This window comes from Collimonas silvisoli (assembly GCF_018305005.1).
Lineage (GTDB): Bacteria > Pseudomonadota > Gammaproteobacteria > Burkholderiales > Burkholderiaceae_D > Collimonas > Collimonas silvisoli.
The window spans coordinates 1-99,138 of sequence record NZ_JAGQEG010000001.1; the positions used below are offsets into that span (position 1 = coordinate 1).

Annotated in this window: 96 protein-coding genes and 1 pseudogene; 67 read left to right on the forward strand and 30 right to left on the reverse strand. The window is 56.4% G+C overall.

Translation table 11 applies throughout. The annotated features are described in order from the left end of the window. The 23 genes from tssC to KHU33_RS00115 form a co-directional block, all read left to right on the forward strand. The coding region (gene tssC / locus KHU33_RS00005; protein WP_211460480.1) for a type VI secretion system contractile sheath large subunit at positions 1-596 on the forward strand (596 nt) is incomplete at its 5' end. A 108-nt stretch (positions 597-704) separates the two neighbouring features. Then, a complete protein-coding gene (locus KHU33_RS00010) occupies positions 705-1,190 on the forward strand; it encodes an Hcp family type VI secretion system effector (RefSeq protein WP_211460481.1) in 486 nt (161 codons plus the stop codon). Positions 1,191-1,306: 116 nt separating this feature from the next. Continuing rightward, a complete protein-coding gene (tssJ, locus tag KHU33_RS00015; protein WP_211460482.1) occupies positions 1,307-1,864 on the forward strand; it encodes a type VI secretion system lipoprotein TssJ in 558 nt (185 codons plus the stop codon). Positions 1,865-1,937: 73 nt separating this feature from the next. Further along, positions 1,938-3,284, forward strand: a complete 1,347-nt coding sequence (tssK, locus tag KHU33_RS00020; protein WP_211460483.1) for a type VI secretion system baseplate subunit TssK — start codon at positions 1,938-1,940, stop codon at positions 3,282-3,284. Beyond that, positions 3,281-3,541: a PAAR domain-containing protein gene (locus tag KHU33_RS00025; RefSeq protein WP_211460484.1), complete on the forward strand. Its 261-nt coding sequence runs from the start codon at positions 3,281-3,283 to the stop codon at positions 3,539-3,541. The genes tssK and KHU33_RS00025 overlap by 4 nt, the downstream gene beginning before the upstream one ends. Before the next feature lie 44 nt (positions 3,542-3,585). Continuing rightward, positions 3,586-6,396 (forward strand): type VI secretion system Vgr family protein, encoded by a 2,811-nt coding sequence (locus KHU33_RS00030; RefSeq protein WP_211460485.1) that lies wholly within the window; start codon positions 3,586-3,588, stop codon positions 6,394-6,396. After that, on the forward strand, positions 6,390-8,318 hold the full coding sequence (locus KHU33_RS00035) for a M23 family metallopeptidase (RefSeq protein WP_211460486.1): 1,929 nt from the start codon (positions 6,390-6,392) through the stop codon (positions 8,316-8,318). The genes KHU33_RS00030 and KHU33_RS00035 overlap by 7 nt, the downstream gene beginning before the upstream one ends. Before the next feature lie 19 nt (positions 8,319-8,337). Further along, on the forward strand, positions 8,338-9,171 hold the full coding sequence (locus KHU33_RS00040) for a hypothetical protein (RefSeq protein ID WP_211460487.1): 834 nt from the start codon (positions 8,338-8,340) through the stop codon (positions 9,169-9,171). A 341-nt stretch (positions 9,172-9,512) separates the two neighbouring features. Then, positions 9,513-10,013 (forward strand): hypothetical protein, encoded by a 501-nt coding sequence (locus KHU33_RS00045; RefSeq protein ID WP_211460488.1) that lies wholly within the window; start codon positions 9,513-9,515, stop codon positions 10,011-10,013. A gap of 19 nt (positions 10,014-10,032) precedes the next feature. Next, a complete protein-coding gene (locus KHU33_RS00050) occupies positions 10,033-10,647 on the forward strand; it encodes a hypothetical protein (protein ID WP_230413960.1) in 615 nt (204 codons plus the stop codon). A 597-nt stretch (positions 10,648-11,244) separates the two neighbouring features. Then, complete coding sequence (tssL, locus tag KHU33_RS00055) at positions 11,245-12,699, forward strand: type VI secretion system protein TssL, long form (RefSeq protein ID WP_230413961.1); 1,455 nt, start codon at positions 11,245-11,247, stop codon at positions 12,697-12,699. Between the two features lie 15 nt (positions 12,700-12,714). Beyond that, the gene (gene tssM / locus KHU33_RS00060; protein WP_211460489.1) at positions 12,715-16,842 is read left to right on the forward strand and encodes a type VI secretion system membrane subunit TssM; all 4,128 of its coding nucleotides are present in this window, start codon (positions 12,715-12,717) and stop codon (positions 16,840-16,842) included. Beyond that, the gene (locus KHU33_RS00065) at positions 16,839-17,720 is read left to right on the forward strand and encodes a TagF domain-containing protein (RefSeq protein WP_211460490.1); all 882 of its coding nucleotides are present in this window, start codon (positions 16,839-16,841) and stop codon (positions 17,718-17,720) included. The genes tssM and KHU33_RS00065 overlap by 4 nt, the downstream gene beginning before the upstream one ends. 16 nt (positions 17,721-17,736) lie before the next feature. Continuing rightward, positions 17,737-18,849: a TagK domain-containing protein gene (locus KHU33_RS00070; protein ID WP_211460491.1), complete on the forward strand. Its 1,113-nt coding sequence runs from the start codon at positions 17,737-17,739 to the stop codon at positions 18,847-18,849. After that, on the forward strand, positions 18,846-19,703 hold the full coding sequence (locus KHU33_RS00075) for a type VI secretion system accessory protein TagJ (RefSeq protein WP_211460492.1): 858 nt from the start codon (positions 18,846-18,848) through the stop codon (positions 19,701-19,703). Before KHU33_RS00070 ends, KHU33_RS00075 begins: the two co-directional genes overlap by 4 nt. Continuing rightward, positions 19,691-20,257, forward strand: a complete 567-nt coding sequence (gene tssE, locus KHU33_RS00080; protein ID WP_211460493.1) for a type VI secretion system baseplate subunit TssE — start codon at positions 19,691-19,693, stop codon at positions 20,255-20,257. The genes KHU33_RS00075 and tssE overlap by 13 nt, the downstream gene beginning before the upstream one ends. 28 nt (positions 20,258-20,285) lie before the next feature. Continuing rightward, positions 20,286-22,163, forward strand: a complete 1,878-nt coding sequence (gene tssF / locus KHU33_RS00085; protein ID WP_211460494.1) for a type VI secretion system baseplate subunit TssF — start codon at positions 20,286-20,288, stop codon at positions 22,161-22,163. Further along, the gene (tssG, locus tag KHU33_RS00090; protein WP_211460495.1) at positions 22,163-23,233 is read left to right on the forward strand and encodes a type VI secretion system baseplate subunit TssG; all 1,071 of its coding nucleotides are present in this window, start codon (positions 22,163-22,165) and stop codon (positions 23,231-23,233) included. Before tssF ends, tssG begins: the two co-directional genes overlap by 1 nt. Before the next feature lie 4 nt (positions 23,234-23,237). Next, entirely contained in the window at positions 23,238-24,347 is a 1,110-nt protein-coding gene (locus KHU33_RS00095; RefSeq protein WP_230413962.1) for a type VI secretion system protein TssA, read from the forward strand. A 205-nt stretch (positions 24,348-24,552) separates the two neighbouring features. Then, positions 24,553-25,797 carry a type VI secretion system tip protein VgrG gene (gene vgrG / locus KHU33_RS00100; RefSeq protein WP_211460496.1) on the forward strand — a complete coding sequence of 415 codons (1,245 nt, stop codon included), beginning with the start codon at positions 24,553-24,555 and terminating at the stop codon, positions 25,795-25,797. A 59-nt stretch (positions 25,798-25,856) separates the two neighbouring features. Further along, entirely contained in the window at positions 25,857-26,066 is a 210-nt protein-coding gene (locus KHU33_RS00105; RefSeq protein ID WP_211460497.1) for a hypothetical protein, read from the forward strand. A gap of 77 nt (positions 26,067-26,143) precedes the next feature. After that, positions 26,144-26,389, forward strand: coding sequence for a hypothetical protein (locus KHU33_RS00110; RefSeq protein ID WP_211460498.1), 246 nt, complete (start codon positions 26,144-26,146; stop codon positions 26,387-26,389). 140 nt (positions 26,390-26,529) lie between these two features. Further along, positions 26,530-26,775, forward strand: coding sequence for a GlsB/YeaQ/YmgE family stress response membrane protein (locus KHU33_RS00115; RefSeq protein ID WP_211460499.1), 246 nt, complete (start codon positions 26,530-26,532; stop codon positions 26,773-26,775). A gap of 5 nt (positions 26,776-26,780) precedes the next feature. Here KHU33_RS00115 and KHU33_RS00120 read toward each other — a convergent pair whose 3' ends face one another. Then, entirely contained in the window at positions 26,781-26,996 is a 216-nt protein-coding gene (locus KHU33_RS00120; RefSeq protein ID WP_211460500.1) for a hypothetical protein, read from the reverse strand. 435 nt (positions 26,997-27,431) lie between these two features. On the opposite strand from KHU33_RS00120, the gene KHU33_RS00125 reads away from it, so the two are divergent. After that, positions 27,432-28,067 carry a DUF2968 domain-containing protein gene (locus KHU33_RS00125; protein ID WP_230413963.1) on the forward strand — a complete coding sequence of 212 codons (636 nt, stop codon included), beginning with the start codon at positions 27,432-27,434 and terminating at the stop codon, positions 28,065-28,067. Positions 28,068-28,276: 209 nt separating this feature from the next. On the opposite strand, the gene KHU33_RS00130 is transcribed toward KHU33_RS00125, so the two are convergent. Then, a complete protein-coding gene (locus KHU33_RS00130) occupies positions 28,277-28,492 on the reverse strand; it encodes a phage virion morphogenesis protein (RefSeq protein ID WP_211460502.1) in 216 nt (71 codons plus the stop codon). A 910-nt stretch (positions 28,493-29,402) separates the two neighbouring features. On the opposite strand from KHU33_RS00130, the gene KHU33_RS00135 reads away from it, so the two are divergent. From KHU33_RS00135 to pbpC, 9 genes are all read left to right on the forward strand, one after another. After that, positions 29,403-29,642 carry a hypothetical protein gene (locus KHU33_RS00135; RefSeq protein WP_211460566.1) on the forward strand — a complete coding sequence of 80 codons (240 nt, stop codon included), beginning with the start codon at positions 29,403-29,405 and terminating at the stop codon, positions 29,640-29,642. A 557-nt stretch (positions 29,643-30,199) separates the two neighbouring features. Beyond that, entirely contained in the window at positions 30,200-30,475 is a 276-nt protein-coding gene (locus KHU33_RS00140) for a hypothetical protein (RefSeq protein ID WP_211460503.1), read from the forward strand. A gap of 53 nt (positions 30,476-30,528) precedes the next feature. Then, positions 30,529-30,846, forward strand: coding sequence for a hypothetical protein (locus KHU33_RS00145; RefSeq protein WP_211460504.1), 318 nt, complete (start codon positions 30,529-30,531; stop codon positions 30,844-30,846). Positions 30,847-30,866: 20 nt separating this feature from the next. Beyond that, entirely contained in the window at positions 30,867-31,160 is a 294-nt protein-coding gene (locus KHU33_RS00150; protein WP_211460505.1) for a hypothetical protein, read from the forward strand. 86 nt (positions 31,161-31,246) lie between these two features. Next, positions 31,247-31,552: a hypothetical protein gene (locus tag KHU33_RS00155; RefSeq protein ID WP_211460506.1), complete on the forward strand. Its 306-nt coding sequence runs from the start codon at positions 31,247-31,249 to the stop codon at positions 31,550-31,552. 273 nt (positions 31,553-31,825) lie between these two features. Next, positions 31,826-32,401: a metal-dependent hydrolase gene (locus KHU33_RS00160; protein ID WP_211460507.1), complete on the forward strand. Its 576-nt coding sequence runs from the start codon at positions 31,826-31,828 to the stop codon at positions 32,399-32,401. Positions 32,402-32,472: 71 nt separating this feature from the next. Then, the gene (locus KHU33_RS00165) at positions 32,473-33,198 is read left to right on the forward strand and encodes a hypothetical protein (protein ID WP_211460508.1); all 726 of its coding nucleotides are present in this window, start codon (positions 32,473-32,475) and stop codon (positions 33,196-33,198) included. A 382-nt stretch (positions 33,199-33,580) separates the two neighbouring features. Beyond that, the gene (locus tag KHU33_RS00170) at positions 33,581-39,676 is read left to right on the forward strand and encodes an alpha-2-macroglobulin (RefSeq protein ID WP_211460509.1); all 6,096 of its coding nucleotides are present in this window, start codon (positions 33,581-33,583) and stop codon (positions 39,674-39,676) included. 41 nt (positions 39,677-39,717) lie between these two features. Then, the gene (gene pbpC / locus KHU33_RS00175) at positions 39,718-42,099 is read left to right on the forward strand and encodes a penicillin-binding protein 1C (protein ID WP_211460510.1); all 2,382 of its coding nucleotides are present in this window, start codon (positions 39,718-39,720) and stop codon (positions 42,097-42,099) included. 228 nt (positions 42,100-42,327) lie between these two features. Here the strand turns inward: pbpC and KHU33_RS00180 are convergent, their stop codons facing one another. Both KHU33_RS00180 and KHU33_RS00185 read right to left on the reverse strand, forming a co-directional pair. After that, the gene (locus KHU33_RS00180; RefSeq protein WP_230413965.1) at positions 42,328-43,110 is read right to left on the reverse strand and encodes a septal ring lytic transglycosylase RlpA family protein; all 783 of its coding nucleotides are present in this window, start codon (positions 43,108-43,110) and stop codon (positions 42,328-42,330) included. Then, a complete protein-coding gene (locus tag KHU33_RS00185; protein ID WP_211460568.1) occupies positions 43,107-43,391 on the reverse strand; it encodes an HU family DNA-binding protein in 285 nt (94 codons plus the stop codon). Before KHU33_RS00185 ends, KHU33_RS00180 begins: the two co-directional genes overlap by 4 nt. Before the next feature lie 226 nt (positions 43,392-43,617). On the opposite strand from KHU33_RS00185, the gene KHU33_RS00190 reads away from it, so the two are divergent. The 8 genes from KHU33_RS00190 to KHU33_RS00220 all read left to right on the forward strand — a co-directional run bounded on the left by KHU33_RS00190 (position 43,618) and on the right by KHU33_RS00220 (position 48,914). Next, positions 43,618-43,980, forward strand: a complete 363-nt coding sequence (locus tag KHU33_RS00190; RefSeq protein WP_211460511.1) for a hypothetical protein — start codon at positions 43,618-43,620, stop codon at positions 43,978-43,980. Positions 43,981-44,604: 624 nt separating this feature from the next. Further along, entirely contained in the window at positions 44,605-44,922 is a 318-nt protein-coding gene (locus KHU33_RS00195; protein ID WP_211460512.1) for a hypothetical protein, read from the forward strand. A gap of 102 nt (positions 44,923-45,024) precedes the next feature. Beyond that, a complete protein-coding gene (locus tag KHU33_RS00200) occupies positions 45,025-46,026 on the forward strand; it encodes a hypothetical protein (protein ID WP_230413966.1) in 1,002 nt (333 codons plus the stop codon). Positions 46,027-46,498: 472 nt separating this feature from the next. After that, positions 46,499-47,185: a hypothetical protein gene (locus KHU33_RS00205; protein WP_211460513.1), complete on the forward strand. Its 687-nt coding sequence runs from the start codon at positions 46,499-46,501 to the stop codon at positions 47,183-47,185. Then, positions 47,182-47,316 (forward strand): hypothetical protein, encoded by a 135-nt coding sequence (locus KHU33_RS26645; RefSeq protein WP_268907098.1) that lies wholly within the window; start codon positions 47,182-47,184, stop codon positions 47,314-47,316. The genes KHU33_RS00205 and KHU33_RS26645 overlap by 4 nt, the downstream gene beginning before the upstream one ends. Further along, a complete protein-coding gene (locus KHU33_RS00210; RefSeq protein WP_211460514.1) occupies positions 47,306-48,157 on the forward strand; it encodes a TPM domain-containing protein in 852 nt (283 codons plus the stop codon). The genes KHU33_RS26645 and KHU33_RS00210 overlap by 11 nt, the downstream gene beginning before the upstream one ends. A gap of 11 nt (positions 48,158-48,168) precedes the next feature. Next, on the forward strand, positions 48,169-48,660 hold the full coding sequence (locus KHU33_RS00215) for a TPM domain-containing protein (protein ID WP_329955999.1): 492 nt from the start codon (positions 48,169-48,171) through the stop codon (positions 48,658-48,660). Continuing rightward, a complete protein-coding gene (locus KHU33_RS00220) occupies positions 48,657-48,914 on the forward strand; it encodes a hypothetical protein (protein WP_211460516.1) in 258 nt (85 codons plus the stop codon). The genes KHU33_RS00215 and KHU33_RS00220 overlap by 4 nt, the downstream gene beginning before the upstream one ends. A gap of 194 nt (positions 48,915-49,108) precedes the next feature. Here the strand turns inward: KHU33_RS00220 and KHU33_RS00225 are convergent, their stop codons facing one another. After that, complete coding sequence (locus KHU33_RS00225; RefSeq protein ID WP_211460517.1) at positions 49,109-49,993, reverse strand: DNA-binding protein; 885 nt, start codon at positions 49,991-49,993, stop codon at positions 49,109-49,111. A gap of 214 nt (positions 49,994-50,207) precedes the next feature. Between KHU33_RS00225 and KHU33_RS00230 the strand changes: the two genes are divergently transcribed. Together KHU33_RS00230 and KHU33_RS26805 are read left to right on the forward strand one after the other, a co-directional pair. After that, complete coding sequence (locus KHU33_RS00230; protein ID WP_211460518.1) at positions 50,208-51,095, forward strand: tyrosine-type recombinase/integrase; 888 nt, start codon at positions 50,208-50,210, stop codon at positions 51,093-51,095. Between the two features lie 26 nt (positions 51,096-51,121). Next, on the forward strand, positions 51,122-51,346 hold the full coding sequence (locus KHU33_RS26805; RefSeq protein WP_407928230.1) for a tyrosine-type recombinase/integrase: 225 nt from the start codon (positions 51,122-51,124) through the stop codon (positions 51,344-51,346). A gap of 147 nt (positions 51,347-51,493) precedes the next feature. Here the strand turns inward: KHU33_RS26805 and KHU33_RS00240 are convergent, their stop codons facing one another. Then, the gene (locus tag KHU33_RS00240; RefSeq protein ID WP_329956000.1) at positions 51,494-51,895 is read right to left on the reverse strand and encodes a DUF2384 domain-containing protein; all 402 of its coding nucleotides are present in this window, start codon (positions 51,893-51,895) and stop codon (positions 51,494-51,496) included. 600 nt (positions 51,896-52,495) lie between these two features. Next, positions 52,496-53,413 carry a LysR family transcriptional regulator gene (locus tag KHU33_RS00245; RefSeq protein ID WP_211460570.1) on the reverse strand — a complete coding sequence of 306 codons (918 nt, stop codon included), beginning with the start codon at positions 53,411-53,413 and terminating at the stop codon, positions 52,496-52,498. A 104-nt stretch (positions 53,414-53,517) separates the two neighbouring features. On the opposite strand from KHU33_RS00245, the gene KHU33_RS00250 reads away from it, so the two are divergent. The 8 genes from KHU33_RS00250 (at position 53,518) to KHU33_RS00285 (ending at position 59,550) form a co-directional block, all read left to right on the forward strand. Further along, a complete protein-coding gene (locus KHU33_RS00250) occupies positions 53,518-54,273 on the forward strand; it encodes an SDR family oxidoreductase (RefSeq protein ID WP_211460521.1) in 756 nt (251 codons plus the stop codon). Positions 54,274-54,394: 121 nt separating this feature from the next. Continuing rightward, positions 54,395-54,832, forward strand: a complete 438-nt coding sequence (locus tag KHU33_RS00255) for a DoxX family protein (protein WP_211460522.1) — start codon at positions 54,395-54,397, stop codon at positions 54,830-54,832. A gap of 56 nt (positions 54,833-54,888) precedes the next feature. Further along, positions 54,889-55,521 (forward strand): glutathione S-transferase family protein, encoded by a 633-nt coding sequence (locus tag KHU33_RS00260; protein ID WP_211460523.1) that lies wholly within the window; start codon positions 54,889-54,891, stop codon positions 55,519-55,521. A gap of 117 nt (positions 55,522-55,638) precedes the next feature. Then, positions 55,639-56,004: a nuclear transport factor 2 family protein gene (locus KHU33_RS00265; protein ID WP_211460524.1), complete on the forward strand. Its 366-nt coding sequence runs from the start codon at positions 55,639-55,641 to the stop codon at positions 56,002-56,004. Positions 56,005-56,470: 466 nt separating this feature from the next. Beyond that, positions 56,471-57,886 carry an aldehyde dehydrogenase family protein gene (locus KHU33_RS00270; protein ID WP_211460525.1) on the forward strand — a complete coding sequence of 472 codons (1,416 nt, stop codon included), beginning with the start codon at positions 56,471-56,473 and terminating at the stop codon, positions 57,884-57,886. A 45-nt stretch (positions 57,887-57,931) separates the two neighbouring features. Then, positions 57,932-58,396, forward strand: a complete 465-nt coding sequence (locus KHU33_RS00275; protein WP_211460526.1) for a nuclear transport factor 2 family protein — start codon at positions 57,932-57,934, stop codon at positions 58,394-58,396. Positions 58,397-58,503: 107 nt separating this feature from the next. Beyond that, on the forward strand, positions 58,504-59,142 hold the full coding sequence (locus tag KHU33_RS00280; protein ID WP_211460527.1) for a response regulator transcription factor: 639 nt from the start codon (positions 58,504-58,506) through the stop codon (positions 59,140-59,142). A 33-nt stretch (positions 59,143-59,175) separates the two neighbouring features. Beyond that, positions 59,176-59,550, forward strand: a complete 375-nt coding sequence (locus KHU33_RS00285; protein ID WP_211460528.1) for a response regulator transcription factor — start codon at positions 59,176-59,178, stop codon at positions 59,548-59,550. A 5-nt stretch (positions 59,551-59,555) separates the two neighbouring features. Here KHU33_RS00285 and KHU33_RS00290 read toward each other — a convergent pair whose 3' ends face one another. Further along, positions 59,556-62,123 (reverse strand): PAS domain-containing protein, encoded by a 2,568-nt coding sequence (locus KHU33_RS00290; protein WP_211460529.1) that lies wholly within the window; start codon positions 62,121-62,123, stop codon positions 59,556-59,558. 364 nt (positions 62,124-62,487) lie between these two features. On the opposite strand from KHU33_RS00290, the gene KHU33_RS00295 reads away from it, so the two are divergent. The 9 genes and pseudogenes from KHU33_RS00295 (at position 62,488) to KHU33_RS00345 (ending at position 68,363) form a co-directional block, all read left to right on the forward strand. Continuing rightward, on the forward strand, positions 62,488-62,625 hold the full coding sequence (locus KHU33_RS00295; protein WP_211460530.1) for a hypothetical protein: 138 nt from the start codon (positions 62,488-62,490) through the stop codon (positions 62,623-62,625). Between the two features lie 94 nt (positions 62,626-62,719). Beyond that, complete coding sequence (locus tag KHU33_RS00300) at positions 62,720-63,232, forward strand: dethiobiotin synthetase (protein WP_211460531.1); 513 nt, start codon at positions 62,720-62,722, stop codon at positions 63,230-63,232. Between the two features lie 356 nt (positions 63,233-63,588). Next, positions 63,589-64,236 (forward strand): annotated as a pseudogene (locus tag KHU33_RS00305) (RNA polymerase sigma factor); the annotation flags it as partial. Continuing rightward, on the forward strand, positions 64,236-64,940 hold the full coding sequence (locus KHU33_RS00310) for an anti-sigma factor family protein (protein ID WP_211460532.1): 705 nt from the start codon (positions 64,236-64,238) through the stop codon (positions 64,938-64,940). The pseudogene KHU33_RS00305 and the gene KHU33_RS00310, both read left to right, overlap by 1 nt. 131 nt (positions 64,941-65,071) lie before the next feature. Beyond that, positions 65,072-65,461: a c-type cytochrome gene (locus KHU33_RS00315; protein WP_211460533.1), complete on the forward strand. Its 390-nt coding sequence runs from the start codon at positions 65,072-65,074 to the stop codon at positions 65,459-65,461. Positions 65,462-65,549: 88 nt separating this feature from the next. Continuing rightward, positions 65,550-66,455, forward strand: a complete 906-nt coding sequence (locus tag KHU33_RS00320) for a metallophosphoesterase family protein (protein WP_211460534.1) — start codon at positions 65,550-65,552, stop codon at positions 66,453-66,455. 30 nt (positions 66,456-66,485) lie between these two features. Further along, positions 66,486-66,842: a cupredoxin domain-containing protein gene (locus KHU33_RS00325; protein WP_230413967.1), complete on the forward strand. Its 357-nt coding sequence runs from the start codon at positions 66,486-66,488 to the stop codon at positions 66,840-66,842. A 107-nt stretch (positions 66,843-66,949) separates the two neighbouring features. Next, complete coding sequence (locus KHU33_RS26810; RefSeq protein ID WP_230413968.1) at positions 66,950-67,648, forward strand: CDGSH iron-sulfur domain-containing protein; 699 nt, start codon at positions 66,950-66,952, stop codon at positions 67,646-67,648. Between the two features lie 142 nt (positions 67,649-67,790). After that, complete coding sequence (locus KHU33_RS00345; RefSeq protein WP_211460536.1) at positions 67,791-68,363, forward strand: DUF6529 family protein; 573 nt, start codon at positions 67,791-67,793, stop codon at positions 68,361-68,363. Between the two features lie 134 nt (positions 68,364-68,497). Here KHU33_RS00345 and KHU33_RS00350 read toward each other — a convergent pair whose 3' ends face one another. Then, positions 68,498-69,406, reverse strand: coding sequence for a LysR substrate-binding domain-containing protein (locus tag KHU33_RS00350; RefSeq protein WP_211460537.1), 909 nt, complete (start codon positions 69,404-69,406; stop codon positions 68,498-68,500). Between the two features lie 211 nt (positions 69,407-69,617). On the opposite strand from KHU33_RS00350, the gene KHU33_RS00355 reads away from it, so the two are divergent. From KHU33_RS00355 to KHU33_RS00370, 3 genes are all read left to right on the forward strand, one after another. Further along, positions 69,618-70,316, forward strand: a complete 699-nt coding sequence (locus tag KHU33_RS00355) for a pirin family protein (protein ID WP_211460538.1) — start codon at positions 69,618-69,620, stop codon at positions 70,314-70,316. Between the two features lie 44 nt (positions 70,317-70,360). Beyond that, positions 70,361-70,780, forward strand: a complete 420-nt coding sequence (locus KHU33_RS00360; RefSeq protein ID WP_211460539.1) for a DoxX family protein — start codon at positions 70,361-70,363, stop codon at positions 70,778-70,780. A 304-nt stretch (positions 70,781-71,084) separates the two neighbouring features. Continuing rightward, positions 71,085-71,348: a hypothetical protein gene (locus KHU33_RS00370; protein ID WP_211460540.1), complete on the forward strand. Its 264-nt coding sequence runs from the start codon at positions 71,085-71,087 to the stop codon at positions 71,346-71,348. Positions 71,349-71,441: 93 nt separating this feature from the next. Here KHU33_RS00370 and KHU33_RS00375 read toward each other — a convergent pair whose 3' ends face one another. From KHU33_RS00375 to KHU33_RS00430, 12 genes are all read right to left on the reverse strand, one after another. Beyond that, a complete protein-coding gene (locus KHU33_RS00375) occupies positions 71,442-72,449 on the reverse strand; it encodes an NADP-dependent oxidoreductase (protein ID WP_211460541.1) in 1,008 nt (335 codons plus the stop codon). A 92-nt stretch (positions 72,450-72,541) separates the two neighbouring features. Beyond that, positions 72,542-72,955: a hypothetical protein gene (locus tag KHU33_RS00380; RefSeq protein WP_211460542.1), complete on the reverse strand. Its 414-nt coding sequence runs from the start codon at positions 72,953-72,955 to the stop codon at positions 72,542-72,544. A gap of 4 nt (positions 72,956-72,959) precedes the next feature. Next, positions 72,960-73,208 carry an oxidoreductase gene (locus tag KHU33_RS00385; protein WP_211460543.1) on the reverse strand — a complete coding sequence of 83 codons (249 nt, stop codon included), beginning with the start codon at positions 73,206-73,208 and terminating at the stop codon, positions 72,960-72,962. A gap of 90 nt (positions 73,209-73,298) precedes the next feature. Continuing rightward, positions 73,299-74,105, reverse strand: a complete 807-nt coding sequence (locus KHU33_RS00390; protein WP_211460544.1) for an oxidoreductase — start codon at positions 74,103-74,105, stop codon at positions 73,299-73,301. A 103-nt stretch (positions 74,106-74,208) separates the two neighbouring features. After that, a complete protein-coding gene (locus tag KHU33_RS00395) occupies positions 74,209-74,817 on the reverse strand; it encodes a TetR/AcrR family transcriptional regulator (RefSeq protein WP_211460545.1) in 609 nt (202 codons plus the stop codon). Between the two features lie 70 nt (positions 74,818-74,887). Continuing rightward, positions 74,888-76,072, reverse strand: a complete 1,185-nt coding sequence (locus KHU33_RS00400; RefSeq protein WP_211460546.1) for a M20 aminoacylase family protein — start codon at positions 76,070-76,072, stop codon at positions 74,888-74,890. Positions 76,073-76,131: 59 nt separating this feature from the next. Beyond that, complete coding sequence (locus KHU33_RS00405; RefSeq protein ID WP_211460547.1) at positions 76,132-77,535, reverse strand: M20 family metallopeptidase; 1,404 nt, start codon at positions 77,533-77,535, stop codon at positions 76,132-76,134. Between the two features lie 77 nt (positions 77,536-77,612). After that, complete coding sequence (locus KHU33_RS00410) at positions 77,613-78,470, reverse strand: ATP-binding cassette domain-containing protein (protein ID WP_211460573.1); 858 nt, start codon at positions 78,468-78,470, stop codon at positions 77,613-77,615. A 5-nt stretch (positions 78,471-78,475) separates the two neighbouring features. Further along, positions 78,476-79,465, reverse strand: a complete 990-nt coding sequence (locus tag KHU33_RS00415; protein WP_211460548.1) for an ABC transporter ATP-binding protein — start codon at positions 79,463-79,465, stop codon at positions 78,476-78,478. A 42-nt stretch (positions 79,466-79,507) separates the two neighbouring features. Then, on the reverse strand, positions 79,508-80,437 hold the full coding sequence (locus KHU33_RS00420; protein WP_211460549.1) for an ABC transporter permease: 930 nt from the start codon (positions 80,435-80,437) through the stop codon (positions 79,508-79,510). Between the two features lie 8 nt (positions 80,438-80,445). Beyond that, positions 80,446-81,363, reverse strand: coding sequence for an ABC transporter permease (locus KHU33_RS00425; RefSeq protein ID WP_211460550.1), 918 nt, complete (start codon positions 81,361-81,363; stop codon positions 80,446-80,448). A gap of 62 nt (positions 81,364-81,425) precedes the next feature. Then, positions 81,426-82,961, reverse strand: coding sequence for an ABC transporter substrate-binding protein (locus KHU33_RS00430; RefSeq protein ID WP_211460551.1), 1,536 nt, complete (start codon positions 82,959-82,961; stop codon positions 81,426-81,428). 140 nt (positions 82,962-83,101) lie between these two features. On the opposite strand from KHU33_RS00430, the gene KHU33_RS00435 reads away from it, so the two are divergent. Then, positions 83,102-84,010, forward strand: a complete 909-nt coding sequence (locus tag KHU33_RS00435; RefSeq protein ID WP_211460552.1) for a LysR family transcriptional regulator — start codon at positions 83,102-83,104, stop codon at positions 84,008-84,010. A gap of 8 nt (positions 84,011-84,018) precedes the next feature. Here KHU33_RS00435 and KHU33_RS00440 read toward each other — a convergent pair whose 3' ends face one another. Continuing rightward, entirely contained in the window at positions 84,019-84,528 is a 510-nt protein-coding gene (locus KHU33_RS00440) for an Lrp/AsnC family transcriptional regulator (protein ID WP_211460553.1), read from the reverse strand. A 207-nt stretch (positions 84,529-84,735) separates the two neighbouring features. Here KHU33_RS00440 and KHU33_RS00445 point away from each other — a divergent pair, with 207 nt between their 5' ends. After that, positions 84,736-85,752, forward strand: coding sequence for a 1-aminocyclopropane-1-carboxylate deaminase (locus KHU33_RS00445; protein WP_211460554.1), 1,017 nt, complete (start codon positions 84,736-84,738; stop codon positions 85,750-85,752). An 18-nt stretch (positions 85,753-85,770) separates the two neighbouring features. On the opposite strand, the gene KHU33_RS00450 is transcribed toward KHU33_RS00445, so the two are convergent. The 4 genes from KHU33_RS00450 to KHU33_RS00465 all read right to left on the reverse strand — a co-directional run bounded on the left by KHU33_RS00450 (position 85,771) and on the right by KHU33_RS00465 (position 90,465). Next, positions 85,771-86,919, reverse strand: coding sequence for an NAD(P)/FAD-dependent oxidoreductase (locus KHU33_RS00450; RefSeq protein WP_230413969.1), 1,149 nt, complete (start codon positions 86,917-86,919; stop codon positions 85,771-85,773). A gap of 35 nt (positions 86,920-86,954) precedes the next feature. Beyond that, positions 86,955-88,490 carry an amidase gene (locus KHU33_RS00455; protein ID WP_211460555.1) on the reverse strand — a complete coding sequence of 512 codons (1,536 nt, stop codon included), beginning with the start codon at positions 88,488-88,490 and terminating at the stop codon, positions 86,955-86,957. After that, entirely contained in the window at positions 88,483-89,778 is a 1,296-nt protein-coding gene (locus KHU33_RS00460; RefSeq protein ID WP_211460556.1) for an MFS transporter, read from the reverse strand. Before KHU33_RS00460 ends, KHU33_RS00455 begins: the two co-directional genes overlap by 8 nt. A 222-nt stretch (positions 89,779-90,000) precedes the next feature. Continuing rightward, positions 90,001-90,465, reverse strand: coding sequence for an Lrp/AsnC family transcriptional regulator (locus KHU33_RS00465; RefSeq protein ID WP_211460557.1), 465 nt, complete (start codon positions 90,463-90,465; stop codon positions 90,001-90,003). Positions 90,466-90,616: 151 nt separating this feature from the next. Between KHU33_RS00465 and mdeB the strand changes: the two genes are divergently transcribed. Then, positions 90,617-93,301 (forward strand): alpha-ketoglutarate dehydrogenase, encoded by a 2,685-nt coding sequence (gene mdeB / locus KHU33_RS00470; protein WP_211460558.1) that lies wholly within the window; start codon positions 90,617-90,619, stop codon positions 93,299-93,301. A gap of 2 nt (positions 93,302-93,303) precedes the next feature. Here the strand turns inward: mdeB and KHU33_RS00475 are convergent, their stop codons facing one another. Continuing rightward, positions 93,304-94,578 carry an amidohydrolase family protein gene (locus tag KHU33_RS00475; RefSeq protein ID WP_211460559.1) on the reverse strand — a complete coding sequence of 425 codons (1,275 nt, stop codon included), beginning with the start codon at positions 94,576-94,578 and terminating at the stop codon, positions 93,304-93,306. Positions 94,579-94,678: 100 nt separating this feature from the next. Here KHU33_RS00475 and KHU33_RS00480 point away from each other — a divergent pair, with 100 nt between their 5' ends. Then, a complete protein-coding gene (locus KHU33_RS00480; RefSeq protein ID WP_211460560.1) occupies positions 94,679-95,743 on the forward strand; it encodes an isopenicillin N synthase family dioxygenase in 1,065 nt (354 codons plus the stop codon). Here the strand turns inward: KHU33_RS00480 and KHU33_RS00485 are convergent. From KHU33_RS00485 to KHU33_RS00495, 3 genes are all read right to left on the reverse strand, one after another. Then, entirely contained in the window at positions 95,728-96,657 is a 930-nt protein-coding gene (locus KHU33_RS00485) for an ABC transporter permease (RefSeq protein WP_211460561.1), read from the reverse strand. The genes KHU33_RS00480 and KHU33_RS00485 overlap by 16 nt on opposite strands. Further along, the gene (locus KHU33_RS00490) at positions 96,654-97,715 is read right to left on the reverse strand and encodes an ABC transporter permease (protein WP_211460575.1); all 1,062 of its coding nucleotides are present in this window, start codon (positions 97,713-97,715) and stop codon (positions 96,654-96,656) included. Before KHU33_RS00490 ends, KHU33_RS00485 begins: the two co-directional genes overlap by 4 nt. 25 nt (positions 97,716-97,740) lie before the next feature. After that, on the reverse strand, positions 97,741-99,138 hold a 1,398-nt coding region (locus tag KHU33_RS00495), incomplete at its 5' end, for an ABC transporter ATP-binding protein (RefSeq protein WP_211460562.1).

Consider the following 99,138-nt stretch of genomic DNA (forward strand, 5'->3'; position numbering starts at 1 on the left):
TGATCCGTGGTGTGGAAAGCGGCGGTACGGTTGCCAACCTGCCTTGCCACACCTTCCCAACGGATGACGGCGGCATCGACATCAAATGCCCGACCGAGATTGCCATCTCGGATCGACGCGAAGCAGAGTTGGCCAAAGCCGGGTTCATCCCGCTGGTGCATCGCAAGAACACCGATCACGCCACCTTTATCGGTGCGCAATCGCTGCAAAAGCCGGCTGAATATTACGACGCCGATGCAACCGCCAACGCCAACCTGTCGGCGCGCCTGCCTTACTTGTTTGCCAGCTCGCGTTTTGCACATTATCTGAAATGCATCGTGCGCGACAAAATCGGCGCGTTCAAGGAGCGCGACGACATGCAACGCTGGCTGAACGAATGGATCATGCACTATGTCGATGCCGACCCGATCAATTCTTCGGAAGAAACCAAGGCAAAGCGTCCGCTCGCTGCGGCTGAAGTCGTGGTGGAGGAGATTGAAGGCAATCCTGGTTTCTACGCTGCCAAATTCTTCCTGCGTCCGCACTTCCAGCTCGAAGGCCTGACCGTATCGCTGCGTCTGGTGGCCAAACTGCCGTCGATTAAACAAGCTGCGTAATGTTTAACGCATAGCGCAGGCCGGTGGCGGCAGCGATGCCGCATGATCCCGCGCTATGCGCTCTAGTGTTGTACCGCAATCCAAACTTAACCAACAAGGAGTCTCTATATGGCACAAGATATTTTTCTAAAAATTAACGGCATTGAAGGCGAGAGCCTGGACGACAAGCACAAGAATGAAATCGAAGTCAGCAACTGGACCTGGAAAATCCTGCAAGAAGCCGACATGCATGCCGGCAGCGGCGGCGGCTCGGGAAAGGCAACCGTTGAAGATCTCGAATTCGAACACTATGTCGATCGCGCCAGCCCGAATCTGATGAAATATTGCCTGACCGGCAAGCACATCGCAGAAGCCAAGCTGACCGTGCGCAAAGCCGGCGGCAACCCGCTCGAATACCTGAAGCTGACCATGAACGACGTCATCGTCACCATGGTGCAGCCTTCCGGCAACCAGGCAGATACCGCAGGCATCAAGGAAAAGGTTCGCTTGTCCTTCAATAAAGTGACGCAGGAATACGCCGTGCAGAATGCGCAAGGCGGCTCCGGCGGCGCTATTACCGCCAGTTACGACATCAAGGGCAACAAAGAGTCCTGATCGCGTTATCTGACGTCGCAACGACACGCTACTTCCGCCGCCATCCCTTCATGTCTTTACGGCGTGAGGGGAAGAGCGGCGGCTCCAACACTATGTATTTTTTGCAGAAGCACCTGATGATTTCGTTCTCTTTTTTCGATGCCGTTGCGACCCTCGCGCGAATTCTCCAGCATTGCTTGCGGGGCATTCCGGTATTGGCATTGCTCCTGCTAAGCGCCTGTGCAAGCAGCGGTGAACCCGCGCTCAAGGAGCAAAGCAAACTCGACTTGGTCATCGAGGCCGGTAGCGATGTCAATCCTGACGAAAAGAGCAGGGCGGCGCCGTTGATGGTGCGCATCTATGAACTCAAATCCGATGCGGCATTTCAGGAAGCCGATTTTTTTTCTTTGCAGTCTAGCGACAAGGTGACGCTGGGCAGCGATCTGCTGGCTAAAGACGAATATATTCTGCGTCCTGGAGACAACCAGGCGATACGTCGAAAATCGTCGCCCAGTACCGAGGCCATCGGTGTCTTGGCAGCATATCGGGATCTGCCGAACTCGAACTGGCGCGTGGTCTACAAACTGCCGCCTGCGCCGGAGGCAGTCTGGTATCGAAGCGCCATTCCGGCCAACAAGATCAAATTGCACATCAAACTTGAGAGCAACGCGATCAAGCTGACAGAAATGAAGTAGCACATAAATCACCATCATCTCCGGGTTGTTCACCGAGACGATCGCTAGACCGAAATTTAGACGGAAAACACGCATGAGCTGGCACAATAAAGTTATCTGGACCGAAGGACTGTTTTTACGCCCGCAGCTGTTCCAGCAGCAAGAGCGCTATCTGGAAGCCTATGCACACAAGCGTGCTGTGCCGCTGTCGCCTTTTTACTGGGGATTCAGCCACTACAATATCGACGCCGAATCGCTGTCGCTTGGAAAGCTGGTCCTCGCCAGCGGCGCCGGCGTTTTCGCCGACGGCACGCCATTCGATACGCCGGGGCAAACGCCGCCACCGCCGCCGCTGACGATTTTGCCCGAACATCTGGAACAGCTTATCTATCTGGCCTTGCCGATTCGCACCCCCAACGCGGAAGAATCCACCTTCGACGATGAGCCAGGATCGTTGGCGCGTTACGCCGTCACCGACGAAGAACTGCGCGACGCCAATTCCCTTGGCCAGGGTCCCAAGCTGGTGCAGTTGGCACAGCTGCGCTTGCGCTTGTTGCCGCAAAAAGAACTGACAGACGCCTGGATCGGCCTGCCGATTGCCAAGGTCACGGCCTTGCGCTCGGACGGCAGCGCGGCACTCGATACCAACCTGATTCCGCCTGTGACAAGTTACGGCGCCAGCGATCTGCTGACCAATTGGGTAACCAAGATTCAAGGGCTGACCCACCTTCGCGCTGAAACACTGGCTGCGCGCCTGACGGGGGCTGACGGCAAATCTTCGGATGCGGCAGAAGTGTCGGATTATCTGCTGCTGCAAATCTTGAATCGCTATGAACCACTATTGAATCATATGCTTGCAGTCCGGGAGAGCAGCCCGGAAGCGCTATACACCTTATTGATAGCCTTTGCCGGCGATCTCTCTACCTTCGTGCGCACCAGTACCCGTCGGCCCAAGCCCGTTTCGGAATATAGGCATGTGAACCCTGACCATACGTTCAAAGGACTGGTCGACGATGTGCATGCGATGCTTAATGAAGTGCTGGTCCGCAGCGCGCAACGCATTGAATTCGAAATCCGCCAGCACGGCGTGCGTCTGGCGGTGATTGATCCGTCCACCTTGCAAAGTTTCGGCTCCATGGTGCTGGCCGTCGCAGCCAACATGCCGCCCGATGTACTGGTGCAGCAGTTTGCCGCGCAAAGCAAGCTAGGGCCATCCGACCGCCTGCCTGAATTAATCCGCTCCCATCTGCCAGGACTCGGCCTGTCCGCCTTGCCGGTGCCGCCGCGCCAGATTCCGTTCAATGCCGGCTTTGTGTACTACGAGCTGGGGCGCAATGGCCCGATGTGGGAGCACATTCTCAAATATGGCGGCCTCGCCATGCATGTGGCAGGGGATTTTCCGGGATTGCGCGTTGAATTATGGGGAGTGCGGGACAAATGAGTTTGTACATTATTGTCGTCGGCGACAGCACCGATCATGGCGGCGTGGTTCTCTCCGGCTCAGAAAGCCATCTGATTGATGGTAAGCCGGTTGCACGCGTCGGCGATCAGGTTAGTTGTCCCAAGCACGGCATTAACAAGATTGTCGAAGGGCATCCTACTTTTACGATTGATGGTAAAGCAGCCACCTTGACCGGTTGCAAAACTGAATGCGGCAGCGTGCTGATGGGCATAAATAGCTTCACTGTATGCCATTGAGTCCTATCTGACGCAAGCGATATTCGATACTTTAGGAAATAGCAATGTTGAATTCCCCCCGCACGCTAAGTGCCAAGAGCAGCGCGATCCCTGAACTGCTGGGTCAACCTGCATTAATCCCGGTGAGTCTGTCAGGAACGGAAGGCATCAACACGCTATTCGACTACAAGCTGATACTGAAAACACCGGATGCACTCAATCACTTGAGCGATAAAGCCGCCAATTTCAATCTGGATGATTTCATCGGTCGGGAGTTGACCGTCGCAATCGCGTTGGAAGGCGACGGCACGTTTGTCTCCGGCGCGGTCGGTGGCGGTTTGGGCAACGTCGGCGCCGGCACGCGTGAGATCTCCGGCTTGATCACGGCTGCCAGACTGCTGCGTGAAGAAGGGCGGTATGTTTTTTACGAAGTCACGTTGCGGCCATGGTTGCACCTGGCGACGCTGCGCAGCAATTGCAAGATATTCCAGGATCAGACGGTGGTCGAACTGCTCGATAGCCTGTTGGCCGGCTATTCCTTCCCGGTCGACAAGCGCCTAATCGAGAGCTACCCAACACGGGATTATCAGACCCAATATAACGAAACCGACTATGCCTTCTTTTGCCGTTTGTGCGAAGAATGGGGCATCAATTATTTTTTTGAGCATAGCGACGGTAAGCATAGGCTAGTGCTAATCGACAGCACAGGTGCGCACAAAAAATTTACCAGCAGCGCTTATCACGTCCTTGATTTCTATACTGAAGGCAAGCGCATCGACGAAGAAACCATTCACGCCTTCGTCCCTGCTCACAATTTGACTTCAGGTCAATACACCACGCGCGACTACGACTACACGCGGCCCAAGGCAGAATTGACGGCAACCCGCAGCGACCCGCGCTCGACCGCGCAAAATAAACAAGAGGTGTATCAATGGCATGCCGACGCCCACTACAGCCAGCCTCGGGCAGGGGCAGGCGGAGCCGCAACCCAAAACGCCAACGATCCGCAGGCTGAAGGCGATTTCATTGCCCGCCTGCGCATGCAGGCACTGCGCAGCCCCGGCCACCGTGCCCAGGGTTCAGGCCATATACGCGGCATGGTGCCCGGCTGCACGTTTATCCTCAAACGCCACCCGATGGAGGCCGCCAATACCGAATACCTGATCCTGTCGACCACCTTTACCATCGAAGAGATTGCGCAGGAAACCCAGCGAGTGGGTAGTCTGCGTAGCCAACAATATCGGATACAAGTCGATTTTGCAGCGCAGCCGACGCGTGAAGGCTTTCGCCCAGAGCGCAACACACCGAAGCCGTTCACCCACGGCCCAACTACTGCCAAAGTGGTGGGACCGGAAGGGCAAAATATCTGGACCGACGAGTTGGGGCGGATCAAGGTGCAGTTTCCCTGGGACCGTCTTGGCCAGAACGACCAGAACAGCAGTTGTTGGGTGCGTGTAGCGGCGCCGTGGGCAGGCAATCAGCTTGGCGGCATGCATCTGCCGCGCATCGGACAGGAAGTCATTATCGACTTTATCGGCGGCGACCCCGACCTGCCGCTATGTACCGGCCGGGTCTATAACCAGATGAACCTGCCGCCCTGGGCCTTGCCCAGCCAGAGCGCCTTGTCCGGTTTCAGATCGAGAGAGTTGAACAAGGAAGGCGGCAACGCCGCCGGCGGCCGCAGCAATCATCTGGTGATGGACGACACCGAAGGCAAGATCCAGAGCCAGCTCAAGAGCGATCATCAGCACAGCCAGCTGAGTTTGGGGCATATCACCCGGATAGAAGACAACGCCGGCCGCAAAGATCCGCGGGGGGAAGGCTTTGAGCTGCGCACCGATGGTCATGGAGCGATTCGCGCCAAAGACGGCTTGCTGATTACGACAGAAGCACGGGTCAAGGCCCAACGGCATATCACTGACATGGGAGGGAGCGTGCAACAGCTGACGCATGCACGCGATCAGCATGAGAGCCTGGCCGATCTGTCTCAGCAGCATCAGGCGCAGGAGCATGTCGGAGGCCAGAGCGACGTCGTCAAAGTTCTTAAGGCGCAGAACGACGCAATTAAAGGATCCGGTGGCAACCGAGAGGATGGCAGCTTCCCGGAACTGACAGAACCGCATCTGATTCTGGCCAGCCCGGCAGGAATTGAGACTACAACATCAAAAACAACGCATATTGCCAGCGGCGATCATATAGCACTGACCAGTGGGCAGCATTTGAGTCTCTCAGTTGGGCGACGGTTATTGGCAAGTGTTAAGAACGGGATACGGCTGTTCAGCCATAAAGCCGGAATGAAGTTGATTGCGGCCTGCGGCGACATCGATATACAGGCGCTGAAAGACAGCGTCAATCTTCTCGCCAAACTCAGCATTACACATACCGCCAATCGGATCAGCATCACAGCGAAGGAAGAAGTCGTAATCAATGGCGGCGGCAGCTATACCAAATTCACTGCAGGAGGAATCGAGCACGGTACTAACGGCAGCTATGTGGCTCACGCCGCTATGCATAACTTTTCGGGTCCCCGGAGTGTGCCAGTAAAGTTACCGAGCTTGCCATTCAAGTTGGAATCGGGATCATTTAGCAATCGCTTAGATGTCTATGATTTATTTCTCTATCACGACTTTGGACAAGTGGGCTACAAAGCATTATCCAGCGGTACTGTGATCACTGGTAATCTGGATGAACATGGGCGAACGGAACAAATTTATTCTAAACAAACAGAAAAAACCAAAGTCATGGTCGGCGCTAAACAAGATGAATGGGATTCAGAGACGGAAATCCTTGATGCCAGTTCAGATCAAAGCAGAACCCATTACCAAAATAAGACATATGCGGTAAATGAGAACGGAAAGGGAGGGCAGACATGGTGAGTGACAATAAACAAAGTCAAGCGACGATTACCCTGATTGATTTATTAAGGTCCCCAATCAAATCCTTAAAATATCAAGTAAGAAGAGGAGAGACCATCATCGCGTCAGGTGTGACGAACGCAAATGGGGAAATTGAAAAGATCACAGGCCGTTTAGATGATGAACTACATATCTATGTGGAAAAATTCGAAAACACAGAGCTGAAACTCATCAAAACCATCCAGATGACTTCCGCAAATTTGGCGTTCAAGCTAAAGAGTTCGAAAGTGATGTTCGACATGGATTTAGTCGAACACGAAGGCGAAAAAGGGGTATATAAGCGCAAAACCTATACCGTGAAATCCGACGAAACCTTGGATGGCATTGCTCGCAAGCACGGCACCACAGTAAAAGAACTTGCTGCGTTAAATAATATTAAAGATGCAAATAGCATTGGCGTTGGGCAAATAATCAAATTACCTTTGCAATTGCCTGCAGCATCTGGGGCAAAAAGTGGCGGGTATCCGGATCATAAACAAAACGAAAAATCTGTGCCGATCTCAAACAGCAAGGATACTAAAAATAACACCGATGATTTAAAAAAATTGGCTTCGGACCGGAGTGCAGACTCTGGCAGCCCAAAGGCTAATTTTCAAATATGCAAAGATCAAAGTAATTGCATCAAAAAAGGCGATAAGGGATCTTTGATTGAGGAGATCAACATTCGCCTGGCGGGCTTTGGCGGCGCTCTACCTACCGATGAATTCACCGATCTAACCGAGACCTGCATAAAACAGTTTCAGCGTGACTATATGGGAGTTGCCGAGACAGGTCGCGCATGTGGAGGAGTTTTGAAAGCGTTGGATGACTTCATGACTAGCTATCCAATTGCTCCCCATTTTAGCCAGATGAAGTGCAAGTGCCATGTTTGCGGCGGCTTTGGTAGCGGTCGTATCGAAGGAAACGCACACGAATATCCAGGTATTCATCGCAGTCTGCTCTGGGCGCTCAGAGCTGCCGAGTTCTATTTGAAAGAAACCAAACTTGGCTATTCCGTCTTCACGATAAGCTCGGGCTATCGTTGTATTGACGATAATCGCCAGCATAGTCGCACCTCCGTTAATCATATGGGACGTGCTCTCGATGTCCAGTTTGTAAAGGATGGGGAAAAGATCAGAACGGAAAATGCCGGCATCGAGAAAATCCGTAAAGATATTTTCGTGAAACACCTTGGGGCACAGAACAGATGGGTCAACCGGAACAAGATATCACTTGAAGCCACTTCTGACGGTGCTACAACCTGGGTTCACTTCGACGTACGGGAATTTCAAGCCAGCTATCAATTGGATAAATTCTTTGTTCAATCGGCTGCCGCCGCAAATGGCGAAAGCATCGTGGAGCTAGCAAAAAAGCAAGGGAAGACGCAATTGGCCATTTGTGGCGGCGTTGCAAAAAATGCTGTGAAAGTGGAAGGAACGGAACACGAGTTCGACGAGAATGACGCCAAAGAAGCACTGCGTTACATCTATGACAAATATGGAAAAGACACAGCTGAAGTTGTCGAGAGGATGTATCGGGTCGAGACCGCGCATTTCAAATCAAAACAGTATAAACAGTGTGGAACGCCGGGCATGGAATCGCATGGCAGTCCCCCATACTACGGATGGAATGGACCGTACTTTAGCGAAGCGCCAACTGGTTTGTGGGGTGCATTTGAAGGAGCGGGGCTAAGTGGGGCAGGAGGAAATGCTCAAGTCACTGACAAAAAGAAACAATTTGTTAAAGTATCGTCAGTCAAAGTAGGCATGGAATATGTCGCCAAATACAAGGATGGGCATGACGGAAACTATGCGCGATGGTTTTCAACTGATGCAACCAAGCAGGAGCTATACAAAAAAACCTTGGCTGCTGTGGTTCCCAAAATCGTGAATTCGTTCAAATAAATTTGCAGAGGTTGTAGATATGCGCTCAATACTGTTTGCTTTAGTTGCTTTTATTTCTGTAGCGTGTCAAGCCGCAGACAAGCCTGGCATTTTAGACTGTCAGGCCGAGCTGACGGGCTTAATAGTTTCAAATATAAAAACGGAGATGAACAAAAAAGATATCTCTGTCGAACTTACTGAAAATGACAACGGAGTTTACAAGGTAAGAATGTTCGTTGCAGCTGATAATCCAAACAAACAGGTATCGATTGGATGGGTTGTCTTGGATACGAATAAAAGCAGTGCTTACGACATAACCAAGGATGATGAACATCCTGAAAAATTAAATATTGATGCGAACAAATATAAGAATTTTTCTGAGAAATGTCTTAAGCATGTAAATAAGGGCGGAGCCCAAGTCATTGTCGATACGAAATTACCGTTCGTATTTGATAAATATTATCAATGTGTTGGCGGTACAGGCAAGGCAGATGAATGTGGTGACCGCTTCCATGCATATCCTGACAATACGGTGAGAAGTGAGTTGAGAAATCAAATCGATTCGAGTATGGATACGGTTTTATTTATGCCATCGATAAATGATTTAAAAATTATTCTTGCCGGTAGAGCGGAAACAGATGTAAATATTTACTATCTTTATGTTTTCAGGAATAACAAATTAATTTCAAAAGAGATGGTCGGAAAAATGGATGGCACATCTATTGTAACTTTCGATATCAGTAAAAATTATTTGATAACGACATATGAAAGAAGAGGTGCCATGTCAAGTAAAGTGAAAAATGTCAACCATTTCAAGTTAAATGAAAATGGGGGTTTTATCGTGTGTGCAAAATTAAATCCGGAATGTAAATAATCGGTTTAGACCAACTTCGTTATACAAAAGTAACGGCATCGCTGGCCGACCACCGGCCGCGCAACGTTTTGGCAGCGACATGAACCTCTTTCAGACCAAGCCAGATCGTCTTCACGCCTGTTCGCCGTCGTTCTTGCGGCGAAGGAATCCGACGAGGCGAGCGATCAAGCGCAGAATTTCGCTGAGCTCGGGCTTGGCCGGTTTCTCCGTCAACCTCGCGTGACTCGGGACTTGGTATTTTGTCAAATTGCGTTAAGAGCAATGCATTCAACTTGCGGGGGCTGATAACGAATTCAACATCAGTTACTAGCGTGGATATTTATTAAAAATTACCGTAAAATATGAATAATTTTCTAAACAAAATCTCGCTCTCATTGATTTTTATTTTTTCAATGAGCCAAGGTCATGCAAATACTAAAATTTCAAATTGTGAGAGGGGCGAAGAAGTTTTCTATTCTTGTGGAACAGGCAAAAAGATTATTTCTTTTTGCGCTTCACCCAAAGAATCTAGCTCCGCTTATTTGGAATATCGTTTTGGAGTGCCAAAAAAAATTGAATTAAGCTATAAGGCTACTGAGAAGGATTTATCTAAAAAATTTAATCGCGCAGAGATGTGGGGAGCGAGCAACGCTTCAACCGTAATTTGGTTTGAAAACAATGGTGTTGACTATATTTTGAGCGATCCGGTTAAAGGCGACACGACAATGGAAATTATCAAGAACCAAAAAATAATTTCAAAGCTAACTTGCAAAGAAGATTTTTATGGCGCTACTGCTGCAGCGTCTAATTTCATTGAAGAAAAAGAGCAAAAAGAATTTTTTAATTTGCATGGGCATGAATGATATTCAATCATAATTAATTATGAAGAAAAATATCCCATCAGTGGTAATTCCCGTCAGATACATGAAATACATTCTTGCTCTCGCACTGTTCGCCTCTGCCGCACTTCGTGCAGCCGAATTGCCAGCAAACATCACTAGGCTTATTCCGAAAGGATATGAGGTATTGAGCTACGCAGTGGGTCAGCTTAATGACAATAATCTTCAGGATTATCTGGTGGTCATTCATCATCCTGTCGATACGAGGCAGCAACCTTCACCGCGCCCCCTGTTTATCTTCATCCAGAATCCCGACGGAACGCTCAGCCTTGCGGCAAGGAATGACACGCTTGTAATGCGCGCCGACGACGGAGGGCAGTGCGACCCGTTCACAGATAGCGGGGACAATGGACTGGCAATCAAGGATCGTTATTTCACTGTTCAGCATAGCGTTGCCTGCGGTCAGCACTGGACTGATTACATTACGTTTCATTACGACGCGAAGCGGCACGACTGGTTGTTCCACAAGGAAATCGTACAAAGCTGGCATCTGAACTTCGATCCTAAAGGGGATGCCTTGGAGCTTGATCCCGTTCATGTCACGAAGGCCAACAGCAAGCATCCGATTACATTTGAGGCATGGCGCCGTGATCAGTGATGCGGCAGCAGGAGAGACACCGCATCTCAGTGAATTTTCAGATGCGGTGAATCGGCATTCCGATGATCTCAAGTCAGCATCATTGCCCGCTGTTCCTACCGGCGTATGTATCAGACCCGAAGTAGTATCGACGCCGATTTACGCTTTTTTGCCGGCTTGACATTCTCTGACATTGTCGCGATCACACCTTCCAACTCCTCCCGGATAAACTCGGCTCAACGCCGGCACCCCGCGCGCATAGGGCGCTGCCAGCGTATCGGGGCATGTCCGCGGCCTCTCCGTGACCGCCGTTTACTGTGCCTAACACGACGGCGAAACGCCCAAGCCATGACAATCTCTGACAAATTGCAAGATGCAAATCGGATAGAGTAACTCTTGTCCCGTGCCGATGTTTTTCAATCGTTTGCAGTCACACCCATTGGCCGTAATTGAGGTCGACCGGATCGGGATTGCGCCTTTTAAGCTGCGGGATCCAAATCAGCTTGCATGAAGCAGATCGAATGCCTGGTGAGATTCAGCTAATCCATTTCGCATGATTGCTGCCGGTCATGCCGCCGGCGCAGCGTGACATAGCTTTTTCATTTTCTCTGATTTTCCATGCATCAAAAATTTCCTATCAACTATCAAGAGCAGACTGACTATATGACCGGCAGCATGAATTCTCCAGCTTATGCATCGCAAGCGATTGGCGCATCTGACGATGTTGCATTTGACGATTTTCAAATAAAAAACATCGTCAGTGCCGCCGCCGAATCGACCGAAGAACAGGTCAATCGGCTGGCACGTATCAAAATTGCCCGCAATCCGCTGCTCGAAGCCGCCAAGCCGTTGCTGCTGACGCTGGCCCAGATGCCGAAGACATTGGATCAGGCAACCGAAGTGCCGGTCTTTCGCCAGCTGCTGGAGCGTGAAGTGATCGGCTTTCAGAGTTTGTGCGGCAAGGCCGATATCAAACGTGCGCATGTAACCACGGCCAGCTACTGCTTGTGTACCGCACTCGACGAAGCTGCCAACAGCACGCATTGGGGCGGCAGTCAGCATGCCGGCGAGGTTGGGGCCTGGTCGTCGCAAATGCTAGCCAGCACATTCCACGGCGATGTCGACGGCGGCAAGAAATTTTTTCTGTTGATAGGGCGTCTGGCAACGCAGCCGGAAGAGCATATCGACTTGCTGGAGCTGATGTATCACATACTTTGCCTGGGGTTCGAGGGACAGTACAGCACCGATCCGAATGGCCGGCGGCAGCTGGAAACTATCCGACACCGTTTGCTGACCATGCTGACGGCCAGCCGTGAGGCCGTACCGCGGGAGTTGTCCGCGCATTGGCAGGGGCAGGGAGTGGGCAAGTTCAAACTCTTGCGCAGCATTCCGGTTTGGACCACGGCTTCGCTGCTGGCATTGCTCTTATTCGGCCTGTTTGCCTGGTACAAGTATCAACTGATGGTGCAGGGTAATGCGGTCGAGGCGGATATCGTCGCGATCGGAAAAATGACTCCGCCCGCGGTTCCTCTGGCGGCGTCATTAAAGCTAGCCCAGTTATTGAAAGACGAAATCGCGCGCGGCCAGGTCACGGTGGATGAGGATGCCAGCCACAGCGGAGTGACTTTCAAAGGCGACGATATGTTCATTCCCGGGCAAGCGACGGTGAACGCCAAGATCCTGCCGCTGCTGAACAAGGTGGCGGGTGAGATTGCCAAGGTAACGGGGACAGTACAGGTAATCGGGCATTCCGACAACCGCCCCATCAAGACGCGCCAGTTTCCCGATAACCAGACGCTCTCGCAAGAACGCGCCGCCAGGGTCGCAGATGTACTGCAAGCCGGCGGTGTAACGGCAAACCGCGTCGAAATCATCGGCCGCGGCGATAGCCAGCCGCTGACCGGCAACGCCACGGCGGCTGACAGGGCCAAGAACCGCCGGGTTGAGATTATTGTCTCGCAAGGCCGCAATGGCGCCACGGCGGCCGTTTCACCAGCAGCCGCTCCGCCAGCTAGCACCTCATCCACCCATTCTTCTGCCGCCTCGGCAGTTGCAGCAATACCTGCGCGCTGATCGAGGATTGTTCTCATGCAAAAATTCTTTTCTTTCGTATTTTCCCGGCAGATGCTCGCTATCGTGACCGTCCTTGTGGTCGGCGCGGCACTGTGGTTTGTCGGCCCGTTGCTGGCTTTTGGCGGCTTGCGTCCGCTGGAGTCGGCCGGGATGCGGGTGACGGTCATCGTTCTGCTGCTGGTGCTCTTGCTGTTTGTGTTGCTGTCCTGGCGCATCAGCGCCGTCGGCGTTACCGCGCTCTGCCTGCTGATCTGGCATGCCGGTCCGCTCTTGACGATAGGCGCTGCGCAGCCGCTGGCGCCGGTCTGGGTGCGGGTGACTGCGATCAGCGTGATCCTGTTGGCGTATGCCTTGTACGGTTTGTACCTGCTGTGGCAAGCGCTGCGCGAGAACAAGGATTTTCTGGATCCTATCCTGCGTCCGGGCAAAGACAAGCTCGATCCTGTCGCTAAGGAAGAGCTGAAAGCAGTGCAGGGGATAGTCCAGCGTTCGCTGGCCCAACTCAAAGCCATGCGTACCGGCGCTGCCGGTGTGCGCAAACTGTTTGAAGGCAAACGCTATCTGTATGAGCTGCCCTGGTACATGGTGGTCGGCATGCCAGGCGCTGGCAAGACCACGGCATTGGTGAATTCCGGCCTAAAGTTTCCGCTGGCCTCGCAAATGGGCGCGGCGTCCGACACGCTGGCCCTGGCCGGCAAGGGCGGAACCTTGCATTGCGATTGGTGGTTTACCAACGAGGCGGTACTGATCGATACCGCCGGGCGTTATGCCACCCATGAGATGGATGGCGTTAAGGACAAGGCTGAGTGGCACGGCTTTCTGGGATTGCTGCGCAAGCACAGGACCAGGGCGCCGATCAATGGCGCAATTGTGACCTTGAACGTCGCGGAATTACTGATGCAGACCGAGGCCGTGCGATTGGCCCATGCCGCCCAGCTGCGCGAGCGCCTGGTCGAACTGCGCAGCGAACTGGGGATTCGCTTCCCGGTATATGTCATGGTCACCAAGATGGACCTGCTGGAAGGGTTTACCGAATACTTCCAGTCCTTGACTACCGAAGGTCGTGCTCAAGTGTGGGGTTTTACTTTGCCCTATGGAGAGGACGGGCAAACTTCCAAGAACCGCAAAGATGAAGAAAATCCTGGTGCAACACTGGAATCCCGGTTACAGGCCGAATTGCAGGGGCTGACCCAGCGCCTGGAGGATGGATTGGCGGTGCGCCTGCAGGAAGAGTTCGATAACGGCCTGCGCCGTTCTTTGTATGCGCTGCCGCAGGAATTTGCGGGTCTGGCGGCGTCGCTGCTGCAGGTGGTTGACGCCGTATTTCAGGATTCGCGCTACGACAATACCGAGTTGGGCAATACGCTGCGCGGTGTGTATTTCACCAGCGCCGCGCAAGCCGATGTCAATCTGCCGGCGAATCCGCTGACGCTGTTGCAACGCCTGCGTCTGGCCGTCACCGGCAAAGCAGGAAAGACCGCGAAAACAATCTCGGCAGTTGCTGTCCCCGCCGGCATGGTTGAGTCTGATAAAGACAACGCGCCGGTGCCCAAGGCGGTCGCAGGCTCGCACCGCGCGGCGCTGCTGGAAACCATGCCTAGCGGTAATCGCAGCTACTTCCTGTCCGACCTGTTTACCAAGGTGATTATTCCCGAAGCGCATTTGGTACGTCCCAATCTGCGCTGGGAATTCCGCTTTCAGCTGTTGCGCCTGGTCGGTCATGTGCTGGTGATGGTGATCTTCCTGTGGCTGGCCAGTGCGTTAATCGTATCGTTCAGCAATAATCACGATTACCTGCGCACCGTCGCCGGCAAGACCGCCAAACTCAAGCAACGCGTCAGCAATCTGTTTGCCGCATCAGGATCGGAGAAAATGCTGGCGGTGCCAGACGTGCTGACGGCGGCGCAAGAGCTGCCGCTGTTTCGCGGACTGGACCTGGCTGATCCGTCAGGCGCCTTCGGTTACGGCTTGTATAGCGCAGCGCCGATAGCCGATGCGGCGCACAGCACTTATGCATCTCTGCAAGATAGTCTGCTGCTGCCGCAGATCATTCAACGCATGGAAGAAGTGTTGGCGGCTGCGGTGCGCAATCAGGATACAAAGACGGCTTACGAGACCTTGCGGGTCTATCTGCAGCTGCATGACAAAGCGCATTACAATGCAGACGATCTGAAGGCATGGGTGCAGAAGGATTGGGCCTCATCCGACAGCGCAACCATCTTTGGCGGCCGGGCATCCATGATCAATCATGTTAACCAGCTGTTTTCCGGTAAACGGGTGGTGCAGTCTCCTTTCCTTCAAAACGAAGCCCTGATTCAGGCTGCGCGCAATTTCCTCGATGCGAACCCGTCGACGCAGCGCTTGTACGAACGCTCCAAGGCGGCCATGCAGATCGAAGCGCCTCAGGAATTCACGCTTACCCGCGCCGTCGGGCCGCAGGCAGGGACTGTTTTTGCCCGCGCCTCGGGCCAACCGCTAGATAGAGGTATTCCCGGTTTGTTCACCTACGATGGTTATCACGACCTGTTCAGTAAACGCCTGCCGGAATTTGTGCTTAAGGCACAGATCGAGGATGCCTGGGTGATGGGACAAGGGCAGGGACAGGGGCAATACAGTCTTTTGGCCTCTGCTCAAAAAAAAACAGCATACGTCGCCAGTTCAGCGCTTGAGGACGATGTGCTGACACAAGATATCCGGCGTCAGTACCTGGAAGAATATACGCAGCAGTGGACAGCTTTTCTGGAGGATATCCGGACTGTCACAGGCACCAGCCTGACTTTCGATCTGACAGTGCTGCGCGCCTTTGCCGCGCCCGATTCGCCGTTGTCGCGCCTGGCGCGAGCGGCAGCGCGCGAAACCACCTTGTCCCGGCCCTTGGTAGCGAACAGCGAAGACGATAAGAGCATTCTCGACAAAGCGGCAGAAAAGCTCAACAAGAAGAGCCGCGACGTACTCGGCGTCAGCCAGCAGGAAAGACAGGAAAAAGAACTTGTCGACAATCGCTTTGCGGCGTTGCGCGAGGTGGTGACCGGCCAGGCCGACGCCGGACTGGCGCAAGCTGCGACAGGCGCCAAGCCCGGCCTGGACAATGTCAGCGGGCTGCTCAATGAGTATTACACCCTGCTGGTAGTGGCGGACACGGCACTGAACATGAACAGTTTGCCGCCGGGCAGCATCGAAGCCGGCATGAAGCTGAAACTGGAGGGCGACAGGCTGCCAGCCCCTTTCAAGGCAATCCTGACCGCTCTGGCCGACAGCGGCACCCAAAAAATATCCGAAGGCGCCGCCACCATCTTGCGGGTCCAGGCGCAACAGCAGTTGGACCGGATCAACAGCATGCTGGCATATCAGGTCAGCGATGTCTGCAAGCGCGGCATAGAGGGGCGTTATCCGTTTGCCGCCAGCGGGCAGGATGTCTCGATCGATGACTTTACGCGCGTGTTTGCTGCCGGCGGCGCTGCCGACGATTTTTTCCAGAAGCAATTGGCGCCGTTCGTCGACACCAGTGCCCGGCCTTGGAAATACAAAAACCCGAGTGCGGCAGCCATGGCGCCGGCCGATGCGCTCGCGACAGGCGTGGGAATATCGGCAGGAGCGCCAGGGACAAGCTTGGCTGTAACCGCCAACGGCCCTACCTTACTGGGCGAACTGCTCAAGCTGCTGGCCCAGCAAGGACCGAATCCGGACGCGTTCGCTCGCATGCAGTCGATCAGGGAAGCCTTTTTCAGAGACCCCGGCAGCAAAAAGATGGCCTGGAAGGTCGACATGAAAGTTGCCGAAGTCGATCCCAGCGTCACGGAACTGATCATGGATATCGACGGCCAGGTGCAGCGCTATGCGCATGGCCCGGTCCAGGCGCTGGCCGTCAATTGGCCCGGGCCTCGTGGCGGCACCACTGCGGAACTGACGGCAACCCCGCGCATCAGGCCGGATACTTCATCGATCGTCGCCAGCGGGCCATGGGCGCTATTCCGCTTATTGGAACGCGGCAAGCTGATTGGCTCTGCCTCCAACGGCCGGCAGGCGGCAGAGTTCAACTTTGACGGCCGTAAAGTTGTGCTCGACCTCAACACCGGGAGCCAGCCCAATCCATTGACCTCGGATCTGTTCAAGGGATTCTCTTGCCCGGGAAGCCGGTCATGAGTTTATGGCTGCCCAAATTCCTGCAGGATTCGCTGATCAGCCCGCCGGCACTGTGGGGCAAGCTGCCAAGCCGTGGAGATTTCATCCGGCATAACATTAAACACAATCAGGGCGAGGCGCTGCAAGCGTGGATCGCGGAGCAATTACTGCCGTCGACTGTTCCTGCTGCATCGTCCGAACCATCCAAACTGCCCAAGGCCGCCGTCTCGCGCAGGCTGAAGGCGGATGCATCGCTATGGCACGATCTGAATCAACCGGCCAGCTTTTCAGAAGAGATTGTCCAGCCGACTGTAGGACATGCCGGTTTGCCCTGGTGTTTTGTACTGCCTCCAGGCAGTTTGCTGTTTGCGGCAAAAGAACATGTCATTGGTGTATGGATGGCGTCATCCGATAAGGTCGGCCGCCAGTATCCGTTGCTGATGATACAAACTGCCGCGCCGCGCTGGATCAGGCAGCATTTTGCCAGCCACACCCAACAGCCGTGCGACTGGCTGTTTGCGGTTGCACGGGCGATGGCCAGAACGGTGTATGCCGATGAGACGCAAGTCGATAAGCCTACAGGCGGGGCGCAAGCGCCTGATCACCTGACGGCGTTGACCACGCAGCTCGACGCTCTGTGGCAGACCATGCGTCCCGGCTGGCGCCAGATGCTGGGCGGCTCCGCCGCGGCTTTCGATCTTGCCGGAGCCCAGGCGCTGATCGGCGCACCGCACCCCGAAGACCCGGTACGCCATCTGGACGGCGTGCGCTATCTGCCCTGGGCGAACTGGCCACAGCAATTGACGTCATCCGGCGCCGCCCCGTCACTCCGGCCGGCGTTCTGGCAGCAGGATATGAAGGGGCGGTTCGTGGCAGCAGCGGTCAATCTCAACCCGTGATTTTCCCGGAGAAATTTTGTATGACGATACTACTTGGCGCGGGCGGCTCGACATGAAACCCGGCATGAAAGCCGATCTGCGCTTGCGCGTCATTCAGCAATATGGCGTCAATGCGGGGCAGGACGCCATCGTGACGTTTTCCGAAGACGATCAGCTTGGCGCCGCCAGCCTGGGGCATCTGCTGCCGCAGGCGGAATTCGCCTGGCTGGCAGACGCCCATTGCACTGTGCATTGGCAGGCGCTATGGACCACATCTGCATGGTGGCTGCGGCACGGGAGCCAAATCTGGGCTTGCACTGTTAACGATGCACCGCTGGCATATGGCGAGTCGGTCATGCTGCATACCGGCGATCGGATTGAACTCGGCATGCTGTGTCTTGAAGTGCTTGATTCGCCAGTATCGTCGTCAACTGCAGCTAGCGTTGCAGCGCCCGTTCCAGAGCAAACCGGGCAAAACGTAGCCGATACGGCGGCAGACGGGATTGCCTATCGAGACGCGAATCCGAGATCTTCCCTGTCCGACCTGGCGGACGGCGAGCGCTGGGAACATCCGGCGGGCAGCCTGGCGCCGTGGGCCGATCCTTTTGACATCGTCCGTTCAACCGAACTGCCGGCAAGTCGCTTTTTGCCAGAAGCCGGCACCGCCGCTGATGTCTCGGATCACGCTGCCGACGATAAGCGGCGCGTGTTGCAACGCGAGCACGATGTACTTGCCGGCCTGGCTAACGAGTATGTACAGGCGATTGTCGACCCGGCCTCGTTGCATGCGCAGCAAATGAGCGCCGGCAGCGTTGCAGTCGCCGCATCCAGGTTAAAAACTCCGGAGCAGCTTGCCGCCCAACTGGACCAGCATGCCTCGCTCGAAGACCTGCTGTCGGGTCCCATGACGATGGACCAGGTATTGGCGCAACTGGGAACGGAAGATGCCGCCACCTGCAGGATCGATAGCGGCCACGACGATATCTTGCGGCTGTTTGCCAACGGCATTCTCGCGAACGATATCCGAGCGCGGCCGCCGGCACTGACGCGGCGCGAACATCATGCGATCAGCCCGGACAGTCACTATACACCAGGGCAGGCCGCAGGAAAAAACATATCTTCAACGCCACAACAGACGGAAACGGAATGAATTCTTTACCTGCGAAGCATCTCGCCGGCAGCACACAGACGCTTGCGGCCCTGTTGCAACAAAACTCCTTAGCCGATGTTCTGCTGCAAATAGAGACAAAAGTCCGCGCGGCCCCGGCAGACATCAAGCTGCGCTGGACGCTGTTTCAGATCCTGTGCCTGCTTGGTTATTGGCCACGCGCTTTGAAACAATTGCAGGTGTGCGGCCGGATGCAAGCCGGCCTGGCAACGGTGGCGCATGGCATGCGCGACTTGATCCGCGCGGAGTCGATGCGCAACGCCGTGTTCGCGGGCAAGGCGCGGCCGGGCGCCATGGCAGCGGACTTGCCGGCCTGGGCCAACGGCCTGCTGGACGCCTTGCGCCATGCCGCCGACGGCAATCCGGCTGCTGCCGACGATGCGCGGGAAAACGCGTTGTCATCGGCGCCAGAGGTTTCCGGTGTCAGCGCCTTGGGACGGTTTGACTGGATTGCCGACAGCGATTCCCGTTTAGGTCCGACAGCCGAATTCATCGTCGGCGGCATGCTGCGCTGGTGTCCGTTCAGCGAATTGGCCGCTTTGCGGATACATGCGCCAGACAGCATGCTGGAGCTGATCTGGGCACGTGTCGATTGCAACTTGCGCGACGGCACCCGGTTAAAAGGATATATGCCGGCGCGTTACCCAGGCTCCGAAAACGCCGATGACGCATTGCGCTTGTCGCGCCAAACCATGTGGAGCGAAGTAGGGCGCAGCGGTGTCTTCGGTCTCGGACAAAAGACCTGGATGACGGATGGCGGAGATATCGCCTTGCTGGATATGCGCGAGCTGAGATTTGACGTCGATAACAGCGGAGACGGCCCATGCAACGCGTAGCCGGAAACAGGCTTGAACACAGCGATGGCAAAGAGAGCCAGAAAGCGCCTGCAGTGCGCCCCTACGCCCACCTGTTGCCGACCTTGTTCGATCGCCTCAGAGACGATGCGCCCTTGAGAAAAAACGAGGGGCCGGGAGAATATACCGTGTCGCGTCAGCAGATGCGTGAAATTGTGCAGCGTGACTTGGCCTACCTGTTAAACACCGCCAACATCGAAGACTTGATCGATAGGGAGTCTCATCCGGAAGCGGCAGCGTCAACCGTCAATTTCGGGATTCCGGCGCTGGCAGGCAGTTATCTGTCGGAGGGAAAATGGGCGCATATCGAAAAGCTGATCCGCCGCGCTATCGCCGATTTCGAGCCGCGTCTGGTGCCGGACGCACTGCAGGTGATGCCGCTAATGAAAGACAGCGCCTCCCATCAATACAACGTGCTGCTGTTCGAGATCCGCGGCTTGATCCGCATGGACCCGTATCCGATGGAGTTCATGGTGCAAAGCTCGGTCGATCTGGAAACCAATCGGATGTCGATTGTTTCGACCCGGGCGCGCTGACACAACTTAAGTTGAAAAAAGAATATCTATGGATCCACTTCTTCTTGAATACTACAACCGCGAACTCGTCTACATGCGCGAGATGGCCGGTGAATTTGCAGAGCAGCACCCGAAGATTGCCAAGCGTCTCGGCATGCACGGCATCGAGGTGGCCGACCCCTATGTCGAGCGCTTGATAGAAGCCTTCTCATTCATGTCGGCACGCACCCAGATCAAGCTGGATGCCGAATTTCCCCGTTTCACGCAGCGCTTGCTGGAGGTGATCTACCCCAATTACGTTTGTCCGACGCCATCCATGGCGGTGGCGCAGTTGCGGCCCAGTCCGAACGAAGGGGATTTCAGCAAGGGTTTCCGGGTTCCCCGGCAAACCGCGTTTCGCGCCAAAATTCCGCATGGCGAGCAGACATCCTGCGAATTCCGCAGCAGTCAGGATGTCATGCTGTGGCCGATCGAGATTACGGAAGCAAAGCTGACTGCCGCGCCGCCGGATATTCCTGCGCTGGACCGTCATCTGGCTGCGCATATACAGGTGCAGGGGGCATTGCGCTTGAAGTGCCGCGTGACGGGGGAGATGAATTTTGCCGATCTGCAGGGACTGGACCGGCTGCCGGTATATCTTTGCGGCGACGATGCCATTGCGTCGCATCTGTTCGAACTGTTGCACACTTCTGCGGTGGCGACGTATACCAACGTCCCCGGCGACACCTTGCGGCCGCATGTGGTCACGCGGGATGCGCTGGTGCATGAAGGATTGAATCCCGATCAGGGCTTGCTGCCGCTCGCCTGGAATACTTTTCATGGCAACAATCTGTTGCATGAATACTTTGCCTGTCCCAGCCGCTTCTATTTCTTCGCGCTGACACAGCTGGCGCCTGGGCTGGCGCGTATCAACGCACAGGAAGTCGAAATCATCGTGCTGCTGTCGAAGCAGCCGGGGGCGCTGATCAACAACGTCGACGCCAGGCAGTTCGCCTTGCATTGCACGCCGGTGATCAATTTGTTTCCCAGCCGTACCGATCGTATCGAAGTCAATACTGCGCAGCCTGAGTTCCATCTGGTGCCGGATCGCGCCAGACCGATGGATTATGAAGTGTTTTCGGTAAGCGAGATTAACGCGCAACTGCCGGAGTCGTCCGCTGCCATTGATTTTCGCCCCATGTTCCAGACCTTGAATCAGGATGAAGGCAATTTCGGCAGGTATTTCTCGTTGCGCCGCGAGCGCAGGCTTGCCTCTCATGCCGCCCGTAAATATGGCACTCGCACGCCTTATACCGGCACCGAGGTCTTTGTGTCGCTGGTCGATCAGAATGAGGCGCCGTATAGCGACGACATCCGCTATCTTTCCGTGCAGGCTTTGCTGACCAATCGCGATCTGCCTGGCGTTGTGCCGCGCAACGGCGTGTCCGACCTGAGCGTTGCCGATTCGATCCCGGTCGCCGGCGTCGGCCTGATTCGTCCGCCCAGCACACCGCAAGCGCCGTTCGCAGAACGTGAGCACGCATGGCGCTTGATACGTCAGCTGGGCTTCAATTATCTGCCCTTGGCAAACATGAACGGGCGCGAGGGCGGGCAAGCCTTGCGCGACCTGTTGCGGCTGTTTGTGATCGGCGACGATTCGGTACAGATGCGGCAAGTGCAAAACCTGATCGGTTCCGACATCGAACCCGTCACGCGCCGCTTGCCGGGCAGCGGCCCGCTGGTCTACGGCCGCGGCGTGAGCTGCCGTTTGACGGTGGATGAAACAGGTTTCTCCGGCACCAGTCCCTATCTGTTTGGCTTGATACTTGAACATTGGCTGGCGCGGCACGTATCGATCAATGTCTTTACGCAAACCGAGCTGCATTCGATGCAACGCGGCATGGTCAGCCGCTGGCCGGTGCGCATGGGCGGCCGGGGAGTGGTTTGATGGATATACCGGTACGATCGCATGCTTTTGCTGCCGGCGCCGCCACTGCCACCGCCGCCGCAACTGCGCTGCACTATCGGCTGGTCGCAGCGCAAACGCAGCCGTGGCAACATAGCTTTACGACGCTGCTGCGTTATCTGGCGGCGCGCCATGGCGCAGCGACGCCAGCAATCGGTAAAGCGATGCGGCCGCAAGAAGAGCCGTTCCGGCTCGGGCAGCAGCCTACGCTGGCGTTTGCGTCACGGGAAATTGCCCATGTGGAGCTCAAGCAATCCGGTCCGCACATCAGTCTGTTCAGCCTCGGCATGCTGGGTCCCAACGGGCCGCTGCCTATCCACTTTACCGAGATTGCCAAAGACCGGCTGGACAACCGGCGCGATGCGACGCTGACAAGTTTTTTAAACGTTTTTCATCACCGCGCGATGACGCATCAGTATCGCGCATGGGCCCAGTCGCAGTCCGCGGCGGGGCTGGACCGCTCGGAAGATGAAGCTTTTTCTCGCTACGTGAGCCGCCTGGCAGGCAACGATCCTGTCGATATAGCGTCTTCTCCGCTACCTACCCATGCGCGCATGGTGGCGTCTGCCCATCTGGTGCGCGAAGCCCGCAATCCCGACGGCTTGGCGGCCACGCTCGCGCACTATTGTGGGGTGCCCGTGCGGATTGAAGAAAACATGCTGCACTGGATCAGCGTGGCGCCTGAAGAACATACCCGTCTAGGCGTCGCTTCGGTAGCCTCGGTGATGGGTGAAGGCGCACTGGCCGGCGAGATGGTGCCGGATCGGCAGCACAAGTTCCGCATCGTTATCGGCCCCTTGAACTTGTCGCAGTATTTGCGCTTTACGCCAAAAGGCCGGGATCTGCCGATATTGGTCGAATGGGTGCGTGCCTTTGTCGGTTTTGAATACGTCTGGGACCTTGAATTGAAAGTGAAATCGAGCGCGGCGCCGGCCGCCCGCATCGGTGCCGAAGAGCGGCTCGGCTGGTCGACCTGGCTGGGAGACGGTCGCGTGGCTGAGGCCACCACCGGGATGATTTTTGAACCTGAACAGTATGTGAACTGCAAATAGAAAAATGACGACCAACAAAAAAAACAAGCAAGAACACAAGCAAGAAGCACCGGCCTGGATGGCGCCTCTATCCAAGACCGAGCCATGCGGCCCCAATCTTGAATACGATCCTGAATATGTGATGTTGGTGGCGAAGGCAGCGCCAAAGGGCGACACTCAGTATGGCGATTTCATCGGCGTTCCGGATGCGCCCAACTGGGGCGATATCGAAAGAGACTGCCGCCGCATATTGCTGCGCAGCCGCGATATCAGCATCCTGGTGCTGCTGTTGCGCAGCCGTACCCGTCTGGCGCAGGCGGAAGGGCTGCGCGAAGGATTAGCCATGCTGACGGCGTTGCTGGACGCATATCCGGACGACATTCATCCGCAAGCAATTGTCGAAGGCGAATTCGATTTGACGGTACGTGCCAATGCGCTTGCCACCATGACCGATCCGGAAGGGATACTGAGCGATATCCGTGAAATCGTCTTGATCAAAAATAGCGCCATGCGCTTGCAAGTACGGGATGTGGAACGTGCATTTGCTATCCCAAGGCCGGCCGATGCGCTGTCGGCTGCATCCGTGCGGCAGCAACTCGATGATTTGCGCCGCAGCCATGACAAGAACCTAAGCTCATTGACCGAAGCGGCCCGCTTGACCGCGCTGCTGCAAGCGTGGGCCGCCAGCACACTGGACGAACAGGCGCCGGATTTGAGCGCCTTGACGGAGCTTCTCGGCTTGTTCGCCAGAAGTGATCGGCCGCAAGCAGAGCAGGCTACGTCGGCAAGCAGCGCCATTGCAGCGCCGGTACCGCCGATGCATGCAGCAGATAACGTTATTGCGTCGCCGGTTGATCTCGTCGAGCAGCCGCTTTTGCCATTGCAAGCGATTTCTCCAGGCAGAGTCATGGCACCCTCGGATCCTCTGCAAGGCCGCGAGGCAGCATTGCAGGCGATGATAAAAACGCGAGAATGGTTTGAACAGGCCGAACCCAGCAGCCCGGTTGCGGTGCTGTTGCGGCAGGCGGAAAAACTGGTTGGGAAACGGTTTTCGGAAGTCGTGCAATGCATACCGCTGGAACTTCTCGAACGTTGGGAAGAAGAGGCGAAGAATCAACGCTTCACAGATAACTGACGATATCCGTGCCAACCAAATGCCCGGTCATATCGACGGCTGAGATTTGACAATGGCTGACACATTTCGAATTCAAATGCAGTTACATTGATACCTTCCTTTGATTATTGCTGCTGTTCCCCGTATCGGTTTTCATCATCGATACAGGGTGTTCTGTTGCCTTGACGGGACGCAAGCAACTATAAGATTTTAAGAAGAAGCCGCCATGTTCAACACTCATCGCACTCTAAGCGTCACAAGCAGTGTCATTCCTGAGCTTATGGGCCAACCCGCGTTAACTCCTGTGAGCCTTGTGGGAACCGAAGGGATCAACACGCTGTTCGACTACAAGCTGACTCTTAAAACGCCGGACACCTTGAATCACCTGGCGGACAAGGCAGCCAACTTCAATCTGGACGATTTCATCGGCCGCCAGTTGACAGCGACAATTGCGTTGGAAGGCGGCAATCTGGGCAATGCCGGCGCCGGCACGCGGGAAATAACTGGCCTGATCAGCGCTGCACGAGCGCTGCGTGAAGAGGGACGGCACGTGTTGTATGAGCTGACATTGCGGCCATGGCTGTATCTGGCAACGCTGACCTCGGATTGCAGGATATTTCAAGATATGACCGTGGTCGAACTGCTCGACAGCTTGCTGGTTGACTACGCTTTTCCGCTGGATAAGAGGCTGATCGAGAGCTACCCCCAGCGTGACCACCAGGCCCAATACAATGAAAGCGACTACGCGTTCTTCTGTCGTCTGTGCGAGGAAAATGGTATCAGCTGGTTCTTCGAGCATAGCGTCGGAGCGCATAGGCTGGTGCTGATCGACAGCATGGGCGCATACAAGAAATTTGCCGGCGGCGCCTGCCACGTCATGAATTTTCATGCCGAGGGCAAACGGATCGACGAGGAGACCATTCATGCTTTCGTGCCGGCCCGCAGCCTGACCTCGGGTAAATACAGCAGCGGCGATTACGACTACACGCGACCCAGGGCAGAGCTGAGCGCAAGCCGCAGCAATCCGCGCCCGACGGCGCAGAATCGGCGAGAGATGCATCAGTGGCATGCGGCTGCACACTACAGCCAGCTTAGCCTAGGCAACATCGCTCGCATTGAAGGCAGCACCGGAGGTAGAGATCCGCGAGGGGGAAGTTTTGAGTTGCTCGTGGATGGGCATGCCGCTATCCGCGTCAAAAAAGGACCATTGATCAACACCGCACTTCAGTCAAGGCACGTTGCGAGCGGAGAGCATATTGCCTCGCCCAGTGGCCGGCATCTTGGCCAGCGGCTGTTGGCGAGTGTGAAAAACAGGATCAAGCTGTTCAGCTACAAAGCAAGAATAAATCCGGTTGCCGCAACTGGCAATATCGATATTCAGGCCTTGCAGCACAGTATCAATCTGCTTACCAACCTCAACATCGCACAGACTGCCAATCGAATCGCCATCCAGTCACCTGACAATCTCTGACAGTTAAACATTGAATTCTCCGATACATTGAGATTCTGGATCAAGGTGGTGCATGGGGAATGAAATACAGCGCGCGCACGGATGATGCCGAAGTGAGGGCTTGGGTCGCACGGCTAGCGGACGAATCGCGCGCGGCCAGGGCGATGTTGACCGACTATGGCATCGAGGTCCCGCCTGACCGGAGAGTGCGCATGATCGAATCCAATCCTGGGGCGAATCATCGTGATGATTTGCAGGCGGACTGGGGGCAAGTGGGCATGTCCGAGTAAGTATCCGCGCTTGAATCACCCTTTCAAGATGTATGCGTGCCCGGTTATGCACAAGTGTTGGATGAGGCGAGGGAAGCATGAACAAGCTAAAAGACATTTTCGGTGCGCTGACAGTCATCGCTCTGCTGGGCTTGGCTAACGCCCTGGCAACAAGCGCAACTGAATATGCGGCGCCAACGGTGACTGAGACCGAGGCAGACATTCCGGTGCAGCAGATCAAGCTGTGCGATGCAGACATCCAGCCGAGTGATGGCAAGCTGATGTTTGAGTCGACGTGCCGGAACGGATTGAAATTATTCCCAAAGAGCGACGAACAACGTTAGCCGGTTTTTTTGAATGTGTGGCACTGCCCTCAATCGGAAAAACCGCCTTTGGCACCTTAGAACAGCACAAATTTTTCTAATGGCGTTTTGCGCTACTCTTGACGCGTAGTTTGACGATCATCAATTTTAAAAGGAATAACATGGGTTTAATCGTTTGGTTGATAGTTGGCGCGATTGCAGGATGGCTAGCAGGGGTTGTGGTCAAAGGTGGGGGCTTCGGCGTACTGGTTGACATCATCGTTGGCATCGCCGGCGCATTCATCGGTGGCTGGTTAGCAGGAGTAGTAGGAATCCATGTCGGCAGCGGCATTATCGGATCGATCATCACCGCTACCGTAGGGGCAATAATCCTGCTGTTCGTCCTGCGACTTGTCAAGCGCGCATGAATTAATTACGTGGTTGAAGAACGAATATTTGGAAATCCCGCTTGATTGCGGGTTTTCCCAGCGATTTCGCGATCCACATGAAATTCAGAGTTATAAATTACCCGCAGTCGCGAGATTTCATCTATCAGAAAGAATCCTGGCCAAAAATCTGATAGTTTTACCCAACTGACCACTCTGCTTGGCGCAGGGTTGGCCTCATCAAAATCCGGCACAGTCGCCAACTGCACAAATCCATCTGTTTCGCCTTTCTTTAATAGGAGGTCAAGTGCGACCGGGGAAAAGTAAACATCAATCTTGAGGCAAGCGATTCGGAATCGTCTTTCCGCTTGTGCTTGGAGAATGGAGCTTGGCCCTTTCTATATTTTGATGTCGATGAGCTACAAAGTGTCAGAGATTGCAAAATAGCACACGTTTCAGGTAATTTCCGTAGAAAGACATGAGGCTATTTTATAGAATTGCGCTTCGGGGAAATAATAAAGAAGGCGACACATGCGGACGCATGCGAGTTCTCGAATGGCCATCAGGTCGTCCTGACCAGGGCTGCGCGCAGGAAACCGCTCGCGCTGTTGAATTCACATCGAAAAAATTAATATTAGCGAGGAAATCAGGGGATGAAAGTGAATGTACGCGAAGCAGTCTGCGGTTTAGGATTGGGAATGCTGATTGCAAGCCTATCGATCAACGCACTGGCGCAGTCGTCTACCGCTAGCCCCGCGCCGGCAGCTGTCACAGCTACTCCGGCCACGATTGCCCCTAACAACGTTAGCACCATCAGCGAGTTGCTGCAATTGATGCAGAGCCAGAGTGTGAGCGAAATGCGCGCCACCTATAACGGTAACTACGGCGCCAGCCTGTTGTTCAAACCAGATAGCCGTACTTATTATGTCGCATTGTTCCAACAGAAGAATTTCTGGCGCGTCGTAAAAGCCACGTCGGATGTGCAGGCCAAGCAGGTCTACAAGAGTTTCGTTAGCCAGACCGAAAAGCTGGCTGAGGTGGATATTCGCCGCATCAAACTGGAAGCCGAAAAGGCATACACCGAGCAGTTGATTGCGGCTCAGGAAAACCGTCTGAACGCCTTGCAAAACGATCTGGTGGTGCAACAGCAGCAAGAACAAAACGTCTCGCTCCAACAAGATCATGCGCGTCAGCAAGCGCAGCTGCTAAGCAACAAACAACAGGCGGCGCGCAGCGAGTTGCGTGGCTTGCAAAATCGTATTCGTACGTTGGAAGCGCAACAAACGGTACTGGATAACAACCATTTCGGCGAAGGAAAGACTAGCAAGAAATAATTTGGACACGCCGGCAATATTTCGTCAGGCGATTTGTTTCGACGCTAAGCAGCAAACATATCGGGATGCTGACGGAATACAGTGAAGTCATGGCGATTGGACATGCAGCGCTAGAAAATCGGCCCTGAATAAATCAGGAGAATGAATATTGGCGCGGGTCAGATAGATAAAAATGGTTGCTGGATTTGCAGGAATATGAAATATTTCCATTACACGCGGACGATCCACGCCACACGTCCAAAAAAACCGACCGAGAGTTGGCTTTCGTCCTGTTCTATTTTAAAATTTTTTTGTGTGCTGATTTTTCGAAATAGCGCTGTTTTCTGCAGCTTTATGCGCTCCGTTTTGCTTCGCAGATTTTTACGGTTCTTGCGCGCCGCGTAAATTGCTCCGTCCGGCGCCTGCTGGCTGGCGAAGTGTTGCACCTAGTTGCGCCGCAAGTCCTGGGCTATCTTGCGCGTAACAACCCGGCGCTGACTGGGTTGGAGTTTGGCTAGCAAGGCCCCGGCCCGGGTTTCAACGGCGCGTAATACTTTCGTCAAATTGCTGAGTAGTTGATGTGTCATTGCTGACGCACGCCGACGACATGCATTGAGTTCAATCGTCCTATGGTTTGGAATATTTCAAACAGGCATTGAATTTTTACGATGGTCTTAAGCAGAGGCTGGCGGCGTATCCAACTAATGGTGTTTAGTACATCCGGACTTTGATCGCCCCGCCGGGTAGTAATCTTAATGCCCAGAAATAGCTGACTTGTATCTCACTCTTGTAAATCGGCCTCGCATAGTTCACTGAAAACAATTGCCGTGCAACAGGAGCAAGAGGCGATTGTCGAACTGTCGCTTGACCCGACTCCTGCAACGCAGAGATACTTGCCGTCGTCGATGTGTCCATAAAACTCTCCCGTTTCTAATAACTGTAGTTGACTGGGGGCGTCGTCAAGAATGGTGATGCGCATATGATCAATAAAACTGCTATTCGCTAAAACAAATTTGCCCCAAAAATGTACGGCAGCCCCCCGGCGGCGAGCCGTTCTGATGCGTTTGCAGGCAATTGTTATCTAGTGTTTCCATGTTAATGGAACGCACGATTGTTTGCCACTATTTAACAGATAAAGAATGTCAGAGAATGACAAATGTGAGCAGTAGCCCTGTGGTTATTTCGGACATTCCGGTGGGCTTTTCTACTATTCTGCACAGCATTTTTTTTGAATGCTCAACAATCTCCGACAGTCGGCCTGGATATCTTGCGCTAAATTGAATGCTGCTGGATATTCAAGGCAAGACAAGGTGATGCCTCCCATGTCGTCGCCCATCGAGGTCATGGGAAGAGGGGCTGGACGCCTTGATTGACATGTTCCACTTGAAGACTGACCTTGCATTGAGTCGCCTGCTCGACGTTGAGCCGACAGTGATCAGCAAAATCCGAAATCGTCACGCACCAGTTGGTGCAGCATTGTTGATTCGCATGCACGATGCCAGTGATTTAACTATCGGTGAATTATGCGGATTGATGGGAGACCGTCGAAAAAAAATTCGCATGGGCTTCAAATACTCCAAGCCAAAGCAAGATTGAATCCGCTACGCTAGAAATTAATCTCGAACTGACTCGAATAGATCAAATGAAGCAAGTCGAAATTGAGCAATAACGGACAAACTTTCCAGAAGAAAATCTGCATGACCGCCATGAAGAAAAACGTTAAAACTGGCCTGCGTGGCGTCAATGCGTTTTCCTATGACGCATTCCGGCGTTCTGAACAAGAAGGGAGGAACAGAAGTCGAGCGTCGCGACGACCCATTCGCATCGCAGTTGCGGCGATAGCATCGAACGTCAAAGCGGCCTAATCAGCAGCCATCATTAAAAGAGCCGGAGCGATCCGGTTTTTTTCGTCTGTTGCTTTCATCACGGCTTTCGCAATGTATGCCGATAGAGTCGCAACGTCGGCATGAGCTTTGCCTCTCGATGTTCAAACCGATTTCCTGCGGCACAAATGTCAGAGATTGTCAGATGCGCATTGATTCCATAGACGACATGGTGAAAGCCTGATAAGTTTTTCCAGTTGGCATCTACGGCGCTGCTGCACCCGTTGAGCCCTGCCAGAAACAATAATCAAATTTCAGGACGAGCACTTTATGTTCAACACCTCTCGCACTCTTAGCGTTCATAGCAGGGTTATCCCAGAGCTGATGTGGCAACCCGCTTTAATCCCCACGAGCCTGTCAGAGACCGAGGGAGTTAATCAGTTATTCGATTACAAGCTGATCCTGAAAACACCGGATGCATTGAATCATCTGGTTGCTGACGCAGCCAATTTCGACCTTGACGACTTCATCGGTCGAGAGTTGACTGTCAGCATTGAGTTGGAAGGAAGAAGCGGCACTTCTGTCTCAGGAGCAGTTGGCAAGTAAGACATTGCTAGCGACGATACACCCCTTTCTCTCACTTATTGCCAGGAACCCACATGACCACTAACGCCAATCCTGCAGCTCTCACAGACAAAGAACTCGATGAAACGGTGTCGTATGATCCGGATCGTTTGCTGGATGCCTTGATCGAGAAATTTCAGTTGAAAAATGACGCTGCGCTGAGTCGCAAGCTTTCAGTTGCGCCACCCGTAATCAGCAAGATCCGTCATCGTCGTTTGCCGGTGGGTGCATCAATGCTGCTTCGAATGCACGAGGAGAGTGAGCTGACCATTGCCGAATTGCGGGCTCTGCTGGGAGATCGTCGCAAGAAATTTCGCATTAGCGACAAACAGTTTAAGCCCAAGCAAGATTAACGGTTTTAGCAGAGTAATTGATGATGACAAACACCATAGTCGATGAAGCGGTGACGTATGACCCTAATCGTTTGCTTGACGCACTGATCGAAAAATTCCACCTAAAGAATGACGCTGCACTGAGTCGTTTGCTTGAGGTTGCTCCAACAACGCTCAGCAAAATTCGGCATCGTCGTTTGCCAGTGGGGGCGACATTGCTGATCAGTATGAATGAAGTCAGCGGCCTAACTATCGCTGAATTGCGAACCCTGATGGGAGATCGTCGTAAAAGATTTCGCATTAGCGATAAACAATTCAAACCCGAGAAAGATTGAAGCCGGCATATTTAAAACATGCCCAGACCTTAAACTGATTCGACTAGATCAACTGCCACCGCTGCCAGAATTGCCGACCATTGACGATGACTACCAACGCCTACTCAGACACACTGCCGAGCAACAAGCTCGATGACCAGGTGACTTATGACCCCAATCGGCTGCTGGACGCCTTGATCGAAAAAATGCACCTGAAATACGATGTTGCACTTTCTCGTCTGCTCGAAGTTGATCCACCAGTTATTAGCGCCATTCGCCATCGTCGTTTGCCAATAGGTCCGACATTGTTGATCAGTATGCATGAAGCCAGTGGCCTAACTATCGCTGAATTGCGATCTCTGATGGGGGATCATCGCAAAAAATTTAGCAGCGGCACTGTCTACACCAAGTAAGAAGAATGAAACTGAGGTCCGGCAGATCAATTCGGACCTCAAGTTACCGATGGCTAGATCGGATGCCGTCGCTACCACCTACAAAACTGCCAAGTTGGAATGGCGTTGATGATGCAGTAAAGGCAGCGTCAACCGCATTGCCTACTTATTGATTTGCATGCCGCTATATCTATAAATGCCTCAGCGCATGCTATGGCAAAATGATGAGCCTATTTGATCTCTGCACGTGACGCCTTCTTATTAAGAAATTTTTCACGCTAAAGTCTACTGACTATGCCTACTATCTTATCGCACGCAGCCGTTCCACTTGCTCTTGGGCTTGGATTAGGGGCACGTGTAGTCTCTCGTCGTTTGCTTGTCGCAGGCATCATCGCCTCAGTTTTGCCTGATTTCGATGTTCTAGCTTTTCATTTTCACGTGGCGTATTCAGATGCCCTTGGCCATCGCGGCATTAGTCACTCAATCGTGTTTGCGATCTTGGTTGCGCTCGTTACCTTGTTGCTTGCCTCACGTCTAAATACCACACGTAAAACTGCATTCCTGTTCGTTGCGATATGCGCAGTTTCACATGGGGTGCTTGACATGTTTACCAATGGCGGACTTGGTGTTGCTCTATTGTGGCCTTGGTCAACAGAGCGTTTTTTTGCCCCCTGGCAGGTGATCGAAGTCTCTCCGCTCGGTATTCAACGCGTCTTCAGTCAAAGAGGCATAGCGGTTCTGGTATCTGAGCTGCTATGGGTTTGGCTGCCGGCGACGATTACCTGTGCCGTGCTGTCTCTCATGCGTGTATTCGTTTCCCGTACCTTGGAGAAGCGAAAAAGCGTGGATAAGCAGCTGCGTGAGCGTTGAAGAATATCCAGTAGCGCATGTTCGTGAAGAACAATCTGCATTCATCCACGTAGGTCAAAAAAGATAAAGCCATGACACAAACAATGCAGTATTTCGTTGTATCGGATGACGTAGACGTCAAATCGTCATTGATTTACATATGGAAGATTCGTGATTTTAGCGGCGCTGTCGTTGGCTGCTATGTTGGCAAATCAAAGAACGGTGAAAAGCGCCCCCGAGGACATTACAAGCGTAACGTCGACAAGCTGTTAAAGGGATTACCTTATCGTGCCGGCAACCCTCACGGCTATAGGCGGGTCCACCACGCTTTGGCGCAAGCAGCTAGGGCGGGACACATCATTTCGGTAACCTACCTGCGCAACGTTCAGCCACATGAGGACATAAGCGACGTCGAGAAGCACTACATCCGACAATACGGATGTGACGCGGAAGACGGGATTGGCTTGAACGGCAGATCAAAGACAGAAAAACCGTCGGCCGTGGAGTTCAAGCAAGCTACCGCACCTGCATCCTTGGATAAGGGCGCCAGCACACTTAGTCAGATCAGGGATTTCGTTGAGAAGAACTTTCAACATTTGCTGCCCAAGCAGCTTTCGCACGGCTATGCATTTTATGTTGGTCAAACACGAATTCTGCGGCTTTCCCAATCTGGACCGAAGGCCAAAGTACGCCTGAAGCTTGCGATCTCATCACGTTATCGTGGCCGTGAAATTGAGATAGTGTGGGCTGGCACCGACTTAGAGCTAAAGCACCTCATCGACAGCGAGTTGCTGCTACATAGGGAGCATTACGCTTAGTTGTGCCGTCGTTGCCGCTACTGTTTTTGTAGTCACACGCAAAGAGGTTCCTTCGGGCCAGTTGTAAATTCTGCGTATACGGCTATAGTTCGCATAGACCGGAAGGCGGATCCGGTTGAGGTACTGCCCCCGACCCGCGCCATCCATGCCAAGGGGGCAGTCCAGGTATGGTCCACGAGTTGCTGAGGCGGGGGCTACGCGGCGAATAATGGACCGCGGCTGACGCGCCGCACGGCATCCATGTGCGTAACAAGCGACGCTACCGGGTCACGATCGACTTGACCACGGGTGCAAAAAATTGGGGTAAAGCCATCCAGCTGCATGTGAGACCACGACAGCTGCGCAAAGGTTTTTGTATCTTTAGAGAGGGAGTATTTTTATAATGCAGCAAGCAGATGATGCAAAAAGCAGTGCCAACAAACTATTGCGTTTTTTTTCTTCCGTTCCCGCTGTCATTTGTAAAATCCTGCGCCCGCTCTGGATGCTAGTCATATGGCTTTTGAACCTGGTGTTCGGCAAAATTTCATGGCAGGCTCCTGGTTGGGCAAGCTGGAGCAGACGCAAGGGGCAGGTGGCTATTTCCGTTGTGCGCCGCAAGCCGAGCTATTTCCTGCTTGGTTTGCTGTGCGTGCTGCTGCTGACCGGCGGGGGCTGGTACGGCTACCACTGGTGGCAGGCGCAGCCGAAGCCGGTCGAAGTGGTGTTCAAGGTGAACAATCCGGGGCGCACCGAAATCGAGCAGGAAGATCCTGCCAACCGCTTGCCGAAGCCGCTGCGGATCAGCTTCGATCATTCAGTGGCAACCTTGGCCGGCGTCGGCAAGGATGTGGCTGAGGGTGTCACGGTCAGTCCGGCGATTGCGGGGGTGTGGCATTGGAACGACGACAAGACGCTGAGTTTTGCGCCGGCGGAAGACTGGCCTGTCGGCAGTGAGTTCCAGGTCAGCTTCGACAAGAAGCTGTTCAGCCCGGAAGTGCGGCTGGCGCAGTACGATACCAAGTTCAGCAGTCCTCCTTTCAAGATCGATGTCGCGCGTTCCGAGTTCTATCAGGATCCGGTCAATCCCGCCGTCAAGCAGGCGGTGATCGAGTTGCATTTCAGCCACCCGGTCAATTCCGCAGAACTGGAAAAGCGGATCGAATTACAACTCGAGCAGCAATCCGCCGGTGTGCTAGGTATCGGCAAGGAAACCACGCCATTCACCGTCGGCTACGACAAGCTGAAGCTGAGCGCTTACATCCGCTCGGTCAATTTGCCGATTCCGAAGGACAGCAGCAGCCTCAGCTTTACCCTCGACAAGGGCGTGCCGGCAGCGCGTGGCGGCACGCCATCTGGCAATCCGCTTGGCGCAAAAATCGCGGTGCCGGGACTGTATAGCCTGGCGATCACCGATATGACGCCGCAAGTCGTGACCAACGACAAGAACGAGCCGGAGCAGGTGCTGTTGCTCAACACCACTGCCACCGTGCATGAACGTGAAATGAAAAAGGCGATCAGCGCCTGGGTGCTGCCGAAAACCCATCCGGACAGCAACGGCGTGTTGAAACCGGCCAGCGACGACGACACCCCGGAAGAGTGGGATGTCAGCGAAATCACCCCGGCGATCCTGAAGCAGTCGACCCGTCTGGCGCTGGAACAAATCCCGGCCGAACATGAATTTACCGATGTTCACAGTTTCAAATACCACGCCGATGTCAGTGCGCAGATATATGTGCAGGTCGAGGCCGGTGTGAAATCGTTCGGCGGCTATGTGCTGGGCAAGACTGACCGCCGCGTGGTGACGGTGCCGCCGTTTCCGGCGGAACTGAAAATTCTCAGCCAGGGCGCATTGCTGACCATGAGCGGCGAGAAAAAGGTTGCGGTGCTGGTGCGCGATCTGCCCGGCGTCAAGATAGAGATCGGGCGGGTGTTGACCACACAGTTGCAGCATCTGGTGTCGCAGTCCGACGGCAATTTCGCCAATCCGGAATTTTACGATCGTTTCGGCCCTGATAATCTGACCGAGCGCTTCGAGTCGAAGATTCCGCTGCCTGATCTGGAACGTGGCCGCGCACATTATGAAGCGGTCGACATGAACCAGTACCTGAAAGGCGATGCCGAAGGCGGCGCCCGCCGCGGCGTGTTCCTGTTGACAGTCACGGGTTATGACCCTGCGGCGGAGGCGCGCGCCAAGAAAGAAGAAGCCAGGAACCAGCGCCAGCCGGGCGAACCGGCAGCGGACGATAATGCCGCAGATTGCGGCGACAATTGCGGCGACCAGGGCAACGCCAATGGTGAAAATGGTGACAGCGGCAACGATGCACCGCCGGAAAGCAAGGTCGACAAGCGCCTGGTGATTGTCACCGATCTCGGCATCCTGGTGAAGAAATCGCTGGATGGCTCGCAGGACGTGTTCGTGCAGTCGATTTTCAATGGCAAGCCGGTCGATGGCGCAACGGTCGATATCGTCGGCAAGAACGGCGTCACCTTGTTTTCGCAAGCCACCGACGCCGCTGGGCGCGCTCATTTCGCCAAGATCGAGGGCCTGTCGCGCGAACGCGCGCCGTTGATGGTGCTGGTCAGGAAAGCAGGCGATCTCAGCTTCATGCCGTTGAACAAGACCGACCGGGCGCTGGATATGTCGCGCTTCGATGTCGGCGGCATCAAGAATGCTGCCGTGGCAGACCAGGTCTCAGCCTATCTGTTCAGCGACCGCGGTATTTATCGTCCGGGTGACACCTTCCACATCGGCATGATTGCCAAGTCGGCCAATTGGGGCGGTAGTATCACCGGCTTGCCGCTGGAAGCCGAAGTGCTGGATGCGCGCGGCCTGACTGTCAAGCGCGAGAAAATCAAGCTGCCGCCTGGCGGCTTCAGCGAGTTGTCCTACACTACGCAGGAGAGCACGCCGACCGGCACTTATAACGTCAACTTGTATCTGGTGCGCGACGGCAAGGCCGGCGCCCAGGTCGGCAGCATCAGCGTCAAGGTACAGGAATTCCAGCCGGACCGGATGAAGGTGACGGCCAAGTTCAATGCCGCAGCCAGCGAGGGTTGGCTCAATCCGAAAGACCTGAAGCTGCTGGTCAATGCGCAGAATCTGTTTGGCACTGCGGCGGAAAACCGCCGTGTCACTGCCGAGTTGACCTTGAGTCCGGCATTCCCGGCGTTCCGACAGTTCCCGGATTACAAGTTCTACGATCCGCAGCGGGCCAAGGATGGCTATAGCGGCGAACTGGGCGACCAGACTACCGATGACAAGGGCGATGCAGTTTTCGACCTCGGCCTGTCGAAGTACGCCAAGGCCACGTACCGCTTGCAAGTGCTGGCGCGCGCCTACGAGCCGCAAGGCGGGCGCGGTGTGGCGGCGGAAACAGCGACGCTGGTATCGGAGTTGCCGTACCTGATCGGTTTCAAGGCTGATGGCGCGCTCGACTTCGTGTCGCGCGGCGCGCATCGCACCGCATCGATTATCGCGCTGGATCCGAAAGCGCAGAAGACTGTGGTGTCCGGTCTGACCTTGCAGCAGATCGAGCGCAAGTATGTCTCGGTACTGACCAAGCAGCAGGACGGCGGTTACAAGTACGAATCGCGTAAGAAGGAAATTCTGCTGAAGGAAACGCCGTTGGCGATTCCCGCTGCGGGCTTTAGTTTGACGCTCGCTAGCGACACGCCGGGCAACTTCGCTTATGTGATTCGTGATGCCCAGGGCCTGGAATTCAACCGTATCGAATATGCGGTGGCCGGGCAGGGTAATGTCACGCGCAGCCTGGAGCGCAACGCCGAGCTGCAACTTACTTTGAACAAGAAGGATTACGTGCCTGGCGACGATATCGAAGTCAGCATCCGCGCGCCGTATGTCGGCGCCGGCCTGATCACGATCGAGCGCGACAAGGTATTTACTCATCAATGGTTCAAGACCGACACCCTGGCGTCGGTGCAGAAGATCCATTTGCCGAAGGTTTTCCAAGGCAACGGCTATATCAGCGTGCAGTTCATCCGCGATCCGTCATCGGATGAAATTTTCATGAGCCCGTTGAGCTATGGCGTGGTGCCGTTCGCCACCAGCCTGGCGGCGCGCACCAACAAGCTGACCTTGAATATGCCGGACCTGGTCAAGCCGGGGCAGCCATTGAAGATCAAGCTGTCGTCTGCGCAGCCGACGCGGGTGGTGGTGTTTGCGGTCGACGAAGGCATCTTGCAGGTGGCGCGTTACCAGATGGCCGATCCGCTCGGTTTCTTCTTCCAGAAAAAGATGCTGGAAGTGCGCAGCTCGCAGATTCTCGACCTGATCCTGCCTGAGTTCAAGAAACTGTTAGCAGGCAGTGCGCCGGGCGGTGACGCCGAAGGTGCGCTGGGCAAGCACTTGAATCCGTTCAAGCGCAAGCATGATAAGCCGGCAGTGTACTGGTCGGGAATTGTCGATGTCGACGGCGACAAGGAGTTCACTTACCAGGTCCCGGATACCTTCAACGGCAGCATGCGGGTGATGGCGGTGGCGGTCAACGACAATACAGTTGGCACGGCACAGGGGAAGACGCTGGTGCGCGGCGATTTCGTGATTTCGCCGAACGTGCCGCTGGCGGTGACGCCGGGCGACGAGTTCGATGTCAGCGTCGGCGTTGCCAATAACGTGGCCGGCTCCGGCAAGGATGCACCGGTGACGTTGACATTGAAAACCTCGCCGCACCTGCAGGTGGTCGGCAGCGATACGCAGACACTGAAAATCGGTGAAATGCGCGAAGGGGTAGCAACCTATCGGGTCAAGGCAGTCGACGGTGCGCAGGCGATGCTGGGTTCGGCGACGCTGAATTTCACGTCGACGCTGGGCAGTAACGCCAGCAAGACCAGCAAGCTGGCCACCGATGTCTCGGTGCGGCCGCCGGTGGCGCGCTACACGCAACTGACTTTGGGTAATTTCAATGGTTCGGTGGACGTGCCGTTGAAGCGTTCGCTGTATCCGCAATACCGGCAGCTGGAGGCTGGCGTGTCGTCATTGCCGCTGGTGCTGGCAGGCGGTTTGTCGAGTTACCTGGCTAACTTTAGTCATCTTTGCAGCGAGCAAATGATCAGTCAGGCGGTGCCGGCGCTGGTCTTGTCCAAGCGCCCCGAGTTCGGTAAATCAGACCTCAAGCTGCAAACCGCACGCAGCTTCGACGATGCGCTGAAGGTGTTGCGCACGCGGCAAAATGCGGAAGGCGGATTCGGCTTGTGGGATGCGTCGGTGCAGGCCGACGAATTCGCCTCGATCTATGCGCTGCACCTTTTGCTGGAGGCGCGCGAACGCGGCGAGGCGGTGCCTGCTGACATGTTGCAGAAGGGCCTGGATTACGCACAAAAATTAGCGGCCAGCCCGGCCACCGGCCTGCCGCAATTGCGCGTGCGCGCCTACGCCGCATACTTGTTGACGCGGCAGACGGTGGTCACCACGCCGATCCTGACCAGTATCCGTGAGACGCTGGAAAGCCGCTATCCGAAAGACTGGCAGAACGACTTGGCTGCAGCTTATCTGGCAGCGTCCTACCAGTTGCTGAAGCAGGATCGCCTGGCCAGTAACCTGATCGACAAACAGGTGGCGCAACTGGTCAAGCCGGGTCAGTCGTTCGGCTACGACTATTATTACGATCCGTTGATTCGCGATGCGCAGGTGCTGTACCTGCTGTCGCGCCATTTCCCGGCGCGGGTCAAGGCCTTGCCGCCGACGGTGATGACGGCGCTGGTCAAACCGGTGGCGGATGGCAATTTCAACACCTTGTCGAGCGCTTACCTGATCCTGGCTTTCGATGCCTACGCCACGGCAATGGGGCCGGATGCGCTGGGCAAATTGTCGATCACTGAAATCGACGCCAGCGGCAAGCAACGGCCGCTGACTTTGCCCAACAACCTGGTGCCGCGCATGGCCTTTACGGCAGGAACGGCCAAGCTGCGCTTCGGCAGCGACAGCAACCTGCCGGCCTATTACGCGGTGACTGAAACCGGTTTTGACAAGGCGCCGCCGAAAGAGGAGCTGCGTTCCGGCATGGAAGTGCTGCGCGAGTTTGTCGGTCGCGATGGCAAGCCGGTTACATCGGTCAGCGTCGGCGACGAGCTGACGGTGCGCCTGAAATTCCGCACGGTGGGGCGCGATTATGTGCCGAACGTGGCGCTGGTGGACTTGACACCGGGTGGCTTCGAGCCGGTGCTTGATACACCGTCTGAACCAGCTGCCGGTACCGCCGAGGGCAGCGCCGCACAGAGCACCCAGAATGCGGCGCTGGCCGGTTTGGCGGGCGCCAAGTCGAACTGGAATATCGCCTACGCCGATGTGCGTGAAGACCGGGTGGTGTTCTATGGCACGGTGGGCAAGGATTTCGGTGAGATCACCTATCGCATCAAGGCCACCAACAGCGGTCGTTTCACGGTGCCCCCGGCGTATGCCGAATCGATGTATGAGCGTAATGTGCAGGCTCGTTCGGCGGCCGGCCAGAGCCTGACGGTGGATGCGCCGGGCAAGAAGTAACATGGCAGAGAGCAGTAATTGCGGCCGGAGTGTGGCATAGAATGTTGACTGGAAAATCAGTGGCAGTCATGGTGCGTCGTCATCGGTGGATGTTGCTCGGTATCGCCGTGGCTGCACTGCTGTTGATCGGTTTGCGCCTGTGGCCGCATGCACCGCTGCGGGCCGCGGTCAGCACGTCTACTGCGGTCTATGCCAAGGATGGCCAGTTGTTGCGTCTGGCGCTGGCGCCGGATGAGCAGTATCGGCTGTGGGTTGCGTTGAGCGATATCGATCCGCGCCTGGCGCAAGCGGTGCAGCTGTACGAGGATCGCTGGTTCTACTGGCATCCCGGCATCAATCCGGTGGCGCTGGGAAGGGCGGTTTCGTCAACCTATGGCGGCGGCATGCGCCTGGGCGCGTCCACCATCACGATGCAATTGGCGCGGCGCCTGTACGGTATCCAGAGCCAGAATGTCGGTGGCAAACTGCAGCAACTGGCGGCAGCAGTGTGGCTGGAGGTACGCTACAGCAAGCGCGAGATACTGGAAGCCTATCTGAACCTGGCGCCCTACGGCGGCAATGTCGAAGGAGTGGCGGCGGCGAGTCTGATCTATTTCCACAAGCGCGCTGAACACCTGACCTTGCCAGAAATCCTAACTTTGGCGGTGATCCCGCAAAATCCATCCAAGCGCGGCGGCATGTCGCGCCTTGGTGGCGGCTTGCAGCATGAGAAAACCCGCGACCAGGCGCGCCGCCGGCTGGCGCAAATCTGGCTCGGCCAGTACCCCGATGCACGCCGCTACCAAGCTGATCTGGAGGCGCGGGTCCCGCTGTATTCAACCAGCAGTGCGCCATTCCTGGCACCACATGTCAGCGACTATCTGTTGCGCACCAAGCCTGCCGGTGAGATCTGGTCGAGCATTGACCTGCAACTGCAGGACACGCTGGAGCGTATTCTCGCCCAGTTTGTCGCCAATCATCGCGGCGTCGGCGTCAATAACGCGGCGGCGATGCTGATTGACCGGGGCAGCGGCGAGGTGCGGTCGGTGGTCGGCTCCGCCAATTATTTCGATCCCGGCATCGATGGCCAGGTCAACGGCACGCAAGCCAAGCGCTCGCCCGGCTCGACCCTGAAACCGTTCATCTACGGCATGGGACTCGACCAGGGCCTGCTGCATCCGATGACGATCCTGAAAGATGCACCAACTACCTTCGGCCCCTTCAGCCCGGAGAATTTCGACGGCCGCTTCGTCGGTCCGATCGCGGCCCAGGATGCGTTGGTGCGCAGCCGTAACATCCCGGCGGTGGCGCTAGCCTCGAAACTGGCGCAGCCCAGCCTGTACGAATTCCTGCAGCAGGCCGGAGTCAGCAAGCTGGCTTCGGAAAAGCATTACGGATTGGCGCTGGCGCTGGGCGGCGGCGAGCTGACCATGGAGGAACTGGCGCGCCTGTATCTGATGCTGGCCAGTGGCGGCGTGCTGCGGCCGTTGCATTATGAACGGCAGGCGCCGGATGCGCGCGAGGCGCACCAAGAAAACAAACGTCTGCTGTCGGAAGAAGCCGCCTTCATCACGCTGCAAATGTTGCAAACCAATCCGCGTCCCGATACCGGTGAACCGGGCGCGCCAGCCATTGCCTGGAAGACCGGTACATCGTGGGGTTTTCGCGACGCCTGGAGCGCCGGCGTGTTCGGCAACTATGTGCTGCTGGTCTGGGTCGGCAATTTCGACGGCAGCGGTAATCCGGCTTTCGTCGGTGTGCAAACAGCGGCCCCGCTGTTTTTCAAGATTGTCGACAGCATGCTTGCGCAACGGCTCGATTCCGGAGTATCCCTACCGGCTCCGCAGGCGGTGCCGGCCGGTGTTAAACGGGTCGAAGTTTGTCGCGCCAGCGGCGACCTGCCAAACGACTTATGCAAGGACCGGGTACAGACCTGGTTCATCCCCGGTAAATCGCCGATCCGCATCAGTAACCTGCATCGCGCCGTCAGGATCGACAACCGCACTGGCCTGGCGACCTGTACGGACGGGCCGTTTACCCGCACCGAAGTGTTCGAATTCTGGCCGACAGACATGCAACGGCTGTTCCGCGAAGCCGGCATGCCGCGCCGCCAGCCGCCGACCCAGCCGGATTGCAGCCAGCTCAACACGCAGCAGCAAGGGCCGCAGCCGACGGACGACGATGGTCCGTCGATCATTTCGCCCAACAGCGGCGCCACCTATACCTTGCAACTCTCGAAAATGACACCGATCGCGTTGCGCGCCAACGCCACCTCGGCGCAGGATATGCTGTTCTGGTTCGCCAACGGCGGCCTGATCGGCAAGGCGCGCGCCGTCGACAGTCTTGGCTGGTTGCCGGGTGCGCCAGGCCGTTACCAGCTGCGGGCGATCGACCAAGAGGGACGGGCGGACGGCCGTGAGGTCGAAGTGGAGTTTATTCCTTGATGCGATTGTGTGATCACCTAGAGGCAATAGTCCTGCTGTTCATCCTGCGGACTTATCAAGAGCGCCTGAATTACTTACGTGGTTGGAAACGATGGATTTGGGAACCCGCTTGATTGCGTTTTTTCCAGTGATGTCATGGCCCAGATAACATTCAGAACTAGACATTTCCCGCAGCAGCGCAATTTCATCTATCTGAAAAATCCTAGCTTGGCGATCTGGGCGAATCGATCATTTTCCGTCGTGCTGAGTCTTCTGTTGTACTTCATCTGCTGACTCATAGTTGGCGCCAACCGATGAACGAATATCTTCTCCCGTCGACACATCGATTCCTTCATCGAGTTGACGGCGCACCCAACTGACTTCGCTATACGATAACCGGCGGACTTCGACCTGCGTGGTGCCACTGTGGACGAAACCGAGTTGTTTCGCCGCAGCGTAAGAGACATCGAGAATCCGTTTGCTGCGATATGGCCCGCGGTCGGTCACCTTGAGCAGCGCTACCTTGTTGTTGCGGACATTGCGCACCAGTACCCAACTGAGCAGTGGCAGATGGGGATGTGCCGCCGTCATTGAATACATATTGAAGCGTTCACCGTCCGCCGATTTATGTCCATGAAAACCCGGACCATACCAGGAAGCCGTACCGCGCTGGACAACGGTGCCGAGATCGGGGCGCAAGCGCATACCTTCATCGAGACGAAGGCTTTGATCGGATGTTACTGTATGTTCGTTCGACAGGTCTTGATCGCTGGATGCATCAGGAACTGATGGCGGCATCGATTCGCTGTAGAAAAAAGAATTGGGGATGGAACTTGAAATGGCGGCTGTCCCGTCGACTGCTGGCGCATCTTCCGACATGCGATGCACAGAAGGTTTGTCCGGGGGCGTATCCGCCCCGGCAGGGATGATCGCTGAGGCTGCCAGCAATAAAATGAGATGGCGGGCGAGCAAGAATGGCGACCAAAACGAGCGAGCCCCTGGCGTGATTTCAAGCGGCTTGCCTGACATCATTTCTTCTTTTTATTCACGGCGTTTTTGAATCCCTTGCCAGCCGTGAATTTGACGGTTTTAGCGGCAGCAATCTTAATCTCTTCACCAGTGCGTGGATTGCGGCCAACGCGTGCGGCGCGTTTGCCTGAAGAAAACGAACCGAATCCGATCAATTGCACGGTATCGCTTTTGGTTACGGCCTTGATCACATGGTCTATTACCGAATCCAGCACGCGTTGGGCACCGGCTTTCGAAATGTCGGCATCGGCGGCAATGGCGTCGATCAATTCAGTCTTATTCATAGCGTTACTTCCTATAAAAATGTGAGTTGCAAATTCAAACGGCGTATCCGCTTTAAATCGGCAGCCTAGGTGAGCGTACAGTCTATTGAAAGAACGATTGTCAAAGTATGGATTTTTCAATTGTTCACATTGCTGGGTCAACAGCTTTTAACTTGCTCACGTTATCGAGGCATGTAGGAAGAGCCTACATAAGAAGTGCCTACAATCACCAAAGGATGGATACACCATGAACAAGCTTATTTCCGCCGTCGTTGTCGCAACGTTTGCCATCGGTACTGCATATGCTCAAATCCCAGCTAAAGTGGACGTCAATGCCATGGCAAATGGCGCAGTCGATGCGGCTAAGACCTCTGCAACTACAACCGCTAAAACGGCGGCGACCAATGTCGCAAGCAATGCAACATCGGCTGTTGCCGCTCAAGTGGATGCCAAAACAAACCACGTTGGCGCTCTGCCGGTGAGTGCGCCATCTGCTGCCGTAAAAAAGGCTGCGGACAATGACAAACTCGTGAAAACCACCGCGCATAAAAAACATATGAAAAGGCATCACAAGAAATCATCTGCCGATGCGACGAAGGCGGGAGTTTGATTGTAAAAAAATCGTTGATGTGAAAAAGGCCCTGCAGCATTGCAGGGCCTTTTTATGTCGGTTGTCTGGATCAGACGTGAAAACAGCCAAGGTTGAAGCCAAAGCCGACGTCAAGACGGATGCCAAAGCATCGGATACCTAGAGCAAAAAAGTGAAAGCCCATCATAAAGCTGCAAAGGCCAAGGCGAAAGCACCTTTCGCTGAAACCAAGGTAGATCCGAAGGTGGATACCAAGGCAGTCGCGCCTAAGTAATCAAATCAATTACCATCGAAGGAGACAGGTTTCGACCTGTCTCTTTTTTTTCGACGAAATATTCGATTGCGGTAGTTATAGACATATTAGCGCTTTTAAAGCCCGCAAAAATCTGATTTTTTGCGAGACGAATCAACTTCTCCGCTCGGTACCCAACCCCAACTTCTTCAACACGCAGCCTATCCCGCTATCGACCATCTCATCAGCCGTGCTACGTAAGCGCCGGGCCATATTTGTGACTGAGATTTGACAATGGCTGACACATTTCCAATTTAAAAGAAGTTACATTGACGGATTACATGGCGCATCGGACGTTGCAAGCGTATAGCTTGAAGCTCCGTTTATCAACCCATGATGGAGTCAAATCGATTATGAGCATCAATACTTTCCCAGACCCGTTCGAAAGCAAAAAACTCGATGAGCCGGTAGCTTACGATCCAGGTCATCTGCTGGACGCATTGATCGAAAAACTACGATTAAAAAACGATGCTGCATTGTGTCGCCGGCTTGGAATTCGTCAATCAATAATCAGTAAAATCCGACATCGTCGTTTGCCGGTAGGGGCATCAATCCTGATCCGGATGCATGAAGAGAGCGAACTGACAATCGCTGAATTACGTGCACTGTTGGGGGACCGTCGCAAGAAATTCCGGATCAGCGACAAGCAATTTAAGCCTAAACAAGATTGATGGTTTGACAGAGTAATTGATGATGACAAACACCAACGCTTCGTAGTTTTGTTGAGCTAATTAAATTAGCGTTGACTTGCAGTGAAAAATTATTGAGAAAAAATGTCAGAATTGCCGGAAAAATCCCCACACGAAAAGCCTGTTTTAGAAAATACCCCCTCAATATCGTCACGGACCGCACCGACCAGACATTGGTTTCGTTATGCTGTCTATGCGATGGCTCTTCTTGGTGCTCTGCTGGTCGTGTTTGCGATATCTCTGATTGTGATAGGTCGCATGCGGCCCAAGCATGTCTCCATTGATGAGACTGAAATCATTGATTCCGTGATGTCGCGCGCCTATGGCAAATACTCTGACGAGCACAAAGGATGGCTTTTTGTAGGGCGAGGAAATAGGACGTATCTGGTTCGTGTAATACAACAGGCCAAACCTGAAGATGGTCCCAACGGTGATGAACTCTATTTTGTCGCCAGCGGCACTCCTATGGATGGCATGCCAGGAGCACTATATGGTGTATTTCACGTACAGGCCGGCGACAAGAGCGACGCTGAAAAGCTCGTCGAAATCAGTTCCCCTTATCGTTACGAAGGGGATCAGCCGGTGACGCCAGAGAAGGTTCACTTTGAGGCATTGAGCGAGAATGTCTGGGCTTGGGTCATTAAAGTGCAGTACGGTTTAGATCCAAAAATGTCGTCGGTTCAGATTAATAATGTTGTGCTCGCCCCGCACGAAAATTCAATAGCGTTACTTGCGACGTTTAAAGCTTCGTTGGAAACTGATCCAGGAATCGACTGTGGAGACGCTAACAATCAATATCAAACTTGGCTAAAACAATCGAACGAACTGAACACCGTTTCAACAACACCTATCGCTAATGAACAAACGTCAGAATATGAAGATAATGAGGGAGATCAAGACCCAGTTCGCTGTGATAAGGTTCGATGGACCTATCGCACTGATCCTGTCGCCGGGACGATACCCGTTCCCCTGCGTATCACAGCCAAAGGAATGAAAGACGGGGCAATGCTCGAAGAAAAGACCTGGAAAGTGGTCTTTGACAATAAGCACTTTATTTATAACGTGCCGGGCGAGCTCGCTAAATGACGCTTTTATGCGCCTGCGCTTGGGTCTTCTTATAGAAGTTCACGAATCAACGTGCCAGGCAGATGTCAGCAGGGGTGAGGTAGCTGGGTAATGCCTAACAATGACACCTCGACTACTTCAATTTTCTACTCACTATGATGAGTAGGATTACCCGATGCGCGCCAGCATGCGACGGCTCTCGCCGTCGACGCAGCGGAGTGTGTCGAGTGACGAAACAGATCGAAGCATGAGAGGGAATTGACGATGTCTGACACATTTCAAATTCAAAAGAAGTTACATTGATGCGTCAATTTCGCTTCTTTATCACTATGGGAAAATATACCCAACACACCGTCGATCGTTGGGAGAACAACCTTCATTTGCAGTCAGCGCACTCTGAGATGGCACAACGGGACAGCGGCGCAGTTGCAGATGAAATTGGGCGTCTTACTTCTATCTTGACTTTGGCATACATTTTTATCGGAGAGAGTCAATGACTCGAGGAATTTATCTGGCATTTCTTTTATTGCTCGTTTCGAGCACAAGTGTTCAGGCCCAAATGAAGTTATTAAGTGATGAAGACTTAAATGACTGCGGCGTGATGATGGGGAAAAAGAAAGCAAAAATATTTCGTGCCGCATTACAAGAATTGCGTGCTTCAGTTGATGAGCCGGACAAGCAAATCCTTTACGCACAGATTGCCAGCAATCGATTTGCATGCTTTGTAGAAGAAATTTCTGGTAACGCTGGCTGGTCAACAACCATGGAAGCGCAAGACGGCAGTAGAGAAACGATTTCACCTGTAGTGAACAAGTTGTCTGCTCATGCAGATGCTGTTAGTGCGCTGAAAGAGTCTGTCAAGGCGCTCCAAGCCGCTGCGCTATTTGACCCGGTGTACGGGATTCCTGCCGTAGAAAACACACTGCATTATCAGGACGTACTCCCAACGGATTATGAAGGATCTTATGTTTTGTTAGCGAATGCTAAGGTCATCTATTGCGAGTATCAACGACCCAAAGGGGCGAAGCAGGACTGGAGCCTTCTGTGCAAAGATGCGAAAAGCCTGCAAATGCAACTCATCCCAAAGCTGGACAAATCCAGGCGCGGTGAATTGGATGCCAGAAGCGCCGAGTGGGCGCATGGTTTTGCCCAACATGCCAATTACCGAGCGCTGAAATGATGGTGTTCTCGGCCAACCAGACCGGCGCCGCAATGAATTACGAGGTCAAGCCACCGTTGACGGTGGATAACGAGAAGGCCATATCGATTTCGCCAGACGTCGATTGCGGCGGCAAAAATAATGCTTCATAGCGCTATATCCGCTCTGTCGCGGTTGACGTTGGCGTGGTGGTTCGCGCTGTTAACTGTGTGGGCCCTGTCGGCCGCGGCGCAAACCATGGCGACGCAGATGACGGTGCCGCCATTGCAATCGCATATCACCGACCTAGTCGGCATGCTGCAGCCGGACCAGCACGCCACGCTGGACGCTGTGCTGGGCCAGTACGAAGCCCGGACCGGCAGCCAGATCGCGGTTCTGCTGCTCAGCAAGACCGAACCGGAAGGCATCGAGGATTATGCGGTGCGGGTTGCCGATGCCTGGCAGCTGGGGCGCAGGGGCATCGACGATGGCGTCATCCTGCTGGTAGCCAAGGACAATCCCAAAGCGCTGCGGCGCATGATGATATTGAGCGGGCGTGGTGTGCAAGGCTCGTTGACCGACGCCCAGTCAAAGCGGATTTTGCAAGATATCATCGCCCCATATTTTGTCAAAAACGATTATTACGACGGCCTGACCGCCGGGGTTTCGGCCATCATGCCGTTGCTGGACAGCGAGAATTTTGCGCCGCCAGCTCAGGTGGCACAATCGGTAAAACCATCTTCCGATTGGATTTTTTGGTTGATACCGCTGGGCTTCATGGCCGCGATCATGTTTTTTTTCCTTGCGCGTCGCAGCGGACATTCGAGCCATTTCCTTGATAGTAATAGCTGGGGCAATGCCTCTGGCGTCATTGTGAATGGTGTGCTGAACACGACGGTAGATTTCATCATTGATAGCATATTCAGCCAGGGAAGCAGCGGCGGGAATTCTGGCAGTAACTATTCCGGCAGGGGTGGTGGATTCGATGGTGGCGGTGCGTCGGGAGACTGGTGATGAGACTAACTTTGCAGCGCATTTTCCGACATCTCGTAACAACTAAGGGGAGTGCGCGAAATGCGTTTCCGGCGATGGCGCTCAAGGCTATCCAACACAAGATTGCTGAAGGAGAGATCACGCATCGCGCTGAAATCCGGATGATTATCGAAGCTGCCCTGAGTTTGCCCGCAGTGCTCAACGGCGTCACCTCGCGCAATCGCGCTCATGAATTGTTCGCACATTATCGGATCTGGGACACCGAAGAAAACGTCGGTGTCTTGCTCTATGCGGACCTCGCCGATCATAAAGTCGAGATCATTGTCGACCGTGCGGTTGCCCGGGTCATCAAGAGCGCAGAATGGCAAACCGTGTGCAAGAGCATGACCAAGGAATTCGCCAACGGCGCTTTCCATGGCAGCACATTGTCGGCACTGGAACAAATGAATGGCTTATTGGCAAGGCGTTTTCCCAGGCATGGCGGGAAGAGGAATGAATTATCGAATAAGGCCTTGGAGTTATGATTTATTGCCAAAGAAAACGCTCGATCGGCGTACTTCTTTTGTTGCGTTTAGGGACTCTCTTTGCCACCGACCTGTCGGGAGCGAGAGAGGTCGCGATCGATCTGCGTCTCCAAGCCGACGGACGCTTCAGTTGGGCTGCGAGTTATGGCGCGACAGATAAATATGCCGAAGGCAACTGGCATGTCGCCGATGATAAAGTCATTTTGACCTCCGATGCGTCTGTACCATTCAATTGGTTCAAAGTCCTGGATTAGTCCTTGTGCATGTAGATCGATTGATGCCAAAGATGGGTATAGGCAAGCCTGACGTGGCAATCTGTGACGATGGTATTAATTAATGCTTCTTTCATTTTAATCTTTGCGAAGGAAGGCCGATCCATTCGTAATATCTGAATTTTTGTTGGTACTTCATCGCCAGAGATGAGGAACCTTCATGGAAACCGCATCTTTTAAAGTTTGCGTCGTCGAACCGCGCCTACGCCGCGATTTCTACCACTGCCGAATCGTTGCTTAGCCACTGGGACTACTGTATTTGAAGCAGCTAATTCAGCCACCAATGTTTCCACGCGTCTGTTTGCTTCAGTAAGTGACTCTTCAACAGCCCCCAGTCGTCCGCGCGCACGGGATAATTCGTTATCGAGCACGGCGATCTTTTCACGATAGGAGTGTGCAGCTGATTTGCTTTCGGTCTCAACCCGCGAGGATTCGGCTTTCCAGTGCTTGGATTCGCCGCGCGCCCTGTCGATTTCGAGCAAGCTGTGCTTGCGCAGCCCATCCAGTTCAGCCAAGCCGGCCACATGCTCCTCAGCCTTGCGGCTTAGATCGGCGGCCAAGCCGGCGATGCGCTCGTCTTTCGCCTGCAGCGTGGCACGCTGTTCCGACAACATTTCCTCCAGGCGCTTGATCTGCTCGTCCCGGCCGAGGAGGGTGGCGTTAGCGATCGTTAATTTTCCCTTCAACTCGTTGGCGATCTCGATAGCCGCCAACGTGTCTTCCTGCGCCAGGTCGATCAGTTTTTCCGCTTCGGCCTTTTCTTCAGCTAGCGCTGTTCGTTCCACAGCGAGAGAGTCGTTGGCTGACTCCACGGCGAAACGCCACAGCTCGCGGGTGAGGGCGGCTACGGCATCGGGCAGTCCGGCAACGCTTTTGTCTCGTTTCAGCTTGAGCAGATCGGCATACCATTCGTTGATATCCTTTTGTACATCGCCGTCAGATCCTCTCTTGACGCCGGTGGTAGCGATCGTCCATTCGCGCACCAAGCCGATGGAGGGCTTTTTGCCCTCAGCGGCAAGGGCGTCACAAGCGGCCCAGCTGAGATTCTGGCGGTCGGACACGATTTTCCTTCGAAGCTTCGATAGGGGAATTTTACGCAAAAATCAAAATAAAATAATGAAAATTACGTAAAACTATTGTAATTATAATTATCAATATACTCAGATAATCGAGATTAGGTATGTAATCTCGATTTGTATGGCGATCGAATCAACATAGAAAACACCTCTAAAAAAATGGCATCTTCTGGCCTTTAAACTGCGTTGCGATGCATCCATGAACAATTTCGAACTGATTAATTTTGACCAACCCGGCGACGTCATCGAGCAACCGGTTGACTTGTTTGCCGGTAGCGAAGCAGAACCGCTGGTGGCCGCACGGACCGATTCCGAGCTGGCGCGCGCCTTCCTGTACAGCAGCGAGTTATCCGAAAATTCGATCAAGAGCACAAAGAAAGATCTCGGGCGGTTTTTGCTATGGTGCCAGCATCAATCCAAAATGCTGTACCAGGTAAGCATCGAAGACCTCATTGCGTACAAGGCTTTTTTAAAAGATCCACAACCCGCCGCAATGTGGGTATCTCCAACCAAGTGGCCAAGGAGTGACGATCGCTGGCGCCCATTTTCCGGGCCGCTGTCTGAACCCAGCGTTCGTCAGGCTTTCCGCGTGGTGAAAGCGTTGCTGGAATTTGCCAAGGATGCGGGATATCTGCAGCGCAACGCCGGCGCCCTCGTCAAAAATATCAAGACTGTTCGTGATGCACGCGTCACCCGCTATCTGAGTACACAGGCCGTTGACTATGTGTATGCCGCTATCGACGCCCTGTCTGCAACAACACCCGCAAGGATAAAAGCCAAGGCGCGCGACCGTTTTTTGCTGGTCAGCTACGTCACGACCGGCGCCCGGTTATCCGAACTGACCGGGGCTAAGATGGGCGCGATGTACACAGAAGGGGATGGGCGGCGGTGGCTCGATGTGGTGGGCAAAGGATCCAAGCCGCGCAGACTGCCAGTAGCACCTGCCATGCTGGCCGCGTTCCGCGATTACCGTATGGCATTTGGACTATTGCGCATGCACAGCGCGATGAGTCCACACCACTGGTGCTGTCAACTCGCGGGCGGGCGCTCGTTTCGATTACAGACGAGGCAGCATCGAATGCGATGAAATCCTTATTCGCGAGCGCTAGGGCTATGGCCGAGACAGACGGCGACCTAGATAGCGCCTCAACTTTGCGCCAAGCGTCCGCACACTGGTTGCGGCATACCATGCTAACGACCCATGCCAACAATGACGTGTCTCTTAAGGCACTACAGGATACGGCTGGTCATGCCAATATATCGACGACAGCAACATATCTTCACAAGAGCGATAAAGAAAGACATGACGAGCTCATTGAGTCACTTACTCGTAACTAAGTTAGACAGGACAGAATGCCGTTAAATTGTTTGTTAGCTTGCCGAGTTGACGCGGTGATAGGTGAGCTTTTACAGGAATCATTGATATATTGACGCCAGGCAACACAAACATCGACCTAAATCGTCGACTCTCTAGTGAGATAGAAATTACCCGGTAAATCCGGCTTTCAATGATTGAATATAACGAATCAACGCTTTCGTTCGGTCCTCAGAAACAAGATCTTGTGGCGTCTTACAGTCGAACGTCGGCAATGGATCGTTCTTGAACCAGAAAATCGCGTTTTCAACACTGCCAGAGAGATCAGCCGCCGCACACAAAACCTGGACCGATTCGCGCAGATAGCGCTGCACACTTTCTGCGGACGGTGCCCGACTGATCGTGTTTCGATGTACATGCGCGCTCGCTGCAAGCGTATGCATATCTACATCCAATACCTGACCGAAGCGTCGGGGCGAAATCGTTGCTGGTCCAGCGCCTGCATCTTGCAGAAAAGACATGAAGCGCTCGAAATTGGCCCCAAAGATGGGGGTGGATTCAGTGATGCTCACGATGACCTCCATTAATTTGTGCACTCTATTTTACCTATCCTGCAGCCTCGGCAAGTGCTTGTGGTGGGCCAGGAATTCGGAAGTAGAACGCGCTAGATGCTGGCGGCGGGACAGTGAAGGCGGCATTCGATGCCATGAATGCGTAAGCGCGGGCGCCGCTAATATGCTCAAAATCTTGTGGTCGGTCGCCATCAGACGCAGCCGTTCTGGAACGCGTCAAATCCTTCTGCAACGAAGCGTGCTTGACCGTCGCGCTGCAGAAATAGAACTACATTTTTCGGACAAATTCTTACTCAGTGTCCGAAGCAGAACAACCACGAATATAGTTCGAAGCGCTGCGCGCGCCTATGGAACTAAATCTCCTACAAAGATGCAAACGGGGCAATTAGGAGATTTACTTCCAGTTTTGTAGGAGAATTAGTTCAGAGCGCTTATATCGGTTGGTTTGTTGGGGGGCTTTAACTAACTTCGCATAATTTGTATTATGTAAAATAAGTGCAGGCCTAATTTGAAATCGATCTGCGATCGATGAGGTGGTGAGGGTCTAACAGGTATCCCTTCAATGGCCTGCATGGATCTGGCCGAGTTTCATTTCTTAATCTAATCCGCGCGCCATTCTGCTGCGGTAAGTCTGGAGACGAAAAAATCGGCCAAGACCTTAATTTTTGCCGCTCGAGCGCGGTTGGAGGGGGTTACAAAATACAGGCCACCTTCCGGCAAACGCCAGTCGGTCAATATGGCCTCAAGCTGCTTTTCGCGCAGGAACTGGGCTGCTGCGAACTCCGGGAGCTCGGTAATGGCGATTCCCGCAAGTACCGCTGGCACAAGCGCTTCCAGGCTCGTTCCCCGTAACATCCCGGATGGTGTGATCGCAGATTCCTCGCCGCTTTTTCGGTTGGTGAAGCGCCACACATCGTGCTTGCTCCTGCTCATGTAGGAAAGACATTGGTGGGCGCCGAGATCGTGCGGATGCTGGGGATAGCCGTATCTCGACAGATAAGCGGGCGAAGCCACGACAAATCGGCGTACCGGCGCGATGAGACGCGCGACCAGCGACGAATCTTCCATGATGGCGATACGCAGGGCCGCGTCAAATCCCTCTCCGATCAGATCGGCATGCGCGTCCCCGAGGTGAAGATCGACCGAAATATCGGGATAGAGCCGAAAGAATTCGGGCAGCAATGGCGCGACCCAGCGTGACCCAAATGACAACGGCGCTGCCAACTTGATGAGCCCACGGGGCCGGCTCGAAGTTTCACGCGCAAAGTCCTCCGCCTCCTCGGCCACCGCGAACATCTGCCCTGCCCGCTCGGCCAGCGAATGGCCATAGTCCGTCAGCGCAAGCCGCCGCGAGGTTCGGTTGAAGAGGCGGCCGCCCAGCCGTTCCTCAAGACGCGTGACGGCACGGGACACCGTGGCAACCGACACCCCCATTGCTGCGGCGGCCGCGGCGAAGGAACCCTCCTCGGCGACTTTGGCAAACATTGCAAGGCCTTCAAAATCCGGTAGTTTCGACATCGACAAATCTGCAACGGTGATTTTCAATTATTGCCATTTTAAAAAATAGCATGATGCCATAAATTGGTCTTGTAACGCCATACATCCACACGAAGGAGAAATTCATGTCACGCAAACTCGAAGGAAAAATTGCCGTTGTCACCGGCGGCACCACCGGAATCGGCCTGGCCACGGCCAAGCGTTTCGCATCGGAAGGCGCGCAGGTCTTTGTGACCGGCCGCCGCAAAGCTGAACTCGACGCCGCTGTGGCGGCGATTGGGTCGAGGGCCACCGGCATACAAGCGGATTCCAGCATTCTCACCGATCTCAATCGCCTCTACGAACGCGTCAAGGCGGAGGCCGGTCGCATCGACGTGCTGTTCGTCAACGCCGGCGGCGGCTCCATGCTGCCCTTGGGATCGATCACCGAAGAGCAATTTGACGACACGTTCGGCCGCAACGTGAAGGGTGTGCTCTTCACTGTCCAGAAGTCGCTACCGCTGCTGGTCGACGGTGCATCGGTAATTCTGACTGGTTCCAACGCCAGCATCAAGGGCACGCCTGCCTTCAGTGTTTATGGCGCCTCGAAGGCGGCTGTGCGCAACTTCGCCCGCAGCTGGACCCTCGACCTCAAGTCGCGCGGCATCCGCGTCAACGTCATCAGCCCCGGCCCAATCAAGACACCTGGCCTTGTCGATCTTGCCGGCCCCGACGCCGCGCAGCAACAGGGTTTGCTCGACTACATGACCACGACCATCCCGCTGGGACGCGTCGGCGATCCCGAAGAAGTGGCGAGTGTCGCTGCCTTCCTCGCCTCGTCCGATGCGAGCTTCATCGCCGGCACGGAGATCTTCGTCGACGGCGGGCAGGCGCAGATTTAACAGGGACATCCCGATGGCCGGTCTTGAATTCGAACGGGCCACCCGATTCATCACTTTTTGAACGGTATCACAGCAACTCATACAGCAATTCATACAGCAATTCAACCTGAAAGGAAACATCATGAATACCCAAGTCAGCGTAAAGACCGAAGGCATCGGCCAGGCCAATTCCAATGCCCTCACAACCATCGTACCGGCCGTGGGCCGTCTGATGATCAGCACCATCTTCATCCTCGCCGGGCTGTCGAAGATATCAGCCCCGGCCATGACCATCGGCTACATCCAGTCGGTCGGCTTGCCGTTGCCGTCGGTTGCGTTCGGCGTTGCCGCGTTCATCGAGATCGTTGGCGGCATCTCGCTTCTGCTCGGCTACCGCACTCGAATCGTCGCCAGCGTTCTTTTCGTTTTCGTACTCGTCACCGCTGCGTTCTTCCACAACCACCTCGGCGATCAGAACCAATTCATCCACTTCTTCAAGAACATCGCGATGGCCGGCGGCCTGTTGCACGTGATCGCTTTTGGCGGCGGCCGCATCAGCCTCGACGGCCGCCGGTCCTGAAGCATTCGCCGACGCCTGCAACGCGCCACCGCAATCACCAACTGAAGGAGATGATCATGATTGAAGTTTTTGCATTCGCGACGCCAAACAGCGTCAAAGTCCCCATCGCGCTGGAAGAGATGGGACTCGACTATCGGCTAGTTCCGGTCAACCTGCGCCAAGGCGAGCAGAAAACCGTTGCATTCAAGGAGATGAATCTCAACGCAAAGGTCCCCGTACTGGTGGACCGCGCCCCCAAATCCGGGGACGGCAAGGTGGTACTCAGCGAGTCCGCCGCAATCCTCGTCTACCTCGCGGAGAAGAGCGGACAGCTTTTGCCAGCCGAAGGAGCCCGCCGCGGAAAGGTGTTCGAACAGCTTTTCTTCCACGCTTCCGGCCTGAGCCCTGCCTTCCTGCAGGCCTTCCTGGCTTCGATACAGTCGCCGCCGCAGCCTGAAGCCAAGGAGCGCGCGCTTGCGGAAGTCGACCGGGCGCTCGGCGTGCTCAACCACGTCCTCGAACATCACAAGTACGTCGCCGGCAACGAATACAGCATCGCAGACATCGCTCATTTCGGATGGATTTGGCGCCATCAGGCAATCGGTGCGTCGCTGGACAAGTTCCCGAACCTGAGGCGATGGTATGGCGAAGTCTCGACCCGACCCGCAGTCGTCGCTGCGATCGCGAAGACCCTGGCGCTTGCCCAGTAGCCCGGCGGCGCGATTCACATCGTCCTGGCGCGTCCGCTTCAGGACACGGGCATAAAAGAAATGTTCACCCCCATGTGGCCGCAAGCGGCCGACAGCAATAGCTTAAGGAGAAATGCTATGAAAGACCGTACCCATGAACTGCTTTTTCGCAACCTCCAGGAGGTTTTCGGCGAAGGCGACGCAGTGCGTCGTCGCGCAGCGATCAAAGAGTTTTATACCGAAGACTGCATGATCTATACGCCCATGGGCGTTATTCTCGGGCACGATGCGCTCGACAAATTCTCGGGCGAACTGCGTGCGACGCATCCGCACTTCGTATATACGCCGTACAGCAAGCCTCAGACCCTTCACAACGCCGGTCGCATAGCTTGGGGTTCCGGTCCACACGGCGATGCTCCGGATTACACGGGTTGGGATGTGATCATCGTTCGGGACGGAAAAATCGCAGCGCTCTATGTCTTTCTCGATTCCGAACCCTTGTGACCAGCCGTTGATGTCGCACGCTTTGACAGCCGATGAATGGGGTGTCCGCTTCCGCCACAGGCAGCGGACACTGCAAGAGGCTAGTTCGTTGCATCAAGCAGCACTTCGAACGCGTTTTAATGAAATGCGGCTCCAAGGGCTATGACATATTCCTGCTAGTCCGACGCGAGCAACGGGCCATTTTCTTCGGTGCAACGGGCTACCAGAAACATGTAATAGACGCGAGGCACCGCCCTCCCTAGCATAAGCAAGACAACTGCAACACCGCCTGCGCGGGACGATCCAGTTGGGTGCTCGGCGCTTGGAAGAATCTCGCCATGTCTCATCAAGGCGCGCTTCAAAGACGCAAAGCTGGTTAAACACGAAGAAGGCAGGTTGGCACGGCCGGGTAATGGGATGCGGGATGGCCCATTCACGTGCGTCACCTCTCCCTTCTTGCTGCAAATCCTATACAAGGAGAAGCACGATGAAAACAATCACGAAGCACTACATCGACGGGACGTACGTCGAATCTCACGGTCGCGAAGTCATGGATATAGTCAACCCGACAAACGCCAAAGCGATAGCGCGGGTAACGCTAGCCGATGAGGAAGACGCGCGACGAGCAATCGCCGCTGCAAAGCGTGCGTTCGCCAGTTTCGGTCTGACGACGAAGCGGGAGCGTACTGAAATCTTGCACCGTCTCCATGAAGTGGTCTCAGCGCGCGTAGGGGATCTTACGAGCGCAATGGTGGAAGAGTATGGCGGCGTGGTCCAGTTCGCCGGCCCCATTGTGCAGGCGGGGGCTAGTGTATTCCAATCTACCGAGAAGGCACTGCAAGATTTGCCGCTGAGCCGGAGTTGGGGCAATACAACGGTAACCATGGAGCCGGTCGGCGTTGCAGGTTTGATTACACCTTGGAACGCTAATGCATTATTCCTTTGCGCCAAGCTTGCGTCTGCCGTCGCCGCTGGCTGTACTGTTGTGATGAAGCCGAGTGAATTGAGCGCTCTCCAGACGCAAGTCTGGCTCGAGTGCCTGCACGAAGCAGATCTCCCACAAGGCCTCTGCAACGTCGTCATTGGCCGCGGAGACGTTGTTGGAGCGGAACTGGTGCGCAATCCCGATGTGGCCAAGATTTCGTTCACCGGCTCAGTTGCTGTCGGCAAGTCGATCATGCGTGACGGAGCAGCAACGATGAAGCGTGTCACGCTCGAACTGGGCGGAAAATCACCCAACATCCTGCTCGACGATGCCGACCTTGGGAAGGCGATCCCCAATGCTCTCATAATCGCGTTCCTGAACAGCGGCCAGGCATGCGCAGCGGGAACTCGGCTGTTGGTGCCGAAGAGGCGGCTCGACGAAGTCAAACGTGCAATCGTGGATACCATGCCTGCCTTCCCTGTGGGCGATCCATCGAACCCAAAGACCGCGGTCGGCCCCATGGTGAACGCAAAGCAGTACGAGCGAGTGCAGTCGTACATTCGCAAAGGCATCGCTGAAGGGGCCGAGATACTGATCGGCGGAGAAGGCCATCCGCCCGGCCTGAACACCGGCTACTTCGTGAAACCCACCGTGTTCGTGAATGTAACGAACGACATGGCAATTGCACGGGAAGAAATTTTCGGCCCGGTTCTGTGTGTCATCTCCTACGAAAGCGACGAGGATGCAATCCAGATCGCCAACGACACCGATTTCGGCCTTCACGCCTTCGTAAGCGGCACCGATATGCAGCGTGCGCGCCGCGTGGCCTCTCAAATCCTCGCCGGCCGCGTTGCGATCAATGGAATGTTGGACGACCAGCAGGCGCCGTTCGGCGGATTCAAGCACTCCGGCATCGGCCGCGAATTCGGTGTGTACGGCATCGAGGCGTTCCTCGAACCAAGGGCAATCCTCGAATAGTCGCCCCGCCCGCTACTCAACTAATCAAACGAAGGACAACAGCTTATGAGCAAGCACGTCAGCATCTCCCCGGAAGAAGTGGCGGACCGTCTCGCGATTCGAGAGTTAGTCGAGGCCTACGCGCATTGCGCCGATCGTCGCGATGCGACAGGCCAGATGTCTCTCTTTACCGTGGACACGCACTTCGTTGTCTACATGAACGCCAAAGATACGGAGCCTTCAATAGATTTGCACTCGCGAGAGGCGCTTGCCCCAATATTCGCAGATCTGAACAAATACTACGCGACCACGCACTTCGTCGGGCAGAGCACGATTTACACACTGACGGCAGAGCAAGCCACTAGCGAAGCCTACTGCATCGCGCATCACGTCAGTGTCGATGGCGGAAAACGACGTCTGATGCTGGCGTCGCTCCGTTACCTCGACACATTTGCGAAAGTGAACGGCACTTGGCTGTTTGCGGAACGGCGGCTTTACGTCGATTGGATGGAGGAGCGCGCGCTTGCATGAGTGTTCCGAAGGCCAGCAAAAGACGTATTGTGATCGTGGGCGCGACGGGGATGGATGGAGACTATTTCGTATAATATCCAGTTGCAAGCGAGGAAACAGGTGATTCAATGGGCTCCAAAAACGAAATCGTGTACATCGTTGACGATGATCCAATCATCCGCGATGCGCTTTCCTCGTTGCTGCGGGCAAGCGGAAAGGATGTCCGATTGTTTGGGTCTGGGATTGAATTCCTGGCATTGAAACGAGATGATATTGCGGCCTGTCTAATTCTCGACCTTAAAATGCCAGGGATGAACGGCCTGGACGTTCAAAAGGTCATTTCGGAGCAAGTGTCCATTCCTATTATTTTCATCACAGGACGCGGTGATATCCCCTCCACCGTCAAAGCAATGAAGGGCGGTGCAGTCGATTTCCTGACGAAACCTGTTGATGAAACCGTTCTCCTTGCCGCCGTCGACCAGGCTCTGCAAAAGGACCGCCTTGCTAGACTGGAAGCCCTTGAACATGCGGAACTCCTGTCGCGCTACCGTTCGCTGACACCTCGGGAGCGGGAAGTGCTGCCGCTCTTGGTGAAGGGAATGTTGAACAAACAGGCCGCAGCGGAACTCCAAATCACGGAGTACACAGTTCAAATTCATCGAGGTAAGATCATGCGCAAGATGAAAGCTGACTCCTTTGCCGCGCTGGTAAAAATGGCGACGAATCTGAGTCTTGAGCAATCGTTAGCGCCGAGCCGGGATCATTGACGCCCACTTCCCATGGGATCGGATGGTTTAACAATGGATTCTCGCATACGCAGCGTCGCGGTGATTGATGATGATGATCGCGTGCGCGAATCACTTCACAATCTTTTGACGTCATACGGGTACAGAGCGGAGGCATACGCCTCCGCCGAGTTGTTCCTTGCATCCGACGGCCTCTCCAAGAGCCTCTGCATAGTCGCGGATGTTCAAATGAGAGATAGAAAGATGTCCGGACTAGCACTTCTTCAGTATGTCAGAAGCAGCCATTCCGATATCCCCGTGATCATTATTACCGGCAAGCCATCCGCCTACTCGGAAGCCTTCTATCTGGACAGAGGCGCGAATGGATTTTTCAGGAAACCTATCGACGGCCAGGCACTTATGGCGCTAATAGATCATCTGTCAACCTGATTTGCCTAAAAGGCACTCACCGTTTTTGGCAGCGGAATCCTTACCGTAAATGTCGCTCCGAAGTCAGAGTTGTTCGCCGCCCACAATCCACCTTCATGCGCCTCCACGATGGAGCGCGATACGGCTAACCCGATGCCCATTCCCTTCCCCTTCGTTGTGACGAAGGCGTCGAATATTTTCTCCGGGTCCTCGACACCTGGACCGTTATCGATGACTTCAATAGCCACCTCCTGATCATCAGAAATTGCAGCCTTGATTGTTAGCAGGGGTTCACGCGGGCCTGTCCCCATTGCCTCTATCGCGTTGCAGATCAAGTTGATAAAGACTTCTTGAATAAGCAAGGGGTCAACGAAAACCAAGGGTAGCGCCTCTTGAAAAACGGACTGCACCGGTACTCGACGCTTGTTGGGGTCCTCCTGAACGAGGCGGACTGCTTCGTTGATGATCTCCGGCAGGTTGGCGTCTTTCCTTTCGAAGGACTCTCGCTTGAATATGGCTCGGATGTTCTGCATGGTTTGGTCGGCAGACCGAGCATCCCGCACGATTCTGTCAATGGAGGCGGCGGCTTCCTCAAGATTCGGTGGTGTCGCTGCCAACCAGCGTTTGCTTGCTTGCGCATTCGCCATTACCGACATCAGGGGTTGATTAAGCTCATGCGCAATCGAAGCAGATAATTCTGCAACCATGGCTATCTTCGAGGCTTTGTTCAACTTTGCCCTTGTCTCGCGGAGGTGGTCCTCTGCCCTCTTGCGCTCATCAATATCGACGGAAAGACCATACCATTGGATAATCATTCCATGCGAATCGCGCAGCGGCTCACCCATGGAATGATGCCACCGGTATTCGCCATCCGCCCGCCTCAGTCTATGGACGGAACTAAATGACTCTCCGGTCTGAATCGACCTGAAGAATGCTTTCGCGGTGTACTCGAAGTCATCTGGGTGGAGTAGCTTCTCCCATCCCAGATCCAGGAAATCTTCCATCGAACATCCGCTGAATTCAAGCAATCGGCGACTGATGTGCGTAGCTTCACCCGTCGGCGCCGATGCCCAAAGCATCGATGGCACCGTATCAATTATTCCCAGAAGTTGGTGTTCGCGCGTCTGAAGAAAACTTTCCGCCTCCTTCAGGGCGTCGATGTCGGTGTGGACCCCATACCAATTAATGATGTTGCCCCCATCGTCTCGAATCGCTTGCGCTCTCACCAGGTGCCAATGGTACTTGCCGTCATTTCCAAGGATTCGATAGGTATCCTCATAGGGAATCCCCAAGCGTACAGATTTGGCCCATCGTCCTTTTACATCCTCAGCTTGCGCAGACTCAATCTTCGACATGAGATCAAAGGATGCCGATGTGTCCCAAGGCTTGCCGATGGTCTCGATCATCGTGCGATTCCATCGATCAATGCGGCCGGTTGGGTCGGCTCGCCAAATCATCGCCGGCATTGCGTCCACGAGGCGCCGAAGCTGCTTTTCCTCGCGCGTGACAGCGCTCTTGGCTGAGACCATTTCGTGGGCATCCATCATAAGGCCGTGCAACGCGACCACTTTGCCCGATTCGTCCCTAATAGCCGTGATTCGTGATTGAAACCAGCGATATTGTCCGTCCTTGCCGACCAAGCGATGGACATGATCGTGCCATTGCCCTCCATTTACCAATATTGTCCAACGTCTCATGACCTCATCCCGATCGTCCGGATGGATGAGTCGCCCCCAATCGGCAGCGGCCTCTTCCGCAGTCATTCCTAAATAGTCCTCGCAATAGCTGTTTATGTAGGTGACCCGTCCATCGGGAAGGGCTTTCCACAGAAAGCCAGGGAACCGCTCGCCTAAAAGGTTCAGTTGCGTCAACTGGTCCCCGATCTGCTGCTCAGCCTTTTTTCGATCGTCGATATCCCAATTAATGTTAATCCAACGCTCGAGCCTGCCGCTGGCGTCCCGGATAGGATAGGATCGCGCAGCGAACCAACGATAGTTCCCGTCCGCACCGCGAATGCGCATCTCGACCTCCCCCGGCATCTCAGTTTCGACAAGTTTTTTCCAGTAGTCAGCTCGAAGCTGCCTGTCATCAGGGTGAACGCATGCATAAGGCTTCGTCAATGCATCTTCAGCCGCGAGTCCGGTATAAGCAAGTGCCGCCGGGCTTGCGAATTCTGGAGTTCCGTCGGGCCGCGCAAGCCACATCCAACCTGGAAAAATCTTGAGAAGACTTTCCCAAAGCTCGTCTTGGGTAGAGCGAGAGTCGTCCGAATTGAGTGGGCGGCGCGAGTCCGTCTTGACATTTGACGCAAAGAGTACGCAAAGCCAAACGGCGCCAATTGCAGCAAAGAGTCGAATAAAGTCTGTATGTGAATGCGTAAAGCCAAAATTCGCGATGGCGGAGACGAGCGCCAATAAGCTAAATGAAAGTGCCGCAACGAGCGACTGTACCCTGCCGCGAAAACGGGCAAGTAACACAATGCAAACGACCGCGAAAAGATCAAGCTGCGGACTGAACCAGGCCGTCAGTCCTGCCCCCACGATTATCAAGGCCGCCTCCCTCATCGGGATTCGCCCCCATTTGTTCGAGCTCATATGCGTACCTCTTTGCATGCCGGCGTTCCGCAGGCTTGCGACTACCGCAGATATCGATGTTCTATTTGGATCCTGAGTGTTCCCGGCGCCAGTATACGTGCGCGCGCTTCATTTTATTCCCGGCCATGAGGAGCAGACAGAAAAATATCGCGAGAATAATTTCCGGCTGCCCGCAGTTATACAAGTGACGACACGCACCGGTGTTTCCAGAACAGGAAACATGGATAGGCCCCATAGCGCAAAAGAGGTGCTACGGCGCAGTGCCGCCCCCGGTTGGCACCTGATAACACTCTGGTGTTCATTTGATTGGCAAACCAACGCTTTTCCCGGTTTGTCATGTATTGCGATCTTATAGGAGATCATCATGAAATTCGCAAAAACCATTCTCGCCATTGGCGTCACGCTCCTCACTCTTGCCGCTGCCGGATGCGCACAGCTTGATCCCATGAATGCAGCCTCGGGCATGTCGCCAGATATGGGCAGCATGTACTCCGGGCAGTGACGCGAGCTGCAACAGCCCGTTGGCTGACGGCTGCCCGGTTATTTTTCCGGACAGCCGTGATCCCATTCACATGATTATTCGTTGGAGGCAAACCATGAGCCCCATCCACGCCATGAAGTACGGCCAGTGCTTGAGCGCCCGCTACGCGCCCATCGCCGTCGCCTTGTTGCTAGCCAGCTGTGCCACGCCGGCATCGATTCCGCCGGGCGCCAGTCAGAACCAGGTTCAGGCTCGGTTCGGCGCTCCGCGCGAGGTCTATCACCTGCCGGATGACACCACACGCTGGCTTTATCCCACGCAACCTGCCGGCGAATACACGTGGGCGGCCGACATCGACGCGCATGGGCGAGTTGTCAGCGTCAAACAAGTATTGACCATGGAGGAATTCGGCCGGGCCAAGATCGGCCAGTGGACCACGCAGGATGTGCTGGTGCATTTTGGCCGACCGGTAGAAACCGCCTATTTTCCGCGCATGCGGCGTCATGTCTGGAGTTACCGCTTCCTGCAAGACGGCGTGTGGTATTCGATGATGCATTTTTACTTCGATCCGGATGGCGTATTGCGCCTTACCCAAACCGGCCCGGATCCCGAAGAGGAGCAAAACTGAAAATGATCGTGAGCCGAACTGTCCGCCCAGACTGAGCCAGAGGCGATCGGGGTCAGGCGGCGCCACTGCGGCCTTGATGCGTTTCCGCGAGGCAAGTGGTGTGAGGGTCGCCGCGTATACCGCCGCGCTCTTCGTTTTATTCCCGGATTTGTCGCGACAATCAAAAAATATCGCGGGAATAAATCCCGGCCGCTGACGGTTATGGGGGTATGAACGTCGGCATTTGCGGCGCTCGGATGCTGCCAGCATCTCCCGACAGAACAAGCAATGGAGGAACTCATGAGAAACGATCACAAGATACCCCCATATGGTTGGCGTAGTCGCCAGTTAGACCAGGCGCAAATCAGGGAAAGCGGGAGATCGCCGTGATCGCGGCCGACGAGTCACGTCGGTCACGCCGATTCGAAGAGCTGGCGTTGCCGCATCTGGACGCTGCCTACAACCTGGCACGCTGGCTGACCGGCAGCGCGAGCGATGCCGACGATGTCGTGCAGGATGCGTACCTGCGCGCCTTTCGGTTCTTCGACGGTTTCCATGGCGACAACGCGCGCGCATGGCTACTCGCGATCGTTCGGAACACCTGGTTTACCGAATGGCGCCGGCGCAACGACGCAGCTGACGACACACCCTATGACGACGCACTGCACGACGACGAGCGACTCCCGGGATGGGTCGACGAGATCGGCAGCGATCCCGAAACGCTCGCCGTGCGGCGCGACGATGTGGACTTGATTCATCACGCGCTCGACGTATTGCCGGTCGAATATCGCGAGGTGCTGGTCCTGCGCGAGTTGGAAGACATGAGCTACCGCGACATTGCGACCGTCGCGGGCGTTCCGATCGGCACCGTGATGTCGCGGCTGGCGCGTGGCCGCAGCCTGCTTTGTGCAGCAGTGCGCAAGGCGCAGGGAGCGATGCCATCGGAGCTTGCGCCCGTGCGCGGCAAGGCAGACGGCAACTTGGTCAGGATGCCTGCGCCGAGTTCACAAAAAGGAGTTAAGTAATGGATAAGAAAGAAACATTAAGCTCGCTTGGCAGTGTGCTGCGTGACGGATCACTCTATCATCGCGCCCCACCCCATCTGCGCGCGCGCGTGCTCGCCGAGTTGCCGCACGAGTTGCCACGCGAGTCTCCCCGCCGGACCGTCTTTGCATGGGGCGGCTTCACCGCGGATGGCGTACGGGCATGGCTTAACGGAGGGCTTACGGGAATCGCGGTCTGTGCGCTGGCATTGAGCGCGGTCACCTTGATCCAGCGGCCGACGCCAACCGGCTCAATCGACCAGGAGATTGTGTCGAGCCACGTGCGCGCGTTGTTGTCGCAGCACCCGATCGACGTGGTGTCGACCGATCAGCACACCGTCAAGCCGTGGTTCAACGGCAGACTCGACTATACGCCGCCGGTCGTCGATCTCGCCGCGCAAGGTTTTCCGCTTGTCGGCGGACGAATCGACTACGTGGGTCACCGCACCGTCGCGGTGCTGATCTATCGCTACCAAAAGCACCCCATCGATCTGTACGTATTTCCCGATGCCGGCGGTACGCCGTCTCCCGCCGCACGAGCCTCGGATGGCTATGCGATGGCTCACTGGCAGCGCAACGGCATGACTTACTGGGCCATCACCGATGCCCAATCTGCCCATCTGCATGCGTTCGAGCAAGCGGTGCAGGCAGAGGAAGATCATGAAGAAAACCCGTTGCGGGAATAAGGCGGCTAGGGTTCTGGTGAATAAATCGAGATTGACGGGAATATTTTCCTCCCGTTCCGAGTTATACCGTTTACAGGAATGGATTGCATCGATCGGACGCCAACAAACCTGCACATCGAAAGGATTGCGACATGAAACAAGATCACTTATTCCTTGGCCTGGGCTTGGCCATGCTGATGGGCGTCAGCGGCGCCGCAGCCGCTGCCGGCGATACGATACGCGGCCAGGAGCTCTACCAAAGCATGTGCATGTCCTGTCACTCGATTGACTACAACGGCGTTGGGCCGGCACACAAGGGGCTGTTCGGCAGGAAGGCTGGCAGTCACGCTGATTACCTCTATTCACCGGCTGTGAAGTCATCCAACATTGTCTGGACCGACAAAACGCTGGATAAATGGCTGTCCAATCCTGAGAAACTGATTCCGGGGCAAAAAATGGGGTTCATGGTGCCTGACGCAAAAGACCGCGCCGACTTGATTGCCTATTTGAAGAAGGAGGCGGGACGAGAAGAGAAGCCCTAACTACTCGACCTACTCGACCGACCTCTTAAACACTTGTTCTGTAACAGTCTGCTCCACAGCTATTCCAACCATTTAAAGGAGAAAAATCATGCTTGATCGCAGAAATTTTCTGAAACTGACCGCTGTCGGCGGCGGTGCGGTATTTATTTCCGGGCTATATGGCCAGACGCAAGCTGCAACGACCGACAAAACGGCGGCGGCATCCGCTTACGACGATTTCTATTTCGTTCAGTTGTCCGACACGCATTGGGGGTATAGCGGTGCGGCCAATCCGGATGCACTCAACACATTCAAGAAGACGGTTGCCACTGTCAATGCACTTGAAGTGCAACCGGATTTTATTATCTTTACCGGGGATCTGACCCACACGACGGATGATCCGAAGGAACGTCGGAAACGTATGAGCGAGTTCAAAGAGATTGCGGCCGGATTAAAAGTGAAAACAGTGCGTTTTATCCCGGGAGAGCATGACGCTTCGCTCGATAACGGCGCGGCATTCAAGGAAAATTTTGGCCCGACGAATTACGTGTTTGATCATAAAGGGGTGCATTTCATCGCTTTGGATAACGTCTCCGATCCCGGCGCAAGTATTGGCGATGCCCAACTGGATTGGCTAAAAAACGATCTTGCCAAACAAGCAAAAGATGCAAGGATTGTTGTCTTCACACATCGTCCCCTGTTCGATCTGGTTCCCAAATGGGATTGGGCCACCCGCGATGGCGACAAAGCGATTGCGTTATTGACGCCATACAGCAATGTAACGGTGTTCTATGGCCACATTCACCAGGAAAATCACCACATGACGGGGCAGATCGCGCACCACGCAGCCAAGTCGCTCATTTTCCCATTGCCGGCGCCAGGCTCGCAAGATAAGCGCACCCCCTTGCCTTGGGATGCCGCTGCGCCGAATAAAGGACTCGGTTTTCGCGAGGTGGAAGCTGAACGCAAGGATAGTGAATACAAGATCACTGAATTTCCTGTGACGAGGGCGTAAGCCATGGATCATTCAAGAAGGCAGATATGTTTGAGTGCCGTCTACGGCATCGGGGCGCTTCTATCGGGGGCGGCGATCAACGCCCAGGGGCAGACAAAGAATGTTGCAAAAGAAAAGGTAATAAAAATTCAAGCCAAAAAATTCGTCTATACACCGAACCAAATTGTCTTAAAAAAGGGCGAGCCAGTCGTGCTGGAGTTCACCTCCGTGGATTTCGTGCATGGATTTAAGATACCGGATATGAATATCCGCGCCGACCTGCCGCCCGGCAAGGTCACTCAAGTCAGGCTGACACCCGACAAGGCCGGTGAATACGATTTCTTATGTGACAATTTCTGTGGCAGCGGCCATGAGGAAATGAATGGAAAAATAACCGTAGTTGGCTGATGCATTTTCCGTCATTGCAAGGAAATCAATGCGGGGCGAATTAATCAAGGTGCGTTGAGCGGAGCGGCGCGGACGTTCAACCTGCCCGACCCAATCGGCGGCCTCAGATGAACCAGCAGAAACGCGTAGGCGCGAAAGTCCAAATTTCGAAGAACGGCCCGTATATCGTCTCGGGCGATGTACCTCTAAGTAAGGAGATCATCGGTGCAAACGAAGATGGCGAGTCGGTAAAGTGGGAACAGAAACAGAAATATCCATCTCAGGGGCAATACGCATTGTGCCGCTGCGGCCACAGTGCGAACAAGCCATTTTGCGACGGCTCGCATGCGAAAGCTGGATTTGACGGCACCGAAACCGCGAGCCGCCAGCCGTATCTCGTGCAGGCCAAAGTAATACAAGGCCCGACGATGTCATTGACAGACGTCGAGAGCTTGTGCGCGTTCGCGCGCTTTTGCGATCCACGTGGAGGGGTGTGGAATCTCGTCAGCGCAACGGACAACCCTTCGGCGAACAAGCATTTCGTAAGCCAGGTCTGCGACTGCCCTTCGGGGCGGCTGGTGGCTTGGGACAACCAGACCGGCAAACCGGTCGAGCCGATGTATGAGCCATCCATATGCCTGATCGAAGACCCCGCCAAGGGGTGCTCCGGGCCGCTATGGTTGCGCGGTGGAGTGCAGCTGATCGGGGGCGATGGTTTCGAATACGAAGTACGCAATCGCGTGACCTTGTGCCGCTGCGGCGCATCGCAGAACAAGCCTTTCTGCGACGGCACGCATGCGTCGATCTGGTTCAGCGACAAGAACTGAGTCGATAAATTGACCGCAGCGCTCGGTGGCGCGATCACTTCGACTTCTTGCGCTTTACTTTGTTTGTCTGCGCATGGTCCGCGTGTGTCATTTTTACGCAAAAGTCAGGTTAGATGAGGTGCAGATCATGTTTAACAGATCAATGAGCGATAATACCTGTCCCACTAGGCGGACCGCGCTCAGTCGAGTGCTCCTTGTGCTTCCTCTGGTGCTCGTCGCATTCGTTGCAATCACTGTCGGTTTTGTGGCAAGCAAGACCGTCAGGCAGCCCTACGAAACCCCTTTTTTTCACTTCTTCTTCAGCGACACCCTGCATATGAAGGCATGGCTGATAACGGCCGCGTTGCTGCTGGCATTGGGCCAGTTGCTGACAGCGTCGCGTATCTATGAAGTGCTACGCTTCCCGCCGAAGGGGCGCTTCTACCATGTGGTGCATCGCTGGTCGGGGCGCACAGCCATCCTGCTGACACTGCCAGTGGCCTACCACTGCATCTTCCTGCTCGGCTTCGGGACATACGATACCCGCGCCTACATTCACTCATTGCTGGGGTCATTTCTCTACGGGACCGTTCTCGCAAAAGTTCTCATTGTCCGCTCAAACGGCTTTCGAGGCTGGGCGCTGCCACTCGCGGGAAGTGCGCTGTTCTCCATTCTCCTGGGGTTGTGGCTTACATCTGCATTCTGGTACTTCAGTACCTTTGGCGCTGGCATATAGCATGTCCAACGCAAGCGTCTCCAGAACCCATCTCCTTGTCGGAGCTGATCGACGTCTTCCGGCCATCGGCACCACCGCCCTCCTCTTCCAATTCTTTCATCTAGTCTGCGGCAGCGATCGGACCTGTTCAACGGTCAGCCAGGATTTTCACATCCGGCAACGAGTGCATCCAGCAGGTGACGCACGGCAGGCACCATGCCTCGCCGCGTAGGGAAGATCGCGTGCACAAGACCGGGCTTTGCCGCAAGGTCCGGCAAAAGGCGCTGCAGTCGACCAGCTTGTAAATCGTCCTCCACGAACTCGCGAGGTAGCATTGCCGCACCAACGCCTAACAGCGCTGCAATCCTCAAGCTGGCGATGTCGTCCGTCGCCAATCGAGGTCGATGAGCTAGCGATACCACTTGCCCGTTGCCGTCGAGCAGACTCCAGACGTACCGCTCGCTGTTGTTAGCCATTGAGAGGGTCGGCCAGTCCTTCAGGGATGCGATCGACACGGGGCTTGCGTACCGCTCGATCAAACCTGGGCTAGCAATCAGAATGAAAGTGGACAACCCGAGTTGTCGGACCGCGAGATCGGTGTCGTCCAGCGGCAATTGCCTAACCCGAATGGCGAAGTCCAAGCCTTCTTCGATGACATCCACGCGGCGGTTGGTCGCATCAACCAGAACTTGGACCTGAGGATTGTTCTGGATGTATCGCGAAATTACCTCAGCAATGCCGGAGCTCAGCAATGAGATTGGGCAACTGATCCGCACAGTTCCCTGCGGTTTGGTGCGTGTCTGGTCTACGATCTCCTTGGCGGCCTTGGATTCCTCCACAAGGGCCAGGCAGTGCTGATGAAACTGTCGCCCGGTTTCCGTCAAAGACAGGCTGCGGCTGGTGCGATTGAGCAGACGGACTCCAAGCTCTTCCTCCAATGCACGAACACGCCGGCTTAGCTTCGACGTCTGGAGGCCGAGGCCGCGTGCGGCCGCCGTAAAGCTGCCACGTTCGACTACCTCGGCGAAGAGTCGAAGATCATTTAGGTCTGAGATTTGGTCCATAGCTAGCCTCCATTTTGGCTTGAACATTCTATATTTGGCAATGATACTTTGCAATAGCGGATATATTCATTCGATCATTGCGGTATTAGAATGGTTTTCACGACATAACGACATGATTTCAAAAACCATGGCGCTCGTCACTGGAGGCTCCAGTGGCATCGGCCTGGTTGCCGCCGTTCTCGTGCTCGACTAACAAAACAAGGAAACAGAGATGCTTGTACACCGGCGTTGGGAATCACTCGATCAAGCAGATTTAGGCTGGCTGCGTGCGAAATACCATTTCCAGGTCAACGCCGCCGGCAACCCTGCTCATCAGGCCCTGGGGGTTCTGATCGTCTGGAATGACGATGAGATCGCCGTCGGCAGCGGGTTTCCCACTCATGGGCACCGCGATGTCGAGATCGTGACTTACGTCCGCCAAGGCGTGCTCGGGCACCGCGACACCTTGGGTTCCGAAGGCACGATTCACGCGGGCGATATTCAAGTGATGAGCGCAGGCAAGGGCGTCCGCCACGCCGAATTCAACCTGGGCAAAGTGCCGCTAAGACTCTACCAAATCTGGCTGCTGCCCCGCGAAACCGGTGGCGAGCCCCGGTGGCACACCAAACCATTCCCAAGGAGCGATCGCTCCGGACGCTTCGTGGTGCTCGCTAGCGGTTTTGCCGACGATCGGGAGGCACTGCCGATTCGTGCGGATGCGCGCTTGCTCGGAGCAACGCTGAAGGCCGGTGAAAGCATCTGGCAGCCGGTTGACCCGTCTCGCCGCGCCTATCTCGTCGTTGCGTCGGGCCGCATCGAGATCAATGGCGAACCCATGGGGCCGCTGGACGGCGTGGCAATTACACAAGTATCGCGGGCAGAGGTTTCTGCGCTCGAAGACTCTGAGCTGGTAATGGTGGAGACCGGCTGAGATTCATGTTCTCTATCCACCTGATCACATTTAAGGAGATTGTTATGGAAGGCAATAAGTATGTTCCGCTGCTGGGTCGTATTTTTCTTGGCCTGCCGTTTCTCATGAGCGGGCTGGGCAAGCTGGGTGCCTACGCCGGCACGGTTGGCTATATCTCGGCAGTTGGTTTGCCGGTGGCGCCGCTCGCGTTCATCGTCGCGGTGGCGATCGAAGCGGGCGGCGGCTTGATGCTGTTGTCGGGCTACCGGGTTCGCCTGGCGTCGCTGGTGATGGCGGTGTTCAGCTTGGCCACGGCGTTCTTCTTTCACCACAACTTCGGTGACCAAAACCAAATGATCCATTTTCTGAAGAACGTAATGATCGCCGGCGGCCTTCTCCAAATTGCTTACTTCGGGGCCGGCGCGTGGAGTCTGGACGCACGCACTGCAAATTCGCCCCGTAAGGCGACCTCGGGTGCGAACTGAGACGGCGATTTTGAGAGACGACTACTTACCTAAAGGAGGCAGCCAATGCCCAACAGTATTTCGACCCTGCTGAGACGCAATCTCGACGTCTTCGGTGAGAACGATCCCGCGCGCCGGCGCGCGGTCATCGACGAAATAACGACAATTGCATTCTGACCGACCACGCCGGTTGCGTAGTTGCGTTGTCCGGCTACTTGGACGACTGGCAATCCGGATTGCTAGCCAGATTGGCGTGCCGTAATTGACAGGGCCCCCTAGTACATGTGCTGTCCGCCATTGATGGCGATATTCGCGCCGGTCACCAATGGTTATACGCGACGGCATCGTCGCTGGCAGCATGAATCCCCTGATTGATCCGGAACATGCGGCCACCGCGCTATGGGCGATGATGAATGGATTGTTGAGCTTGTCCTGGTCTACAGATAAGCTGGATATCAAGGAAAAGGATTTCGACAAACTGCTCGAAACAGCCTTGATGATCATCGGCAACGGGTTGAAAAATCCATTGCCGCAGCATATTCCTAAGCTGACAAGCCCCATGCCAACCTACAGAAAAGTCAAACTCTAACTTGGGGGTGCTGCAGGCGAGCCGATGCCCGCCCTGACTACGGCTGATGTTTTCGTCGGGCGCGGACGGCCCGGCGACGGGATGAAGCTACGGTCACGTGCTCACCATCTGTACAACGACCTTCCCCTTGGCCCGGCCCTTTTCGAGATACGCCAGTCCCTCCTTCGCTTGAACGAACGGAACTACCTTATCAATCACCGGACGGATGCGCGATGCCTCAATCAACTCGCCGATCTCTGCGAGTTGGCGGCCATCTGGACGCATGAACAGGAATGAATACCTGGCATCGCGCTTTTTCGCGAGGCGGATGATCTTACGGCTCAACAGGCCGAATACGAACTTCATCACAAAGTTCATTCCACGCGAGCGTGCGAAGGCCGCATCCGGCGGACCGATAAGCGAGACGATATTGCTCCCGGGCTTCACAATCTGCAGCGCCTTTTCGAGCCCATCTCCCCTGATCGTACCCAGTACGGCGTCATAACCCCGCAGCACTTTCTCAAATTCCTGCTTCTTGTAATCAATCACCTCGTCAGCGCCGAGGCTACGCACCAGATCCACGTTGGCCGTACTCGTGGTCGTCCCTACCTTTGCTCCGAGGTGTTTTGCCAGCTGGATTGCGAAGGTGCCAATGCCGCCCGCACCTGCCGGGACAAACACCTTCTGCCCAGGCTTAAGCCGTGCGCGTTCATTGAGCGCTTGCCATGATGTGAGTCCGACCATCGGAATCGAGGCGGCTTGCACAAAGTCCAGATTTACTGGTTTAAGCGCGGCGGCATGCTCGGGCACGGCGGAAAATTCAGCGAGAGAGCCGCCGTCCAGATCAAAGATACTGGCGAACACAGCATCGCCCACCTTAAAACGGGTCACGCGACTGCCGACTTCCACCACGACACCTGCCAAATCGCTCCCCAGCGTGGCCGGCAGCTGCAACTTGAGGATGGGCTTAAACATTCCTTTCGGGATCATGTAATCAATCGGATTGAGGCCGGCGGCGTGAACCTGGACCAGCATTTCATCCGGCTTGATAGCAGGCCGGGGAATATCGGCGAACGCGACCTGGTCGGCCTTGCCGTAACGTTTCAAGATCAGTGCTTTCATTATTACCTTCTATATTTTCGTTAAATACGCCTGCTGTTCGGGTACTGGCGGAGACCCTATCCAATTCCTCAAAGCAGACGGTCGTTGCTGACTTAAGCTTTCCTGCGCCGATAGCTGGTGTCCGACTGTGCGGGGTGGCGGCACCCTACAAACAGGAACCCCAGCATGAGCGCGACTTCGATGAAAATGGCTATCAGGATTCTTGGGGTGGCATTCCCTACCTCAAGCTCCAAGAACCCAAGTGCAGCGAGCATGAAACAGGCAACCACAACACCTTTGATCAACGCTGATCGGGCCGCTGACGGCTCGGCATTTCTGGCTGAGAACAACATGACGGCGATTCCTGCATACAGCGCTGCCGCACGCCGACTGACCAATCCGGCTGAAGATGTGAATTCAACACCCCAATCTGACAACAGAAGATCGGGCGTCAACATCCAAGTGAGCGCCAAAGCGGAGAAAACGAGCGCGGACAAGATCGCAAGACCACGGAAGTTAAGTTTCATAGACTTAACCTGCGAGCGCAGGATAGTCCGTATAGCCCTGCGGTCCGGGCGTATAGAACGTGCTTGGGTCGGGGGCGTTCAACGGCTCGTTTTGGCGCATGCGGTCGACCAGGTCGGAGTTGGAAAAAAAAGCCCGGCCCATCGCTATCAGATCCGAGTACCCCTCAATCAGCGCTTGCTCCGCGCCATCTTTGTCGAGTCCGCCGGCAAGGATGAAGGGGCCGCTGGCAATTTTTCGAGAAGAAGTAAACATGTTAGATCCTTATAGTTGAGTGTTGTACTGAGTAACTGCAGGGGAACGCCCCCGCGACTCCCTTCTGGCTAGATACGACGAGCCGGCTTGCTATGCGAGCCGCAGATCCTTGCGCATGCCGGCGTCCATCACACCGGCCGGCGCGAAGGTGCGCAGCAGACGCAGGCGTGCAGCCAGTCCACCAGCGGGATATCGCAGTTTCGGCTTCTGTGCCCGCGCCGCTTTCAGCACCACCTCGGCCACCACGTCGGGGCCATCTGCCCCCGCCATCACTTCCTGAACGCGACGGGTCACCGCGGTTCGCACCTCGCGGTAGGCATCGAGTTTGGCGTCCGGCTCCAGCATATTGGCGTCGAACGGTGTGTTGGTGTAAGCGGGCTCAATGACTACTGCCCGAATGCCCCAGTTGCGCAACTCGTGGTCCAATGATTCTGTATAGCCTTCGATGGCGTGTTTGGTCGCGGCATACAGCGCGCCATATGGCATCGGCAGAAAGCCGAGCACCGAACCGATGTTGACGATGCGGCCGTCCCCTCGGGCTCGCATATGCGGCAGCACTGCACGCGTCATACGCACCACCCCGAAGAAGTTCGTGTCGAAAATGGACTGGGCTCGTTCGATCGAACTCTCCTCCGCACCTCCCGGGGCGACTCCGACGCCAGCGTTATTCACCAGCAGGTCAATGCGCCCTTCCAGCCGCATCACGTTCGCGACGGCCGCTTGGACGGAGGCATCGCTGGTCACGTCCAATGAAAGCATCTCGTATTCGCGCCGGCCCGCTTGCGCGCCGCGGCGGCTTGTACCGTAAACCTTAAAGCCGGCTTGCGTAAGTCGCTTCGCTGTGGCTTCTCCGATGCCGGACGAGGCGCCGGTAACCAATGCAATCTTGCTATTCATGGCATTTCCTTTCAAATGGGACGGACGCTACTCTACGGCTGGTAGCACAATATATGATGATCATCATATTTTTATATAAAAAAATTCATTACCATCGGCAGCCTCAGGCGACAGCCGGGGTGAATTGTTTCAGCGTAGCTGCGCACAGCGCTCCGGACAGCTTGGGGTCATCAACGGCACGCGCAATTATGGTAGTGCCTATCAGGGCGCAGACCAGCGCCATCGCCTGCTCGTGCGCCTGCGGCTGGCCCCAGTCGGGCAACTGGCGGGCGAACAGATCGATCATTTCCTTGATGTGAATGGTCGCGGCACGTCGCACTTCCGGCGCTTGGCGCGGCATTTCCGAACCCAGCGCGGAAACCGGACAACCAGTCTCAATGGCATCTATATGCTCCGGCGACAAATAAGCCTGCATCATGGCCTGCAACGCTTGCCCTGGCGACGCAGCGGCCGCTACCCGCGCCGCCAACGCCACTGATTCGGCGCCGGCACGGTCCCCGGCCTCCGCCAGCAAAGCATCGCGCGATTCGAAGTGGGCATAGAAGCCGCCGTGTGTCAGGCCCGCTTCCTTCATGATGTCGGCCACGCCAGTGCCGCCGTAGCCGCTGCGGCGGATGGCGCGCGCCGCCACCTCCACGATACGTTCGTGCGTGGCTTCTTTGCGGCCAACGGCGATGTGTTTGGTAGATTTCCTCTGCATGACGATCATCATATACCATTTTAAGCTAACGTGCATGCACCGATTCGGAAAGGACAGTCCACTACGAGGAAGATTGTAAGGGCTAAAGAAACAGAAAGCGCTCAACCAGCCGGCTCCAGTATGCCGCGCCGACGGTGACATTCTCATCGTTGAAATCGTAACCGGCGTTATGCAGCATCGGCTTGCCGACCCCATTGCCCAGGCGCACAAAGCACCCTGGACGTTGTTGCAGGAAGTACGCAAAATCCTCACTGCCGGCGATCGCTGGAAACGGCGCTATCACATTTTCCGGGCCGACCAGCTCGTTGGCAACTTCCGTCGCGAATGCCGTTTCCGCGTCGGAGTTGACCAGCACCGGGTAGCCGTGGATATAGTCGATCTCTGCCTGCGCGCCATATCCCTCGACATGCGCTCCAATCAAAGCGCGGATTCTCTGTTCCAGCAGGCGGCGGACTTCCGGATCGAACGAACGCACACTCATCTCCAGCGTGGCCTGCTCCGGAATCACGTTGGCGGCATGGCCGGCATGCAGCGCACCCACGGTAACGACGGCCATCTCCGCCGGATCGATATTGCGCGCGACAATCGTCTGTAAAGCCATTACCAGGCTGCTGGCCACCACCACAGGATCGATAGCCAGATGCGGCCGGGCTGCATGCCCTCCCCGGCCGGTGATGCAAACCTTCACCGTGTCGCAGGCGGCCATGAAGGGGCCCGAGCGAAACATGAAAGTACCCGTCGGAAAACCGGGATGATTGTGCATGCCGAAAATGGCGTCGCAGGGAAATCTTTCGAACAGGCCGTCGCGCAGCATTTGCTCGGCGCCGCTGTTTGATCCGGCTTCTTCGGCCGGTTGGAAAATCAGATTGACGGTGCCATTGAAATTGCGGGTCCGAGCCAGATGCCGGGCCGCTCCCAGCAGCATCGTGGTGTGCCCGTCATGTCCGCATGCGTGCATTTTCCCATCGTGGCAACTGGCGTAGGGCAAGCCGGTTTTTTCATGGATAGGCAAGGCATCCATGTCGGCGCGGATGCCGATGCTGCGCCCGCTGCCGCCGGCGCTCAGGGTACCCACCAGGCCGGTGCCGCCTATGTTGCGCGTGACCGCATAGCCCCAGGCTTGCAGCTTGGCGGCGACCAGGTCCGAGGTATTGAATTCTTCATACGACAGTTCCGGATGCCGATGGATATGGCGCCGGATCTCGATCAATTCATCCTTTGCATCGTTCAGATCCGCCAACTCACAATATGGTATTTCCTGTTTCATCGCTTGCCTCAATGTCCGGTGAAAGATGCAAAATCCTGAGAATTCCAGGTTGCGTGTCCCTATTTTCTTTGCGCATGGACTTGTCCGCCCTCTTCCGCCAAGTCCCAGAACATGCCAGCCATGATCTGCAGCGATTGGCGCGATACGCTGGCCAGAATATGTTCATCCGGCGCATGCTGCGAGCAGGCCGGATAGGAATGCGGCACCCACAGCGTAGGCAAGCCCAGCACATCGGCAAAGACGTCATTGGGTAGCGATCCACCCAGATTCGGCAGCAGCGTCGGCGCCGTGCCGGTAGTGCGTTGCATCGAAGCCAGGCCCCAGCGTACCCAGGCATCGTCCGGATCGAGACGGGTCGCTTCGAATTGGGTGCCGGAGGGTAAAACCTCGACATCATCGTAACCATGCGCATCGAGATGGCTGCGGATGTGCGCCAGGAAGTTCTTGCTGTCGCTGCCGACCACATAACGGATCTGGCAATGCGCGAAAGCATGGCCAGGGATAGCATTCACCGGCGCCTCCGGATTGCCGGTCTTCATCGCCAGCACCTCCAGCGTATTCCAGCCGAATACCCGTTCCGCCGGCGACAGGCCTGGTTCGCCCCAGTCGCTGTCGACTTCCGGATCGCCCGCAGAGCCGCCAACCTCGACGCCGTCCAGCGCATCGCGCACGCTCTGCGGTAAATTATCCGGCAACAACCGGGCGACGCGGATGCATCCTTTCTCATCGACCAGGCTGGCAATCGCATTGGCCAGCCGCACGCCGGGATTGCGCAACAGGCCGCCCCAGTTGCCAGAGTGATGCGCGCCATCGCGCAGCCTGACCCGCAGATCGAAATTGCAGCCGCCGCGCGAGCCCAGGAACATGGTCGGCTTGGCGGCGGCGACGCGTGGACCATCGGATGCGATGAACACATCGGCCGCCAGACGCTCAGCGTGCAGCGCGCAGATTTCCTTCAAGCCGGGAGAGCCGATCTCCTCGCCCATTTCCAGGATCACCTTGACGTTGTAGCCCAGCTTGCCGTGGCGTACCGCCAGCACTTGCGCCAGCGCGGCGAAATTGATCGTGTGTTGCGCCTTGTTGTCGGCAGCGCCGCGGCCGTACCAGCGGTCGCCTTCGACCACGATTTCCCATGGATTCAGGCCGCTGCGCCATTGATTGTCATAGCCGCGCACGACGTCGCCGTGGCCATAGGTAAGAACGGTGAACGCAGCGCCCTGCTCGATCCGCTCGGCCAGCAGGAACGGGCTGCCGCCGGCCTGCGGGTTGGCGAGGATCTGACAGCTAAAACCCAGCGCTGCCAGTTCCGGCACAATCTGTTCTTTCAGATACGCCAGCAGGATGGGCGCGCTGCCGGCTTCCTGGCTCTCGGTGCGCACCGCGACACGGCGCGCCAGCGCGTCCTTGAAGCGGCCGTCGTCGAAATAGGCGCTGGCCTTGCTGATTGCTTCCGTTCTGCTCATATTTTTCCTCGATTGACGGCGGCATCGACTCTCAATCGATGCCAAAGTTAAATGTTTTGTATTCCTGCAGCCTGGATCTACTGCAGAGCGATGTCCGGGATGCCGAGGCCGGGTTCGGGCGATAATGCGGATGCCAGCAGCATCCGCGTATACGGATGCTGCGCTTGTGAAAATATCCTTTCACGCGTCTCCAGCTCGACGATGCTGCCCTGATGCATCACCGCGACGCGGTCCACCAGATGCTCGACCACGCCGAGATCGTGGCTGATGAATAGATAGGTCAGGCCGAACTCCGTCTTCAGGTCGAGCAGCAGATTCAGTATCTGTGCTTGCACCGAGACATCGAGCGCCGATGTCGGTTCGTCGCAAATCAGAATGCCGGGCTGCAGAATCAGCGCGCGGGCGATCGCTACGCGCTGGCGCTGTCCGCCGGATAACTGGTTCGGGTATTGATGGTGAGTACGTTCCGGCATGCCGACCAGATCCAGCATGTCACGCAGCTTGCGGCCTTGCTCGGCAGCGCTGCCGATACGATGCAGCTTGAGCGGCAGGCCGACAATTTGCGACACCGTCTTGCGCGGATTCAGCGATGAATACGGATCCTGGAATATCGGCTGGATATGGCGCGCCAAGGCCATGCGTTGCGCCGGATCGATTTCCCTGCCATTGATCAGCACATTACCGGAACTAGGCGCCAGCAGGCCCAGCAGCATTTTGGCCAGCGTGCTCTTGCCGCAGCCGGATTCGCCGACCAGCCCCAGCGTCTCGCCGCGATACAGGCGCAGCGAGACATTATTGACGGCCTTGATTTCACCGTCGGCCTGGAACAAGCCGCGGTTGAGTTTGAAAATTCGGCTTAGCGCGCACAATTCCAGCGCAATCTCGTTGCTGCCATTGCTGCCGCCCTGCTCTTCAGTGATCCTCTCTTCACCCATCCTACTCATGCCGCCACCTCCGCGCCATGCGGATGAACGCTGTTGCAGCGTGCATGGTGCGCATCCTGGATTTCGACATTCGGCGGCAACTGCTCGCAGGCATCGTGCGCCTGCGGACAGCGGTTGCGAAAGGCGCAGCCCTGCACAGCCCCGACCAGGCTCGGCACCACGCCGGGTATCGCCGCCAGACGGCTGCCCGGCGGCGTCTTGCCGCGCACCGGAATGCAGTTGAGCAAGCCGCGTGTGTATGGATGACTGGGACGGGCGAACAATTGCGCCACCGGCGCCGTCTCGACGATCTCGCCGGCGTACATGACCGCAACCCGATCGGCGATGCGCGCCACCACGCCCAGGTCATGCGTGATGAACACCACTGCGCTGCCGAATTCCCTTTGCAATTCTCTTATCATCCGCAGAATCTGCGCCTGTATCGTGACATCCAGCGCGGTAGTCGGTTCGTCGGCGATGATCAGGTCCGGTTCGCACATCAGGGCCATCGCAATCATCACGCGCTGGCGCAAGCCGCCGGACAACTGATGCGGGTATTGCCGCAGGCGGTCCTCGGCATTCTTGATGCCGGTGCGATGCAACAGGTAAAGCGCCCGTTCGCGGGCTTGCGCATACGAGACCTGGCGATGCTGGAGCAAGACCTCGCACAACTGATTTCCCAGCGTATAGGAAGGATTGAGCGAGGTCATCGGATCCTGGAAAATCATGGCCATGCGCTGGCCGCGCAGATCCGCCATCTTGCGTTCCGGCAGCTGCTGCAAATCGATGCCGTCGAAACGGATGTGGGCGGCGCTGCGTTGCGCCTTGCGCGGCAACAAGCCCATCAGCGCCAGCGACGTCATCGATTTGCCGCATCCCGATTCGCCGACCAGGCACAACATCTCGCCGCGCCTGACCTGGAAATCGATGCCGCGCACCGCGTGCAGGATGCCATGCTCGGTGGGCAAATCGACACGCAGGTCTTTTACATCTAGCAATATGCTCATACCAAGCTCCTTGTTGCGCTCACGCCGATCGAGGGCGCCGCTTCAATTGCGGCCATCGGGTGCACTCATGTCGCGCAGGCCGTCGCCGACCAGATTGATCGCCAATACCAGCAATATCAGCGCGATCCCGGGAATCAGAATGACCCAGGGTTGGAAGAACATGTAGGCCTTGCCCTCGGCCACCATCAGGCCCCAGGAAGGAGTCGGCGGCTGCACTCCCAGGCCGAGGAACGACAGCGTCGCCTCCAGCAAGATGGCATGCGCCATTTCCAGCGTCGCCACAACGATCAGCGCGCTCATGATATTCGGCAGGATTTCGCGCAGCAGGATGTAGGGCGTGGATGCGCCCAGCACCTGGGCCGCAGCGATGAATTCGGCGTCGCGCAATTGCTGGGTGGCGGAACGCGTGACCACCGCGAAGCGATCCCACAGCAACAAGCCCAGCAGCACGATAACCACCTTGAGCGAACCGCCCACCAGCGACGCCGTCGCCAGCGCCACCAGCACCACCGGCAGCGCCAGCCGGGTGGTGATGACGTAGCTGATCACAGCATCGACGCGGCCGCCGAAATAACCGGCCAGCACGCCCAGCGTGGTTCCTACCAGGCCCGAAATCAAGGCTGCCGAAAAGCCGATCAGCAGCGACACGCGAGCGCCGAACATCAAGCGGCTCAGATAATCGCGCCCGAGCTTGTCGGTGCCGAGCGCATGCAGCCAGCTGCCATTGGCGTGCCACACCGGCGGAATCAGGCGCTGCGTCACATCCTGGCTGTAAGGATCGTGCGGCGCCAGCCAGGGCGCCAACAACGCTGTCAGCACAATCAGGGCAAGCATTGCGGTTCCCAGCGTCAGGCCGTGATGGCCAAGAAGTCTGCGCAGCTTGCGGCGCCATTGCGGGGCCTGGGCTGGCGACAGCGCAGCTTGCAAAGCGGCGGCGGATGGCGTTACAGACGAAATCAAGGGAGACGACATGAGGTTCCTTAGCGAGTGCGGATGCGCGGATCAAGCACGGCGTTGATGACGTCGGCCAGGAACGTCAGGGCGATATAGAACACCGCGATGATCAGCACCACCGCTTGCACTACCGGATAATCGTTGCGGGAAATCGCATCCCACGCCAACTGCCCCAGGCCTTGCAGCGAGTACACCGATTCGATCACCACCGAGCCGCCCAGCATGAAACCCATTTCCACCGCCGCCAGGGCCACCACCGGAATCACTGCATTGCGCAGCGCATGCTTGAGAATCACGCGGCTCTTGCTCAAGCCCTTGGCTCTGGCGGTGCGTATGTAATCCGAATCCAGCACGTCGAGCATGCCGGCGCGCGTCAGCCGCATCATCGCCGGCGTCGCGTAATAACCCAGCGCGATAGCGGGCAGCACGAAATGCTGCCAGCTGGTGTTGCCCGCCACCGGCAGCCAGTGCAAGCCCACCGCAAAGATCACGATCAAGGTCAGGCCGAACCAGAAGCTGGGCATGGCTTGGCCGATCACAGCAATCAGCAAGGCCAGCCGATCCAGCCAGGTGTCGCGGAAAATCGCCGCCAGCACACCCAGCGGAATCGCCACGAATACCGCCAGCAGCAGCGCGATGCCGCCGAGCTTGAGGGTGATCGGCAGACGCTCGGCTACCAGGTCCATCACGGAACTCTGGAAATAGTAAGAGCGCCCGAAGTCGAGCCGCACCGCGTGCCACAGCCAATCCGCAAACTGCGCCGTGAGCGGCCGGTCCAGGCCGTACTGCATGCGTATCGCTTCGACCTGCGCCGCGCTCGCTTCCGGTCCGGCGATGGCGGTAGCCAGATCGCCGGACAGATGCAACAGCATGAAGCTAACCACGGATACCGTGACGGCGACGCTCAGCGCAATCATTAAACGACGAAGGATATAGATCAACATGATGATGGCTGGCTACCCATGGCTGGTTTGAAACGGCTTGAGTCGATCCCGGATAAATAGAATTATTTCCAGCTGGCCTCGTAAAAGCGCGGCAATTCATCCGGGTAGCCCTGGAATTTCAGGGCCGAGGTGTAGGCATAATTGGTGGAATAGGAAAACAGCGGAGCCGCCAGCGCCTGCTGCGAAATGCGCTGCAATGCCTTGCTATAGTTTTCCTTGCGCACCGCGGCATCGAGCGAGGAATCGGCCACGTCCAGCCAGCTTTTCACTTGCGCGTCCTTGCTCACATCGTCGGCGCCGCCCTTGAACCAGACACCGGTGAAGGCGGATGTATCGTTCACTGAAAACGAACCCCATGCCTGAAAGGTCATCGGCGTCTTGCCGGCGCGGTACTCGGTTTGCAAGGCGGCAAATTTCATGTAATGCAGGCGGGCGTTGATGCCGATCTTGTGCAAATCGCCGATCAGGGCTTCCGCATATTCCCGCTCGCGGTATGCATAGATTTCGGTATCGAAACCTTTCGGATAGCCGGCTTCGGCCAGCAGCGCTTTGGCCTTCGCCGGGTTGTATTCATATTTGACGACCGCCTTGGTTTCGCAGCCGAATTGGGCGCGGAAACAGGTCGCATACACCGGCTGGCTGCCGCCGCGCACCAGGCTGCCGGCCAGGCCGTTGCGGTTGACGGCGTAATTCACCGCCTGCCGCACGCGCACGTCCTTGAACGGCGAATTCGCTGCCGAACTGCCGGTGCTATCCATGGTCAGGAAGCCGATGCGCATGGTCTCCCCGCTCTGCACTGTGATATTGGGCATGCTGCGCATCGCATCGGCCTGGTCGGCGGCGACCCGCCAGATCCAGTCGATCGCGCCGGTCATCAGTTGCGCAACCCGGGTTTCGGGATCGGGTATCACGACGAATTTCAGGTTGCCGATCTTCGGCTGTCCTTGCGGGCTGTCCTTGAAATAGGCGCTGTTCTTCACCATGCTGACGCCCTGGCCCGGGGTGACGCTGGTGATGCGGTAAGGGCCGGTGCCTATCGGCGCCTTGCTGAATCCTTCCACGCCGACCTTCTTGAAATAGGTTGCCGGATAGATCGGCGTCGGGCCGGACAGGTATTCGAGCGCAGCCGGGAAAGGCTGCTTCAGGTTGATCCGTACCCGGTACTCGCCGAGCTTCTCGGCGTTTTTGATCCAATCGGTATTCTGGCGCGTCACCACCTTCGATTCCGGAGACGCCACGTAGTTGAAGGTAAACACCACATCGTCGGCGCTGAATTTGTCGCCGTTGTGGAATGTGACGCCCTGGCGCAGATCCAGCACCAGCGCCGTCGGCGATTCCCATTTCCAGGAAGTCGCCAGCTGCGGTTTGTACTCGTTGGTTTTAGGATCGCGGTATACCAGCGTATCCCACGCCAGATGCGCGATGATGACACCCTCGCGTAAATTGTTGTGATAAGGGCCGATATTCTCGACCTCGCTGTCTGACGCATAGACCAGCGTATCGTTGGCCTTGCCGGCCAGCGCTGGTGCAGTGCAGGCAGCGCCGGCGGCGAGCAGGATACAGCGCAGCCATGCAGAGGAAATTTTCATCGCAAACATCCTTTTCGAGATTTTTTCTGGAAAAACCGTGGCGTCGAATCGATACTAGGCCACAATACCGCTTGCAACAACTATCAAATTTCTAACTCTGCGTTGCTGAAAACAGAACGCAGTAAAAGATGAAAGATGAGGCCGTTTCCATGAAATCGCATCAATTGCAAGAAACTTCACTGCGCTATTTTCTCGAAGTCGTCCGTTGCGGCTCGATCAGCGAAGCGTCGCAGCGCCTGAACGTGGCGAGTTCGGCGATCAGCCGCCAGATCAGCGGCCTGGAACAGATTCTGGATACCGTGCTGTTCGAGCGCCGCCCGCGCGGCATGGTGCTCAGCGCCGGCGGCGAAGTGCTGGCCGCGCATGCGCTCAAGGCAGCGTTGGAAGCCGACCGCGTGGTGGCCGATCTGCTGTCGCTCAAAGGATTGAAAAGCGGCAGGATCAGGATCGCCAGCACGGAAGGTTTCGCCATCGATTTCCTGCCGCGCGTGATCGCGGATTTCCAGAAAAAATATCCGGCGATCATGTTCCAGCTGTATGTCGGGCCGCCGGCCAGCGTTTCGCGCCAGGTGCGCGAGGGCAATGCGGATATCGGCCTCACCTTCAGCCGCATCCCGGAGCCGAATATCAAGGTCGTGCACCAGCAGCCGGCGCCGGTCATGGCCGTCATGCGCAAAGACCATCCGCTAAGCCAGTTCAAGCAGGTGTCGTTATCGCAACTGGCCGCCTATCCGATCGCCCTGCCCGAACCCAACACTACCTTGCGGCAATTGTTCGACCTTGCCTGCAACCGCCAGCAGTTGCTGTTCGAGCCGGTGCTGACCAGCAATTATGTCGAGGCTTTATACAATTTTGTGATGTACAGCGGCGGCGTCTCCATTTCCGGCGAGGTATCGGTGCGCTACCGGATCGCGGAGGGGAAAATGATCATGCTGCCGATCCGCGATCGCGGGCTTGACGCACGCCAGGTCGAAGTGCAAACCTTGATCGGGCGTACCCTGCCGCGCGTGGTCGAGACATTCCTGGATTACCTGGTGAATCATCTGCGGTCTGAGTGAAGCGGGTTCTAGATAGGCAGCTGGGTAGTTGAGAGAACTTGCTTAAGCACCATGAATGTGCGGATTTGCCGCACCCCCGGCAAATACAGCAACTGCTCCGCGTGGAGACGGTTATAGCTATCGTTGTCCTTGGTCCGCAACAGCATGAAGTAGTCGAACTCGCCTGTGACTACATGACATTCCAGGCAACCTGAAACCTTCTGCGCCGCCCGCTCGAAATCGGCAAACGATTCCGGCGTCGACCGATCCAGCACCACGCCGATCATCACCAGGGTGCCGGCATCCAGGGCGCGTGGATCGAGCAGCGCCACTATCCCTTTGATCAACCCCAGTTCCTTGAGCCGCTCGACCCGCCGCAGACATGCGGGAGCGCTCAGGTTCACCTTGGCCGCCAGCGCGACATTGGAGACCGAGGCGTCGCGCTGCAACGCCCTCAGGATCGCGCGGTCGGTACGATCCATGGTTTCGCCGGCGCCAACAGCCGGCGACGTCTTTGCACGCAATTTTGTTGCTTTCATATGTTTTTAAGCAAAATAAAAGATGCCAATATTTTTCATGTTCAAATTTTAAAGCCGAATAATGGCAGAAACTTGCAACCATGTTTCTTACGATTGATTCTAATATGGATTCGATCTCAACATCAATGAAAGCTGGGTTCGAGCATGCCTGTTTTCTTTGCCAGCTTTGATGCATGGATACCCACCCCAACCCCAGGAGCCGCTCCCATGAACCTGAAAAAATTTCCCCGTCACTCCCTGACCTTTGGTCCCACCCCGATCCAGCCGCTCAAACGCCTCAGCGCGCACCTGGGCGGCAAAGTCGAGCTTTACGCCAAACGCGAGGACTGCAACAGCGGCCTGGCCTTCGGCGGCAACAAGACCCGCAAACTGGAATATCTGATTCCTGAAGCACTGGAAGGCGGCTACGACACGCTGGTATCCATCGGCGGCATCCAGTCGAAGCAAACGCGCCAGGTGGCGGCGGTAGCGGCGCACCTCGGCCTCAAATGCGTGCTGGTGCAAGAAAACTGGGTGAATTATTCGGACGCGGTGTATGACCGGGTCGGCAATATCGAAATGTCGCGCATCCTCGGCGCCGACGTGCGGCTGGACAGCGCCGGCTTCGATATCGGCATCCGCCAGAGCTGGGAACAGGCGATGGAAGATGTGCGTAAGGCCGGCGGCAAGCCATTCCCGATCCCCGCCGGCTGTTCGGAACACCCGCGCGGCGGCCTTGGCTTTGTCGGGTTTGCCGAAGAAGTCCGGCAGCAGGAAGCCGAGCTAGGCTTCAAGTTCGATTACATCGTCACCTGCTCGGTAACCGGCAGCACCCAAGCCGGCATGCTGGTCGGCTTCGCGGCGGACGGCCGCGCCGACCGCGTGATCGGCATCGACGCCTCGGCCAAGCCGCAGCAGACCTTCGACCAGATTCTGCGCATCGCGAAAAACACCGCTGAGCTGGTCGAACTGGGGCGTGACATCACCGCCAAGGATGTGGTGCTGGATACGCGTTTCGGCGGCCCCGAATACGGTTTGCCGAACGAGGGCACGCTGGAAGCCATCCGTCTCTGCGCCCGCATGGAAGGCATGCTGACCGACCCGGTCTACGAAGGTAAATCGATGCACGGCATGATCGAGAAAGTGCGGCTGGGTGAGTTTCCCGCAGGTTCCAAGGTGCTGTACGCCCACCTGGGCGGCGTGCCTGCGCTTAACGCCTACAGCTTCCTGTTCCGCAATGGTTGAGGACCCTGGTTCTCCGGGTTAAATGCTGCGTTCCCCGCTCAAACGTGCGGGGCTGAGCGCGGCAGCGTCGACGCCATGCGCCAGTATGTGATCCGGGATCGGCATGCCGCGCAGCATGGCGGCATACGCCTCTCCGGCTGCAGGCGCAGACTGGATGCCATAGCCGCCTTGCCCCGCAGCCCAGAAAAATCCCGCCAGCTTTTGATCGAAACCGGCAACCAGGCTGCCGTCCGCCACGAATGATCGCAGACCGGCCCAGACATGGCTGGGCCGGCGTACATTAAGTGTCGTCAAATTTTGTATGTGATCGATCGCAATCGCGATATCGAGCTCTTCGGCCTGGACGTCGTGCGGTGCCACCGGATCCGCATTGGCGGGAGAACCCAGCAGCATGCCGGCGTCCGGCTTGACATAGAAGGACTCGTCGATCCGCATGAACAGCGGCCAGGACGAGGCATCCATGCCGGCCGGCGGCTGGAAAGTGAATGCCGAGCGCCGCTTCGGCACCAGTCCGATCAGGCCGGCGCCGGCCATCTGGCCGATAACGTCAGCCCAGGCGCCGCCCGCATTGACCACTACCGGCGCGCTGAAAGTACCTTGCGTCGTGATGATTTCCCAAGCTTGCGTCCGATATGCCAAAGCCTGCACTTCCGCATCGCAGACCAGCTTCGCGCCGGCCGCTCGCGCGCCGCGCAGGAAACCTTGGTGCAAGGCATGCACTTCGATATCGGCGGCATCCGCCTCATACACTGCAGCGGCAACCTGTTCGCGGCGCAATACCGGTACGCGCCGGCAAGCTTGGTCCGCATTGAGACGTTCAACTTTATCCGACACGGAACGCACGATCGCTTCGTGCTTATCCAGTTCTGCCAGTTGATCCTGCGTTGCAAACATCAAGGCGCCGCGCGGTGCAAGCAAGGGATGATCGGCAAATCCTGGCGGCGGACGGTCGAAGAAAGCGCGGCTGGCGCAGGTCAGAGACCGCACCTGCGGCGGTCCGTAGCTCTCCATATACAACGCCGCCGAACGGCCGGTGCTGTGATAGCCGGGCTGCGACTCGCGTTCGAGGATGATCACGCGTGCGTGGGGAGCGAGCCAATAGGCGATTGATGCGCCGGCGATACCGGCGCCTATGATGATGTAATCCGCTTGCATCTCATGGTCCATGCAATATTCCTTTCGATTTCATGCGTAGCGCGGTCCTACACTGCAGGTCTGGCGCCGGCTGCGGATGAGCTTGCGCCTGCATGCGGCGCGCCTTGCGGCGGGTGGGTAACGATCGATGTCAATCCGGCGTCGGTCTTTGTCAGTGCTTCCAGGTCGGGCCGCGGCCGGCGCAATTCCGGGCGGCTGTCAAATAGCCGCTCGAACGCAGTGGCGCATGCCAGTAGGTGGCTATCCGCCCGGAAAGCACCGATCAGTTGCAGGCCGAACGGCATGTTCTTATGATCGCTGCCGCATGGCATCGACAGCGCCGGATTGGTTGCCAGCGTGACCACATAGGTCAGCGACAGCCAGCGATAGTAATTTTCGAGGGCGACGCCGTTGACCTGTTTCAAATACAGATCGGACCAGGGGAAAGGCGACACCGGCGTAGTTGGCGAGAGTATCAAATCATAGTCGGCAAACACCGCCTGGAAACGGCGGAACAAACGCGTCTGCTCGGCCTGCGCCCAGGCACAGTCGGCTAGCGTCATGGCGGCGCCGAGTTCGTAGTTGGCGCGGGTATTCGGCCCGAGCGAAGCGGGATCGCGCTTATAGGCAGCATCGAAGCCGGCGACAAAACTCTCGGCCCGGATCACGTCAAAGCAGCGATGCGCGTCGCCCAGATCGAACACTACCGGCGTGCATTCCTTGACGAAGGGGCGCAACGCGGCGATCTTGCTGCGAAACACCTGACGTATGCCGTCATCGACTTCGCACACGCCGAAGTCCTCGGTATAGCCGATGCGCAATTCGGACAAATCGATCTCCCGCAGCGCGCCGAACGCATCAGCGGCGATCGGATAACTGAGCGGATCCGCCGCATGCATGCCGGCGCTGGCTTGCAACTGGAGCAATACATCGGCCATGCTCCGGCCCATCGGCCCGACCACCGAGATCGGGGTCCAGCCCAGCAATTTCCGCTCGCTGGGAATCAAACCGGGAGAAGGCCGGAATCCCACCACGCCGCATTTGGCTGCCGGAATGCGCAGCGAACCGCCGGTGTCGGAACCGCTGCACAAAGGCAGCATGTCTACCGCCAGCGCTGCCGCCGAGCCGCCGGAAGAGCCGCCCGCATTCAGGGCCGGATTGAAAGGGTTGCCGGTGGCGCCCCATACCGTATTCCTGGTATTGGCTCCCGCCCCCATTTCGGGCACATTGGTTTTGCCAGTCACAATCGCGCCGGCGGCGCGCAAGCGCGCCACCAGTGCATTGTCTTTGGCTGGAATGTTATGACGATAGATCGGCGAGCCGTAAGTCGTCAGCAGACCTTCGGTTTCTTCGAGATCCTTGATGCCGATCGGCAAACCATGCAATAACCCCAGAGGCCGTCCTTGCAGCACCGCCGTCTCGGCGGCGGCAGCTTCGCTGCGGGCGCGCTCGAAACAGGTGGCGGTAACGGCGTTGATATACGGATTGATCGCCTCTATCCTGCCGATGCACGCCTCCAGCACTTCCACCGGCGAGATTTCCTTCGAGCCGATCAGGCGGCGCAGCTCGACCGCGCTTTTTTCAACGATGTTTTTTTCAAGCATGGAATTCCTCGGGATTGTTTGGGGCTTCAGGCTGCCGCCCGTTGTTTGCTGAATCTGTTGTTGCGTCTGTGGCGCTCTTGCCGGTGCGGATAAACAAGCTGACGACAACTGAAAAGCATGCGGCCGCAATCAAGAAGCCGAACGCATAGTTGTAATTGCTGAAAGCGCTGACCAGGAAACCTATCGCCAGCGGCGAAATGAAACCTGCCGATTGGCCGCCGAGATTGACCATGCCGATACTGCTTCCCACCAGGCGTTCCGGGAATATCTTGGTCGGCAAAGCGATGCAGGTCGCCAGTACGAAGGATTTGAAAAAATAGACGATGCATTGATAGGTAATGACGCCGGCGACGCTGTCGGCCGTGTACATGAAATACAGGAAAACCGCAGTCAATACCGAACTGGCGATCAGCAGGTAGCGCTCCCTGCCGTCGAAAAACCGCACCATCACCCAGCCGCCGATCGCCGTTGAGATGCCGGCAAGCACATAGGGCAAAGGCAGCAGCAGCCCTACCGATTTCAAATCCAGCCCGCGCTGCGTCATCAGATAGGCCGGCATCCAGGAATCCAGCCCCTTGTTGACGATGCTAAGCCCGAACCACACCGCGACGATTTTCCACATCAAGGGTGTCTTGAGCAGATTCCGGAAGGCTTGCTTGTCTATCCGCTTCTTCTCGGCGGCCGCCCCGCCATCGTTGCCCTGCTCCCGGCCCCTGGCCGGCCTGATGAAGAACCAGTACGCCGCGCTGAACAGCAATCCGGCAATGCCCATGTAATGAAACACATTGCGCCAGCCGAAATGAATGATCATCGGCGCAATGATCAGCGGCGCCAGCATGCTGCCGACGTAATTGGATGACATCAGCAGCGACGACATCTTCGGCCGTTCTTCCTTTGAAAAAACTTCGGCCACGCCTTTGACGCTGGCCGCTGGAAATGCGCCCTCGCCCAGGCCGAAAACGAAGCGGATCAGCACCATGCTGGTCAAGGACCAGGCGACGCCGGTAACGCCGGTGAATATCGACCATAACAATATCGAAACGACAATCACCGGCTTCGAACCGAAGCGATCCGCCAGCCAGCCTCCGGGCAGCTGCATCAGCGAATAGCCGAGAAAGAAACTGCTCGCCAGCATGCCCAGCTCCGCCGGCCGCAAGTGGAAATCGCTGGCGATATGGGTGACGGCGAAAGTAATTGCGGCCCGGTCGATATACGAAACGCACCATCCCAGATAGAGCAGCGCCAGAACCAGGTACTTGTGACCGTTTTTCGCCAATGCCGCATTCATGCTCGAATCCTCCGGATATCGATAGATACAAAGCCACATTACAGAAGGTTCATGCTAAGGCCAGCTGAGGTTTGCAACAAGTACAATGTTTCGAATAAGCGTTTGCCGAAACGGCAAACCATAATAGGGCTGACCTTTGCGCTCGCGCCGGAGCAAGACATCAAGGTTGAATACAGCCAGAGCGCGCCTATCCGATCGATGCCGCCGTCCTACGTCACGCTACTATGGATTGATCGGCAGCGCCGTCTTGTATTTCACCTGCTTCAATGCAAAGCTGGAACGGATATTCTTGATACCCGGAATCTTTGTCAGATGATCCAGGATAAAACGCTCCAGCGCCTGGATATCCGGCACCACGATGCGCAGCAGATAGTCTTCGTCGCCGGTCATCAGGTACACCTCCATCACCTGCTCGAAGTGGCTGACGGCTTTTTCGAAGCGCGCCAGCGCGGCGGATTCCTGCTTTTCCAGACTTACCTGGATGAAGACATTCATTTTCAAGCCCAGCGCCGGCGGATCGACCAGCGCCACGTAACGCGAAATCACCCGTTCGGCTTCCAGGTTCTTGACCCGCGCCAGCGTCGGCGAGGCAGACAGATTGATTTTCTTTGCCAGGTCGATATTGCTGATATTGGAGTTTTCCTGCAACTCCATCAAGATACGCAAATCCGTTGAATCAAGATCCATATTCAGTATAAAAATCCAATTGATTAGTAATTAAAGCATTTTATGCTTAATTAATGTAAATACGCAGCTGATTTGAGTTACCCATGCTGCTTGTTTGCCGTTATCTTATGCTGATACTTAAGCTGCCCCCCAACGGCAAGAAACAAGGAACATGGAAATGTCATCCGTCAACAACCTGAACAATCCATTCGACAGCGATGCGCAAGAAACCGAAGAATGGCTAGCCGCGCTGCAGGCAACCATGCAAGCCTCCGGCCCGGAACGCGCCCGTTACCTGTTGTCGCGCCTGAGTGCCGCGGCCCAGACGTGGGGCGTCAAATGGCGCGACGCGCGCAATACGCCGTATGCCAACACTATCCGCGCCGAAGACGAGCCGCCGTTTCCGGGCGGCGCCGACGCACTCGCGACTGAACAGCACCTGGCCAGCCTGATGCGCTGGAATGCAATGGCGATGGTGGTGCGCGCCAACCGTGCCTACGGCGAGCTGGGCGGCCATATCGCCAGCTACGCCTCGGCGGCCGATCTGTTCGAAGTCGGATTCAATCATTTCTTCCGCGCCCGCACCGACTCTTTTGGCGGCGACCTGGTCTATTTCCAGGCGCATTCTGCGCCCGGCATTTATGCCCGCGCCTTCCTGGAAGGCACGTTGACGGAACAAGAACTGTCGTTCTATCGGCAGGAAATCGAAGCGAAGAAACATGGCGTGCAGGGCCTGTCTTCGTACCCGCATCCGTGGCTGATGGAAAATTTCTGGCAGTTCCCCACCGGCTCGATGGGACTCGGGCCGATCAGCGCCATCTACCAGGCGCGCTTCATGCGCTACCTGGAACACCGCGGCTTGCTGGCGCCGCAGGAGCGCAAGGTATGGGGCGTATTCGGCGACGGCGAGATGGACGAGCCGGAATCGCTGGCGGCGCTCAGCCTGGCCTCGCGTGAAACGCTGGACAACCTGGTGTTCGTGGTCAACTGCAATCTGCAACGGCTCGACGGCCCGGTGCGCGGCAACGGCCATATTGTCGATGAGCTGGAAACGGTGTTTGCCGGCTGCGGCTGGAATGTCATCAAGCTGCTCTGGGGTTCGGACTGGGATCCGCTGTTCGCCCGCGACCAGGCCGGCGATCTGCTCAATGCGCTGAACCGGACGGTAGACGGCCAGTTGCAGACTTTCGCAGCCAACGACGGCGCCTTCAATCGCGCCCGTTTCTTTGGCCAGAATCCGGCCTTGCAGGCGATCGGCGCAACGCTGACGGATGACGAGATCGACCGTCTGCACCGCGGCGGCCACGATATGAAAAAAATCCATGCGGCTTACCTCGCCGCGGCAAATCATCGGGGCCAGCCGACGGTGATCCTGGCGCAAACCAAGAAAGGCTTTGGCATGGGCGCTGCCGGACAAGGCAAGATGACCACTCATCAACAGAAAAAACTGGACGCCGGCACCCTGCTCGAATTCCGCGACCGCTTCCGCCTGCCGATTTCCGATGCGGACTGCGAAGCGCTGGCGTTCTACAAGCCGGCCGACGGCAGCCCGGAAATGCGCCATCTGCTGCAACGGCGTGCGGCATTGGGTGGCTTCATGCCACGTCGCCGCACATCGCAGACCGGGATCGCTGTGCCCGAGATCACGTCTTACGCGAAATTCGCACTGGACGCCGATGGCAAGGAAATGTCGAGCACGATGGCGCTGGTGCGCATGCTGGGCACATTGTTGAAAGACGACGGCATCGGCAAGCGCATCGTGCCGATAGTGGCCGACGAAGCACGTACTTTCGGCATGGCGAATCTGTTCAAGCAGGTCGGCATCTATTCGTCGCAGGGCCAGTTGTATGAGCCTGAGGACATCGGTTCGATCCTGTCTTACCGTGAAGCCAGGGATGGCCAGATCCTGGAAGAAGGCATCTCGGAAGCCGGCGCGATTTCTTCCTGGACTGCCGCCGCCACTAGCTATTCGGTGCATGGCCTGCCGATGCTGCCGTTCTATATTTACTACTCGATGTTCGGCTTCCAGCGCATCGGCGATCTGATCTGGGCCGCCGCCGACCAGCGGGCAAGAGGCTTCCTGATCGGCGCCACCTCCGGCCGCACCACCCTGGCGGGCGAAGGCCTGCAGCACCAGGATGGTTCCAGCCATCTGATTGCAGCAACGGTGCCGAACTGCATTTCCTATGATCCTGCGTATGCCTATGAATTGGCAGTGATCGTGCAGGACGGCATGCGCCGCATGCTCCGCAACAACGAAGACGTTTTCTATTACATCACCGTCACCAATGAAAACCAGGCGCAGCCAAGCATGCCGCAAGGCGTCGAGGAAGGCATCAAGCGCGGCATGTATTGCCTGCAGCCGCAACAAAGCCCCGATGTGCGCCTGCTGGCAGCTGGCCCTATCCTGGAGGAAGCGATTGTCGCCGCCGCCCTGCTGAAAGAAAAATTCAGCATCGATGCCGAGGTCTGGAGCGTTACCAGTTATACGGAGCTGGCGCGTGAGGGCGTCGCGGCCGAACGGCTGCAGCGCCTGTCCAATTCTTCCGCGGACGCCTACGTCACGCAGCAACTCGGGCGCAGCAATGCACCGGTCATCGCCGCCAGCGACTATGTGCGCAGCATTGCCGAAAGCATCCGCGCCTATGTGCCCGCACGCTACGTCACGCTGGGCACGGACGGTTTTGGACGCAGCGATACGCGTGCCAACCTGCGCGATTTTTTCGAGGTCGATGCAAAATGGATCGCCTTCGCTGCATTGCGTGAACTGCCCGTTGGAAAAGATGCCGCGCAGTTGACGGAATTTGCAGAGTCGCTTGGTCTGGATTTGACCAAGCCGTGGTCGATAAGGGAGTAACGCTAACGATAGAGCCGAAAATCGACCTGCTCAGGCCGTCCCGGCAAACTGAGTTTCGCCTGCGCAGCCGGGGCCTGACTGACGATGTTGCCGCGGCGGATAACAAACCGCCGGGCGGCGCGCAGACGAATCGCCTCGATGGTGCTGCTTGCATCAAGTATCACCAGATCGGCATGGCAGCCCGGCGTCAGCCCATAACCTTGCAGGCCCAGAATCCGTGCCGGTGTTTCGGTGACCGCCAGGAAACAGGCATGCATCGCATCCTGCCCGGTCATCTGCGCGACATGCAACCCCATATGCGCCACTTCCAGCATGTCTCCCGAACCAAGGCTGTACCAGGGATCCATCACGCAATCGTGGCCGAAGGCGACGTCGATTCCGGCCGCCAGCAATTCCGGCACACGTGTCATGCCGCGCCGCTTTGGATAGGCATCATGCCGGCCTTGCAGCGTGATGTTGATCAGCGGATTGGCAATCGCGGCGACGCCTGCCTCGCGGATCAGCGGCAGCAGTTTGCTGACATAGTAGTTATCCATCGAATGCATGGACGTCAGGTGCGAGCCCGTCACCCTGCCCTGCATCCCCAGCCGTTGCGCGTGATAGGCCAGGATTTCAATATGCCGCGACAGCGGATCATCCGATTCGTCGCAGTGCATGTCTACGCGCAGACCTTTCTCTGCTGCGAATTCGCACAGCAGGCGGATTGATTCAGCGCCGTCGGCCATGGTGCGCTCGAAATGCGGTATGCCGCCCACCACATCAACACCAAGTGCGATCGCACGCTTCAGATTGGAAAGTGCGCTCCGGCTGCGCAGCAGGCCATCTTGCGGAAATGCCACCAATTGCAAATCCAGGTAGGGCGCCACCCTTGCCTTAACGTGCAACAGCGCCTCCACCGCGAGCAAGCGATCGTCGCACACATCGACATGCGAGCGGATCGCCAGCAGCCCGCGCGCAACCGCCCAGTCGCAATACTGCATTGCGCGCTCAACCAGCGCCTCCTGCGTCAACGATGGCTTCAACTCCCCCCACAACGCGATGCCTTCCAGCAGCGTGCCCGAACTGTTTACCCGCGGCAGCCCGTAGCTTAAGGCGGCGTCCATATGGAAGTGGGCGTCTACAAACGGTGGCGTGACCAGGTCTCCGGCCGCATCGATTTCCTGCCTGCCATGTATCGGCAGTGCACGGCCGACCGCGGCGATGCGCTCCGATTCGATAGCGATGTCCATTCCTTGGCTGCCATCGGGCAGCGTAGCGTTGCGTATGACTAGATCCATCAGCGTTCTCCTTTACGAACTGTTTTATAAGCGGGTTTCATCAGCATGGCATATTATTTGCCACTGCTCACAAACGCATATCTTCTGGAGCTATCACGTCATGCATCATGCCAAGGAAACAGACGCTGCATTCAACGTTCCAATTATCGATATCGCTGATTTTTCCACCGGCAACAAGCAACAGCGGCTGGCGATCGCGGCACAGATTGATCGTGCTGCGCGCGAAGTCGGCTTCATGCAGATTAGCGGGCATGGCATTCCCGACAGCGCCGTCGCCGCACTGGTCCAAGCCATGGACGGTTTCTTCGACATGCCGCTGGCAGACAAGCTGAAATGGCGGCCTTCATCGACAGAGATTAATCGCGGCTATAACGCTCCCCTGACTGAAAGGCTCAGCTACAGCCTGGGCGTGAGCTCGGCAGCGGATTTGTTCGAAGCCTTCAACGTCGGCACGCAGGCATCCGATTTCCCACATCTGGATCTGTCGCCGCTGACCTATACGGCCAATCTGTGGCCGCAACAGCCGGCCGGATTCCAAGACAAAGTGCAGGCTTGGTACCGCCACGCCGGTGGACTGGCGCGCACGCTGACGCGCATTTTTGCCATGGCGCTGGACTTGCCAGAGGATTACTTCGCCGGTTTTACGGATCACTCGGTCGATATGCTGCGTCTGAATAATTATCAATTGCTGGCCACGGACCTGCGTTTGGAGCCAGGTCAAATGGGCATGGGTGCGCATACAGACTACGGCATCGTCACGATCCTGTGGGCCGACAACGTGCAGCCTGGCTTGCAGATTCTCGACAGCAAGGGCTGCTGGCACGACGTCGCGCCCGCACCTGGCTCTTTACTGGTCAACCTTGGCGATATGCTGGCGCGCTGGACCAACGACCGCTGGATTTCAACCATGCATCGGGTGCTGGCGCCGGTCGATGCCGACGGGCGAATAGTCCGGCGGCGCTCGGCAGCTTACTTCCATGACGGTAATGCAGACGCCGTGGTTTCCTGCCTGCCCGGTTGCGCCGACGAACAGCATCCGGCGCTCTACCCTGCAGTTACCGTGGCCGAACATCTGGCGGCCCAACTGGCCGGCTCGCGCGGACTGATACTGAATGCCGACGCCGTGCGCGAAGCGGCGCGCCGCGGCCGTCAGGCGTCCGGATGAAAACTGCGCCCGAGCGACACCGGCTGATTCAGCAAGATGGTTTTAGGATCGCGGCAGATAATCACCAGCACCACCACAGTCGCGGCGTAAGGCAGCATCGACAACAACTCCGACGGCACGCCAAGTCCGAAACCCTGGGCGTACAACTGCAACACCGTTACGCCGCCGAACAGGTAAGCGCCGCACACTACGCGCAGCGGCTTCCAGGTGCCGAACACCACCAGCGCCAATGCGATCCAGCCCTTGCCTGCCGTCATGCCTTCCACCCACATGGGGGTCTGCACGATAGACAGGTAAGCGCCCGCGACGCCAGCCGTGGCGCCGCCGAACATGACCGCCAGATAACGGATCAGAATCACCGGATGGCCGATGGCGTGCGCCACCGTCGGCGATTCGCCTACCGCGCGCATTTTCAGGCCGGTATGGCTTTTGCTCAGAAACCAGTACACCGCCAGCAACAGCACCAGCGACAGATAGACCATGACGTCATAGTGAAACAGCAGCTTGCCAAGCACAGGCAACTGCGACAGCACCGGAATCTCCACGCCTTGCAAGCCCTGGATCGGGGTGCCGGCCAGGCTGTGGCCGACGAAAGCCGACAGGCCGATCCCGAACAGTGTCAGGGCTAGCCCGGTCGCCACCTGGTTGGCCTGCATGCTGAGCGTCAGAAAGGCAAATATCAGCGACATGGCAACCCCGGCTGCCGCTGCGGCGGCGAAGCCAAGCGTCGCACTGCCGGTGGCCAGAGCGGCGGCAAAGCCGGCCACGGCGCCGACCAGCATCATGCCCTCGATGCCCAGGTTGAGCACGCCGGCTTTTTCGACCACGGTTTCGCCTAGTGCGGCGTAAATCAGCGGCGTGGCCGCGACTACGGTGCTGGTAATGATAGGAAGGATGGGGCTAGCGGGATTCATGCGGCTTCCTTGATGATGGCGACGGGAGCGGACTGGCGGGCGACGCTGACATTTTTCAGCCTGAAGGTGATAAACAGATCTGCCGCCAGCAGGTAAAACAGCAGCAGGCCTTGAAACAGGCCGGTAATGGCCGATGGCAGCGCCATCTGCATCTGGGCCGATTCGCCGCCGAGGTACAGCAGCGACATCAGCAGCGAGCCGAGCACGATGCCAACCGGATGCAGACGCCCGATCCAGGCCACGATGATGGCGGCAAAGCCGTAACCGGGCGATATCTGCGCCTGCAACTGGCCGATCGGGCCGGCCACTTCGCATAGCCCCGCGACGCCGGCGCTGGCGCCGCTGATCAGCAGTGCGATCCAGACATTGCGCTTGTTGGAGAAACCGGCATAGGCGGCCGCGGCAGGCGCCAGGCCCGCCACCTGCATGCGATAACCGGCGTAGGTCCTGGAAGAAAACAGCCAGGAAGCCAGCGCCAGCAGCAAGCCTAGAATGAAGCCCCAGTTGGTGCGCGTGCCTTCGATCAGAATCGGTATCAGGTGGGCGTCGCTGAAGGTCTTCGATTGCGGAAAATTGAAGCCTTGCGGATCGCGCCATGGTCCATGCACCAGATACGACAGCAGCAATTGCGCGATGTACACCAGCATCAGCGTCACCAGAATCTCACTGGTATTGAAACGATTGCGCAGATAGGCCGGGACCGCCGCCCAGGCCATGCCGCCCAGCGCACCGGCCACCAGCATCAGCGGCAACCCCCAGAGCGCGCTGCTGTCGCCCAGCCACAGCGCGACGCCGCCGCCGGCAATCGCGCCCATGGTCAGCTGGCCTTCGGCGCCGATGTTCCAGACATTGGAACGGAAGCCCAAGGCCAGCCCAAGTGCGCACAGCAACAGCGGCGTGGCTTTCAGCAATAGCTCGCCGACGCCGTACATGGTTTGCAGCGGCTTGATGAAAAACACGTAAAACGCCTGCTCCGGATTCTTGCCGAGCACAGTGAAAATGACGATACCCGTCAGCAGCATCGCCACCGCCGCAAACAGCGGCGAGGCAATCCGCATGACGGGCGACGGGGCCGGACGGCGTTCAAGCTTGAGCAAGATGAGTCTCCTGTTTGATAGATGGCGTGTGCTGGCCGGGATCGCTGCCGGCAGGATCTGCAACTGTGTCTGCAAGCGCGGTCGGCAGTTCATCGAAATTGCCGCTCATCCAGTTGCCGATCTGCTCGATGCTGGTGTCGGCCAGTCGCACCGCCGGCGACAAGCGGCCGTCGGCCAGCACGCAGATGCGATCGCTGATGGTGAATAACTCATCGAGTTCTTCCGAGATCACCAGCAAAGCCACGCCCTGCTTGCGTAAATCGATCAGCGCCTGCCGGATCAACTGCGCCGCGCCGACGTCGACACCCCAGGTCGGCTGCGCCACGATCATCATTTTTGGATTGAGCATGGTTTCACGGCCGACGATGAATTTCTGCAGATTACCGCCCGACAGGCTGGATGCCGCGGACTGCTCGCCACCGCATTTGACGCCGAAACGGTTGATCACGTCCTTGGCAAACTGCCGTATCGCGGCCTGCCGCATTACCCCTTTGCGGACCATGCCGTGGCGGGCGCCGGTCAGCAACGCATTCTGGGCCAGGCTCATGGCCGGCACCGCCCCGCGCCCGAGCCGCTCTTCCGGCACGAAAGTCAGGCCGAGCTGCCGTCGCTGGGCCGGATTCAATTGACCGACCGCCTGCCCCATGAGCTCGATCATCGGGCCGTGCGAGCTCAAGCTTTCTCCCGACAGGGCCGCCAGCAATTCTTTCTGGCCGTTGCCGGAGACGCCGGCGACGCCAAGGATCTCGCCGCTTCTCACAGCCAGGCTGATGGCCTTCAGCGCGGTTCCGAACGGGTCGATAGTGGCCAGCGATAATTTATCCAGCGACAGTCTCACTTCACCGGTTGCCTGCGGCTCCAGGCGGCACTCGGTCAGTTCGCCGCCTATCATCATGCGCGCCAGACTGTCGTTGGTCTCGTTCCTGGGGATGGCCGAACCGCTCACCCGGCCGCCGCGCAACACGGTAGCGCTGTCGCACAAAGCCCGGATCTCGTCGAGCTTGTGGCTGATGTAGAGAATGCTGCAACCCTCCTCCGCCAATTGACGCAAGGTTGCGAACAAGGTTTGCACCGCCTGCGGCGTCAGCACCGAAGTCGGCTCGTCCATGATCAGCAGCTTCGGCTGTTGCAATAGACAGCGCACGATCTCCACGCGTTGACGCTCCCCTACCGACATGCTGTGGATCAGCCGGTGCGGATCGATCGGCAGACCGTACTTTTCCGACACTTCGGTAATGCGCGCTGCCAGCAGGGCCGGCGCCATTTGCACATCGAGCGCCAGCGCAATATTTTCGGCGACGGTCAATGTTTCGAACAAGGAAAAATGCTGGAACACCATGCCGATTCCCATGCGCCGTGCCTGGGCCGGACTGGCGATGGTTTG

Coding starts and splice junctions, on each gene's coding strand:
- KHU33_RS00295 (WP_211460530.1), top strand. CDS start 62,488: ATGAAATTCGCAAAAACCATTCTCGCCATTGGCGTCACGCTCCTCACT.
- KHU33_RS00095 (WP_230413962.1), top strand. CDS start 23,238: ATGACGACCAACAAAAAAAACAAGCAAGAACACAAGCAAGAAGCACCG.
- KHU33_RS00270 (WP_211460525.1), top strand. CDS start 56,471: ATGAAAACAATCACGAAGCACTACATCGACGGGACGTACGTCGAATCT.
- KHU33_RS00425 (WP_211460550.1), bottom strand. CDS start 81,363: ATGTTGATCTATATCCTTCGTCGTTTAATGATTGCGCTGAGCGTCGCC.
- tssF (WP_211460494.1), top strand. CDS start 20,286: ATGGATCCACTTCTTCTTGAATACTACAACCGCGAACTCGTCTACATG.
- KHU33_RS00190 (WP_211460511.1), top strand. CDS start 43,618: ATGAACAAGCTTATTTCCGCCGTCGTTGTCGCAACGTTTGCCATCGGT.
- KHU33_RS00355 (WP_211460538.1), top strand. CDS start 69,618: ATGCTTGTACACCGGCGTTGGGAATCACTCGATCAAGCAGATTTAGGC.
- KHU33_RS00315 (WP_211460533.1), top strand. CDS start 65,072: ATGAAACAAGATCACTTATTCCTTGGCCTGGGCTTGGCCATGCTGATG.
- KHU33_RS00350 (WP_211460537.1), bottom strand. CDS start 69,406: ATGGACCAAATCTCAGACCTAAATGATCTTCGACTCTTCGCCGAGGTA.
- KHU33_RS00050 (WP_230413960.1), top strand. CDS start 10,033: ATGAAGAAAAATATCCCATCAGTGGTAATTCCCGTCAGATACATGAAA.
- KHU33_RS00180 (WP_230413965.1), bottom strand. CDS start 43,110: ATGATGTCAGGCAAGCCGCTTGAAATCACGCCAGGGGCTCGCTCGTTT.
- tssE (WP_211460493.1), top strand. CDS start 19,691: ATGCAACGCGTAGCCGGAAACAGGCTTGAACACAGCGATGGCAAAGAG.
- KHU33_RS00150 (WP_211460505.1), top strand. CDS start 30,867: ATGATGACAAACACCATAGTCGATGAAGCGGTGACGTATGACCCTAAT.
- KHU33_RS00310 (WP_211460532.1), top strand. CDS start 64,236: ATGGATAAGAAAGAAACATTAAGCTCGCTTGGCAGTGTGCTGCGTGAC.
- tssM (WP_211460489.1), top strand. CDS start 12,715: ATGCAAAAATTCTTTTCTTTCGTATTTTCCCGGCAGATGCTCGCTATC.
- KHU33_RS00035 (WP_211460486.1), top strand. CDS start 6,390: ATGGTGAGTGACAATAAACAAAGTCAAGCGACGATTACCCTGATTGAT.
- KHU33_RS00440 (WP_211460553.1), bottom strand. CDS start 84,528: ATGAAAGCAACAAAATTGCGTGCAAAGACGTCGCCGGCTGTTGGCGCC.
- KHU33_RS00025 (WP_211460484.1), top strand. CDS start 3,281: ATGAGTTTGTACATTATTGTCGTCGGCGACAGCACCGATCATGGCGGC.
- KHU33_RS00245 (WP_211460570.1), bottom strand. CDS start 53,413: ATGTCGAAACTACCGGATTTTGAAGGCCTTGCAATGTTTGCCAAAGTC.
- KHU33_RS00390 (WP_211460544.1), bottom strand. CDS start 74,105: ATGAATAGCAAGATTGCATTGGTTACCGGCGCCTCGTCCGGCATCGGA.
- KHU33_RS00030 (WP_211460485.1), top strand. CDS start 3,586: ATGTTGAATTCCCCCCGCACGCTAAGTGCCAAGAGCAGCGCGATCCCT.
- tssJ (WP_211460482.1), top strand. CDS start 1,307: ATGATTTCGTTCTCTTTTTTCGATGCCGTTGCGACCCTCGCGCGAATT.
- KHU33_RS00195 (WP_211460512.1), top strand. CDS start 44,605: ATGAGCATCAATACTTTCCCAGACCCGTTCGAAAGCAAAAAACTCGAT.
- KHU33_RS00265 (WP_211460524.1), top strand. CDS start 55,639: ATGAAAGACCGTACCCATGAACTGCTTTTTCGCAACCTCCAGGAGGTT.
- KHU33_RS00430 (WP_211460551.1), bottom strand. CDS start 82,961: ATGTTTGCGATGAAAATTTCCTCTGCATGGCTGCGCTGTATCCTGCTC.
- KHU33_RS00075 (WP_211460492.1), top strand. CDS start 18,846: ATGAATTCTTTACCTGCGAAGCATCTCGCCGGCAGCACACAGACGCTT.
- KHU33_RS00220 (WP_211460516.1), top strand. CDS start 48,657: ATGATTTATTGCCAAAGAAAACGCTCGATCGGCGTACTTCTTTTGTTG.
- KHU33_RS00360 (WP_211460539.1), top strand. CDS start 70,361: ATGGAAGGCAATAAGTATGTTCCGCTGCTGGGTCGTATTTTTCTTGGC.
- KHU33_RS00185 (WP_211460568.1), bottom strand. CDS start 43,391: ATGAATAAGACTGAATTGATCGACGCCATTGCCGCCGATGCCGACATT.
- KHU33_RS00115 (WP_211460499.1), top strand. CDS start 26,530: ATGGGTTTAATCGTTTGGTTGATAGTTGGCGCGATTGCAGGATGGCTA.
- KHU33_RS00380 (WP_211460542.1), bottom strand. CDS start 72,955: ATGAAACTTAACTTCCGTGGTCTTGCGATCTTGTCCGCGCTCGTTTTC.
- KHU33_RS00200 (WP_230413966.1), top strand. CDS start 45,025: ATGTCAGAATTGCCGGAAAAATCCCCACACGAAAAGCCTGTTTTAGAA.
- mdeB (WP_211460558.1), top strand. CDS start 90,617: ATGGAAATGTCATCCGTCAACAACCTGAACAATCCATTCGACAGCGAT.
- KHU33_RS00450 (WP_230413969.1), bottom strand. CDS start 86,919: ATGGACCATGAGATGCAAGCGGATTACATCATCATAGGCGCCGGTATC.
- KHU33_RS00165 (WP_211460508.1), top strand. CDS start 32,473: ATGACACAAACAATGCAGTATTTCGTTGTATCGGATGACGTAGACGTC.
- KHU33_RS00045 (WP_211460488.1), top strand. CDS start 9,513: ATGAATAATTTTCTAAACAAAATCTCGCTCTCATTGATTTTTATTTTT.
- KHU33_RS00160 (WP_211460507.1), top strand. CDS start 31,826: ATGCCTACTATCTTATCGCACGCAGCCGTTCCACTTGCTCTTGGGCTT.
- KHU33_RS00455 (WP_211460555.1), bottom strand. CDS start 88,490: ATGCTTGAAAAAAACATCGTTGAAAAAAGCGCGGTCGAGCTGCGCCGC.
- KHU33_RS00285 (WP_211460528.1), top strand. CDS start 59,176: ATGGATTCTCGCATACGCAGCGTCGCGGTGATTGATGATGATGATCGC.
- KHU33_RS00420 (WP_211460549.1), bottom strand. CDS start 80,437: ATGTCGTCTCCCTTGATTTCGTCTGTAACGCCATCCGCCGCCGCTTTG.
- KHU33_RS26645 (WP_268907098.1), top strand. CDS start 47,182: ATGATGGTGTTCTCGGCCAACCAGACCGGCGCCGCAATGAATTACGAG.
- tssK (WP_211460483.1), top strand. CDS start 1,938: ATGAGCTGGCACAATAAAGTTATCTGGACCGAAGGACTGTTTTTACGC.
- KHU33_RS00170 (WP_211460509.1), top strand. CDS start 33,581: ATGCAGCAAGCAGATGATGCAAAAAGCAGTGCCAACAAACTATTGCGT.
- KHU33_RS00405 (WP_211460547.1), bottom strand. CDS start 77,535: ATGAGCAGAACGGAAGCAATCAGCAAGGCCAGCGCCTATTTCGACGAC.
- tssG (WP_211460495.1), top strand. CDS start 22,163: ATGGATATACCGGTACGATCGCATGCTTTTGCTGCCGGCGCCGCCACT.
- KHU33_RS00205 (WP_211460513.1), top strand. CDS start 46,499: ATGACTCGAGGAATTTATCTGGCATTTCTTTTATTGCTCGTTTCGAGC.
- KHU33_RS00320 (WP_211460534.1), top strand. CDS start 65,550: ATGCTTGATCGCAGAAATTTTCTGAAACTGACCGCTGTCGGCGGCGGT.
- KHU33_RS00145 (WP_211460504.1), top strand. CDS start 30,529: ATGACCACTAACGCCAATCCTGCAGCTCTCACAGACAAAGAACTCGAT.
- KHU33_RS00370 (WP_211460540.1), top strand. CDS start 71,085: ATGGTTATACGCGACGGCATCGTCGCTGGCAGCATGAATCCCCTGATT.
- KHU33_RS00345 (WP_211460536.1), top strand. CDS start 67,791: ATGAGCGATAATACCTGTCCCACTAGGCGGACCGCGCTCAGTCGAGTG.
- KHU33_RS00275 (WP_211460526.1), top strand. CDS start 57,932: ATGAGCAAGCACGTCAGCATCTCCCCGGAAGAAGTGGCGGACCGTCTC.
- KHU33_RS00375 (WP_211460541.1), bottom strand. CDS start 72,449: ATGAAAGCACTGATCTTGAAACGTTACGGCAAGGCCGACCAGGTCGCG.
- KHU33_RS00010 (WP_211460481.1), top strand. CDS start 705: ATGGCACAAGATATTTTTCTAAAAATTAACGGCATTGAAGGCGAGAGC.
- KHU33_RS00385 (WP_211460543.1), bottom strand. CDS start 73,208: ATGTTTACTTCTTCTCGAAAAATTGCCAGCGGCCCCTTCATCCTTGCC.
- KHU33_RS00210 (WP_211460514.1), top strand. CDS start 47,306: ATGCTTCATAGCGCTATATCCGCTCTGTCGCGGTTGACGTTGGCGTGG.
- KHU33_RS00110 (WP_211460498.1), top strand. CDS start 26,144: ATGAACAAGCTAAAAGACATTTTCGGTGCGCTGACAGTCATCGCTCTG.
- KHU33_RS00485 (WP_211460561.1), bottom strand. CDS start 96,657: ATGAATCCCGCTAGCCCCATCCTTCCTATCATTACCAGCACCGTAGTC.
- KHU33_RS00125 (WP_230413963.1), top strand. CDS start 27,432: ATGCTGATTGCAAGCCTATCGATCAACGCACTGGCGCAGTCGTCTACC.
- KHU33_RS00155 (WP_211460506.1), top strand. CDS start 31,247: ATGACTACCAACGCCTACTCAGACACACTGCCGAGCAACAAGCTCGAT.
- KHU33_RS00040 (WP_211460487.1), top strand. CDS start 8,338: ATGCGCTCAATACTGTTTGCTTTAGTTGCTTTTATTTCTGTAGCGTGT.
- KHU33_RS00280 (WP_211460527.1), top strand. CDS start 58,504: ATGGGCTCCAAAAACGAAATCGTGTACATCGTTGACGATGATCCAATC.
- KHU33_RS00490 (WP_211460575.1), bottom strand. CDS start 97,715: ATGCGGATTGCCTCGCCGCTGTTTGCGGCGGTGGCGATGCTGCTGACG.
- KHU33_RS00465 (WP_211460557.1), bottom strand. CDS start 90,465: ATGGATCTTGATTCAACGGATTTGCGTATCTTGATGGAGTTGCAGGAA.
- KHU33_RS00415 (WP_211460548.1), bottom strand. CDS start 79,465: ATGAGCATATTGCTAGATGTAAAAGACCTGCGTGTCGATTTGCCCACC.
- tssL (WP_230413961.1), top strand. CDS start 11,245: ATGCATCAAAAATTTCCTATCAACTATCAAGAGCAGACTGACTATATG.
- KHU33_RS00260 (WP_211460523.1), top strand. CDS start 54,889: ATGATTGAAGTTTTTGCATTCGCGACGCCAAACAGCGTCAAAGTCCCC.
- KHU33_RS26810 (WP_230413968.1), top strand. CDS start 66,950: ATGAACCAGCAGAAACGCGTAGGCGCGAAAGTCCAAATTTCGAAGAAC.
- KHU33_RS00250 (WP_211460521.1), top strand. CDS start 53,518: ATGTCACGCAAACTCGAAGGAAAAATTGCCGTTGTCACCGGCGGCACC.
- KHU33_RS00445 (WP_211460554.1), top strand. CDS start 84,736: ATGAACCTGAAAAAATTTCCCCGTCACTCCCTGACCTTTGGTCCCACC.
- KHU33_RS26805 (WP_407928230.1), top strand. CDS start 51,122: ATGGCCGAGACAGACGGCGACCTAGATAGCGCCTCAACTTTGCGCCAA.
- KHU33_RS00480 (WP_211460560.1), top strand. CDS start 94,679: ATGCATCATGCCAAGGAAACAGACGCTGCATTCAACGTTCCAATTATC.
- vgrG (WP_211460496.1), top strand. CDS start 24,553: ATGTTCAACACTCATCGCACTCTAAGCGTCACAAGCAGTGTCATTCCT.
- KHU33_RS00395 (WP_211460545.1), bottom strand. CDS start 74,817: ATGATGATCGTCATGCAGAGGAAATCTACCAAACACATCGCCGTTGGC.
- KHU33_RS00140 (WP_211460503.1), top strand. CDS start 30,200: ATGTTCAACACCTCTCGCACTCTTAGCGTTCATAGCAGGGTTATCCCA.
- KHU33_RS00300 (WP_211460531.1), top strand. CDS start 62,720: ATGAGCCCCATCCACGCCATGAAGTACGGCCAGTGCTTGAGCGCCCGC.
- KHU33_RS00065 (WP_211460490.1), top strand. CDS start 16,839: ATGAGTTTATGGCTGCCCAAATTCCTGCAGGATTCGCTGATCAGCCCG.
- KHU33_RS00290 (WP_211460529.1), bottom strand. CDS start 62,123: ATGAGCTCGAACAAATGGGGGCGAATCCCGATGAGGGAGGCGGCCTTG.
- pbpC (WP_211460510.1), top strand. CDS start 39,718: ATGTTGACTGGAAAATCAGTGGCAGTCATGGTGCGTCGTCATCGGTGG.
- KHU33_RS00410 (WP_211460573.1), bottom strand. CDS start 78,470: ATGGGTGAAGAGAGGATCACTGAAGAGCAGGGCGGCAGCAATGGCAGC.
- KHU33_RS00105 (WP_211460497.1), top strand. CDS start 25,857: ATGAAATACAGCGCGCGCACGGATGATGCCGAAGTGAGGGCTTGGGTC.
- KHU33_RS00255 (WP_211460522.1), top strand. CDS start 54,395: ATGAATACCCAAGTCAGCGTAAAGACCGAAGGCATCGGCCAGGCCAAT.
- KHU33_RS00475 (WP_211460559.1), bottom strand. CDS start 94,578: ATGGATCTAGTCATACGCAACGCTACGCTGCCCGATGGCAGCCAAGGA.
- KHU33_RS00230 (WP_211460518.1), top strand. CDS start 50,208: ATGAACAATTTCGAACTGATTAATTTTGACCAACCCGGCGACGTCATC.
- KHU33_RS00460 (WP_211460556.1), bottom strand. CDS start 89,778: ATGAATGCGGCATTGGCGAAAAACGGTCACAAGTACCTGGTTCTGGCG.
- KHU33_RS00400 (WP_211460546.1), bottom strand. CDS start 76,072: ATGAAACAGGAAATACCATATTGTGAGTTGGCGGATCTGAACGATGCA.
- KHU33_RS00435 (WP_211460552.1), top strand. CDS start 83,102: ATGAAATCGCATCAATTGCAAGAAACTTCACTGCGCTATTTTCTCGAA.